General features: G+C 40.5%; 108 protein-coding genes, 4 tRNA genes and 1 riboswitch (1 of these 113 running past the window's edge). Of the genes, 67 read left to right on the top strand and 45 right to left on the bottom strand.

Annotated features, from left to right (window positions below; all coding sequences use genetic code 11):
- Window positions 1-1,182, top strand: the 3' portion of a protein-coding gene (locus tag ACL9RF_RS00560; protein ID WP_422798647.1) for an OmpP1/FadL family transporter. 387 nt of this gene lie to the left of the window's left edge; 1,182 of the gene's 1,569 nt are visible here — the last part of the coding sequence; its start codon lies beyond the left edge, outside the window; it ends in the stop codon at window positions 1,180-1,182.
- A 268-nt stretch (window positions 1,183-1,450) separates the two neighbouring features.
- Here the strand turns inward: ACL9RF_RS00560 and ACL9RF_RS00555 are convergent, their stop codons facing one another.
- Window positions 1,451-2,224, bottom strand: a complete 774-nt coding sequence (locus ACL9RF_RS00555; protein ID WP_422798646.1) for a DeoR/GlpR family DNA-binding transcription regulator — start codon at window positions 2,222-2,224, stop codon at window positions 1,451-1,453.
- A 115-nt stretch (window positions 2,225-2,339) separates the two neighbouring features.
- Here ACL9RF_RS00555 and ACL9RF_RS00550 point away from each other — a divergent pair, with 115 nt between their 5' ends.
- The 8 genes from ACL9RF_RS00550 to ACL9RF_RS00515 all read left to right on the top strand — a co-directional run bounded on the left by ACL9RF_RS00550 (window position 2,340) and on the right by ACL9RF_RS00515 (window position 15,562).
- A complete protein-coding gene (locus tag ACL9RF_RS00550) occupies window positions 2,340-3,905 on the top strand; it encodes an FAD-dependent oxidoreductase (protein WP_422798645.1) in 1,566 nt (521 codons plus the stop codon).
- Between the two features lie 26 nt (window positions 3,906-3,931).
- Entirely contained in the window at window positions 3,932-5,425 is a 1,494-nt protein-coding gene (glpK, locus tag ACL9RF_RS00545) for a glycerol kinase GlpK (protein ID WP_422798644.1), read from the top strand.
- 29 nt (window positions 5,426-5,454) lie between these two features.
- Complete coding sequence (locus ACL9RF_RS00540) at window positions 5,455-6,177, top strand: MIP/aquaporin family protein (RefSeq protein ID WP_422798643.1); 723 nt, start codon at window positions 5,455-5,457, stop codon at window positions 6,175-6,177.
- 225 nt (window positions 6,178-6,402) lie between these two features.
- Complete coding sequence (locus ACL9RF_RS00535) at window positions 6,403-9,645, top strand: SusC/RagA family TonB-linked outer membrane protein (protein WP_422798642.1); 3,243 nt, start codon at window positions 6,403-6,405, stop codon at window positions 9,643-9,645.
- Window positions 9,646-9,656: 11 nt separating this feature from the next.
- Window positions 9,657-11,135, top strand: a complete 1,479-nt coding sequence (locus ACL9RF_RS00530) for a SusD/RagB family nutrient-binding outer membrane lipoprotein (protein ID WP_422798641.1) — start codon at window positions 9,657-9,659, stop codon at window positions 11,133-11,135.
- A 26-nt stretch (window positions 11,136-11,161) separates the two neighbouring features.
- Window positions 11,162-12,415, top strand: coding sequence for a DUF5689 domain-containing protein (locus ACL9RF_RS00525; RefSeq protein ID WP_422798640.1), 1,254 nt, complete (start codon window positions 11,162-11,164; stop codon window positions 12,413-12,415).
- A 45-nt stretch (window positions 12,416-12,460) separates the two neighbouring features.
- Complete coding sequence (locus ACL9RF_RS00520) at window positions 12,461-14,434, top strand: calcineurin-like phosphoesterase C-terminal domain-containing protein (protein ID WP_422798639.1); 1,974 nt, start codon at window positions 12,461-12,463, stop codon at window positions 14,432-14,434.
- Between the two features lie 222 nt (window positions 14,435-14,656).
- Window positions 14,657-15,562 (top strand): glycerophosphodiester phosphodiesterase family protein, encoded by a 906-nt coding sequence (locus tag ACL9RF_RS00515; protein WP_422798638.1) that lies wholly within the window; start codon window positions 14,657-14,659, stop codon window positions 15,560-15,562.
- 124 nt (window positions 15,563-15,686) lie between these two features.
- Here ACL9RF_RS00515 and ACL9RF_RS00510 read toward each other — a convergent pair whose 3' ends face one another.
- Complete coding sequence (locus ACL9RF_RS00510; protein WP_422798637.1) at window positions 15,687-16,508, bottom strand: mechanosensitive ion channel family protein; 822 nt, start codon at window positions 16,506-16,508, stop codon at window positions 15,687-15,689.
- Between the two features lie 143 nt (window positions 16,509-16,651).
- Here ACL9RF_RS00510 and ACL9RF_RS00505 point away from each other — a divergent pair, with 143 nt between their 5' ends.
- The 3 genes from ACL9RF_RS00505 (at window position 16,652) to asnA (ending at window position 19,562) form a co-directional block, all read left to right on the top strand.
- Entirely contained in the window at window positions 16,652-17,821 is a 1,170-nt protein-coding gene (locus ACL9RF_RS00505; protein WP_422798636.1) for a cysteine desulfurase family protein, read from the top strand.
- An 80-nt stretch (window positions 17,822-17,901) separates the two neighbouring features.
- Window positions 17,902-18,228, top strand: coding sequence for a HesB/IscA family protein (locus ACL9RF_RS00500; RefSeq protein ID WP_422798635.1), 327 nt, complete (start codon window positions 17,902-17,904; stop codon window positions 18,226-18,228).
- Between the two features lie 329 nt (window positions 18,229-18,557).
- On the top strand, window positions 18,558-19,562 hold the full coding sequence (gene asnA, locus ACL9RF_RS00495) for an aspartate--ammonia ligase (RefSeq protein ID WP_422798634.1): 1,005 nt from the start codon (window positions 18,558-18,560) through the stop codon (window positions 19,560-19,562).
- Window positions 19,563-19,664: 102 nt separating this feature from the next.
- On the opposite strand, the gene ACL9RF_RS00490 is transcribed toward asnA, so the two are convergent.
- From ACL9RF_RS00490 to ACL9RF_RS00480, 3 genes are all read right to left on the bottom strand, one after another.
- Complete coding sequence (locus tag ACL9RF_RS00490) at window positions 19,665-21,170, bottom strand: GNAT family N-acetyltransferase (RefSeq protein ID WP_422798633.1); 1,506 nt, start codon at window positions 21,168-21,170, stop codon at window positions 19,665-19,667.
- Between the two features lie 229 nt (window positions 21,171-21,399).
- On the bottom strand, window positions 21,400-21,729 hold the full coding sequence (locus ACL9RF_RS00485; RefSeq protein ID WP_422798632.1) for a DUF3467 domain-containing protein: 330 nt from the start codon (window positions 21,727-21,729) through the stop codon (window positions 21,400-21,402).
- 29 nt (window positions 21,730-21,758) lie between these two features.
- Window positions 21,759-22,874: a M42 family metallopeptidase gene (locus tag ACL9RF_RS00480; protein ID WP_422798631.1), complete on the bottom strand. Its 1,116-nt coding sequence runs from the start codon at window positions 22,872-22,874 to the stop codon at window positions 21,759-21,761.
- 163 nt (window positions 22,875-23,037) lie between these two features.
- Here ACL9RF_RS00480 and lgt point away from each other — a divergent pair, with 163 nt between their 5' ends.
- Window positions 23,038-23,874 (top strand): prolipoprotein diacylglyceryl transferase, encoded by an 837-nt coding sequence (gene lgt / locus ACL9RF_RS00475; protein ID WP_422798630.1) that lies wholly within the window; start codon window positions 23,038-23,040, stop codon window positions 23,872-23,874.
- A gap of 99 nt (window positions 23,875-23,973) precedes the next feature.
- The gene (locus ACL9RF_RS00470; protein ID WP_422798629.1) at window positions 23,974-25,152 is read left to right on the top strand and encodes a multidrug effflux MFS transporter; all 1,179 of its coding nucleotides are present in this window, start codon (window positions 23,974-23,976) and stop codon (window positions 25,150-25,152) included.
- A 26-nt stretch (window positions 25,153-25,178) separates the two neighbouring features.
- Here the strand turns inward: ACL9RF_RS00470 and aroQ are convergent, their stop codons facing one another.
- Both aroQ and ACL9RF_RS00460 read right to left on the bottom strand, forming a co-directional pair.
- A complete protein-coding gene (gene aroQ / locus ACL9RF_RS00465) occupies window positions 25,179-25,598 on the bottom strand; it encodes a type II 3-dehydroquinate dehydratase (protein ID WP_422798628.1) in 420 nt (139 codons plus the stop codon).
- A 32-nt stretch (window positions 25,599-25,630) separates the two neighbouring features.
- On the bottom strand, window positions 25,631-27,259 hold the full coding sequence (locus ACL9RF_RS00460) for a gliding motility protein RemB (RefSeq protein ID WP_422798627.1): 1,629 nt from the start codon (window positions 27,257-27,259) through the stop codon (window positions 25,631-25,633).
- 192 nt (window positions 27,260-27,451) lie between these two features.
- Between ACL9RF_RS00460 and ACL9RF_RS00455 the strand changes: the two genes are divergently transcribed.
- Complete coding sequence (locus ACL9RF_RS00455) at window positions 27,452-28,870, top strand: glycoside hydrolase family 125 protein (protein ID WP_422798626.1); 1,419 nt, start codon at window positions 27,452-27,454, stop codon at window positions 28,868-28,870.
- 61 nt (window positions 28,871-28,931) lie between these two features.
- The gene (gene murI / locus ACL9RF_RS00450) at window positions 28,932-29,759 is read left to right on the top strand and encodes a glutamate racemase (RefSeq protein WP_422798625.1); all 828 of its coding nucleotides are present in this window, start codon (window positions 28,932-28,934) and stop codon (window positions 29,757-29,759) included.
- 75 nt (window positions 29,760-29,834) lie between these two features.
- On the opposite strand, the gene ACL9RF_RS00445 is transcribed toward murI, so the two are convergent.
- Together ACL9RF_RS00445 and ACL9RF_RS00440 are read right to left on the bottom strand one after the other, a co-directional pair.
- Window positions 29,835-30,251, bottom strand: a complete 417-nt coding sequence (locus ACL9RF_RS00445; RefSeq protein ID WP_422798624.1) for a SufE family protein — start codon at window positions 30,249-30,251, stop codon at window positions 29,835-29,837.
- Window position 30,252: 1 nt separating this feature from the next.
- Window positions 30,253-31,476: a SufS family cysteine desulfurase gene (locus ACL9RF_RS00440; protein ID WP_422798623.1), complete on the bottom strand. Its 1,224-nt coding sequence runs from the start codon at window positions 31,474-31,476 to the stop codon at window positions 30,253-30,255.
- A gap of 288 nt (window positions 31,477-31,764) precedes the next feature.
- Here ACL9RF_RS00440 and ACL9RF_RS00435 point away from each other — a divergent pair, with 288 nt between their 5' ends.
- From ACL9RF_RS00435 to ACL9RF_RS00405, 7 genes are all read left to right on the top strand, one after another.
- Window positions 31,765-32,760 (top strand): acyl-ACP desaturase, encoded by a 996-nt coding sequence (locus ACL9RF_RS00435; RefSeq protein WP_422798622.1) that lies wholly within the window; start codon window positions 31,765-31,767, stop codon window positions 32,758-32,760.
- Window positions 32,761-32,830: 70 nt separating this feature from the next.
- Window positions 32,831-33,265: a MarR family winged helix-turn-helix transcriptional regulator gene (locus tag ACL9RF_RS00430; protein ID WP_422798621.1), complete on the top strand. Its 435-nt coding sequence runs from the start codon at window positions 32,831-32,833 to the stop codon at window positions 33,263-33,265.
- 10 nt (window positions 33,266-33,275) lie between these two features.
- Window positions 33,276-34,280, top strand: coding sequence for an NAD(P)/FAD-dependent oxidoreductase (locus tag ACL9RF_RS00425; protein WP_422798620.1), 1,005 nt, complete (start codon window positions 33,276-33,278; stop codon window positions 34,278-34,280).
- Window positions 34,281-34,291: 11 nt separating this feature from the next.
- Entirely contained in the window at window positions 34,292-34,624 is a 333-nt protein-coding gene (locus tag ACL9RF_RS00420) for a 2Fe-2S iron-sulfur cluster-binding protein (RefSeq protein ID WP_422798619.1), read from the top strand.
- Window positions 34,625-34,805: 181 nt separating this feature from the next.
- A complete protein-coding gene (locus ACL9RF_RS00415) occupies window positions 34,806-36,125 on the top strand; it encodes an NAD(P)/FAD-dependent oxidoreductase (RefSeq protein ID WP_422798618.1) in 1,320 nt (439 codons plus the stop codon).
- 99 nt (window positions 36,126-36,224) lie between these two features.
- On the top strand, window positions 36,225-37,901 hold the full coding sequence (locus tag ACL9RF_RS00410; RefSeq protein WP_422798617.1) for a helix-hairpin-helix domain-containing protein: 1,677 nt from the start codon (window positions 36,225-36,227) through the stop codon (window positions 37,899-37,901).
- Between the two features lie 13 nt (window positions 37,902-37,914).
- Window positions 37,915-38,877, top strand: coding sequence for a 2-hydroxyacid dehydrogenase (locus tag ACL9RF_RS00405; RefSeq protein WP_422798616.1), 963 nt, complete (start codon window positions 37,915-37,917; stop codon window positions 38,875-38,877).
- A 160-nt stretch (window positions 38,878-39,037) separates the two neighbouring features.
- On the opposite strand, the gene fabV is transcribed toward ACL9RF_RS00405, so the two are convergent.
- The 3 genes from fabV to eno form a co-directional block, all read right to left on the bottom strand.
- Complete coding sequence (fabV, locus tag ACL9RF_RS00400; RefSeq protein ID WP_422798615.1) at window positions 39,038-40,240, bottom strand: enoyl-ACP reductase FabV; 1,203 nt, start codon at window positions 40,238-40,240, stop codon at window positions 39,038-39,040.
- Window positions 40,241-40,364: 124 nt separating this feature from the next.
- Window positions 40,365-40,664, bottom strand: coding sequence for an FtsB family cell division protein (locus ACL9RF_RS00395; protein ID WP_422798614.1), 300 nt, complete (start codon window positions 40,662-40,664; stop codon window positions 40,365-40,367).
- A 224-nt stretch (window positions 40,665-40,888) separates the two neighbouring features.
- The gene (gene eno, locus ACL9RF_RS00390) at window positions 40,889-42,184 is read right to left on the bottom strand and encodes a phosphopyruvate hydratase (protein ID WP_422798613.1); all 1,296 of its coding nucleotides are present in this window, start codon (window positions 42,182-42,184) and stop codon (window positions 40,889-40,891) included.
- 908 nt (window positions 42,185-43,092) lie between these two features.
- Between eno and ACL9RF_RS00385 the strand changes: the two genes are divergently transcribed.
- Window positions 43,093-44,400 (top strand): DEAD/DEAH box helicase, encoded by a 1,308-nt coding sequence (locus ACL9RF_RS00385; RefSeq protein WP_422798612.1) that lies wholly within the window; start codon window positions 43,093-43,095, stop codon window positions 44,398-44,400.
- Between the two features lie 141 nt (window positions 44,401-44,541).
- Here ACL9RF_RS00385 and coaD read toward each other — a convergent pair whose 3' ends face one another.
- The 3 genes from coaD to ACL9RF_RS00370 are packed head-to-tail and all read right to left on the bottom strand — an operon-like array spanning window position 44,542 to window position 46,347.
- Window positions 44,542-45,006, bottom strand: a complete 465-nt coding sequence (gene coaD / locus ACL9RF_RS00380) for a pantetheine-phosphate adenylyltransferase (protein WP_422798611.1) — start codon at window positions 45,004-45,006, stop codon at window positions 44,542-44,544.
- A 22-nt stretch (window positions 45,007-45,028) separates the two neighbouring features.
- Window positions 45,029-45,562, bottom strand: a complete 534-nt coding sequence (gene rsmD / locus ACL9RF_RS00375; protein ID WP_422798610.1) for a 16S rRNA (guanine(966)-N(2))-methyltransferase RsmD — start codon at window positions 45,560-45,562, stop codon at window positions 45,029-45,031.
- Complete coding sequence (locus ACL9RF_RS00370) at window positions 45,553-46,347, bottom strand: DUF3822 family protein (RefSeq protein ID WP_422798609.1); 795 nt, start codon at window positions 46,345-46,347, stop codon at window positions 45,553-45,555. Before ACL9RF_RS00370 ends, rsmD begins: the two co-directional genes overlap by 10 nt.
- Before the next feature lie 91 nt (window positions 46,348-46,438).
- On the opposite strand from ACL9RF_RS00370, the gene ACL9RF_RS00365 reads away from it, so the two are divergent.
- The 3 genes from ACL9RF_RS00365 (at window position 46,439) to ACL9RF_RS00355 (ending at window position 50,995) form a co-directional block, all read left to right on the top strand.
- A complete protein-coding gene (locus ACL9RF_RS00365; RefSeq protein ID WP_422798608.1) occupies window positions 46,439-47,857 on the top strand; it encodes an ATP-dependent DNA helicase in 1,419 nt (472 codons plus the stop codon).
- An 88-nt stretch (window positions 47,858-47,945) separates the two neighbouring features.
- Window positions 47,946-50,432, top strand: coding sequence for a DPP IV N-terminal domain-containing protein (locus ACL9RF_RS00360; protein WP_422798607.1), 2,487 nt, complete (start codon window positions 47,946-47,948; stop codon window positions 50,430-50,432).
- Window positions 50,433-50,434: 2 nt separating this feature from the next.
- Window positions 50,435-50,995 (top strand): hypothetical protein, encoded by a 561-nt coding sequence (locus ACL9RF_RS00355; RefSeq protein ID WP_422798606.1) that lies wholly within the window; start codon window positions 50,435-50,437, stop codon window positions 50,993-50,995.
- Here the strand turns inward: ACL9RF_RS00355 and ruvB are convergent.
- The 11 genes from ruvB to ACL9RF_RS00300 all read right to left on the bottom strand — a co-directional run bounded on the left by ruvB (window position 50,992) and on the right by ACL9RF_RS00300 (window position 64,692).
- Window positions 50,992-52,014, bottom strand: a complete 1,023-nt coding sequence (ruvB, locus tag ACL9RF_RS00350) for a Holliday junction branch migration DNA helicase RuvB (protein WP_422798605.1) — start codon at window positions 52,012-52,014, stop codon at window positions 50,992-50,994. The genes ACL9RF_RS00355 and ruvB overlap by 4 nt on opposite strands.
- A complete protein-coding gene (locus ACL9RF_RS00345; protein ID WP_422799975.1) occupies window positions 52,014-52,739 on the bottom strand; it encodes a polyprenol monophosphomannose synthase in 726 nt (241 codons plus the stop codon). Before ACL9RF_RS00345 ends, ruvB begins: the two co-directional genes overlap by 1 nt.
- Window positions 52,740-52,818: 79 nt before the next feature.
- The gene (locus tag ACL9RF_RS00340; protein WP_422798604.1) at window positions 52,819-54,303 is read right to left on the bottom strand and encodes a peptide MFS transporter; all 1,485 of its coding nucleotides are present in this window, start codon (window positions 54,301-54,303) and stop codon (window positions 52,819-52,821) included.
- Between the two features lie 54 nt (window positions 54,304-54,357).
- Window positions 54,358-56,136 (bottom strand): peptide MFS transporter, encoded by a 1,779-nt coding sequence (locus ACL9RF_RS00335; protein WP_422798603.1) that lies wholly within the window; start codon window positions 56,134-56,136, stop codon window positions 54,358-54,360.
- A gap of 114 nt (window positions 56,137-56,250) precedes the next feature.
- A complete protein-coding gene (locus tag ACL9RF_RS00330; RefSeq protein WP_422798602.1) occupies window positions 56,251-57,822 on the bottom strand; it encodes a peptide MFS transporter in 1,572 nt (523 codons plus the stop codon).
- A 296-nt stretch (window positions 57,823-58,118) separates the two neighbouring features.
- A complete protein-coding gene (locus ACL9RF_RS00325; protein ID WP_422798601.1) occupies window positions 58,119-58,997 on the bottom strand; it encodes a sugar phosphate isomerase/epimerase family protein in 879 nt (292 codons plus the stop codon).
- Between the two features lie 37 nt (window positions 58,998-59,034).
- Window positions 59,035-59,769: a (Fe-S)-binding protein gene (locus tag ACL9RF_RS00320; protein ID WP_422798600.1), complete on the bottom strand. Its 735-nt coding sequence runs from the start codon at window positions 59,767-59,769 to the stop codon at window positions 59,035-59,037.
- On the bottom strand, window positions 59,762-61,084 hold the full coding sequence (locus ACL9RF_RS00315) for an MFS transporter (RefSeq protein ID WP_422798599.1): 1,323 nt from the start codon (window positions 61,082-61,084) through the stop codon (window positions 59,762-59,764). The genes ACL9RF_RS00320 and ACL9RF_RS00315 overlap by 8 nt, the downstream gene beginning before the upstream one ends.
- Before the next feature lie 46 nt (window positions 61,085-61,130).
- On the bottom strand, window positions 61,131-62,450 hold the full coding sequence (locus ACL9RF_RS00310) for a D-alanyl-D-alanine carboxypeptidase (RefSeq protein ID WP_422798598.1): 1,320 nt from the start codon (window positions 62,448-62,450) through the stop codon (window positions 61,131-61,133).
- Window positions 62,451-62,601: 151 nt separating this feature from the next.
- Complete coding sequence (locus ACL9RF_RS00305; protein WP_422798597.1) at window positions 62,602-64,059, bottom strand: dicarboxylate/amino acid:cation symporter; 1,458 nt, start codon at window positions 64,057-64,059, stop codon at window positions 62,602-62,604.
- 282 nt (window positions 64,060-64,341) lie between these two features.
- Entirely contained in the window at window positions 64,342-64,692 is a 351-nt protein-coding gene (locus ACL9RF_RS00300) for a 4Fe-4S dicluster domain-containing protein (RefSeq protein ID WP_422798596.1), read from the bottom strand.
- 164 nt (window positions 64,693-64,856) lie between these two features.
- Between ACL9RF_RS00300 and ACL9RF_RS00295 the strand changes: the two genes are divergently transcribed.
- The 5 genes from ACL9RF_RS00295 to dnaJ all read left to right on the top strand — a co-directional run bounded on the left by ACL9RF_RS00295 (window position 64,857) and on the right by dnaJ (window position 68,657).
- Window positions 64,857-65,870 carry an acyl-CoA reductase gene (locus tag ACL9RF_RS00295; RefSeq protein WP_422798595.1) on the top strand — a complete coding sequence of 338 codons (1,014 nt, stop codon included), beginning with the start codon at window positions 64,857-64,859 and terminating at the stop codon, window positions 65,868-65,870.
- A gap of 62 nt (window positions 65,871-65,932) precedes the next feature.
- On the top strand, window positions 65,933-66,136 hold the full coding sequence (locus ACL9RF_RS00290) for a fructose-6-phosphate aldolase (RefSeq protein WP_422798594.1): 204 nt from the start codon (window positions 65,933-65,935) through the stop codon (window positions 66,134-66,136).
- A 2-nt stretch (window positions 66,137-66,138) separates the two neighbouring features.
- Window positions 66,139-66,819: a cell division ATP-binding protein FtsE gene (locus ACL9RF_RS00285; RefSeq protein WP_422798593.1), complete on the top strand. Its 681-nt coding sequence runs from the start codon at window positions 66,139-66,141 to the stop codon at window positions 66,817-66,819.
- Window positions 66,820-66,959: 140 nt separating this feature from the next.
- Window positions 66,960-67,493 (top strand): nucleotide exchange factor GrpE, encoded by a 534-nt coding sequence (locus ACL9RF_RS00280; protein WP_422798592.1) that lies wholly within the window; start codon window positions 66,960-66,962, stop codon window positions 67,491-67,493.
- 12 nt (window positions 67,494-67,505) lie between these two features.
- Complete coding sequence (gene dnaJ, locus ACL9RF_RS00275) at window positions 67,506-68,657, top strand: molecular chaperone DnaJ (protein WP_422798591.1); 1,152 nt, start codon at window positions 67,506-67,508, stop codon at window positions 68,655-68,657.
- Window positions 68,658-69,304: 647 nt separating this feature from the next.
- Here dnaJ and ACL9RF_RS00270 read toward each other — a convergent pair.
- From ACL9RF_RS00270 to pdxH, 3 genes are all read right to left on the bottom strand, one after another.
- Window positions 69,305-70,429, bottom strand: coding sequence for an NADH-quinone oxidoreductase subunit D (locus ACL9RF_RS00270; RefSeq protein ID WP_422799974.1), 1,125 nt, complete (start codon window positions 70,427-70,429; stop codon window positions 69,305-69,307).
- Window positions 70,430-70,504: 75 nt separating this feature from the next.
- Window positions 70,505-70,996: an NADH-quinone oxidoreductase subunit C gene (locus tag ACL9RF_RS00265; RefSeq protein ID WP_422798590.1), complete on the bottom strand. Its 492-nt coding sequence runs from the start codon at window positions 70,994-70,996 to the stop codon at window positions 70,505-70,507.
- Complete coding sequence (gene pdxH, locus ACL9RF_RS00260; RefSeq protein WP_422798589.1) at window positions 70,996-71,649, bottom strand: pyridoxamine 5'-phosphate oxidase; 654 nt, start codon at window positions 71,647-71,649, stop codon at window positions 70,996-70,998. Before pdxH ends, ACL9RF_RS00265 begins: the two co-directional genes overlap by 1 nt.
- A gap of 137 nt (window positions 71,650-71,786) precedes the next feature.
- Here pdxH and ACL9RF_RS00255 point away from each other — a divergent pair, with 137 nt between their 5' ends.
- Entirely contained in the window at window positions 71,787-72,350 is a 564-nt protein-coding gene (locus ACL9RF_RS00255) for a YqgE/AlgH family protein (RefSeq protein WP_422798588.1), read from the top strand.
- 250 nt (window positions 72,351-72,600) lie between these two features.
- On the opposite strand, the gene ACL9RF_RS00250 is transcribed toward ACL9RF_RS00255, so the two are convergent.
- Window positions 72,601-72,674 (bottom strand) — tRNA-His (locus tag ACL9RF_RS00250).
- A gap of 204 nt (window positions 72,675-72,878) precedes the next feature.
- On the opposite strand from ACL9RF_RS00250, the gene ACL9RF_RS00245 reads away from it, so the two are divergent.
- A complete protein-coding gene (locus ACL9RF_RS00245) occupies window positions 72,879-73,076 on the top strand; it encodes a hypothetical protein (RefSeq protein WP_422798587.1) in 198 nt (65 codons plus the stop codon).
- A gap of 156 nt (window positions 73,077-73,232) precedes the next feature.
- On the opposite strand, the gene ACL9RF_RS00240 is transcribed toward ACL9RF_RS00245, so the two are convergent.
- From ACL9RF_RS00240 to ACL9RF_RS00230, 3 genes are all read right to left on the bottom strand, one after another.
- Window positions 73,233-73,306, bottom strand: a tRNA-His gene (locus ACL9RF_RS00240).
- Window positions 73,307-73,424: 118 nt separating this feature from the next.
- Window positions 73,425-75,311: a molecular chaperone HtpG gene (gene htpG, locus ACL9RF_RS00235; protein ID WP_422798586.1), complete on the bottom strand. Its 1,887-nt coding sequence runs from the start codon at window positions 75,309-75,311 to the stop codon at window positions 73,425-73,427.
- 175 nt (window positions 75,312-75,486) lie between these two features.
- Window positions 75,487-76,068 (bottom strand): TetR/AcrR family transcriptional regulator, encoded by a 582-nt coding sequence (locus ACL9RF_RS00230; RefSeq protein WP_422798585.1) that lies wholly within the window; start codon window positions 76,066-76,068, stop codon window positions 75,487-75,489.
- 67 nt (window positions 76,069-76,135) lie between these two features.
- Here ACL9RF_RS00230 and ACL9RF_RS00225 point away from each other — a divergent pair, with 67 nt between their 5' ends.
- From ACL9RF_RS00225 to ACL9RF_RS00215, 3 genes are all read left to right on the top strand, one after another.
- Window positions 76,136-76,318 (top strand): hypothetical protein, encoded by a 183-nt coding sequence (locus tag ACL9RF_RS00225; RefSeq protein WP_422798584.1) that lies wholly within the window; start codon window positions 76,136-76,138, stop codon window positions 76,316-76,318.
- On the top strand, window positions 76,318-76,719 hold the full coding sequence (locus tag ACL9RF_RS00220) for a hypothetical protein (RefSeq protein WP_422798583.1): 402 nt from the start codon (window positions 76,318-76,320) through the stop codon (window positions 76,717-76,719). Before ACL9RF_RS00225 ends, ACL9RF_RS00220 begins: the two co-directional genes overlap by 1 nt.
- 51 nt (window positions 76,720-76,770) lie before the next feature.
- Window positions 76,771-76,865, top strand: a riboswitch (SAM-I-IV-variant riboswitch).
- 64 nt (window positions 76,866-76,929) lie between these two features.
- A complete protein-coding gene (locus ACL9RF_RS00215; protein WP_422798582.1) occupies window positions 76,930-77,190 on the top strand; it encodes a 5-oxoprolinase in 261 nt (86 codons plus the stop codon).
- Between the two features lie 48 nt (window positions 77,191-77,238).
- Here ACL9RF_RS00215 and ACL9RF_RS00210 read toward each other — a convergent pair whose 3' ends face one another.
- Complete coding sequence (locus tag ACL9RF_RS00210) at window positions 77,239-78,348, bottom strand: DUF2891 domain-containing protein (protein ID WP_422798581.1); 1,110 nt, start codon at window positions 78,346-78,348, stop codon at window positions 77,239-77,241.
- Window positions 78,349-78,574: 226 nt separating this feature from the next.
- Between ACL9RF_RS00210 and ACL9RF_RS00205 the strand changes: the two genes are divergently transcribed.
- From ACL9RF_RS00205 to ACL9RF_RS00190, 4 genes are all read left to right on the top strand, one after another.
- Window positions 78,575-79,168, top strand: a complete 594-nt coding sequence (locus tag ACL9RF_RS00205; protein ID WP_422798580.1) for a YceI family protein — start codon at window positions 78,575-78,577, stop codon at window positions 79,166-79,168.
- A 94-nt stretch (window positions 79,169-79,262) separates the two neighbouring features.
- The gene (locus ACL9RF_RS00200; RefSeq protein WP_422798579.1) at window positions 79,263-79,823 is read left to right on the top strand and encodes a helix-turn-helix domain-containing protein; all 561 of its coding nucleotides are present in this window, start codon (window positions 79,263-79,265) and stop codon (window positions 79,821-79,823) included.
- A gap of 79 nt (window positions 79,824-79,902) precedes the next feature.
- On the top strand, window positions 79,903-82,065 hold the full coding sequence (locus ACL9RF_RS00195) for an FUSC family membrane protein (RefSeq protein WP_422798578.1): 2,163 nt from the start codon (window positions 79,903-79,905) through the stop codon (window positions 82,063-82,065).
- An 8-nt stretch (window positions 82,066-82,073) separates the two neighbouring features.
- A complete protein-coding gene (locus ACL9RF_RS00190; RefSeq protein WP_422798577.1) occupies window positions 82,074-83,036 on the top strand; it encodes a YpdA family putative bacillithiol disulfide reductase in 963 nt (320 codons plus the stop codon).
- A gap of 36 nt (window positions 83,037-83,072) precedes the next feature.
- Here the strand turns inward: ACL9RF_RS00190 and ACL9RF_RS00185 are convergent, their stop codons facing one another.
- Complete coding sequence (locus ACL9RF_RS00185) at window positions 83,073-83,681, bottom strand: TetR/AcrR family transcriptional regulator (RefSeq protein WP_422798576.1); 609 nt, start codon at window positions 83,679-83,681, stop codon at window positions 83,073-83,075.
- A 121-nt stretch (window positions 83,682-83,802) separates the two neighbouring features.
- On the opposite strand from ACL9RF_RS00185, the gene murB reads away from it, so the two are divergent.
- The 3 genes from murB to ACL9RF_RS00170 all read left to right on the top strand — a co-directional run bounded on the left by murB (window position 83,803) and on the right by ACL9RF_RS00170 (window position 85,879).
- Window positions 83,803-84,813: a UDP-N-acetylmuramate dehydrogenase gene (gene murB, locus ACL9RF_RS00180; protein ID WP_422798575.1), complete on the top strand. Its 1,011-nt coding sequence runs from the start codon at window positions 83,803-83,805 to the stop codon at window positions 84,811-84,813.
- A gap of 280 nt (window positions 84,814-85,093) precedes the next feature.
- Window positions 85,094-85,606, top strand: coding sequence for an RNA polymerase sigma factor (locus ACL9RF_RS00175; protein WP_422798574.1), 513 nt, complete (start codon window positions 85,094-85,096; stop codon window positions 85,604-85,606).
- A gap of 18 nt (window positions 85,607-85,624) precedes the next feature.
- Window positions 85,625-85,879, top strand: coding sequence for a cytochrome b5 domain-containing protein (locus ACL9RF_RS00170; RefSeq protein WP_422798573.1), 255 nt, complete (start codon window positions 85,625-85,627; stop codon window positions 85,877-85,879).
- Window positions 85,880-85,908: 29 nt separating this feature from the next.
- Here the strand turns inward: ACL9RF_RS00170 and ACL9RF_RS00165 are convergent, their stop codons facing one another.
- The 4 genes from ACL9RF_RS00165 to ACL9RF_RS00150 all read right to left on the bottom strand — a co-directional run bounded on the left by ACL9RF_RS00165 (window position 85,909) and on the right by ACL9RF_RS00150 (window position 89,384).
- Window positions 85,909-86,823: a PfkB family carbohydrate kinase gene (locus ACL9RF_RS00165; RefSeq protein WP_422798572.1), complete on the bottom strand. Its 915-nt coding sequence runs from the start codon at window positions 86,821-86,823 to the stop codon at window positions 85,909-85,911.
- 59 nt (window positions 86,824-86,882) lie between these two features.
- Window positions 86,883-86,956, bottom strand: a tRNA-Asn gene (locus tag ACL9RF_RS00160).
- A gap of 137 nt (window positions 86,957-87,093) precedes the next feature.
- Entirely contained in the window at window positions 87,094-88,788 is a 1,695-nt protein-coding gene (gene asnB / locus ACL9RF_RS00155; RefSeq protein WP_422798571.1) for an asparagine synthase B, read from the bottom strand.
- 338 nt (window positions 88,789-89,126) lie between these two features.
- A complete protein-coding gene (locus ACL9RF_RS00150) occupies window positions 89,127-89,384 on the bottom strand; it encodes a hypothetical protein (protein ID WP_422798570.1) in 258 nt (85 codons plus the stop codon).
- Between the two features lie 131 nt (window positions 89,385-89,515).
- Between ACL9RF_RS00150 and ACL9RF_RS00145 the strand changes: the two genes are divergently transcribed.
- Window positions 89,516-90,052, top strand: coding sequence for a hypothetical protein (locus ACL9RF_RS00145; RefSeq protein ID WP_422798569.1), 537 nt, complete (start codon window positions 89,516-89,518; stop codon window positions 90,050-90,052).
- Here the strand turns inward: ACL9RF_RS00145 and ACL9RF_RS00140 are convergent.
- Window positions 90,049-92,391: a BamA/TamA family outer membrane protein gene (locus ACL9RF_RS00140; protein ID WP_422798568.1), complete on the bottom strand. Its 2,343-nt coding sequence runs from the start codon at window positions 92,389-92,391 to the stop codon at window positions 90,049-90,051. The two genes, ACL9RF_RS00145 and ACL9RF_RS00140, sit on opposite strands and share 4 nt — an antisense overlap.
- Window positions 92,392-92,398: 7 nt before the next feature.
- On the opposite strand from ACL9RF_RS00140, the gene ACL9RF_RS00135 reads away from it, so the two are divergent.
- The 7 genes from ACL9RF_RS00135 to ACL9RF_RS00105 all read left to right on the top strand — a co-directional run bounded on the left by ACL9RF_RS00135 (window position 92,399) and on the right by ACL9RF_RS00105 (window position 97,774).
- Window positions 92,399-93,157 carry a TrmH family RNA methyltransferase gene (locus tag ACL9RF_RS00135; protein ID WP_422798567.1) on the top strand — a complete coding sequence of 253 codons (759 nt, stop codon included), beginning with the start codon at window positions 92,399-92,401 and terminating at the stop codon, window positions 93,155-93,157.
- 3 nt (window positions 93,158-93,160) lie between these two features.
- Window positions 93,161-94,336, top strand: coding sequence for an MFS transporter (locus tag ACL9RF_RS00130; RefSeq protein WP_422798566.1), 1,176 nt, complete (start codon window positions 93,161-93,163; stop codon window positions 94,334-94,336).
- 4 nt (window positions 94,337-94,340) lie between these two features.
- Window positions 94,341-94,994: a TatD family hydrolase gene (locus ACL9RF_RS00125; RefSeq protein WP_422798565.1), complete on the top strand. Its 654-nt coding sequence runs from the start codon at window positions 94,341-94,343 to the stop codon at window positions 94,992-94,994.
- 530 nt (window positions 94,995-95,524) lie between these two features.
- The gene (locus ACL9RF_RS00120) at window positions 95,525-96,247 is read left to right on the top strand and encodes a tRNA threonylcarbamoyladenosine dehydratase (RefSeq protein WP_422798564.1); all 723 of its coding nucleotides are present in this window, start codon (window positions 95,525-95,527) and stop codon (window positions 96,245-96,247) included.
- A 192-nt stretch (window positions 96,248-96,439) separates the two neighbouring features.
- On the top strand, window positions 96,440-97,081 hold the full coding sequence (locus tag ACL9RF_RS00115; protein ID WP_422798563.1) for an HdeD family acid-resistance protein: 642 nt from the start codon (window positions 96,440-96,442) through the stop codon (window positions 97,079-97,081).
- Window positions 97,082-97,270: 189 nt separating this feature from the next.
- Window positions 97,271-97,558: a DUF4342 domain-containing protein gene (locus tag ACL9RF_RS00110; protein ID WP_422798562.1), complete on the top strand. Its 288-nt coding sequence runs from the start codon at window positions 97,271-97,273 to the stop codon at window positions 97,556-97,558.
- A 36-nt stretch (window positions 97,559-97,594) separates the two neighbouring features.
- Entirely contained in the window at window positions 97,595-97,774 is a 180-nt protein-coding gene (locus ACL9RF_RS00105) for a YqaE/Pmp3 family membrane protein (RefSeq protein WP_422798561.1), read from the top strand.
- Window positions 97,775-97,874: 100 nt separating this feature from the next.
- Here the strand turns inward: ACL9RF_RS00105 and glmM are convergent, their stop codons facing one another.
- Entirely contained in the window at window positions 97,875-99,257 is a 1,383-nt protein-coding gene (gene glmM, locus ACL9RF_RS00100) for a phosphoglucosamine mutase (RefSeq protein WP_422798560.1), read from the bottom strand.
- Between the two features lie 182 nt (window positions 99,258-99,439).
- Between glmM and ACL9RF_RS00095 the strand changes: the two genes are divergently transcribed.
- Window positions 99,440-100,045 (top strand): phosphatase PAP2 family protein, encoded by a 606-nt coding sequence (locus ACL9RF_RS00095; RefSeq protein ID WP_422798559.1) that lies wholly within the window; start codon window positions 99,440-99,442, stop codon window positions 100,043-100,045.
- Window positions 100,042-100,857, top strand: a complete 816-nt coding sequence (locus ACL9RF_RS00090) for a ZIP family metal transporter (protein ID WP_422798558.1) — start codon at window positions 100,042-100,044, stop codon at window positions 100,855-100,857. The genes ACL9RF_RS00095 and ACL9RF_RS00090 overlap by 4 nt, the downstream gene beginning before the upstream one ends.
- On the opposite strand, the gene ACL9RF_RS00085 is transcribed toward ACL9RF_RS00090, so the two are convergent.
- Window positions 100,854-101,321, bottom strand: coding sequence for a MarR family winged helix-turn-helix transcriptional regulator (locus ACL9RF_RS00085; RefSeq protein ID WP_422798557.1), 468 nt, complete (start codon window positions 101,319-101,321; stop codon window positions 100,854-100,856). The genes ACL9RF_RS00090 and ACL9RF_RS00085 overlap by 4 nt on opposite strands.
- Window positions 101,322-101,442: 121 nt before the next feature.
- Here ACL9RF_RS00085 and ACL9RF_RS00080 point away from each other — a divergent pair, with 121 nt between their 5' ends.
- Genes ACL9RF_RS00080 through ACL9RF_RS00070 form a run of 3 tightly spaced genes read left to right on the top strand, consistent with a single transcriptional unit; the run spans window position 101,443 to window position 103,943 of the window.
- On the top strand, window positions 101,443-101,682 hold the full coding sequence (locus tag ACL9RF_RS00080) for a FeoA family protein (RefSeq protein WP_422798556.1): 240 nt from the start codon (window positions 101,443-101,445) through the stop codon (window positions 101,680-101,682).
- Window positions 101,682-103,784, top strand: coding sequence for a ferrous iron transport protein B (gene feoB / locus ACL9RF_RS00075; RefSeq protein WP_422798555.1), 2,103 nt, complete (start codon window positions 101,682-101,684; stop codon window positions 103,782-103,784). Before ACL9RF_RS00080 ends, feoB begins: the two co-directional genes overlap by 1 nt.
- 18 nt (window positions 103,785-103,802) lie before the next feature.
- On the top strand, window positions 103,803-103,943 hold the full coding sequence (locus ACL9RF_RS00070) for a hypothetical protein (RefSeq protein ID WP_422798554.1): 141 nt from the start codon (window positions 103,803-103,805) through the stop codon (window positions 103,941-103,943).
- A 90-nt stretch (window positions 103,944-104,033) separates the two neighbouring features.
- Here ACL9RF_RS00070 and dinB read toward each other — a convergent pair whose 3' ends face one another.
- Window positions 104,034-105,107, bottom strand: coding sequence for a DNA polymerase IV (gene dinB, locus ACL9RF_RS00065; protein WP_422798553.1), 1,074 nt, complete (start codon window positions 105,105-105,107; stop codon window positions 104,034-104,036).
- Between the two features lie 209 nt (window positions 105,108-105,316).
- On the opposite strand from dinB, the gene ACL9RF_RS00060 reads away from it, so the two are divergent.
- From ACL9RF_RS00060 to ACL9RF_RS00050, 3 genes are all read left to right on the top strand, one after another.
- Window positions 105,317-106,531, top strand: a complete 1,215-nt coding sequence (locus ACL9RF_RS00060; RefSeq protein ID WP_422798552.1) for a porin — start codon at window positions 105,317-105,319, stop codon at window positions 106,529-106,531.
- A 72-nt stretch (window positions 106,532-106,603) separates the two neighbouring features.
- Window positions 106,604-107,716: a lipid-A-disaccharide synthase gene (gene lpxB / locus ACL9RF_RS00055; RefSeq protein WP_422798551.1), complete on the top strand. Its 1,113-nt coding sequence runs from the start codon at window positions 106,604-106,606 to the stop codon at window positions 107,714-107,716.
- 49 nt (window positions 107,717-107,765) lie between these two features.
- A complete protein-coding gene (locus ACL9RF_RS00050) occupies window positions 107,766-108,410 on the top strand; it encodes a hypothetical protein (RefSeq protein WP_422798550.1) in 645 nt (214 codons plus the stop codon).
- Window positions 108,411-108,459: 49 nt separating this feature from the next.
- On the opposite strand, the gene ACL9RF_RS00045 is transcribed toward ACL9RF_RS00050, so the two are convergent.
- On the bottom strand, window positions 108,460-109,590 hold the full coding sequence (locus ACL9RF_RS00045) for a DUF695 domain-containing protein (RefSeq protein WP_422798549.1): 1,131 nt from the start codon (window positions 109,588-109,590) through the stop codon (window positions 108,460-108,462).
- Window positions 109,591-109,700: 110 nt separating this feature from the next.
- Between ACL9RF_RS00045 and ACL9RF_RS00040 the strand changes: the two genes are divergently transcribed.
- From ACL9RF_RS00040 to rimK, 6 genes are all read left to right on the top strand, one after another.
- Window positions 109,701-110,210, top strand: coding sequence for an FUSC family protein (locus tag ACL9RF_RS00040; RefSeq protein ID WP_422798548.1), 510 nt, complete (start codon window positions 109,701-109,703; stop codon window positions 110,208-110,210).
- Window positions 110,211-110,243: 33 nt separating this feature from the next.
- A complete protein-coding gene (locus ACL9RF_RS00035) occupies window positions 110,244-110,747 on the top strand; it encodes a ribonuclease H family protein (protein ID WP_422798547.1) in 504 nt (167 codons plus the stop codon).
- A 6-nt stretch (window positions 110,748-110,753) separates the two neighbouring features.
- Entirely contained in the window at window positions 110,754-111,239 is a 486-nt protein-coding gene (locus ACL9RF_RS00030) for a DNA-deoxyinosine glycosylase (RefSeq protein ID WP_422798546.1), read from the top strand.
- Window positions 111,240-111,309: 70 nt separating this feature from the next.
- Window positions 111,310-112,488 carry an AIR synthase related protein gene (locus ACL9RF_RS00025; RefSeq protein ID WP_422798545.1) on the top strand — a complete coding sequence of 393 codons (1,179 nt, stop codon included), beginning with the start codon at window positions 111,310-111,312 and terminating at the stop codon, window positions 112,486-112,488.
- Window positions 112,489-112,493: 5 nt separating this feature from the next.
- On the top strand, window positions 112,494-112,925 hold the full coding sequence (locus ACL9RF_RS00020) for an ATP-dependent zinc protease (RefSeq protein WP_422798544.1): 432 nt from the start codon (window positions 112,494-112,496) through the stop codon (window positions 112,923-112,925).
- Between the two features lie 48 nt (window positions 112,926-112,973).
- Window positions 112,974-113,906: a 30S ribosomal protein S6--L-glutamate ligase gene (gene rimK, locus ACL9RF_RS00015; RefSeq protein ID WP_422798543.1), complete on the top strand. Its 933-nt coding sequence runs from the start codon at window positions 112,974-112,976 to the stop codon at window positions 113,904-113,906.
- 79 nt (window positions 113,907-113,985) lie between these two features.
- Here rimK and mnmA read toward each other — a convergent pair whose 3' ends face one another.
- Window positions 113,986-115,077 carry a tRNA 2-thiouridine(34) synthase MnmA gene (gene mnmA / locus ACL9RF_RS00010; RefSeq protein WP_422798542.1) on the bottom strand — a complete coding sequence of 364 codons (1,092 nt, stop codon included), beginning with the start codon at window positions 115,075-115,077 and terminating at the stop codon, window positions 113,986-113,988.
- A gap of 192 nt (window positions 115,078-115,269) precedes the next feature.
- Here mnmA and ACL9RF_RS00005 point away from each other — a divergent pair.
- Window positions 115,270-115,342, top strand: a tRNA-Phe gene (locus ACL9RF_RS00005).
- Window position 115,343: the final 1 nt, after the last annotated feature.

Genomic DNA, 115,343 nt, shown 5'->3' with positions numbered 1-115,343 from the left:
GGAATTAGTTACAATAAAACGCAAAATTTTAACAACAGGCTAATTTACGAAGGCATTAATAATGCTACGTCTTACAGCTACTCCTTAATTGATATTATGGAGAATAACAGAAATGGTACCTTTGAAAAGGACTTTGCTGGCTCTAATTTGGTGGATGTAAATAAAGATGGTTTATATTATCCTTTAGCTATTGGCAACAAAGATAAGGGTCAATACAATGAAATTCTAAGCAGTGGCAATCGTTCGAAAACAACACTAGCATTTGGAGCCAACTATAATAATACACTTTATGTAGGGGGTAGTATTGGTTTTACATCGTTGCAATACGATAACAGCAGTAAATTTATAGAAAATGGTTGGATTAAAGGTAGGGATGCTATATTAGCTGAAAATCCGGACTCTCCGTTTGGCGACCCTAAAGACCCTAGAGCCAAATATGTAGGTAGCAGTTATGAGATGTTTGATGTAAAAAGACAGCAGGTGGATGGTTCTGGTATCGATGCAAAAATCGGTGTTATTTATAAACCTACTACAGATTGGAATATTGGGGTTACCATAAATACGCCTACCTGGTTAAATATCAAGGAAGACGAATTGAAGTATACGGATATTGATTATTACGAGGATGCTACATCGAATAAACATATCGGAAAATATGAATCTAAAAGTTACTACAAAGATGGCAACTATAGGGATTATAATTTAATTACGCCTTGGAAATTTAGCGCGGGTGTAACGAAGTTCTTTAGCCGTGGATTAGTTACAGTAGATGCGGATCTTGTTACCTACAATACCCTTAAATATACCAATTCGTTAAGTGGCGGTAGCTCTTCTGTGTATAGTGGAATTAATAAAACATTAAAAGATACCTATAAAACTGCTGCAAATTTCCGTATCGGTGGTGAGTATCTTTTTAGTAACCTGATTAGCGGCCGTGCCGGTTTTAATTATATCGGTAATCCATATAAAAATTCATCCGACAAAAACTATAGCGGAAGCCTAGGCCTTGGATTTAAATTAACGCAAAATATTTATGCAGACGTTGCTGTGCTGCATCAGATCAACTCGTATAAACAAGCGGCTTATTCTTTCGACGAAAATTATTGGAACGCAGGAAGCCCTGTTGCTGATATCAAACTTCAGCGTACAAGTGCTTTGCTGACTTTAGGTGCTAAATTTTAAGGCTTTTTTGCTGTAATTGCATGGTCTTAGGGCAAATACCATTGCTCCCTATAGTACATGCTTAATTTTAGCGGGTTTTTAGGTACCTACCTCCTATCCTAAAAAGGGCTTATGTTGTTAAAACTTCATAAGCCCTTTTTTGTGCGATATCGTATGTTTATAAAATTTAATGGAATCGATTCGCCGGAGGATAATTTTAATTTTCCTTTATATCAGATACCCTTATTTTCAGGCTCTCTATGTAGGTGGAGTTTTTAACTTAAGGATCTTATGAGGCCTTATCCGGACAGACTATGGTTTCAATACCTAAACTATCGAAGAGCTCTTGGAAGTGCACTGGTATAGCATCCGAAATTATAATATCAATTTTCGAAAAATCGCTGATCTTACCAAAGCTTTTCCGTCCGAATTTACTGAAATCTGCCAAAACAATGACCTGCTGTGCTACCTCGATCATCTTCTGATTTAAAACCGCTTCTTGTGCATTTGTCGTAGAAATCCCAAATTCCAGATCTATACCATCGACACCTAAAAAGAGTTTGGAACAGAATACCTGATCTAAAATATGCGTGGCATATGGTCCAATAACCGATGAGGAGGTCTTCCGTACAGAACCACCCAGTTGAATGACATCGATATTGGTATGTTTCAGAAGCTCCAGCGTAACATTTAAAGCCGAGGTAACTACCGTTAAATTTCCCTTAGGCACAATATTACGGGCCAAAAACTGGGTTGTGGTGCCAGAACCAATAATAATAGAATCGTTGTTCAACACTAAGTCAGCTGCTACTTTTGCAATTTTTTCTTTCTCCACTCCATGGATTTTCTCTTTTTCTACAACAGGCCTATCCGCCTGATAAGGGTTGCTCCGCGTTGCGCCACCATGGGTTCTAAAAACTAATCCGCTATCTTCCAAAAACTGTAAGTCCTTTCGTATGGTTACGGATGAGACGTTTAATTCATCGCAGAGCGCTAACACCGACACATGGCCCTTTTCATTTACTTCTTTTAATATATACTGATGACGTTCTACATTATTCATAATTCTAATATAATCAACTTATTTAGCTCCATTTTAAAATTTCGCATTATTTTTGAAAATATTTCGTTTTATTTCGTTTTTTGATTAATTTAGTTTCAATAAAAAATAAAACAAAATGAAATTCACTAGAAACGAAGCTTTTTTAAGCATCCAAAAATCTTCCGAATGGGACATTACCATTATCGGTGGCGGCGCTACAGGTTTAGGTATAGCGGTTGATGCTGCATCTAGAGGATATAAAACGTTAGTATTGGAGCGTTATGATTTTGCCAAAGGCACTTCCAGCAAAAGTACGAAGTTGGTACATGGTGGTGTACGGTATTTGGCTAATGGTGATGTTAAACTTGTTTTTGCGGCTTTAAAGGAAAGGGGATTAATCTTTCAGAATGCTCCGCATGTATCCTTTGTACAGAGTTTTGTTATCCCTTCATATTCCCTATTCAATAAGCTCAAATTTCTTATCGGTTTAAAATTATACGATTGGATGGCCGGAAAATTACGCATCGGTAAATCTAAAACGCTTTCAGCGAAGGAGGTGGTAGAAAAACTTCCTAAAGTTAAAACGAAAGGTTTAAAAGGTGGCATCATCTATTACGATGGCCAATTTGACGACGCCCGCTTAGCCATAAACCTAGCCCAAACAGCTAGTGAACATGGGGCTACGGTTCTTAACTATAGCGAAGTAAATAGCATTCTTAAAGACGAAAACGGCAAGGTAAATGGTTTAACATTCTTGGATAAGGAGCGTGGAGAAACTTTTACTATAAAAACAAAATCTATCATTAATGCGACCGGAATTTTTGTGGATGATATCCTGAAACTGGACACCGCAACTCATAAAAACCTGGTAAGACCTAGCCAGGGTGCTCATATCGTTGTAGACAAGAAATTTTTGGGACTTAACGATGCACTGATGATTCCAGAAACTAGCGATGGTAGGGTGCTATTTGGTGTGCCTTGGCACGATAAGGTATTATTGGGCACCACTGATACGCCATTGGATGCGCACCAGATTGAGCCTCGCCCTTTGGAAGAGGAGATAGATTTTATTCTAAAAACAGCACAGCAGTATCTTTCGGATGCGCCCACCAAAGCGGATGTAAGAAGTGTCTTCGCAGGTTTAAGACCTTTAGCTGCGCCAACAAAAGGCGATGGCAATAGCACGAAGGAGATATCTCGGGATCATAAACTTTTAAAAAACGAATCGAACCTGATTACGATTACTGGAGGGAAATGGACTACCTACCGAAAAATGGCAGAGGAAACGGTAGATCTTGCCATACGGACAGCGAACTTAAATCCAGTGCCTTGCAAAACGCAGCATTTACGCATTCACGGTTTTTCGACGGATAAAAGAAAAGGGCATTGGCAGGTATATGGTTCCGATGCGGAGAAGATTATGCAGTTAACGCAAGAAAATCCTATCCTAGGCACCAAAATACATGAGAACTACGATTTTATTCTGGCCGAAGTGGTCTGGGCCTGCACCCATGAAATGGTTGTAAACCTGGAGGATTTTATGGCCCGAAGAATTCGCTTTTTGTTGTTGGATGCTAAAGCTTCATTAGATGCGGCACCAACCGTTGCCAAACTGATGGCTGAGGTCCTTCAGCAGGACGATAGCTGGGTACAAAAGCAATTAAAAGACTATACCGATTTGGTAAAGAATTATACCTTATAAACTTACAATAATAAACCAATATAAATATGAAAAGAGAGATCATACTAGCTTTGGATCAAGGTACGACAAGCTCTAGGGCAATTTTGTTTGATAAAAGCGGGGAAATTATTCAGATAGCTCAGAAGGAATTTACACAGATATTTCCCCAATCGGGGTGGGTCGAACATGACCCGCAAGAAATATGGTCTTCGCAATTGGCCGTAATGGCTGAGGTGATTGCGAAAACAAAAATTAATCAAGAGGATATCAAAGCTATTGGTATTACAAACCAACGGGAAACAACTGTTGTCTGGAACAAACGAACGGGCAAACCTATACATAATGCTATCGTCTGGCAGGATCGCCGTACGGCAGCGTACTGCAAAAAAATTGCCGATAAGGGATTGGATAAGGTGATACAGGAGAAAACGGGTTTATTAATCGATGCTTACTTTTCGGCTTCAAAGATTAATTGGATACTGAACCATGTTAAAGAGGCTAGAGACTTAGCCGAACGCAATGAGCTTGCGTTTGGAACCGTAGACTCTTGGCTAGTATATAACTTGACTAACGGGGAAAAACATGTCACCGATGTATCTAATGCATCGCGGACCTTATTGCTAAATATACATACCTTGGAATGGGATCCTGAGCTATTGGAGATTTTCGATATTCCCGAATCTATGCTGCCGAAAGTTTGTAGTAGCGCTGAGGTGTATGGCCATACTTCCACAGATATTGGAAAGGTACGGATTCCTATTGCTGGTATTGCTGGTGATCAGCAAGCGGCATTATTCGGACAGCTGTGCAGCAAAAAAGGAATGGTTAAAAACACCTACGGTACGGGATGTTTTCTGCTGATGAACATCGGTAAAAAACCCGTTATATCCAATAACAAATTGCTAACGACGGTTGCGTGGAAAATTGGTAAGGAGGTAAACTATGCCCTTGAAGGCAGTATCTTTATCGCAGGTGCGGTGGTACAATGGCTACGTGATGAATTGGAAATCATAAAAAATTCTGCCGAAGTAGAACAGCTTGCCTTATCTGTGCCAGACAGCAATGGGGTTTATATTGTGCCGGCCTTTTCGGGCTTGGGGGCACCGCATTGGGATGCCGACGCCAGAGGTACTATTTATGGGCTGTCGCGTGGTGCCAACCGTGCTCATATTGCGCGTGCCGCGCTGGAGAGTATTGCCTACCAGGCGTATGACATACTTAAGGCTATGGAAAATGATGCCGGTGCCAAAATCAAGGAGCTCCGGGTCGACGGCGGGGTTACGAAAAACAATTTTTTAATGCAATTTCAGGCTGATATCCTTCGAACCAATGTTATCCGACCGGAAATTACCGAAACTACGGCTATGGGGGCTGCATTTCTTGCAGGACTTGCGGTGGGTTTATGGAAAGATATCGCCGAACTTCAGAGCCTCTGGAAAGAGAACAGGAACTTTACGCCTTCCAACAAAAAATTCGACGTTGAATTAAAAGAATGGCACCGTGCTATAGAAAGCACCAAGTATTGGTCCAAACATTCGTAAAATATTATTAAACCAACAATAACTAAATTATGACAGCATTTGTAGCAGAATTTATAGGCACAGGTACAATGATACTCTTAGGGGGAGGGGTTGTTGCAAACGTCGTACTTGTAGGTACTAAGGGCCATAACTCTGGATGGATAGTGATAACTGCAGCATGGGCCTTTGCCGTATTTGTGGCCGTTACTATCGCTGGTCCTTACAGTGGTGCGCACTTGAATTGCGCCGTAACCTTAGCGAATTTTATTTTAGGAAGAATGGACTTAGCTACTTCCCTATCGTATATGACGGCCCAGTTATTGGGTGCTATGTCGGGGGCATTTCTGGTTTGGCTCGTGTACAAAGACCATTTTGCGAAAACCAATGACCCTGCAACAAAAGAAGCCGTGTTTTGTACGGCTCCAGCAATATGGAATATCCCGGTAAACCTCTTCAGTGAGGTGTTGGGTACTTTTGTTCTGGTATTTACCATATTACATTTTAGGGATGCGGCGCTAAATGATTTGACTCCCATCGGCTTAGGATCCATAGGCGCGCTGCCTGTAACCTTACTGGTTTGGGCAATCGGACTCTCACTGGGTGGAACAACAGGTTATGCTATTAATCCGGCACGCGATTTAGGACCTCGGATTATGCATGCGCTACTACCCATACGCAATAAGGCACCTTTTAATAGCGCTTATGCATGGGTGCCGGTATTTGGCCCTTTTTTAGGCGCCAGCCTTGCCGCTTTGGCTTATATGTTGATCTAACAACAGAAAAATATATTAATTTACACATACACCAGTACCCCAATCAAGGCTTTATTTTAATAATAAAGCCTTTTTTATGCTTTAACCGCAAACTTTCTGCTTGCTGAGCTTGCATAAAAATGCAAAAGATGCCTACTGATGTATTTTAATTTCTTTCTAAATCAAAATTTAACAGTTAGTTAATACTAAAACAACAACTTTGCTGGTAATCAAATTACGAATCAAATGTTAACTAAAGTTCAAGCTAAAGCTAAACCATGTAGAATGGGGAATAAAATCTTATGGATTGCTTTAACGGCTTCTTTTTATACCGGTACTTATGCGGTAGCCAGCGATTCCTACGCTATGGAAAAGAAACTTAACCAGGAGAAGGTCAAGATTACGGGGAAGATTGTCGATCAAAAAACAAATACCATCTTAACCGGGGTAACTATTCGTGCGAACGGCCAAACGATAGTTACCAACAAATTAGACGGCACTTTTGCTATCGAAGTTACGGCCGGAACAGCGCTTTCTTTTTATTTACTCGGTTACGAGTTACAAACAAGGTCTTTCACCAGCAGTGCAACTAATATTACGATAGCACTTAGCGTTACCGAAGCTAATATTGATGAGGTCGTCGTGACGGCATTGGGTATTAAACGAGATCAGAAGGCATTGGGTTATGCAGCAACGTCTGTTTCCGGCGATGAACTCACTAAAGCAATTTCTAATAATTGGTCGGATGCGCTAACTGGAAAAGTTGCCGGTCTTCATATTAACAAAACTGGCGCAGGACCGCTAGGCTCTAACCAGATAATTTTACGGGGGGAAACTTCGTTGGATGGTAATAATGAGGCACTGATTGTTATCGATGGTATCGTGATGGGGGCGGGAACGAAAATGACAGGCAACAACAACGGAAATTACCTGGATGCGGATTCTCCAGTGGATTTTGGCTCTTCCTTATCGGATTTGAACCCCGATGATATCGAATCTATAACGGTGCTGAAAGGCCCTTCTGCTGCCGCACTTTACGGCTATAGGGGCTCCCGGGGCGCGGTAATTATAACAACTAAAAATGGTAAAGGTAATAACGGTAGGGTTAAGGTTTCTTTAAATTCGAATACGGCAATAGGTACCATTAACCGCTGGCCTGATTACCAATATGAGTATGGGCAGGGTGATGCGGGGCAAGATTTATACTATTCTTACGGCCAAACTGAAGATGGCCCGAGTACGTTTAGTACTTCTTCGGCCTGGGGCCCTAAGTTTAATGGCCAGTTGTTTTACCAGTATGATCCGGAATTTTATAGGCTGCCATCCACCGAACGTAGCCTATGGCGCCCTTATAAAAACAATAGAAAAGATCTTTTTAAAACGGAGGTCACCGCAACAAACAGTATTAGCCTTTCTGCAGCGAATGACAAAACATCGGCACGCTTTTCGTATACCAACGTATATAATTCCTGGATCATCCCGAATATGGGGTACAAACGCCATTCCTTATCTGCGCAGTTGGTAAACCAGATGAACGATAAATTTTCGGTTTCTACAAAAATTAACTTCAATAACCGGGGTTCAGATAATTTGCCCAGTACAGGATACAACAACCAAACGTATATGTATTTTATCCGCGGCCTTACGCCTAATATGGATGCCGCCTGGTTTGCCGAAAACTGGAGACCAAACAAATATGGTATTGAGCAAACTACGCCTTTCTCCAATTTATTAGATAACCCGAAAACCATGTCTTATGATATGTTGAACTCCCAACGCAAAAACCACCTTATAGGAAACTTACAGGCGGATTATAAGTTCAATACGGAATTAAGCTTAATGGTTCGTGCCGGCATTGATTTTAGCTTCGATAAACGTAAACAATCTAAACCTTTTGATACCTATAAATATAATAATGGGTATTACCGCGAACAGGGAATTTATAGTGAGGAGTTTTCTACGGACTTTTTGTTAACCTATGCCAATACCCGACATGCGAACCATAAGTTTGGTGGAAATTTGGGTGGGGCTGTTATCCAAAACAAATACAATAAGGATGATGCGTTTACCAACCGCTTAATCTTTCCGAATCAGTATACATTTGCAAATGCTGCCGAAGCCATCCAATACCTACCCTACCACTCCGAATATGCGGTACATAGTCTGTATGGTTTAGCCAACTACAGTTACCACGATTATATTTTCGTAGATGGTACCGTACGTGTCGACTGGAGTAGCACATTGGCATCGCCCATAAAAAATCAGGTAACGCCATTTTACTACCCGTCTCTAAATACGAGTTTTATTGTTTCTGAATTACTGCACCTTCCTGAGGTCATCAGCTTCTGGAAATTGAGGGGTACTATTGCGGCTGTAGGTGGTGGCGGTAAAACCCCTTATCGCAATAGTTATACCTACCCGCGGGTTAATGGGCACCCTGGCGGTTCCACAAACCCTACGGCCATACCAGATTTAAACCTCAAACCAGAGAGTACGGTGTCTTATGAGCTGGGAACGGATATACGCTTGTTTAAAAACCGGGCAAAAATTGATGTTACCGTCTATAAAAATGCGGCTTACAACCAGATTCTGGAAACTCCAATAGATCCTTCAAGTGGTTACAGCACACAGATTATAAACGCCGGAAAGGTGTCTAACAGGGGCTTGGAGATTGAAATTAATGGCGATATCCTTAAAAATAAAGATCGCTTTAGCTGGAATTTGTTCGGAAACTTTACGGCGTTTGATACCCGAATTGAGGAACTACCGAACTTAGTGGATAAATTAGTGTTATCGAATGTTTTTGGAAGCCGCGGAACTGTAGAGGCGCGTGTTGGTGGCCGCTTTGGCGACCTGTATGGCATTGGCTATAAAAGAAGTCCTCAGGGGGATATTGTCTACAAAAATGGGGTTCCCGAACTTTCCGAAGATCTTATTTATATCGGAAATGCTAACCCGACCAAAAAATTTGGTATTGGCTCCCAGTTTAATTATAAAAATTTCGGCTTTAGCTTTTTGTTTGATGGCCAGTTTGGTGGCGTAGGTTATTCCTTAACTCATGCGGTTTTAATGGAGGAAGGAAAACTTAAAAAAACCCTTCCTGGGCGTTACAACGGTATTATTGGAAATGGGGTGGTTTTAAATGACGATGGTTCGTACAGCAAAAATACGACAGTAGCCACCGCTGCTAATTACTACCGCGCACATTTCACGCGTGATAACCTCGAATCGAACACCTTCTCGACCGACTTTATAAAATTTAGAGAAGCAAGGATAGATTATACCCTCCCTCCATCGGTATTAAGACGTTTAAAACTGGAGAAAGTAACCCTCGGGGTTTATGGGCGTGACTTATTGGTGTTTAGCAAATGGCCATCTTTTGATCCAGAATTTGCTTCTCTAAATGGTAGTGGAATTGAAAAGGGCGCCGAGGTAGCGCAGTTTCCATCTACACGAAATTTCGGTATTAACTTATCTATAGGCTTTTAATCGCAGATACCATGACATCTAAAATAAAACTATCCTTTGCCACTGTTGCTGTAGTATTACTGGCAGTTTCTTTTACGCGTTGTACTAAGGACTTCGTAAAGATGAATACGAATCCAAACGAAAGTGCCGCGGCAGCGCCACAGAGTTTAATAGGCCCGACGTTGAATACTATCATAAACACTAATATTAATCGAAACTTACGTATAAACAATGAATTTATGCAGGTATCGGTAACGTATTTGGATTCGCGCGAGTTTCACCGCTATGAGGTTAGACCTTCGGAGTCTGAAGCGACCTGGAAATCTTGGTACCTCGCCCTAAGCAATATTAAAGATATGTATGATAAAGCCGGGGAAGCACAGCAAAAGGGCTATAGAACCTATCAAGGCATTTCTTTAATTTTGGAGACCTGGGTTTACGCATTATTAACCGATATGTATGGCGATATTCCCTACTACGAAAGTAACAAAGGCCATAGCCAGTTAAATACAACTCCAGCTTTCGAAAAACAGCAGGATATTTACCGAGACTTGTTTTTAAAACTTGAAACCGCCAATCTCTTATTAAAAGAGGGCGCAACGGTAGAGGCAAATATTGCGCAATATGATCCTATTTTCGCTACCGCACCGGAGAAATGGCGTAAATTTGGCAATACCTTATACTTACGTTTACTGCTACGTGTAGCGCATAAACCTGAGACGAATGCGCTTGCAAAAATTAAAGAGATCATAGAATCTAATCCTGCCGAATATCCTGTGATGAATAGCAACGAAGATTCGGCAATTTTATATTTCAGCGATCAGCTGCCCTATATAAATCCGTATCAAAATGCTCGCGATATTGATTTTAATGGCGACAAAGGTTATGCGGAATTTTTTATTAACAATTTACTGGAACTTCAAGACCCGCGGTTGCCAATTTGGTCTACCGAAGCAAGTTTAGGCGTTTACGGCGGCATACAGTCGGCATACCCGAAAGGATCGACACCCGATAAGCAGTCGACATTGAAACTTACTTTAAAGGGTAAGGCTCTTATGGGCAATATCATGAATTATGGCGAGCTCCAGTTTATAATGGCTGAAATGGCACTGCGGGGATACATCAATCAAGATCCAGAGCTGTACTATAAAAAAGGTGTTGAAGCGTCCATGTCGCTGTGGAATGCTGCGCTGCCTGCAGCGTATTTTAACAACCCTAAGGTTGGTTTCCTGGATAGTGATAGTACCTTAGAACGCTTGAAAAAGGTGCATCTACAGAAATATTTTGCATTAATGTTTACCGATTTTCAGCAATGGTTTGAGTACCGCAGAACGCAGCTGCTGGATTTATACCGTGGCCCTGGTCTTATGAACAATGGCCAGATGCCAGTACGTTTAAATTATCCCTTAATTGTTCAATCCTTAAACAATAAACACTATAAGGAAGCGGTAGCGCGACTGGGAGGCGATGGTATAAACAACAAAATGTGGTGGCAGCAGGGAACAAACTAATCTTTTTGAATATATATCATATCCATATGAAAATGAATACCTTTTTTAAATATATCCTCCTTTCGGGTATGGCTTTAATGGCCGCTGCTTGTATCAAAGAAGACCGCAACTATGCGATTGGTGAAAATAACCCGGAAACATCCATTTATGTATTGCGTAACCTCCAGGTAGAAAAGGAACGCCAACTTGATAAAGATGTGCTCTCGGATGCGAAGTATATCCATGCCGTGGTGGTTTCAAACCCTTCAGCCCATAACTTCCCAGCAAAAACTATAGCCATACAAAATACATGGCGCAATAAGACAAGGGGCTTATTAATGCAGCTCGAAAATGTGGAGGCCTATACTTTTGGCGACTCTATTCATGTACCGCTGGAGGGGGCAAAACTTGTGAAAACAGAAAATGGCCTTTGCCTGACTGCTGTAAATGAGGGTAATATTAAGGTGCTGAGTAGAGCAAATACCGTTGGCTCGCAGGCGGTCTCTATCTACAATCTATTGACTAAATTTTCGGAGTACGAATCTACGTATGTCGATGTTACAGCAGACTTGGAACATGAACCGGCGCCGGGAACAGCCTTAAAGGGTGCAAAAATTTTAATCGATGCCGAGCAGAATAAGGTTAACCTTTTTACGCATAGCGAAGCGACTTTTGCGGAGCAATCGGTAGCGCCAAGTGCTACATTTAAAGCAGTTGCCTACAAAAAAGATGCGGAGGTGCAATTACGCCTGCAGTCGTATGCGGATATGGCCTACCCAAGTGGAAGAATTTATGCTGGATGGCCCGAAACTTTTGAGAGCCCATATCAGGAGAAAACAAGCTACGCCTTAAAGGTGGTTAACTTCCCTACTGGCCCTTGGAGTTTAGATCAAAGCTTACAAGGAAATACGGCCGGCAGGGACCGTATTGTTTCTGGAAAACAGGCGATACGCTTCCAACAGAATCTTTCCGTATCGGCGTATTTACAGATGAATTTTGACCTCCCGGAGGGGGCTTCTAAGGTTACGTTATGGTATGGTGCCTATTATACGGACCGCTCCTCTTCCTTTGATTTAGAATACTCCCAAGATATGGGGCTTAGCTGGACAAAAATTGGTGGTACCGTTACGGATGCTCCGCCAACGTCGACAAACCCGCAGGCTAAACAGGCTATCTTTCTCATGAACATCCACGGACCTGTACGTTTCCGTATTAATAAGTTGGGACTAGGAACAAGTAACAACAGTATCAATAACGGCAGGTTGGGTATGGATGATATTGCCATTTACAAAAGCTTTTAAGGGCTTGCTAGTTGTTTTACCTCCTACACATTATGTTTTAAAATTATGAAGTATATAAAAATCAGAATGGGGATAACGGCGGCTTTAATTGCAGCCCATATCGCGCTGCTTCACAGCTGCAAGGATCAGATTATTGCCGCCACAAATGCGGTAAATATATCGACTATCGGCCTTACTTATGTGACTGTTCCACAGGTATATGATATCAGCGTAAACCAAGAATTAAGAATTGCAGGTAAGGGTTTCTTGCCTACAGATATTATTTCAATGGTGCCGACAAATAATGCGGCCAAGGCTAAGGAGTGCCGGATAAAGGCGGTAGACCAAGACGGTATACTGCTCTTTCAGCCGGAGGAGCTTGCAGACGGAAGATACGAGCTTTATGTTAAGCGTAATACGCTAACTGAATTGCTGGGTAGAACCTATATCAATAGGGTATTTAATAGTGCTATTCCGGATTTGGAAAATATGACCGTGAAGGGTACGGTATACAGCCAAAATAAAGGCCTGGCCAACGTGCAGGTCTCCGACGGTGAGCTGGTTACCACGACCGACATTAATGGGGTATACTACCTCCCCTCCAAAAAGAAAAATGGATATGTGTTTATCACTGTTCCAGCAAATTATGAAGTTGCTACCGTAAATACGTTTCCTCAATTTTACAAGAATTTATTAAGCATCAGCGCTCAGGCGGAGGTTCGCGACTTCGAACTTTTCCCTGTAAACAATGAGCATCATGCCATAGCATTTTTAGCCGATATACATTTGGCCAATAGAAACGATGATTTAACGCAGTTTCAAAATGGCTTTGTGAACGACCTGAAAGAAACTGTTGCTGACATCCGCAGCCAAAATAAAAAATTCTATGCTTTTACTTTAGGCGACCAATCCTGGGATGCATATTGGTATGAAAATAAATTTGGCTTAAAGGAGTACCTTAACCAGGTTAAGGATTTTGATTTTCCGATTTTCAATACCATAGGTAATCACGATAATGACCCCTACTTTGCTAACGACTGGCTGGCAGAATCTTCGTATAGAACGATTTTAGGCCCTACTTATTATTCGGTTAATATCGGTAAAGTACATTACATCGTGCTCGATAATATGATTTACCAGAACTTTGGCGGCAGTATGGGTATTTTGGGGGATAGATCGTTTAAAAATGAAATTACACTTCAGCAAATGGAATGGCTGAAGAAGGATTTAGCATTGGTAAAGGATAAAACAACACCTATTGTGGTTGCCATGCATGTGCCTTTACATACGAACCCCAACTTAAATAGTTATGGCTACAACCTGGAAAATGAAACTGCTTTCTTAGCTGCTTTACAGGAGTTTGCTAACGTGAAGATTCTAAGCGGACATACGCATATTAATTACCGTGTTGAAGCTAACAGGGGTAAGCTCTCGGAGCATACTATAGCCGCCGTTAGTGCTACATGGTGGTGGACCGGAAGAACGGGCTATGCGGGGAATCATATCTGTAAGGATGGTAGTCCTGGTGGTTATAGTATTTGGCATATGGATGGAGCAGCGCAGCAATGGTATTACAAGAGTATAGGTTACCCTAAAAATTACCAGTTCAGAGCTTACGACTTGAATACGGTGCAGATTACCGCGACGACTCATACCCCTAATGCTAACGCTGATTTTAAAGCTAAAGTAGCCTCCTATGCCGGAGAGTATGCTGCCAAAAGAACGAGCAATGAAGTGTTGCTAAATATTTGGGGGTACCAACAAAACTGGAAGATATCGGTTCAGGAAGAGGGCGCTGAATTGGTTGTACAGCAGGTACACAAAAAAGATCCCCTGCATATTATTTCGTATGCCACACAGCGCTTAAATGTTAATGCAGACCCCACCTCTACCTTTGTCGGGGGCAACACCTCGCACCTTTTCTTAACAAAAGCATCTAAGGAGAATTCTACATTACTTATTACTGTGGAGGATTCATTCGGTAATGTGTTCACGGAAAAAATGATCCGTCCAAAACCTTTTACATACACCATGCGGTAGTTTTTTCGCGGGCCTTATGAAATTAGGGGGGTATCTTTTCTAGGTACCCCTTTTTTTAAGGATATCCTCCAAAAATAGTCTTCAGCCTTGCATAGATCCATTATCCCAGGGTTATCCTGTTTACTTTTCTCGCTGTAATAGGGTAAACATGGATTAAAAAAATTAAAATACTCTACTAATAATGAGTAAATTTGGAGCAGATTTATTATCTACAGTTTAAGTATGAAAAAATTAATTTACGGATCATTTGCGGTGCTTTTAGCGCTAAACGCATGCAAAACTCAACGCACAGGCATGACGCAAAATTCAAATTTTCCAAAATTTTCACAGGAAGGACACCGCGGTGCGCGGGGGCTTTATCCGGAAAACTCTATTGCGGCAATGAAAGCAGCGATAGATCTCCCTAACGTTACTACACTGGAAATGGATTGCCATATTACCAAGGATAAAAAGGTTGTTGTATACCACGATGACTTTTTGAACCCCAAGTTTGTAACCTATGCCAATGGTAAGGAATTAAAAGGTAAAGATAATAAGGGTATTATTTACGGTTATACTTCAAAGGATTTAACAGCCTTCGATATTGGTTTAAAAGGGAATGTAGATTTTCCAAAACAAAAAACCCTATCGGCGAAAATTCCCTTATTAGCAGATCTTATTGACGAGGCTGAGGCTTATGCAAAATTAAAACGCAAAACTCCTGTGTTTTATAATATCGAAACCAAGAGCCAGGTGGATAAGGATCATAAATGGCACCCGGGGCCACAGGAATTTTCAGATCTTGTATTACAGGTTGTAATCGAAAAGGGCATCGCTGCGCGTACCGTAATCCAATCGTTTGATAAAAGAACCATACAATACATCAATAAAACTTATCCGCAGATAAAGACCGCTTACCTGATTGAGGGGTCGACAAAAAAAACGGTGAATGAGCTTATCGACGATTTAGGCTTTACACCCTTTATTATTAGTCCGCATTACAAACTGGTAAACAAAGATTTTGTCGATAGTGCGCATAAATTAGGGGTTAAGGTTATTCCGTGGACGGTAAACACTTCCGAAGAAATTGCTGCCTTAAAAGCACTTAAAATTGATGGTATTATCTCCGATTATCCGAATCTATTTTAACAGCTTCAAGGCTTCAGGGCTTAATAGCGTAGTCCTGTCGCCGTAATACTTACGTATACATCTATTCATATATAAAAAAATAAGGTGTCCCTATTATAGGAGGTACACCTTATTTTTTTATAGGTTACGCTTGATTATCTTGTATAACCCGCATACTGGATACCGGAAATACCACATTCTGCCCCTCAAATACCTGTTGTAACTTCTCGGCAACCTCCCATTTTGCAGCCCAGAATACATCCTTCGGGGCCCAGGCACGAATGACAACCTCGATGCCGTTGTCCTTCAGGTCCCCAACAACTACGGTGGGCTTCGGTGTTTCTAAAATCCGGGAATCGGCTTTTATAACGTCCATTATCGCTTCTCTAGCCGTTTTTATATTTACCTCGTAGGCCATTAATACCGTGAACTCCATCCGACGCGATATTACCTTACTAAAATTGCGAATGACCGAGTTGGCCAGCGTACCATTGGGACTAAATACCCGTATACCATTGTCGTCGGTCAATGTGGTATACAACAAATCGATCTTTTCAACGGTACCGCTCGAGCCGTTTGCACTCGAAATACTATCGCCTACTTCAAAGGGCCTAAACATCAAAATTAAGACACCACCGGCAAAATTTGAAAGACTCCCTTGCAGGGCCATACCTACGGCCAAACCAAAAGCAGACAATGCCGCAATAAATGAGGTCGTCTGTATACCCATTGTGCTGGCTACCGTTAAAAATAACAACACATACAGGGCAATTTTTGTTAAACTGTAGACAAATGTGCGAATAGATTTGTCTACATTACGCTTCTCAAAACGTTTCGTCATCAGGTTCAGCAAGAAACGAATTGCATAAGAGCCCACAATTAAAATAACAAAACCACTGATAATAGCGGGAATTGATACGATAATCGTCTCTATTAATTTTTCAATACTCCCTTCCAGTTTTCTCATCGTATAACTTTTACAATCTTAATACTTTAAATGAAGAACAAATTTATTGAATTACAGTTTATCTTTTTCCTAAAATTTTACGTGAAACACGAAATTTTAAAACTATGATTCTTCACGTACCTTTTTTTAAATATCTTTAAAACATGATATACTTCGACAATAATGCCAGCACCATGTTAGATCCGCAGGTTTTGCAGCGCATGCTGCCATTTTTCATGGACGACTATGCTAATGCGTCGAGTATTCATCATAAAATGGGACGAAAAGCCAACGAGGCTCTTCAGCAAGCGCGCCAAACTATTGCCGATTATTTACATGCGCAGAGCAAAGAGATTTTCTTTACCTCGGGAGCAACAGAAACCATCAATATGGTTCTGCGTGGGCTGTTTGACCGTTATCGTATCAAAGGTAGTCATATCGTTACCTGTAAAACCGAGCATAAAGCGGTATTATCAACCTGCGCTGCCTTGGAAAAAAAGGGGGCCCAGGTAACGTATCTACCGCTGGATGGTAACGGAAACATAGATCTGCAGCTACTCGAAGATAGCATCCGCCCAGACACTATTGTGGTGTCGCTGATGGCGGTAAACAATGAAACAGGGCTTATACATCCGATAGAAGAAGTGGCAAGGATATGCAAGAAAAAAGAGGTTTTATTTTTCTGCGATGCCACACAGGCTATTGGCAAAATGGAAATCGACTTTGTTGCTGCGGGAGTGGATATTTTATGCTTTAGCGCCCATAAATTTCATGGCCCCAAAGGTGCTGGTGTTTTGTATGTAAAACGGAAAAGTAAACCTATCCAGCTGGAGGCTTTATTAACCGGTGGTAATCAAGAAGACAGCTTGCGTGCTGGCACGTATAATGTGCCTGCCATTGTGGGGATGGCTGAAGCCATAAAACAACTGGATGTAAAACATATACAGCACCTAAAAAACTTACAGCTGCAGTTCGAGAAGCGTCTGCTAAACGAAATTGAGGACATTTATATCCATGCAGCGACAGCGCATCGGGTGCTGAACACGAGTAATGTGTGCTTTAAACATGTGAAAGGAACGGAGCTCATGACGAAAATACCGCAGCTAGCGGTTGCCGCTGGTTCGGCCTGTGTTTCTGGGGATAGAGACCCTTCGCATGTTTTAAAAGCTATGGGGGTATCCGATGCGGATGCTTTTTCATCCCTACGTTTTAGCTTTTCACGTTTTAATACCTTGACCGAAATAGATACCGCTGTAGGCCTTCTGAAAGCTGCTGTCGACGATATACGGCGTAAATCGCCGGTCTGGTTGCTGTATAAGGCGGGTATGTTGTAATATTTTGACAGTAATCAAACGTTTATACATTGCTATTGGGAAATATTTTACGAAATTTGTAAGAATTAAATTCTACAAGTATGGTAACGGTTACTGATAAAGCAAAAGAACGCATTCTTCAAATTATTGAAGGTGAAAATTACGACGAGAATTATTTTGTACGTGTTGCCGTAACTAGCGGTGGATGTTCAGGCCTCTCTTATAACCTTAATTTTGATAATGAAGAGAAAAAAGGAGATCAATTTTTTGAAGATAATGGCGTAAAAATATGCCTGGATATTAAGTCTTATCTTTACCTTGCTGGCACAGAATTAGATTATTCGGATGGCTTAAATGGTAAGGGTTTTGAATTCCATAACCCTAATGCTACGCGTACTTGTGCCTGTGGTGAAAGTTTCTCGGTATAACGTAGGTTGAGACCTTTGTTTACCTAGGCAAACAATTTGTTTTTATATACGATAGAAGCTGTTCAGGAAAAGAACAGCTTTTTCATTCTCCCCCCACCCGTTCAAAAAAGCAGAACCAGCATATTTTTATCGGTTTGGGCATTTGCACTTCTAGAAACAAGTTAAGAAACCAATCACAAAACCAATACTTTAGCAATACACTTAAAACTTTACTAAAAAAAAACACATACTATTACCAAATTATCTATTTTTACAGATATTTATTGATATATTACCATAATTTATGTTATGCAATATTGATTATTACAAAATAGTATTAAGATTATTCGATGGGACGCAACCTACTAAAAAGAGAACAAGCGATAACTTTTGTTAAAGAAACATTTTCAACGCTTTTAAAACAAGGCTTGAACCTAATACCTGTATCCTCACCATTAATTGTTTTAGATGGTACGGGCATAAATGATGACCTAAATGGCATTGAAAGACCGGTAGCCTTCCCTATAAAATCATTAAATGAGGAGCGGGCAGTTGTGGTTCATTCCTTGGCAAAATGGAAAAGGGTGCGTTTGAAGGAGCTAGAGCTCCAACCGGAGGAGGGTATTATAACGGATATGCGTGCGTTAAGACCGGATGAGGACTACTCTCCTATCCACTCCATTTATGTAGACCAATGGGACTGGGAAAAGGTTATCCTGCCGGAGAGCCGTAATTTAAGTTACCTGCAAGAAACGGTAAAAAAAATATATGCCGCCCTGGTTTCTACGGAGCGTGCTGTAGAACAACAATATGCGGATAAAAAAGCCATCTTACCGCAGGATATCTTTTTTATTTCTTCCGAAGAGTTGTTACAAAAATATCCCGACTACTCGCCTAAAGAACGTGAAAATGCTATTGCCAAAGCGTATGGTGCTGTATTTTTATACGGCATTGGGGGCAACCTTTCTCATGGTTTTGCACACGATGGCAGAGCGGCAGATTATGACGACTGGAGCTCACAGAATTCTGCCGGCTTTAAGGGCCTTAATGGTGATATACTGGTATGGAACCCATTGTTAAATAGCGCCTTCGAACTTTCTTCTATGGGTGTACGCGTAGATAAAACGGCCTTGTTAAATCAACTTGAAATCCGGAATTGTACCGACAGAGCACAATTGTCCTTCCACCAGATGTTACTATCTGACCAGCTTCCAGAGTCTATTGGCGGTGGTATCGGCCAGTCGCGGGTTTGTATGTTTATGCTTAAACTTGCGCATATCGGTGAGGTTCAGGTGAGTATCTGGGACGAGCAGCGTAAGAAAAAATTAGCAGAAGAAGCGATATTCTTACTTTAATCTTTATGAAAATATGGCTACTACCATAGCTTATAAAAATAAAAAGGCATCGTAAATGCAATGCCCCCAAAAAGATAGATGCTTTCTGGGGGCATTTATCTTTTAATCTTTATATATAATCTCATACAGGTCTGTACGGCGGTCTTTCAAATTTTTAACCGTACCATATTCGTGCAGATCCCGTAAGGCATACAGATCCACATCGGCTATTAACACCATCTCGGTGTTGGCTGTGGCCTCAGCCTTGATGGCATTATTGGGGAAGGCAAAATCGGATGGCGTAAATACTGCCGATTGCGAATATTGTATATCCATATTATTGACACGTGGTAAATTACCCACCGAACCGGCAATGGCAACATAGCACTCATTTTCTATAGCTCTTGCCTGCGCACAATGACGTACGCGCATATACCCATTTTGCGTATCTGTCATAAAGGGAACGAATAGAAGCTGCATCCCCTGTTCGGCTAAAATACGTCCTAACTCAGGGAACTCTACATCATAACATATCAAAAGGCCTACTTTGCCGCAATCTGTATCAAAAACCTTAACCTCATTGCCGCCTACCATTCCGTAGTATTTAAATTCATTTGGCGTGATGTGCACCTTTTTGAAGGTGTCTAATTTGCCATTGCGGTGGCATAGATACGACGCATTATACAATTTTCCTTTTTCATACAACGGCATAGATCCTGCAATAATATTCACATTATAAGAAACCGCAAACTCCTGTATTTTGGCTACAATATTATGCGTATATTCCGCAAGTTTTTCCATCGCTAACCTCTCGGGTAGCTCATTATACGAACGCATGAGGGGGGTGTTAAAAAACTCTGGAAAAAGTATAAAGTCGGAACCATAATCGCTCACCGCATCTACAAAAAATTCTACCTGATCGTAGAACCCCTCAATATCATTGAAAAGACGCATCTGCCATTGTACCAAGCCCAACCGAATGGTCTGCTTGGTTGCCGAGTTGGAGCGTGCATCAGGCTCGTAATAGATATTATTCCACTCCAATAGGGTAGCAAACTCGCGGGATTCGACATCTCCTGGAAGGTAGTCTTTCAGAATTTTTTTTACGTGGAAGTCATTAGACAGCTGAAATGTTAAGGTAGGATCATATATTTCCTTACGTTTTACTTTTTCAATATACAGCCGCGGGCTCATGCTGTCGGCATAACTGTGGTAGTTGGGTATACGCCCTCCTGCCACAATACTCTTCAGATTCATTTGCTCACAGAGCTCCTTCCGCGAATCATACAAACGCCGCCCTAAACGTAAGGCCCGAAATTCGGGATGCACAAAAACTTCTATTCCATACAATATATCGCCATCATAATCGTGCTTCGTAAACTTACCATGGTCAATGATCTCGTTATAGCTTTTATAAATATTCGTTTTTTTTGCATTTAATATAATGGATAAGGCACAGGCTACCACATGCCCATCAACTTCGACACACAGTTGCCCCTCGGGAAAAATATCGATTAAGTCTGTTATATTGGCGCGCGACCATAGACTAAAGCCATGATATGCCTCTGACATCGATCGGCGTAAGCCAGCATAATCTTTTTTCGATAACAAACGTACTTTAATATCCATATGAAATTTTGGTTTTAAAAATTAAAAAATGGGATATGTGCATTACTAAAATGCTTTAACGTTTTTATAGGTAACGTTAGTATTGCGTTTACTTAAGGTTTTCTAGGTTTACAAAGTTTACAAGGTTTTAACAACCTTGTGAAATTGTTTTTTTTATTGCAGTACCGCAGGCGTTAAAAATTTAAGGATGTACCGATACTGGCACATCCTTAAAGGCAAAAGCTAACGTTTAATTAACCTCATGACCACCTGTTGGTTGGCCAAAATTTACAGGATAAGGCACATCTTTGGATGTAGCAGCATCATGCTGTCCCTCAAAACGATTTATATTATCTTGTAACACGGATAATAGGCGCTTTGCATGTTCTGGTGTAAGTATAATCCTGGATTTGACTTTTGCTTTAGGTACCCCTGGCATAATACGAACAAAGTCTAAAACAAACTCCGTATCGGAGTGGGTGATTATGGCAAGGTTTGAATAGATCCCTTCTGCTACTTCCTCGGTAAGCTCTATACTTAGCTCGGTATGTTCTGGGTTGTTTTTATTTAAATCGCTCATAGGATAAAATATTTAATTCGTATACGGCATTAATTCGTAAAAGATCTAAAGTCTTGACCCTCTTCAATGGTCAAAATTGTTTCGTAGATTAAGCGAATAACATTGTCTACATCTTCCTTATGAATCATCTCTACCGTAGTATGCATATAACGTAAAGGTAAGGAGATTAATGCGGATGGAACACCGCCATTGGAATAGGCAAAGGCATCCGTATCGGTACCTGTCATTCTAGAAGATGCTTGGCGTTGAAAGGGAATATTATTCTTCTCAGCAACAGCAATCAAATGTTTATTTAAGTTAATTTGTACTGCAGGTGCATACGATAATACAGGTCCTTTACCACAGGCAAGATCCCCCTGTGTAATTTTGTTAATCATTGGCGTCTGCGTATCATGCGTGACATCCGTAATAAGGGCAACATTTGGTTTAATATAATCGGCAATCATTTCGGCGCCACGTAAACCAATTTCCTCTTGCACAGAGTTTACGATATACAACCCAAAAGGGAGTTTCTTTTTATTTTCTTTCAACAAACGTGCTACCTCAGCAATCATAAAACCACCGGCTCTGTTATCGAGTGCACGCCCTACATAATAACGGTCGTTAAGCACCATAAACGCATCTTCATACGTAACAACCGACCCTACATGTATGCCTAATGCTTCAACCTCTTCTTTTGACGTACAACCGCAGTCTAAAAAGATATTTTTAAGCGTCGGACTTTCCTCCTTTTCCCCCGAACGGGTATGTATCGCCGGCCAGCCAAAAACGGCTTTAACAATACCTTTATCGGTATGGATATTTACACGTTTTGATGGCGCTATCTGATGGTCTGACCCTCCATTACGGATTACATAAATTAACCCGTCTTTTGTTATGTAGTTTACAAACCAGGAAATTTCGTCTGCATGTGCTTCAATCACAACCTTAAACTTTGCCTTTGGATTAATAATACCAACAGCAGTACCGTAGTTGTCGATATAGGTATCGTCTACATAGGGTTTTAAATAATCTAACCACAGCCTTTGTCCAGCCCACTCAAAACCTGTAGGCGACGGGTTATTGATATATTGTTCTAAAAATGCCAAAGACTCTGGCGTCACGACAGCTTGATTTTTTTCTTCTTTACTACTTTTCTTAGCCATTTTTTAATGTTTGTCCACAAATTAAAAATAATTATTAAAATCCAAAAATTAAGCCGTATAGTGAATATTTATTTCATAAAAGACTACAAATTTCACACCTGTTAACATTAAAACCGCACTTTTTTGTAGATTTAACTTTATATTTACCAGCAAAATAAATATTATGAATGTAATCTATAATTTAATAAACTGGGATATAAATGAAGAAATTTTTAAGATAGGCTCTTTTGGTATACGCTACTATTCCTTATGTTGGTTGCTTGCCTTTGTGGTATCTTATATCATTATGCTTCAAATCTTTAAACGTGAAGGAAAAACTCAAGAAGAATTAGATAGATTTAGCTTATATATCTTCGTTGGCACAATTCTCGGTGCACGCTTAGGGCATGTTATCTTTTATGAGCCTAGTTACTACTTAAATAATCCTTTAGAAATACTGTTACCCTTCAAAAAAGAAGCTACAGGATGGGTATTTACAGGTTTTCAAGGCTTAGCCTCACACGGCGGTGCCATCGGTATTCTTAGTGCTTTATACCTTTATGCACGAAAAACAAAAACCAATTTTGTTTGGATTGCCGACCGTTTGGTATTGGTCGTTCCTATTGCTGGAGCATTTATACGTATTGGTAATTTCTTCAACTCTGAGATTTTAGGAAAAGCTGCTGACCCTAATCTTCCATGGGCCGTGGTTTTCCACCAAGACCATAGCTTTACACCGCTTATCCCTAGACATCCGGCACAATTATACGAGGCTATTGGATATATTATTTTATTCTTTATTCTATGGGCTTTGTACTGTAAAAGTCAAAGCAAACCTAAGCCAGGTCTATTATTTGGTGTATTCTTGGTGCTATTATTTAGCATTCGTTTCTTTGTGGAGTTTTATAAGGAAAACCAGGAAGCCTTTGAGAACAGTATGATCATTAATATGGGGCAGCTGTTAAGTATCCCTTTTATTCTTGCAGGTCTATTTTTAATATTCAGAAAAGCCTCGAAATAACAGGCTTAATTCCTTGGCTTTAGGTAGGCAACATAGCGGCATGCTGCCTACCTAAAGCATACTTTTTTTACGTTCCTTCTCCCCAAATCATCCTTTTCCATGAAACAGAACAAAAATGTTGTGTTGCTTATTTTGGGCTTAATCTCTGCTATCGGTCCATTTTCCATTGATATGTATCTTCCGGCCTTCGACAGCATTGCCGACGATTTTTCTACCAGCGTAGAGCATGTTCAGCTTTCACTGACCAGCTATTTTATCGGGATAGCCTTAGGGCAAATGGTATACGGGCCTTTATTGGACAAGTATGGCCGTAAAACACCCTTGATGGTGGGGTTGCTGATTTATATGGCTTCGAGTATCTTTTGTGTTTTTGTAAAAAATGTAGACCAATTGATTGCCTTACGTTTCTTACAGGCCTTAGGTAGTTGTGCTGGTATGGTTGCTGCCCGCGCTATGGTACAGGATTACTACGACAGCAAGGAGGCGGCACGTGTTTTTAGCCTGTTGATGTTGGTTATTGCCATATCCCCAATTTTAGCACCTTCGATAGGTGCCTTTCTACTCAGCCATTTAAATTGGCATTACATCTTTGTATCTTTATTTTTTATTGCTGCAATTATTTTATTACTGACGAAATTCTTGCTGCCCGAATCGTATCCCGGAGATAGAAGTATGTCGCTTTCACCCTCCTCCATTACCCATAAATTCTGGGATGTATTTACAAACCGTATTTTTATCACTTACTGTTTGGTAGGGTCCATTGCTGCGGCAGGGCTTTATGCTTACCTTGCCGGTTCTTCATTTATTATGCAGAAGATTTTTGGATTAAGTAAAAGCGAATACGGACTGGCCTTTGCATTTGTAGCTTCGGCCATGATTTTGGCAACCCAACTCAATCGATGGTTATTAAAATATTGGTCAAGTGCCCAGATAAGCCGTATGGCTAATATATGGCAATCCCTAATCGGCATTTTAATGGTGCTGGTATTAGCCGCTGATGCGTTAACCTTCCCTATATTTATTGTATTGCTATTTTGTTACCTTATGGGGCATGGTTTTATTTTTCCAAATACTTCGGCATTGGCACTAGCGCCATTTAAGTCGTTAGCAGGTTCTGCATCCGCATTATTGGGATCTATACAGATGGGCCTTGGTGCTTTGGCTTCGGCATTGGTGAGTGTATTACATAATAATACCGCCATACCCATGCTATCGGTAATGTGCGGCTGTGCGGTATTATCTTTGCTACTTCACCTGTATATTGCAAACAGAATATAAAAAAATAAAGCCCATAACGGGCTTTATTAAGAGTTAAAACTTTCTAAGGCTAAACGATAGCTATCTAAGCCAAAGCCTAAAATAACCCCTTTACAATTTTTGGATAGGAAAGAATGATGTCTAAATGTTTCCCGCTGATGGACATTGGAAATATGCACTTCAATAACAGGAGTCGTTATTCCGGCAATAGCATCTGCTATAGCTACCGAGGTATGTGTATAAGCGCCTGCATTTAGGATAACACCATCGTAAGCGAACCCCACCTCGTGCAGCTTATCAATAATCAACCCCTCCGTATTGCTTTGAAAATAGTGCAATTCGAAATTAGCATACTGTTGTTTTAGCTCTTCGAAGAAACCCTCAAATGAACGGTCGCCATAAATACTCTTTTCACGTACGCCAAGTAGGTTTAAGTTAGGGCCATTTAATATCAATATTTTTTTCATAAAACGAAATCGCTGATTGTAACGTGTTAAAGTTACAAATCTGTATAAATATTACGGAAACTAGAACGTAAACCTACACTAATTATTCCAGATTTTTGTGTCGCCTGCCCCTCAATCTGTCGAACGCGCTGTGTATAGCCTACTTCAAAACGTAAGTTATACTTGGGGTTCAAGACGTAGGCAGCCTTCAGGTCGGCATAATACAGATTATTTTTGATACCCTGACCAATTTTGTTCCCATACATATTAGGAATGGAAGTATAGGATTGGAATATATCACCACCAAAGTTTTCACCTGTTACAGGGTCCGATCCAGAAAGGCTATACATTCCCTGCACAGAAAAATCATAGCGTTTATACGAATAGTTTGCAATACCCAATACTTCCCTAAAATTTGCACCAAAAGGGTGTGCTAAGGGCTCGCCATGGTTGCTATAGTTGGATATGGAAATAAAATGCTGGTAGGTATATGGGCGCACAAAGTTATATTCGCCCAAGAAATTTAAGTTCTTAACCCCAAAAGCATCATAACCGCGGATACCCAACTGCGCACCCCATTTATTATGGGCGTAACCATTGTTACTAAAAAACTCTTTAGCCGTAAATTCTCCAAGCAAAAACTGCCCATAAGCGGTTAAATTTCGTAACACCTTATATTTTGCATTCAAGCCTAAGAACATCTTATCGGGAGAGCTTCGATTATTGCTCTCCACAGGGCGCAAAAAGCTTACAGGTATAAGGTAATTAAAGTCAAAACCTCGGTGCCCCGCTTGGTTACGGTTGGCCCAGGTAACGGCTTGGAATAAACCTACCGATAAACGGTTGGTAGCATTGTAATCTAAATATTGAAAGGCGCCCCATTTTATACCATCACCCACGCGTGCATTGCCCTGTAGGGTGTCTATACGCGGATTTTTGGGATCCAGCATATACGCCCAAACCGAGGTATATTGTACATTGCCAATTTTACCTACTAAACGAAGTTGTGCATAGTTGGACGAAAAATCTGACAACAATACCGAACGATAACCGTCTCCAATATGGTTTTTATCGTACGCAACAGACACCTGTAGGTAGGGAGCAACATTATAGGTTGCGTTTGCTGTTGCATACATCCAATCGAGTTTGTTCCCTTTAGGTCTTTTTGTTGACCCCTGTCCGGGATAAACTAAATTACGCGTGGAATAATCTATAATATAATCGGGGAAGGTTCCTTGGTTTTCAAAGAAATTTACATACAACGAGAACTTATCTTTAACATTCAAGCCGGTTTGAAAACCCCGTGTATTTAACCAGGTATTCACCTTATTGTCTCCCATCAACTCTTTACCCATCTGAAAATCAGGTAAAAAATCTAAGTAGAAGGAATGGTCTTCCTTTTCAACTTGTACCAGGTGTTCATTAAAAATTTTACGCATTAACCAGCTTTTACCGGAGCTGGGATCTTTACGCAATAAGGAATCGTTACGCTCGAACAGTTTCCCTTCGAAAAGAGTTGATTTTACCGAGGTATGTAAACGTGTTTCCGGACTGTAAAGTATATCGTTATACTTTTGATAATGCTGATAAGAATAAGGTTGATAGGCCGTTTGTGCCATCGTTTCTTTATTGGCAAAAAGAATTCCCATCCCTAAGGTTAGATACAATCTAATATTATTCATCCTTAATTTTTGGTACTATTTGAATTGTTTCCGTTTTACCCACAAAATCTATTCCTAAGATGTTGCAAAAAGGTTTTTTTATAGAAATATTTAATATAGCACTGTAACATAGACCACTAAAACCTTTAATTAGTTAATTAACCAACTATTTTTCCGATATTGTTGCAATTTTAATCCAACATACACCGTTTTATGAAACGAAGAAACTTCCTTCAACAAACTGCCTTATTAGGTGCTGGAATGTTTGCCAGCAGATTTAGTTTTGCACAGCAAAACCACTTTCCTGTAGTCCGTATTCCGGTAGAAAAAAGACACTTTAAGAGCGCTACTATTGAATCGGTCATCCAAGAGTTTCAAACTAAGGTTAAGAATCCCGAATTGGGCTGGCTATTTAATAACTGTTTCCCCAATACTTTAGACAGCACCGTATACGATGAATCAACCAAGGAACGTAAGCTTACCTATGTTATTACTGGCGATATTGATGCGATGTGGCTGCGGGATAGTAGTGCACAGGTATGGCCATATATCGCCTTTATACATAAAGATGCTAAATTAAAGGATCTTATATTAGGACTTATCAATAAGCAAAGCCAATGCATCAATATTGATCCCTATGCCAATGCATTTTACAATGACCCGACCAAAAAAGGAGAATGGTTTACCGATCACACTAAGATGACCCCTGGCATTCATGAACGTAAATGGGAAATCGACTCCTTATGTTACCCTATTCGCTTAGCATATCGCTACTGGAAGGAAACCAACGATACGACGGCATTCGACCAAGAGTGGGTCAAAGCCCAGGAAAATACCTACCGCACTTTTGTTGAACAGCAGCGTAAGGATAGCTTAGGCCCCTATAACTTTGGACGAACCACAGCACGTGGCTCCGACACCTTGCAAGTGGACGGCTGGGGTTATCCCGTCAATCCGGTAGGCCTTATCTGCTCGGCTTTTCGCCCTTCGGACGATGCTACCGTATTCCAGTTTCTTATCCCTTCTAATTTATTTGCCGTAACGAGCTTACGACAGTCGGCGGAGATTTTACGGAAGGTAAAAAATAATACAGAGCTGGCAGGAAAAATGGAGGCTCTGGCAAACGAAGTAGAGCAGGCCGTTCAAAAGTATGGTATCGTAAATCACCCCGACCTGGGGCGTGTATACGCATTTGAGGTCGATGGCTTCGGTAGCTATATGATGATGGACGATGCTAATGTACCCTCGCTCCTTGCCTTACCTTACCTGGGCGCCGTGGATGTTAACGATGAAGTCTACCAACGTACGCGCAACTTTATCTTGTCGAACAAAAACCCGTTCTTCTTTAAGGGTACCGCTGCCGAAGGTATTGGAGGCCCACATATAGGTCGTGATATGATCTGGCCGATGTCTATTATTATGCGTGCCTTTACCGCTACCGATGACATGGAAATAAAAAAATGTATAAAAACGTTGGCCGCCACCCATGGCGGTACAGGCTTTATGCATGAATCGTTTCATAAAGATGACCCTAAGAATTTTACACGCCATTGGTTTGCATGGACAAATACATTATTTGGCGAATTATTGTGGAAAGTTTACAAAGAAAAGCCATCTTTGTTAAATATTTAGACCCCATTATTTTCAGGTTAAGACTTGTGTTTAATGGGCTCAGGTCTTAACACGGAATGTAATGCAACATAAAGGTCCTATAGGCGTTTTCGACTCTGGCTACGGTGGTTTAACCGTATTTAAAGAAATTTACAAGCGGCTACCTCAATATGAATACGTATACCTCGGAGACAACGCGCGCGTGCCCTATGGCAACCGTTCCTTCGAAACGGTCTATGAATATACAAAAGAATGTGTATTCAAGCTCTTCGAGCAGGGCTGCAATCTGGTCATTCTCGCGTGTAACACCGCATCAGCCAAGGCTTTACGCAGCATACAGCAGCAGGATTTGCCCGCGGGCAAAAAAGTGTTAGGCGTGATACGCCCTACCACGGAAAACATACACTTATTTACGAAAAGTAATAAGGTTGGTATTCTTGCTACCCAGGGTACAGTATTGTCCAACTCGTATAAAATGGAAATAAGTAAAATGCACCCTGAGATCGAAGTTTTTCAACAGGCATGTCCTTTTTGGGTACCGCTGGTAGAAAATAATGAGATCCATGGTGAAGGCGCACATTTTTTTGTGAAAAAGGATATAGAAGAGCTGCTGGCAAAGTCGCCAGACATGGATACCCTGGTTTTAGCCTGCACCCATTACCCCTTATTATTACCCTTAATCGAGCAATATACACCGCCACATATCCACATTTTAGCGCAGGGAGACTTGGTAGCGAAAAGCTTAGTCGACTACTTTAAGCGCCATCCGGAGGTTGAACAAGCGTGCAGCAAAGGCAATAGCTTAAAGTTTTTTACGACCGACGACCCGCTAGACTTTGAACAGAAAGCCAATATCTTTTTCGGTAAGCCTATTAAAGCGGAAAAACTGGAGGTTGTAAGAGGAATATAAAAAAGGTGGCTTACTATACTAAGCCACCTTTTTATATTTAATATTTAATATTTAATATTTAATAATTATTGTTTATCAACGTTTGCTAAGCGCCAACGCATACAGTTTCATTTGCTTCACCATCGAAAGTAACCCATTTGCACGTGTAGGCGACAAATGATCTTTAAGGCCAATTTTATCGATAAAATATAAGTCCGCTGTCGCAATCTCCTGCGGAGTATGCCCGGATAATACTTTTACCATCAGGCTTACCAGCCCTTTAGTGATAATAGCATCGGAGTCGGCACTAAAAACTAATTTCTCATCCTTCAACTCGGGGTATAACCACACTTTCGATTGGCACCCTTTGATAATATACTGATCCGTTTTAAAGGAATCTTCTATTAAAGGAAGCTCCTTACCCAACTGTATAATGTAATCATACTTCTCCATCCAATCTTCATAAAAAGAGAAGTCTTCAATTAATTCGTCCTGTATTTCGTTTATACTCATTTTATAACAACATTGTCAACGCACGGTTTAAACCGGCAATAAAGGTATCAATATCTGCTTTCGTGTTATACATCGCTAAACTAGCGCGTACTGTTCCCGGAATTTCAAACTGATCCATAATCGGCTGCGCACAGTGATGGCCTGTACGAACAGCAATCCCTAATTTATCCAACAATACGCCAATATCATAAGGGTGCACACCGTCGACGACAAAAGATAATACCGACGATTTTTGTGCGGCAGTACCAATAACACGCACACCCTGAATAGCATTTAATTTTTCTGTAGCATACGCCAGTAAAGCATCTTCGTGTGCCTTAATTTCGTCCAGACCAATATCGTTGATATAGTCTATTGCCGCTGCCAAACAAATACCCGCTTCAATATTCGGCGTACCGGCCTCAAATTTAAATGGCAATTCATTATAGGTCGTTTTCGCGAAGGTAACATCCTTAATCATATCACCGCCACCTTGATAAGGAGGCATAGCATTTAACCATTTTTCCTTACCATACAAAACACCAACACCAGTAGGACCATACATTTTATGACCGGAGAAGACCAAAAAGTCGACATCAAGATCCTGAACATCAAGCTGCATATGCTGAATAGCCTGCGCAGCATCTACCAGCACTGGAACCCCATGCTGATGCGCCAGCTGTATCATCTCCTTAATCGGATTAATTGTTCCTAAAGCATTCGACACGTATGTGATAGCAACAATTTTCGTCTTTGCAGACAACAATTCTGCATACACAGCCTGGTCTAATACCCCTGCCTTATCCATCGGAATAACCCTTAACACGGCTCCCTTTTCGTCGCAGAGCATTTGCCAAGGCACAATATTAGAGTGATGCTCCATTGCCGAAATAACAATTTCATCGCCCTCTTGTATAAATGCTTTTCCGTAACATTGTGCCACCAGGTTTATACTATCGGTCGTTCCCTTCGTAATAATGATCTCATAGTCTTCCTTTGCATGAATAAAATCACGTAATTTACGACGTGTAACTTCAAATGCATCGGTAGAAATCTGACTTAAATAATGTACGCCACGGTGCACATTGGAATTTATGTCGGTATAATATCCTGTAATCGCATCGATTACAACTTTTGGTTTTTGTGTCGTTGCTCCATTATCCAAGTAAACAAGCGGTTTACCGTTTACTTCTCTTTTTAGTAAAGGAAAGTCGGCACGAACTTTATCTATATCGAAATTTTTCAATTTTCTCCTTTTCAAGTTGAATTACAAAGTTAATATATCCGCGTAAAAACTGCCATGTTATTCTGCTCTTTTATAACAAATGAGGGTCAAATTTTAAAAATTATAACTTTTAGCCATAATACGGTACGTTTACTGCTGCTAAAACTACAGGTTGCAGGTTTTAGGTTAAACCTTTTATTTGCGAAATAAAACCATTCTTTATCCTATAAGATCAACAACCAAATGGGTCGTATTTTGAAAATATAAAAAATAAAAAAATTCGGTAAATTGCATACATTTGCACTAATTATGCAAGAACAACCATTGAATATACCAGAGGGATCTAGAAAAGAGGTAATGACTTATTTAGAGCCATTTATGCTCAATGAAATGAGTGAGTACTTAAAGCCCGTTGAACAAATGTGGCAGCCTGCGGACTTTCTTCCTGACTCTTCGCGAAGTACTTTTTTTGAAGAAGTCCGTGATTTACAAGAAAGTGCCAAGGAATTGCCTTATGATTTAGTTGCTGTATTAATAGGCGACACCATTACGGAAGAGGCATTGCCAACCTACGAATCGTGGCTTACCATGGTCGATGATGTGGAAAAAAATGAACAAGGTGGATGGATGAAATGGGTACGCGCTTGGACTGCAGAAGAAAATCGACATGGTGATTTATTAAATAAATACTTATACCTTTCCGGACGTATAAATATGCGTGAATTTGAGATGAGCACGCAGTACCTTATACAAGATGGTTTTGATATCGGTACCGGGGCTGACCCTTACCGTAATTTTATTTACACGTCTTTTCAAGAAATAGCAACCAATATCTCACACCGCCGTGTTGCGGGCATATCTAAAAAAAGTGGCGACAAGCTATTAGCAAAGATGTGTGGTGTTATTGCTGCCGACGAAGCTCGCCATGCTAAGGCTTATATGTCTTTTATCTCCAAGGCCATTACAGTTGATGCGAGTGAGGTAATGCTGGCCTTTGAGGATATGATGAGAAAGAAAATTGTAATGCCTGCGCATTTCTTGAGACAATCGGGAGAACCACAAGGCGGAGCGTTCTCACATTTTTCGGATGCTGCGCAACGTATGGGGGTATATACCGCGTTAGATTATGTCGATATCTTAAAGGAGCTGCTTGCCGATTGGAAAATTGATCAGGTTACTGGTCTAAATGAACAGGGTGAAAAGGCGCGTGACTACCTGATGAAATTACCGGATCGCTTAATTCGATTAGCCGATCGTATTAAAATTCCTGAACTACAATATAAGTTTAAGTGGATATACGGATAAAAAAAAACGCTCTTCTACAGGGCGTTTTTTTTTATTTTTATTCCATATATTTGTTATACTAATTATTGTTATGCTAAACGAAAAATACGATCAATACTCTTTTATACTGGACCGAACGGCCAGAAAGGTGAAACAATATGCACAAACAGCATTTGCTGCACATCACTTTGACCTTACGGTAGATCAATGGATTATCTTACGTACTATACAGGAGTGCAGTTCCTTGACCAATAAAGAGCTGGCCGAACGCTGCGGTAAGGATCAACCTACGCTAACGCGGATTATTGATCTACTTATTAAAAAGAAACTTGTGGAACGTATCCATCATCCTACCGACCGAAGGGCTTTACAGCTGCATATAACCGCCCTAGGTGTCGAAAAGATACAACATATTGCTCCGCAAGCTGCCGCATTCCGAATGGAAGCGTGGAACAACTTGAATGAGGAGGATTTTGCGCATTTTACGCGTATATTAAATACCATTTACAAAAATTTAACGCCTTAAATTAAATCGTATGATAACAACAGATTTATGTATTATTGGTGCTGGTCCGGTAGGATTATTTGCTGTTTTTGAAGCGGGATTATTAAAAATGCGTTGTCATTTAATCGATGTATTGCCACAAGTTGGTGGTCAATTGTCAGAAATATACCCCCACAAACCTATCTACGATATCCCTGGGTACCCGATGGTGAAAGCACAGGAATTAATCGACAATCAAATGGAGCAGATTAAACCTTTCGCACCGACATTTTCCTTAGGTGAACGGGTAGAAAAATTGGAAAAACAAATCGATGGTTCCTATTTTGTTATCACTTCCGAAGGCACCACTGTACACTGCCAAGCCGTGGCTATTGCTGGTGGTTTAGGTTGTTTTGAACCGCGTAAACCTGAGCTGGAGGGTATTTTGGAATTTGAAAACAAAGGTGTCGATTATATGGTTAAAAACCCGGAAACCTACCGCGATAAAAATATTGTAATCGCGGGTGCTGGTGACTCGGCTTTAGACTGGACCATTTATTTAAGCGATATTGCCAAACGGGTTACCTTAATACACCGTAGCGATGGGTTTAGGGGAGCGCCAGATTCGGCCGATAAGGTGTACAGCTTAGCGCAAAAAGGAAAAATTGATCTATTGTTGTCGCATCAGCTTTTAGCTGTTCAGGGTACAACGCATCTTTCTTCTGTCACTCTGGCCAACAAAGACAAAGAAAAGCGCACTATCCCTGCTGACTATTTAATCCCGCTGTATGGCTTAACACCAAAACTAGGGCCTATTTCCGATTGGGGCTTACAGATTGATAAAAATGCCATCGAGGTCAATACCTTCGATTATTCTACCTCCATAGAACGGATTTATGCGATCGGAGATATTAATACCTATCCGGGAAAACTTAAACTTATTCTTTGTGGTTATCATGAAGCCACGCTGATGGTACAGTCGGCCTTTAAATATGTATACCCGGAACAAAAATTGAGTTTCAAGTACACGACCGTAAATGGCATACATGCATTTTAATACTTTTAGGTATGGAAGATAATTTGATTGAAATTGAAATTGAGGATAGAGATGGTAGCCTGCAGCGGATTGAAGTGCCAACGGACATCAACCTTAATCTAATGGAGATTCTTAAAGCTTCAGACTATGACATTTTGGCTACCTGTGGGGGCATGGCGCTCTGTGCCACCTGCCATGTCGAAATTAAACAAGGGGCTGAAAACTTGCCCCTTCCTAATGATCAGGAACTGGATATGTTGGATACGCTGCCCAATGCCGACGACCGGAGTAGGCTGGCGTGTCAGTTGCATTTAACAGAAATTAATAAGGGCTTGTCCTTAAAAATAAAAGGTGCTTTGCAATAATAGTGTAAATTTAACACTAAGACACTGCTAACAAAATAGATACGTCCTGTTTCACGCATCTATAAATGCGGTTTTTACCGCCATCAGGGCTATGCAATATTTAATATTTTTATATTGAATTGTTACATTTTTTTAAGATATTTGCAGTAAAATCTTTCAAAAAATTAAATAGACACAATATATGTTGTTAAATCGTTCTGAACGCTCTTTCCCTCGTGTGATTATTATCGGTGGTGGATTTGGTGGAGTTGAAGTTGCACGCAAACTCAAAGATAAAGAAGTGGAAGTGTTAATGATAGACAGAAATAACTTTCACACTTTCCAGCCTTTGATGTATCAGGTGGCTACAGGTACGCTTGCCGCTGACGCTATTTCATTCCCTATTCGTAAGATGTTCAAATCGCAATCGAACTTCCGTTTTAGAATGGCCGAAGTAATCCATATCGATAAGGATAAAAAAGAGGTACAAACCTCTGTAGGTACTTATGATTACGATTATTTAGTAATTGCTTCTGGCGCAACATCTAACTTCTTTGGAAATAAGGAAGTTGCAAAATACTCGCTACCGATGAAAAGCATTCAAGAGGCTTTAAACATCCGTAGTTATGTTTTACAGAACCTGGAAGAGGCTGTATTACGTAAAAATGAAGCCGATAGACAGAGTTTCTTAAACTTTGTTATCGTTGGTGGTGGCCCTACAGGTGTGGAGCTTTCGGGTGCTATTGCCGAAATCCAACTTCACATGTTGAAAAAAGATTACCCCGAGCTTTCTGAACACGAAATGAACGTGTATTTGGTGGAAGGAACAGGAAAAGTGTTGGCCGCTTTATCGGAGAAATCTTCCCGCGATTCCGAAAAATACCTGAAAGAATTAGGGGTAAAAGTAATGTTGAATACGCAGGTTACAGGTTACGATGGTAATATCATTACGTTTAATAATGGTGAAAGTATCGCTACGAAAACGGTAATCTGGGGGGCTGGTGTTATGGGGCAATTCCCTGCGGGTATTCATGCTGATTATATTGAAAGAGGTAACCGCATCCGTACCAATGGGCAATGTCAGGTAGAAGGATATGACGGTGTTTATGCTATTGGTGATGTGTCGGCCATGATTACGGCGGATACCCCTAGAGGTTTGCCGGGTGTTGCACCTGCGGCACAACAACAGGGTGGTTTTGTGGCAAAACATATTGCGAATATATTGGCTAACAAACCTAATACGGAAAACTTTAAATATTTCGATAAAGGTTCTATGGCTACAGTAGGTCGTAACAGAGCTGTAGTAGATATGGGCAAAATCCATTTAAATGGTTTCTTTGCATGGCTGACCTGGATGTTTGTACATTTACTATCGATTTTTGGTTTCCGTAATAAACTGGTAACCTTCGTAAACTGGACAATTAAGTTCTTAACGAAAAACTCGGGCATACGCCTTATCATCGATAAGTTTGAAAGACCAGAGCCGGAATCTACTAAAAAAGATATTGTTAGCGAAAGCTAATATTTAATAGACCATTTTTTTTAAAACAATCAATAATTTTGAAAAAGCTACCCCATAAAGGTAGCTTTTTTTGGTGGCTCGTTTTTACTACTTTTGGGTATGGATAATAAAACGATAGCGCGTATCTTTAAGCTTTGTGGACAGCTAATGGAGTTGTATAATGAAAACCCATTTCGTACCAAAGCGATGGCTTCTGCAGCTTTTAAGATTGATAAACTTCCATTCGCTGCTGCTGATGCTGATATGGAGCAATTAAGTGCACAGCAGGGCATTGGTAAGAATACTGCCGAACGTATAAAGCAGGTCGTAGAGACGGGATCCTTCCCCGAATTAGACGAGTTGAAGGCCAAAACTCCTGTAGGGATTATGGAGATTATGCAGATTAAAGGTCTTGGCCCCAAAAAAGTTCAGGTAATTTGGAAAGATCTTGAAATTGAGTCTGTGGGTGAGCTCTATTATGCGTGTAATGAAAATAGACTTATTGAAGCGAAAGGTTTCGGACTAAAAACACAGGAGGATATAAAAAAGGCTATAGAGTTTATGCTCTCTAATAAAGGATGGTTTCTCTATGCGAAGGCTGCTCCTGCCGCAAAAAATATATTAGAATTACTTACGGCGTCGTTACCACAAAACCGGGTGTCTTTTACGGGGGATTACCGTAGAAATGTCGAGGTGCTTTCGCAGGTTGAACTGCTTGTCGATGCTGATATAGATCGACTTCAACAGGCTGTGACGGCTGTAAGCGATACCGTTACCCGAGCGGATGACAATTCTTACATTTCTTTTGTAGATAGCAATAATTTCAAATTTGTGCTGCATAGTTGTACACCCGATGTATATGCCAGCAAATTATTTTTAACAACGGGGTCTGCAGCACATCTTGCCTTAATAAAAGCGCTGGATGCAGACTTTGTAGCCTCTGGAAATACAGAACAGGAAATATACCATAGCCTTGGTTTAGCCTTTATTGAACCTGAGCTGCGCGAAGGGTTGGATGAGATTGAATTAGCAAAAACAAACAGCCTCCCTAGTCTTATTACATTTGAAGATCTTAAGGGAACCCTGCATAACCACTCTACTTATTCAGATGGTGTGCATAGCCTAGCAGAGATGGCACGGTATTGCAAAGAAGAACTAAAATTAGAGTACCTTGGAATATGCGACCACTCTAAAACGGCGGTGTATGCCAACGGACTTTCTGTAGAACGACTTAGCGAACAATGGGCCGAGATCGATGCTCTCAACGCTAAAATGGCGCCATTTAAAATATTTAAAGGCATAGAAAGTGATATTCTTTCCGATGGCTCGTTGGATTACCCTGATGAAATACTGGCGCAGTTTGATTTTGTCGTGGCTTCGGTACATAACAACCTTAAAATGGATGAAACAAAGGCTACCGCACGTTTATTAAAGGCCATTGAAAACCCGTATACGACAATATTGGGGCACCCTACCGGACGCCTCCTGTTAGCGCGAGCTGGCTACCCGCTGGACTTCAAGAAAATTATTGATGCTTGCGCTGCAAACCAGGTTGTTATCGAGATTAATGCCAACCCTTTACGCTTAGATCTCGACTGGAGATGGCACCGCTATGCTTTGGATAAGGGTGTTATTTTGGCCATAAACCCGGATGCCCACCGCACGGAAGGCCTTTCGGATATGCATTATGGGGTATTGGTAGCGCGCAAGGGTGGCCTCGCTAAAGAAAAGTGCTTAAATGCGCTGGCATTACCAGAAATTGAAAAATATTTTGCCAACAGAAGGACAAAAATCTAACCTATTTAATGATATGAAAGTTTATATTTCCAGAAATATTCCACAGGCTGGCATTGATCTACTGATCGACAACGGAATTGAAGTGCGCATAAATTCGGCGAATAAAAAGCTAACACAAGAGGAGCTGATTGAGGCTTGTCAGCAAGTCGACTTTTTGTTAAATGTTGGGCATGCAGATTTAAACGATTATTTTTTTCAGCACTGTAAACACCTTAAAGGAGTTGCTTTAGCCAGCGTGGGATATGACCATGTTGATATTTCTGCTGCATATAAATGGGAAATCCCTGTATCGAATACCCCGGATGTGTTAAGCGCTGCTACGGCAGATGTGGCATTCTTATTAATGCTGGCCGTATCCAGGAAGGCTTTTTACCGCGCTAAAGAGGTTTTCGACGGTAAATGGAAAGACTTTGAATTTACACAGGATTTGGGTATTGAACTGGAAGGCAAAACTTTAGGCATCTACGGACTCGGACGAATAGGTCTGGAGTTGGCAAAAAAAGCAAAGGCCGCTTATAATATGCAGATTATTTACCACAACCGTAGCCGGAATGTGGAGGCGGAAAAGTTGCTGGATGCGAGGTATGTGAATTTCGACGCCTTACTGCAGCAGAGTGATGTGCTGTCGGTACATGCCAATCTATCGCCAGAAACTCAGTATCGATTTGATAAGGATGCTTTTAAACGCATGAAAAAAAATGCCATTTTTATCAATACAGCACGTGGAAAAGTGCATCACGAAGAAGACCTTACCGCAGCCTTACAGCGTGGCGATATCTGGGGCGCAGGCTTAGATGTTACCGATCCGGAACCGATGGAAGCGAATAATGTTTTGTTGCAAATGCCAAATGTTTGTGTACTACCGCATATTGGTTCTGCAACGTTGGAAACACGAACCCGTATGGCGGTCATGGCTGCCAGCAATTTAGTTGCTGTAGCCAAGGGAAAGACAATGGCCAATGCTGTAAACTTGTAAGTTTGTAAAGTTCTAAGCTTGTAGGTTTGTAAGCCAGCTAATTTATAGGTTTACAGGTTTACATATTTATAAAGCTACAAGGGCTATGGCATCTGCTGGTAATAAAAATGGCTGTCCGCATAAGGACAGCCATTTTATAGTATGTATATAAAGAAACGAATTAACCAATACTTGGCACTGTAACGACTTCGTTTGTTTCAGCATTGTAATCTACCTCCGGGAAGTTAAATCCAAAAAGGTTGAAAAACTCATCGCGGTAACCTTGGATATCGGATAGTTGTTCTAAGTTTTCGGTTGTTGCCTGCTCCCAAAGTTTAGCAACTTCTTCTTGTACGTCTGCACGCATTTCCCAATCATCTACACGTATACGTCCCTTTTCATCCAACTGCAAATCGTTGGCGTTTGCGGTATATAAACGCTCCGAAAATAAACGTTGCATTTGCTCGATGGTACCTTCATGAATACCTTTCTCCTTCATTACCTTATACAATAAAGAAATATATAAAGGTACAACCGGAATTGCCGAACTGGATTGCGTTACCAGGGCTTTATTTACCGATACATAAGAAACACCATTTAAATCCTTAAGTAAATCGTTTAGTACAGGCACTGTTCCTTCTAAATCATCTTTCGCACGACCTATGGTACCGTTACGGTAGATTGGATAGGTTAACTCTGGGCCAATATACGAATATGCTACAGTTTTTACCCCTTCGGCTAAAACACCAGCAGCTTTAAGTTCTTCTATCCAAAATTTCCAGTCTTCACCCCCCATTACGGCCACAGTATTAGCAATGTCGTCTTCAGCTTCTACCGGCTGGATGGAAATATCAGAAACTACACCCGAATGGAAATCTACAGTTTTATTGGTAAACGATTGACCGATAGGCTTTAATACCGAAGCATGCGCAACCCCAGTTTTAGGATGTGTACGTCGTGGCGATGCCAACGAGTAAACTACTAAATCTACCTGACCTAAATCCTGTTTAATAAGTGCTATAGTTTGCTTTTTAACCTCATCCGAGAAAGCATCGCCATTGATACTTTTTGCATATAATCCTGCCTTTGTAGCTTCCTCTTCAAAAGCAGCACTATTATACCATCCTGCAGTACCAGGCTTACCCTCTGCAGCAGGTTTTTCGAAAAATACACCAATAGTTGCCGCCTCAGAACCAAAAGCAGCCGTAATACGCGAAGCTAAACCAAATCCTGTGGAAGCACCTATAACTAAAACTTTTTTAGGGCCATTAGCGATTGCACCTTTTGATTTCACATAATCAATCTGGTTTTTAACATTTTGAGCTGTACCCTCTGGATGCGACGTCAAACAGATAAAACCTCTTACACGTGGTTGAATAATCATATTATCGAATTAAAAAAAATCAGTTTCAAATTTATTAAGCTACAAATTAACGATTTTTATACGAGATTATAGCGAGATAAATACGGAATAAACATGCTTAATTATGGTTAGCATACCATAATCCTTAGTCTTTGGGGTCGACTTCAGATATTACGAATACATCTTCGTTTTGTTTTTTCATTTTATATTTTTCACGCGCTATACGTTGGATTTCGCTAGGGCTATATTGTGCATCTCGAATAGATTTTTCAATCTTCGCAATTTCCTTGGTATAGAAGTCCTTTTCATATTCTAAATTTTTACGCTCACCTTGGTAACCAAACTGCGTGGCTAAATCATAACGGTCAAAAAAACACATCCAAACGATAAAGGCCAGGCCAGAAATCAGAAATTTATTCTTTACTAAAGCTAATAATCTATCCATAACACAAAAATAGCACTTACTTTTTATTTATTGTTAAATATATAGAATTGAAAGAAAGTAATGGGCAAAATTTATGCCATAAAACAAATTATTACATCGCAATAGACCGTAAGGCAAAGGCATTCAAAGGAGGTTAACGCAGAAACATTAAACAGCTAAAGTTCAAAAAAAATAGGCATCAAGCTGAAAACTTGATGCCTATAACGTATTATTTATGCTTCAGCTTATTTAATAGCAAATTTGAAATCTTTACCAATAAATTTAGCGTTAGATCCTAATTCTTCTTCGATACGCAACAATTGATTGTATTTTGCAATCCTGTCGGAACGCGAGATAGAACCGGTTTTAATTTGACCACAGTTTAAAGCTACAGCTAAATCAGCAATTGTAGCATCTTCAGTCTCGCCAGAACGGTGCGACATTACCGAAGTATAACCGCTATTTTGTGCCAAAGAAACCGCATTGATCGTTTCTGTTAAAGAACCGATTTGGTTTACTTTAACTAAAATAGAGTTTGCTGTTGCCGTGTCGATACCTTCTTGAAGACGTTTAGTATTTGTAACAAACAAATCGTCACCTACTAACTGAACGCGGTTACCGATTTTATCTGTCAATACTTTCCATCCATTCCAATCGTCTTCTGCCATACCATCCTCAATAGAGATAATAGGGTATTTTTCTGTTAATTCAGCTAGGTAAGCCGCTTGCTCTTCGCTAGTACGAATAGCACCGCCCTCACCTTCGAATTTTTTGTAATCGTAGTTACCATTTACATAGAACTCCGTAGAAGCACAGTCTAATGCTAAAGCAATTTCAGTACCCGCTTTGTAACCTGCTTTTTCAATGGCAGATAAAATGGTCTCAATCGCATCTTCTGTACCGTTGAATGTAGGTGCGAAACCACCTTCATCACCTACAGCAGTAGATAAATTACGGTCGTGTAAGATTTTTTTCAAAGTATGGAAAACTTCTGCTCCCCAACGTAAAGCCTCCGAGAACGATGCTGCACCAACTGGCATAATCATAAACTCTTGGAATGCAATAGGCGCATCAGAGTGTGCTCCACCATTTACGATGTTCATCATCGGAATTGGCAATGTGTTTGCATTTACACCGCCAATATAACGGTACAAAGGCTGACGGCTCTCTTGTGCGGCTGCTTTTGCAACGGCTAAAGACACACCCAAAATTGCGTTAGCACCTAAACGAGCCTTGTTTTCTGTTCCATCAAGGTCGATCATAATTTTGTCGATAGCGTTTTGTTCAAAAACATCAACACCTTCTAAAGCTTTTGCAATTTCAGTGTTTACATTTTCAACAGCTTTCAAAACACCTTTTCCCAGGTATTTGCTTTTGTCTCCATCACGCAATTCTACCGCCTCGTGAGCACCTGTAGAAGCACCAGAAGGAACAGCAGCACGGCCTACAAAACCATTCTGTGTAGTAACGTCAACTTCAATTGTGGGGTTTCCGCGCGAATCTAAAATTTGGCGCGCGTGTACGTCGATAATTAAACTCATTTCTCTTTTATGGGGTTTATGATTTTTAAATACAATAATACATAGTGTATCTAAGACACTAATGTAGGTATTTTTTATCTTATTCTCAAAAGTAAGAAGATATTTTTAGATATCGGAAAATTCATAGCAATTAGCTAAATCCTGTTTTTGGCTAGCGGTACCTGGCCTACCCGTTTAATCCTACAGCCCTATTTTTATCATTTAATTGTAACTAAATCGTACTTACCTATACTTTGGCACAGGCTTTGAAACAATAATATCATTCATAATTTAGGTTAATAATTGGTTAGTTAAAAGCCTTCAATCTCCCCGGTTGAAGGCTTTTTTTTTTGCTTTAAGCAGCCTATGACTAGGAAACATACTGCCCGACATTAAAACCTCAAACCTTACTGCCAGCATTTCTACAGCAGCTGTCAGGTACTGCCATTTCTTCTTTATTTTACGTTTTTCATAGTATTTGATAAAATATGCTACCATATTAAAAATTGACTTATAGGAAGAGCAACATTATTGGAGCACATAAAAAACACACAAAATCGGATATTAAAACATATGAAGGCCTAAGCCATCGTTAACATGCACCAAAATGGCAGAAAACTTAAAATTGTAAATTTTATAATTTATTAACCTCATGTAAAGGAAATATTGGCAGTTGTCACCATAAATATTTCAGTATCTCAGCAAACACAGACTAGCCGCCAGCCCAGGCTAGTAAAAAATAGCAGCAAAAAACTGACAAAAGTATAGGAAATGCCATTTAAATGTAACTAAAACGTTGTTTTTCTGTTTTGGCACAGCGATTGATTAGTACTTAGTATTCATAATTTAGGTTAATAATTGGTTAGTTTAAAAACCTTCAATCTCCCCGGTTGAAGGTTTTTTAGTTTATAAATAGCTACTTTTGTAGCATGGAAATAGCATCAATATTACAAAGGTTAAAAATTACAGCATTGAACGACATGCAGCAAGAAGTGCTGGCAAAGTTTCGTCCACAGCAAGATTTTGTACTACTTTCCCCTACCGGATCCGGAAAGACCCTCGCATTTAGCCTTTTAATAGATGGCTTAATTCAGCAAAAAACAGCCCACAATCCACAAGTTTTAATTGTGGTACCAACACGTGAGCTGGCCCTACAGATTGAAACGGTAATAAAGGATGTTATAAAAGGTTTTAAGGTATTATGTACCTATGGCGGGCACGACACGAAAATTGAACGTAACGCCTTAAAACAAGCTCCTGCCATTCTTATTGGTACGCCAGGAAGGATTATTTACCACCTGGAACGCGGCAACTTTACGCCAGAACATATCCATACTTTAGTCTTAGATGAGTTTGATAAATCCCTTGAACTGGGTTTTCAGGAGCAGCTGGCACATATTACCGGCGCTGCAGCACAGGTAAAGCAGCGCATCCTGACGTCGGCAACGGCATTGGCCGAATTTCCGGATTTTCTATCCCTAAATCTGCCTATAGAAGTTAACTTCCTGGATTCCAAAGATAATATCCCGGATATCAGGTTCAAAAAAGTAATCAGTCCGGCACAACATAAGTTAAAAGCCCTATTCAAACTTATCTGTAGCCAGGGCAGCAAAAAGATACTTATCTTCTGCAACCACCGGGAAGCAGTAGACCACATCAGCGAATTGCTGGATAGCCGCGATTTAATACACGATGTTTTTCATGGCGGATTAGAACAGCGTGACCGTGAGTTATCGATTTTAAAATTCAGAAATAACAGTAACCGCATTTTATTAACTACAGATCTTGCCGCACGGGGTTTGGATATTCCAGAAATCGATCTTATCGTGCACTATCAATTGCCGAGCAAGGAGGATGCTTTTATCCACCGGAATGGTAGAACAGCACGTATGAAAACAACAGGCGAGGTAATTTTAATGCTTAAACCGGATGATGTATTCACCTACCTCCCAGAAAATACGGAAGAACTTCTTCTGGAGGAAGACTATGAGCTGCCACCAAACAGCCCTTATACCACCCTGTACATTCCTTTTGGTAAAAAAGATAAGGTTAATAAAATAGATATCGTGGGCTATATATTGCAGCTTAAGGGGCTGGAGAAAGATGATTTAGGCGTAATTGAGGTAAAAGATAACGAAGCTTATATTGCGGTAAAACGTAAGGTAGCCTCAATTATTATTAAGGAAGGGTCTACGGGAAAAATAAAAGGCAAAAAGGTTAAATTCTTTAGAACCTAAATTTTGTACTGGGTTTAGGTAAGGTAGAAGGATTACGCCTTATAATCTGGCCTAAGCCAGCCGCATTTATCTCTTATTTCTGGTGTATTGCATGACACCAGAAATAATTTGATTAAAAAAATCAATTCTACTTTCTACTTTCTACTTTAAGAAGGCTAATACCTCCTTGGGTACAAAGGAGGCTACTGAACCGTTATTTGTCCATATATCCCGCACAATTGTCGACGATATATGTGCCGTACCACTGCGGCTCATTAAAAAATAAGTCTCAATTTCAGGTGCTAAAATCAGGTTACTTTGGGCAATAGCGTTTTCAAACTCCATATCTTTCGTATTACGCAATCCTCGTAAAATAAACTGCGCCCCAACTTGCTGGCAGTAGCTTATGGTTAAGCCCGTGAAGGTATCGACAACCACCTTGTCATTTCCCTTATATACGGCTTCGATAGCGGCTTTACGCTGAGCATAATCCATCAACCCTTTTTTACTGCTGTTTACCCCTACAGCAATATGGACCCGATCAAACAGGGACAGGGAGCGATCTACCAGATCTTTATGTGCTAAGGTAAAAGGATCAAAGGACCCTGGAAAAACAGCTGTAATCATCGGTATTAATTTAGTTTAACCCTTATAATTCGTATATACTAAAGGAAGAGTAACCATACTTCCGTGTCTCAACTAAAGTAGCGTGTTCCTGCATCTTTCGGGTTGACGGATGCTCCACCACCAATATACCACCTTCTTTTAACAAGTTATTATCCATAACCAGATGCGCTAATTGCGGCAATTGAGCCACATCGTAGGGAGGGTCGGCAAAAATAAAGTCATATTGTTTTTTACAAGACGCCACAAACTTAAAGACATCCGCCTTACGGGTGTTAATAGCCGAAAAATCATATTTTTTAGCCATATCCTTCACATAAAAAAGACACTTGCTGTGTATATCTACGGCATCTACCTCTGCAGCGCCGCGCGATGCCAGCTCAAAAGATATATTTCCGGTACCACAGAATAAATCCAAACACTGGGCATCTGCCCAATCTATCTTGTGCTGTAAGATATTAAACAAAGCCTCTTTCGCCAGATCTGTCGTTGGCCGTACTGGTAAATTTGTTGGTGGATTTAATCGTATTCCGCCCAGTCTCCCTCCTATTATACGCATCGTGTACTATCGGTTAATACGTTTAGTTCTTCTATTTTTTTTGCTACAGCCTCATCCTCGGCAAACCATTGCTGCATGGGTTTCAACAGATATACTGTCTCCGCATATCGCTGCAAACGCTGTATCCATTCGCTATCGGAGGCAACGGCACTTAAGGCTATGCCTGCAATCTTTTCGCGGATATGGAAATTGCGGAACAACGACAATACAAAATAACACAGATCGTCAATAGTATTTACCTCAAATGTATTATAAAGCTTAAATTCACCATCCACAAATAATATAATATCAGCCTGATCATCGTACCGATGGATACCCATAAAGGCGCCATTTTTAGGGATATCTGTCCCTAACTGCTGGATAAAAACGCTGAATATCGGTGTGAAGTGAGCCGTTGGGAATAGGCTTTTCCAACGGTTATATAAATACAAGTCATATTGATATAAAGCTACCGCAGACAACGCATCTATTTCCTGAACACCAATACTATCGATATGCTCATCGACGAAATAATCGGTATACAGCGCTTTCTCGGTAACATCATAAACCTCCTGTGGCACCCAGATGAGTCCCTGCTGTGGCAATGAAATCTGCACCTGCTGAAAAGGAAGGCTTAATATTTTCAATGCCTCTGCCGTGGGCTCCGCACTGGCATAGCTCCTATACACCAACACCCTACCTGCAGCATCTACCACCACAAGTTGATCGTTGTGCACATCACTTTTGATATACAAGGTATAATCCGGCAAGTAAGGGATAAAAAAATCTGATGAGGTATAAATCATATATACTATGCGTTTTAATTCGGCTCCTCTCCGAACTAACAAAATTAGCTTTTACAATTGAAATGACAAACCTTTTTAGATAACTTTGGATGTGTATATTGAAAAACTTCTCACCGAACAGTTCTCCTTGGTTCCGACCACCCAGCAACAGGAGGTTTTTGGCCTGTTAGCCGAGTTTTTGGAAACCTTCTCCGACAGCAGTTGTTTTATCTTGCGTGGATATGCCGGTACGGGTAAAACAACACTGATATCTGCAGTCGTAAACAGCCTACCCCGTTTACGTAAAAGAGCGGTATTATTGGCACCTACAGGACGTGCAGCAAAAGTTATGCAGCATTATTCGGGTCGAAATGCCCTCACCATCCATAAAAAAATATACCGTAAAAAGTCTGCTTTAGCTACACAAATGGATTTTGATATCGCCGAAAATACGCATGAAAATACCGTATTTATCGTAGATGAGGCTTCGATGATTAGCACAGAAGGATTTCATGTTTTTTCTGACGGCCTTTTGAGCGACCTTATACAGTATGTGCAGGCGGGAAAAAACTGCACCTTAATGCTGGTGGGCGATACGGCACAACTCCCCCCTGTAGGCTTGGTAAAGAGTCCGGCCTTAGATGCAGATTATATAAGTATGGAATTTGGTTTACATGTGTTTACCTACGAACTCACCGATGTGGTGCGCCAGGATAAAAATTCCGGAATCCTCTACAATGCCACGAAAATCAGAAATGAAATCCGTTTCGATGATGAGAACCCAACTTACAGCTTTCCGAAATTTGTAACGCAAGGTTTTCGCGATATCTACCGCATGAACGGCGACCGCCTAATAGAAGGCTTACATTATGCATACGACAAATATGAATTGGAAAATTGCATGGTAATTTGCCGGTCGAATAAATCGGCGAACCTATACAACAAGCATATACGCAACCAAATCCTATTTCGTGAGGATGAAATTACGGGCGGTGATATCCTGATGGTGGTGCGCAATAATTATTACTGGCTACAGCAGCACGATGATACGCATGTAGGGTTTATTGCCAATGGTGATATGGCTATTGTTAAAAAGGTAGGCAATATACATGATATGCATGGCTTTCGCTTTGCCGATCTGTATCTGGAATTTATGGATAATAATGAAGGAGATGCCATCCGTTGCCGGGTACTATTAGATAGTTTACATGTAGATGCAGCGCAAATGCCTCTTACCGATATGCAGCGGCTTTATGAAAGTATAGCGCTGGATTACCAGGATATAATATCCAAAAAAGACCGACTTGAAGCGATAAAAAAGGACCCGTATTACAATGCCCTTCAGATTAAATTTGCCTACGCCATTACCTGCCATAAGGCACAGGGCGGACAATGGCCTTTAGTTTTTGTAGATCAGGGGTATATGACCGATGAAATGCTGAACACCGAATTTCTACGCTGGTTATATACGGCATTAACACGGGCTACAAAAGAATTATTTCTAGTAAATTTCAATGAAAAATTCTATTAGTTATCAAAAATATTACAAAGCTACATTCTTATAACATCAGTAGAAAAGAATAATTTAGCTCTTCTAATTTATTAACGCATAATTCCATATGAAGTACTATTTAATGGGGTTACTTGCTCTTGTTGCAGGTTTAGGCCATGCACAGGAAAAAAGCAAAACTCCGAAGCCCAACTATCAGTTAGCCGCGAAATACTCTCCGACAAAACTACGTACCTTAATCTTCTCTACAGAGGTCAAACCCAATTGGATAAATAATGGGGATAAATTCTGGTACGACTACAGTACCTCTGCGGGCAAAAGCTGGTATTTAGTAGAGCCTGCAGCAAAGCGTAAACAGCCTCTATTTGATAATGCAGAGATGGCAGCCAAAGTTACCGCCATTGTAAAAAACCCATTCGATGCGCAGCACCTTCCGCTGCAGAACCTTCGTTTTATGGAGAATGAAAACCTGATACGCTTTGAAGTTCAAAGCACCAAGGATACGGTAAAGAGCAAGGAAGAAATAAAAAAGCTAACCAACAAAAGCGATACATTAAAGAAAAAATTATTCTATTTTGAATATAATTTAAACAGCAAAAAACTTACCGAACTAAGCGACAAAAGCAAGGAAAAAAGCAAACCCAATTGGGCAAATTTTAACCCGGATACGACCAAGGTTTTCTATGCTAAAAACTATAATCTATACTGGATGGATTATAGCAACTACCTGAAAGCGCTGGAAAATGAAAAAGATAGCACCATTGTGGAGCATCAGTTTACAACAGGTGGTGTACAGTACTACGCTTGGGGTGGCGACCAATACAGCACCACTACTGGCGATGCCAAAACGGATGCCGATGAGCTTCAAAAGCGTAAACCCGTTTGGTTAAACTGGTCGCCAAACGGTAAACACTTTGCGCTAACGCGTAAAGATAGCCGTAATATTTCCGCTTTATGGGTTATTAATAACGTAGGCAGCAAGCGCCCTACGTTGGAAACCTACAAATACCAAATGCCTGGTGAAACAGATTCTACAGAAACGGAATTGTATATCTTCGACAGCCAAACTTTACAGGCCAAACAGGTAAATATTGCAGCCTTTAAAAATCAAACCTTAGGCCTATGGAATCAAGATGCGAGCAAAGCCAGCTACAAAGGCAAGTATTACATTAACTACTGGTTAGGTAATGACCAGGAGTTTTATATCGCACGCTCCAGCCGCGACCTTAAAAAGATAGATGTCGTAGCAGTTAGCGTAGAAGGCAAAACACGTGTTCTTGTTGAAGAGCGCGCGAATGTTTACCTCGATATTAAGAAGCCGAAGTTTATTGCTGGTGGGAAGCAGTTTATCCATTGGTCGCAGCGTGATGGCTGGGGCCACTTTTACCTGTACGATAACCAGGGAAAATTAATCCATCAAATTACAAAAGGTGAGTTTCACTGCGACGAACTTAGTGCCTACCAGGAGGCTACCGGAACTTTGTTTTTCAAAGCCAACGGTAAGGAGAAAAATATAGACCCTTATTACAGCTACTACTATGCGGTGAATAAAAATGGTGGAGCTCTAAAAACAATTACGAACGGCAACTTTGACCATCAGGTGGAGGTAAGTGAAAGCGGCAATGTTATTATTGATAATTTCTCTCGCGTCAATACTACGCCACAGAGCAATCTTTATAGCGCCTCGGGGCAGTTGATTATGAAGCTCGAGGAAGCCGATCTATCGCAATTATTTGCTACGGGCTATAAATTCCCCGAACCGTTTAAAGTAAAAGCCGGCGATGGTATTACAGACATTTATGGTGTAATGTATAAACCATTTGATTTCGACTCGACCAAAATGTACCCTATAGTAGAATATGTATACCCGGGTCCGCAAACAGAAGCCGTAAATAAAAGCTTTGGCCGGAGCATGGATCGTATAGATCGTTTAGCGCAGATGGGCTTTATTGTTATTTCTGTTGGTAACCGCGGGGGGCACCCATCGCGCTCCAAGTGGTACCATACCTATGGCTATGGAAACCTTAGAAATTATGGTCTGGAGGATAAAAAAGTTGCCGCAGAACAGCTGGCCAACAAGTACAAGTACATCGATATAAATAAAGTAGGTATCACCGGGCATTCAGGAGGTGGTTTTATGTCTACCGCAGCTATGTTGGTATATCCAGACTTCTTTAAAGTTGCTGTTTCAGGAGCTGGTAACCATGAAAACAATATCTACAACCGTTGGTGGAGCGAGCGCCACCATGGCGTAAAGGAAGAGGTGTCGGCAAAAAATGATACCATTTTCAAATATCAAATTGACAAAAATACCGAGCTAGCAGCCAACTTAAAGGGTAAACTACTCATTGCTACAGGCGATATCGACAACAACGTACATCCAGCAAATTCGATCCGTATGGTCGATGCATTGATTAAAGCCAATAAACGTTTTGATTTTCTTCTTCTGCCTGGTCAGCGTCATGCCTTTGGCGATATGACCGAATATTTCTTTTGGAAAATGGCCGATTATTTCAGTGAGCACCTACTGGGCGAATCGAATAGAGATCAAGTTGATATCACAGAAATCAACAAAGAAAAACCGTTAACCCGTTAGGCATGCAAGCCAGCAGGATAGCGACAATTTCCGAAGCACTATGTTCCTATAGTGCTTCGGATTTAACAGCCCAGATATTAAGCGATATCAGTGTAAAGGAGCTCTTTGAAGTTTTGGCCTTACAAGGCAAGGCCTTCGAAAAAACCGCCTTTCGGGCGGCCTGGGCCTTAGAGCATCTGCTGCTACAAGATAAAACCTTGCTCCTAGCACAGCAGCATCAGGTATTACAAACCTTTCTATCCTCCGGAAATTGGAGTGCCCAGCGCAGCCTTACGAAATTAGTATATTCCCTGTTAAAGCACTATACTTTAGCCGCACCGGTTCTAAGCGAAGAGCAGGAAGAGCAAATAATATCGAAAATTATGGGCATGTTAGAAACGACAGAATGTCCGATTTCCGTTCGTGCAAACCTATACGACCTGCTCTATATTTTTGTTGAAAAACATCCCTGGTTAGGCCGGGAACTAGCGCTACAAATTACGCTAGATTTGGAGAAAAAAAATGCTGTCGCCTTGTACGCACGCGGCAATAAGATTTTAAAGCAATTAAAGGTAATACGTTAAAATAACGTATTACCTTTATTATAATAAGCACGTCCTAAATGCTTAAAAGCACTCTCCGTACATTCGCGACCCCGAGAGGTACGCATTAAATAGCCCTCCTGAATTAAAAAAGGTTCGTACACCTCTTCGATGGTACCTTCATCCTCCCCTACTGCCGTAGCAATAGTTTTAAGGCCTACAGGGCCACCTTTAAATTTATCAATAATGGTCGATAGAATTCGATTATCCATCTCGTCCAAGCCATGCTCATCTACGTTTAACGCATTCAAGGCATACTGCGCAATGGCCTTATCGATACTGCCATTTCCTTTAATTTGTGCAAAATCGCGCGTTCTACGCAGCAAAGCATTGGCGATACGCGGGGTTCCACGACTTCTGCGGGCTATTTCATAGGCCCCTTCTTCGCTAATTGCAGCCCCTAATATACTGGAAGAACGCTCTACAATACTCGTTAACAATTTAGCATCGTAATATTGCAAGCGCGCATTAATACCAAATCGAGCACGTAAAGGCGCTGTCAGTAAGCCCGACCGTGTTGTAGCCCCTACCAACGTAAACGGATTCAACGATAGCTGCACCGACCGCGCATTAGGACCTGTTTCCAGCATAATATCGATCTTAAAATCCTCCATCGCCGAGTACAAGTACTCCTCTACTACAGGGGATAAGCGGTGTATCTCATCAATAAATAGGATATCCCCCTCATCCAGATTCGTCAAAAGACCGGCCAGATCACCGGGTTTATCCAATACCGGACCGGAGGTAATTTTAATTCCCACGCCCATTTCATTGGCAATAATATGAGAGAGCGTCGTTTTGCCCAAACCTGGGGGGCCATGGAGCAGCACATGGTCTAAGGCCTCGCCACGCAATTTTGCGGCCTCCACAAAAATCGATAGATTTTCTAATATCTTTGCCTGTCCGGTAAAATCCTCAAAATTTTGAGGACGTAATACCCGCTCCATTTCCTTATCGGTAGGATTCAGACGTTCTGGATTTGGATCGAGATTTTCGTTCATTACTTATAGGATTTAAAAAGACTTTCCACCTTCAGCTGTATCACACCAATAAAAGCCTCGCGAAAAATTTTAGTACTCATTTTAGATACCCCCAATGTTCTATCGGTGAATATAATGGGCACTTCAATAACCTTAAAGCCATACTTAATGGCTTTAAATTTCATTTCAATCTGAAAAGCGTAGCCTACAAATTTAATATTATCGAGGGCTATTTTCTCGAGAACCTTTCGATTAAAACACACAAACCCTGCTGTAGCGTCCTGCACCTTTATACGCATAATTAAACGCACATAAACAGAGGCAAAATAAGACATCAGCACCCGGCTCATAGGCCAGTTTACAACATTAACGCCATTGACATATCGGGAACCGATAACCATATCGCCGCCATTCAGGGCAGCATCACGTAAACGAATAAGATCATCAGGGTTATGGCTAAAATCGGCATCCATCTCAAAAATATAGGTATATGTTCTTGCCAGTGCCCATTTAAAGCCATGAATATAAGCCGTACCTAAGCCCAACTTGCCCCTACGTTCTTCGATAAACAAGCGTTCTGGAAACTCCAGCATCAGGTTTTTAACGCAATTCGCAGTACCATCTGGCGAACCATCGTCTACGACCAATATGTTAAAATCTACCGGAAGGGAAAATACCTTCCGGATAATAGATTCAATATTTTCAATTTCGTTATATGTAGGAATTATTACAACGCTATCCGTCACCATTTATGATTCTAAAAAACAAAAATACTATTTTAAGCTTGCCTAAAAAATAGGCATATCGAATTAGCCTGCTTACGCATTAGCTAACACCGTTCATCAGCTTTTTAATAAATGGTGATATCACTACGAGAAGCACCCCCGCTACAACGGCATAAATCGCCAATTGCTGATACCCGTTGGTATACCCAATCAGTTTATCCATAGCCGAAGCATTTTCATCAGGTGACGACATTCCTGCGCCCAATAAACCCGCCCCGTACTGCCCATAGGCACTTGCCAAAAACCATAAACCCATCATCATGCCCCCAAGGCGCTTAGGTGAAAGTTTGGTAACCATAGAAAGGCCAATTGGTGATAGGCATAACTCGCCCAAGGTAACCGCTAGATACGCTAAAGTAAACACTTCCAAGGAGGTTTTACCATTTTCGTCGGCAAAGAAACGCGTTACATAAAAGAGATAATACGCCAAGCCCAACAACAAGAAACCTAAAGCAAATTTTATAACCGTATTGGGTTCAATTTTCTTTTTTGCCATAGCCAGCCATACTAAACCCAACAGCGGACTAAATATAATTACAAACAAAGAGTTTGCACCGTTATTGACCACATTCGGATCAATCTGCAAACCCAAAATATTGTGGTGTAAATTTTTATTTGCAAACAAGGCTAATGAACCTCCGGCTTGCTCAAAGATGGCAAAGAAAATAATGGAAAAGATAATCAAAATCAATGCTGCAACTAACTTTTGCTTAGCGGCGCCATCTTTTTCTTTTCCCAGCTGCATAAAGAAATAAATCAAAGCCAAAGGCCCGATGGTATACATAAATGCATCCGTATACCCCGTATTATTGATCATCAGGTAAATCAAAGGCAAACACAATAAGGCACCGATATACACCATCAGCTCCCTGCTTAATCTTTTTGCTGTTGGCAAAGCCTGCAAAGGGCTGTTACCAATAGGACCTAATAAATGTTTCGTTGCCATAAATATAACGACGCCAATAACCATAACAATCGCTGCTGCTAAGAAAGCATAGTTCCAAGAATATTCCTTGCCTAACCAAACACATAAAGCACCGCCCAATAAGGCACCAATATTTATACCCGAGTAAAACATACCAAAACCGGCGTCACGGCGGGCATCCCCCTCTTTGTACAAATCGCCTACCATAGACGACACATTCGGTTTAAAGAAACCTGTACCGATAATCGTTAACGTTATACCCACATAAAAGAAATCATGCGGAGAAATAGCTATTAACCCATTCCCGGCTATCATCAATACCCCTCCAAAGATTAAGGAGCGTTTAAAACCTAAAACCTTATCGGCAAAAATACCGCCTACAAAAGTAAAGGCATAGACAAAAGCCTGTATGGCTCCATATTTAAGGTTGGCTTCTTTATCAGCAAGAAACAACTGATCCACCATAAAAATCGTCAAGACCCCACGCATACCATAGAAACAGAACCGTTCCCACATTTCCACGAGAAACAAATACCACAGCTGCTTCGGGTATTTACCTTCAAAATTTTGGATCTCCTCTATTGTAATATCTTTAGACATAACCTATATAATTAAAAAATGCTCCCCAAAGGAAAGCATTTCTATTCAATTTTTCTATTTTACGCCGTGCATTAATTTTTTTATGAGCGGATTCAGTGCCATCACTAACAGGCCGGCGACAATGGGAACGACTGTAAATATCAGAAAGAAAGTACTTAAAGAATACTCTTTCGTAATGTTTTCAATCTCTCCACCGACAATAGCGGCCAATTTATTTCCGATTGCAATAGCGAGGTACCACATACCAAACATAAAACCTATCATACGTGCAGGCACCAACTTGGATACATAAGATAAACCCACTGGCGATAAACACAACTCGCCCAAGGTATGAAACAGGTAGGCCAATACCAACCAAATAAAGCTAATGCGCACACCTTCAGCAACACCGCTTGTTCCCAAAAACAAACACCCGAAACCCAGTGCCATAATAACTAACCCCAATCCGTATTTCACTGCTGCAGGCGGGTTGTATTTAGAATCCCAAACACGCGACACAATCGATGCCAGTGAAATAATAAAAAATGAGTTTAATGTACTAAAGAAGGACACTGTAATTTCCGAAGTCTCCGACAACAATTCACGTTGCAACATCCAGATCGCCACGCCCCAGACACCCACAAAACACAAAGCCAAAACTACATTCGACATTAAGGCTTTTTTATACGTCTGTTTGGCCAATAGTATTAAAACATAGGAAATAAATAATAAAGGAACTACGGTCAACAAGGTATTCACTACGTTAAAAATGACCTTGGTATTCCCTTCTAACGCTCTATCTACATTATCACGGGCAAAGATTACCAATGAAGAGGCGCCCTGTTCAAACGACATCCAAAAGAATACCACGAAAAAAGCAAAGATAATTACCGCAATCATACGGTCGCGTACCACCTTCGTATAGTTTAACAACCTTTTTATAACCACCACAAAGAATAAAACCAAGGCAAGAATAATTACAAAATTTTGCCCGGAAATATTGTAAAAAGAGAAATCAAATAAATTGATCTGCGCTATTTTCGTTAACGGATCATTAAATGCATAACCTAAACCCAAAATGGTCATTGCCGCGATCAACAACGTATCCACCAAGGTAAAAGGATTTGGTTTCTCACCAGGTTCATACATTGCCGCCTGCTTCGCCTTTGCATCCACCGATTTATCCGGTACAGAGCCAATACTACCAAACAGCGGTTTTGCCATCCAGAACTGTAAAGTACCCAATAACATAAATATACCAGCAAGTCCGAACCCCCAGTGCCAGCCAATCTTTTCGGCCAGGTAACCACACAACATCATTCCAAAGAAAGCGCCAGCATTTACCCCCATATAAAATATCGTATAGGCAGCATCCTTTTTCTGCGGAAACTTCTTGTACATTTCAGAAAGGATTGACGTCATATTAGGTTTAAAGAACCCCGTTCCGATTACCAAACATCCTAGACCAAGGTACAGGAACAGCGGTGTATCCAGGGCCATAAAAGCATGCCCTAAAGTCATAATAATCGAACCGATTACGACAGCCCAACGGTAACCCACATATTTATCTGCAATAATACCCCCGAAAATCGGCGTGATATACAACAACATGGCGTAGGTACCATACAAGGCGGCGGCATTTTCTGCCGACCAACCCCATCCCGGATTAGAGCCCAATACGGCAGCGGTAAGAAATTGGATTAATAATACACGCATTCCATAAAAGGAAAAACGCTCCCACATTTCCGTAAAAAACAACACAAAAAGCCCTGATGGATGGCCTAAAACCATTTTCCCATCCACCCCTTGCCTTTCTAATTCTTCTGAAAAAGAAGCTTCTGATACTTTATTCATATAGTAATAATTTCGCTTTTTAGCAGCCCAAAAATACAATTTAACTTTAAAAACACCCTTCTAATTCGCCTGGTAAATCGAATAAACGTAACCTTCACCAAAATCGATTAAGTCTTACCTTATGCCATGCATCATTTTTCGTAAAAACGGACTAAGAATCAACAAAAGAACTGCGGCAGCAATTGGCAGTCCGGCGATAATCAAAAAGAAGGTAGACATGGAATACATTTCCGTGATTTTATCAATTAGGCCACCACTGAAACCAGCTAATTTATTAGCGATAGCAGAGGCTAGAAACCAAAAACCAAAGATTAACCCCAAGAATTTTTTTGGAGAGAGTTTACTCATATACGACAAGCCGACGGGCGAAACACAAAGCTCGCCTGTAGTATGAAAGAAATACGCCAATATTAACCAGATCATACTAACCGAAGCGGTAGCCGCCCCCGAAGGAATACTCATACTGCCATAAGAAAGCGCTAAGAAGCCAACGCCAACTGAAATCAACCCTAAAGCAAATTTCACAGGTCCTGAAGGATTCCATACCTTCTCCCAAAACCTGCTAAAAGACGAAGCCAGGGTAACAATAAAAAATGCATTTAATATCTGGAACCAGGCCACAGTTACCTCCGTAACTTCCGAAGTAAACTCACGATGCACCTTCCACAACCCCAAGATTACGATCGAGAAAAACGAAATCAGCGTAAAAATAATCGTTAACGGATACTGCTTAAATATCTTATTGGCCAATTTAAGCAACACATAAGTTACTATAAATATGGGAAGGATAGTAAGCCCAGCGTCTACCCATTTAAAGGTTGTTCCAGCCGTACCTTCCAAGACCCGTTGCGTATAATTTTTAGCAAAAATAGTCATGGAGCCCCCCGCCTGTTCAAACGCTAAAAAGAAAAATACGCTGGCAATAATTAAAACAGCAACCACTATTAAACGATCCCGAACCACATGAGGTTCATTTTTCACCTCCTCAATAGCGGCATTAGGGTCTATATTTTTCTTGGGTTTATCACCAATAACGCCAAAAATATGCTGACCAAAATAAAACTGTAGCATACCAAAAAACATAAACACACCAGCCAGGCCAAAGCCATAATGCCATCCAATTTTCTCGCCAATATATCCACATAACATGGAACCTAAGAAAGAACCCGCATTAATACCCATATAAAAGACGGTATAGCCCGCATCTTTCTTTGCCGAATTATCCGGATACAATTGCCCCACCATAGACGAAATATTCGGTTTAAAAAGGCCATTCCCTAAAATCATTAACCCCAAACCGATAAAGAAAAACAGTTTACTCTCGCCTTCGAGCGCCATAGAAGCATGGCCTAATGTCATGATTAAAGCCCCTAAAAGTATGGCTTTCTTGTACCCCGTAACCCTATCCGCTATCAAACCCCCAATCAGCGGTGTGGCATATACCAGCCCCGTATACCAGCCATACAAGTTCAAGGCCTCAGCATTTGTCCAACCCCAACCATTTTTGGCCACTTCAGAAATTAAAAACGTAACCAATAAGGCCCGCATACCATAAAAACTGAAACGCTCCCACATTTCGGTAAAAAACAGAACAAATAAACTAGCAGGATGTCCTAAAACCATTTTGTTGTCCACGCCACGTTTGGCCAAATGATCTATTAATACATCATCCTTTTCTTCAATCATAAATTTAGACTATTGTATATGTTATCCTAGAATTTAATTAACAAAGAAACTAATTTTTATCGATTTTTTCTCCTTATTATAGAATAGTTACAAAGTATAGGCAGCTTTTTTAGTAAATTATTTGGCAAAACCAAATAATAGCTAGGCAGAAAACCTGTAAAGCTTTGATCATAAAGCATATTAATAATACTTCTAAAGAATAGATATTATCACATTAGGCATAAAAAAACGAACTATTATTTAATAAGAAATAACAGCTCGCCAAGAAATATCAAAAAATAGTAAACCCTTAAAAGCTACCGAAAGCGTTCCAACAAAGCTTTAGTTGCCAAAATACCCTCCGGCTCACTCAAGCGGTTCCCTTCATATTCAATACCGATATACCCCCTAAAACCTGCGTTTTTAATAATTTCCATCATACGCACATAATCGATATTTTTTTCGTTACCCATGTCGTCAAAGTCATTGGTTTTTGCACTCACCCCTTTCGCAAAAGGCATTAAATCCTTAACCCCCTGATAGCGGTCATATTCGTAGAAGTTTCCCAAATCAGGCAGTGCGCCACAATTATTTTTTCCAACACCTTTAAGTACCGCCGCTAACCAATCGCCATGCGAGGATATACCGCCATGGTTTTCTACAATAACATTAATTTTGCTTTTCTCTGCATAATCCGCTAAAGTCGACAAACTCTCCTGCACCCGTTTAGCAAGCTCCTCCTTGCTACCCTGACCTGCGGCATTCACGCGAATAGCACCACAGCCTAAATACGTAGCCGCGTCAATCCATTTATAATGATTTTCTACCGCCACTTTACGCTTTTTCTCGTCGGCATTACCTAAGTCGCCCTCCCCATCTACCATAATCAAAACATTCCGCACCCCATTTGATTTCGCCCTATCATTAAGATCCTTCAAGTACGTAAAATCTTTGGCTTTATCTTTAAAAAATGAATTAACATACTCTACGCCAAAGATACCATACTTCTTTGCTGCCAACTCCGGGAAGTCAATATTTTTCAGATCACCCTTAAACAAAGTTCGATGCAAAGACCATTCGGCTAAGGAAATATCAAACCAAGCTTTTTTGCCGGCAAAAAGATCCAGATTAGGGGCAATCACTAAACCTGCAGTAGCTAAGCCCAGGGTTTTTAGAAAATCTCTTCTAGCGTTCATAATTGTATGTATAAAGGTTTATAATAATGATGTCACCTTATATATTAGCCCATCCCGAGGTAAGCACATCCACTAAGTGCATTGTTTTTATCGGAATATCATGTTTATCAATATAAGCTTTTAATTGCAATAAACAGGAAGCATCCGTAGAGATAATATAATCAGCCTGTACCGCCTGTGCACTTTTCACCTTCTGCTCGGCCATTGCAGCAGATATCCCTTCAAACTTCACGGCAAATGTACCCCCAAAACCACAACATACCTCCTGCCCCTCCATGTCCACAATTTCAAGTCCTCCTACCTTAGATAATAGCTGTCGCGGTTCACTTTTAATCTTACAATCGCGTAATGCTGCGCAAGAATCATGGTACACCGCAGTTCCCACCAACTCGGCACCAAAATAATCGCGCTTAAGCACATTCACCAAAAAATCCGAGATTTCATAAATATGCTGCTGTACGGATCGGCAATTTGTATGCCCCTGCGCCTGCGTAAAAAGGTCATTGTAACCTTTTTTTACCATGCCTGTGCAAGAGGCAGAAGGCGACACAATATACTGTTCGCCCGTAAAGCTCTCCAAAAAACTCGCTCCGACCTCCTGAGCTTCGTCCCAGAACCCCGCATTGTAGGCCGGCTGCCCACAGCAGGTCTGCTCACTATTATACGTTACATCACAGCCCGCATACGACAACAACTTAATGGTATTAAAGGCCGTTTCGGGATATAATTGATCCATAAAACAGGGTATAAACAACTCTACTTTCTTATCCATCAGACATCTGTTTTAAAAGGGTATTAAATTTCAACGCTCTGCCAAGCAGCACAAAACCAAGGATAAAAAATACCGACAAGGATACGGCCGAATAGCGTATATTATGGGTTAACTGTTCAATAAAAGCAAAACTTACTAAACCGACTACAATACCAAGTTTTTCAGTAATATCATAAAAGCTAAAAAAGGAAGTGGTATCTTCCAGGTTTTTAGGTAATAATTTAGAATAGGTAGAACGCGATAAAGACTGTATTCCACCCATCAATAAACCCACCATAAATGCCAGTGCATAAAATTGGGTGGCACTATTTAAGTAATAAGCCATAATACAAATACCAGCCCATAATACCGTTACCAGCATTAAGACCTTAATATTCCCCCATATAGCGGCCAGCTTAGACATCACAAAAGCCCCCAATATAGCCACCAGCTGAATTAAAATAATCGTAGCGATTAAAGTTTCCTGAGCCAAGTCCAGCTCCTTTTGTCCGAACATGGTTGCCACCACCATAATTGTCTGTACCCCTACAGAATTAAAGAAATAGGCCGGCAGAAAGCGTCGGATTCCTTTATTCTTTTTAATCTGCGCCCACACCGTTAAAAACTCCATTCTTACCCGATGCTGCAGTCCAACCCCCAACGCATGCGTAGAAGGCTTATTGTTGGGTAAAACCGAAAAAGGAATTAACGAAAAACCTAACCACCATAGGCCAACCAACAGAAAGGATAAACGTGCCGGAAAAGAAGGATCTACAATACCAAACCAAGCAGGTTTTAATACAAAAACAAAACATATAACCTGTATAACCACACAACCCACATAGCCATAAGCAAAGCCCTTAGCACTAACGGCATCCTGTTGGTCTGGCGTAGCAATTTCCGGAAGGTACGAATTGTTTACCGCGACACCACCGATATATCCCATAGCCGCCAGTGTAAAACAGATAATTCCCCATTCCAGCGTATTCAGCTTAAAGAAAAATAAGCCCATACAAGCAATAGCCCCCAAATAAGTGAAAAATTTCATCACCTGCATTTTTTTACCATTGGCATCCGCAAAAGCGGATAAAAATGGCAATGCCAATACCATAATCAAGTAGGCAAATGCCAAGGCATAATTAGACAAGACCGTATTAATAATAGGTATACCAAAGAAGGACACCAGATCATCACCGGCATCTTTAGACTGGGTGATGACAATATAATAGATCGGAAAAATTGTAGATGTAATAACCAGATTATACGCCGAATTTGCCCAATCAAACATGGCCCAGGAGCGTATCAGCTTTTTGTCATTCTTCTTAAATTCGCGCATAACGGTTCTATGAAATGCGAATATAATAATTAATTAAGCTAAGTTTTTAATAATTCTGCCGGAGGAAGGTCATGATATTGACAAGCTCCCGCCTTACTGTACTGGCATTATTACGGAAATTATTGTTCAGGAAAGAAAATGCAAAACGCCGTCCAGACCGCGTTATCAGGTAACCCGACTGGCAATATACCGTTCTTAACGTTCCCGTTTTCGCCCATACAAAAGGCTCCCCCTGGTCGAGCATATACGCCCTCCGCAATGTACCATCTACGCCACCAGTAGGAAAAAAATGGTACCGCTCGGTATCATCGGGAACAATTTCATTAATCGCTAAAAGCAATTCGATCATGCTTCGTGGCGACACTTTATTGAAAATAGATAAGCCAGAACCATCAAATAAGTTAACCTGGTCTTGAAATTGGGTGTAATAATCGCGCTGCATGTCTACACGTAAAGAATCGGTATAAAAGCCATTGTACTTTCGCTCCGACGCGATCATCGTAAGCTGCTCTGCCAGAAAATTATCACTCGGCAACATCATATCGCGTAGTAAGGCATTTCGCGGTGCCGAATATAAGGTTTTCACATCGTCGGGTTTAGCAACATCCAGCAGCATCGACACTTCCTTTTTTAGGGTATCCTGCAGAAGGGATACTAAGAGCGTATCCGACCATATAAAAGGTTTCGTAGCATAGTATGATTTAGGCACGTTTACGCTATTCATTTCAAAGGTATTGCTGTATCGTTTACGCTGTAAACTAAAGTACTTGCTTTTGCTGTGTCGAACTTCTACATAACGCTCAAAATACGATGGAAAAGATATCACAGAACGCCCCTGCGCCTTGAACCGTACGACATTACCATAAATTGGAAACGTGGCCACCTCCGGTTGATAATAGGCATTATAGTCGGCTGCAGACCACCCCTCGCGGTAGGCCGGTTCTGAGGCCTGCTGCCTAACATAAAACAACTTTTTATCGCTATTTTTCAAAAAATCATAAACCCTGCGGGTATCCAGTTTGGGATGTAGAAAGGTAGGATCGCCCGTTCCCCAAAATAAGAGGGAATCACCCTTTTCGATATACTCTATTCCTGGTATAGAATCGCCAATAACTTTTAACGAAGTAAATAAGGTAAACACCTTGGTATTGGATGCCGGTGTAAAGGGTAGATCTTCTTTAATCCCGTACACAAATTTATTACTATCTAAATCGTACAAGCTAAAACCATAATAATGCCTGTTAAGCACATTAGAATGCGAAAACATAACATCTAAGGGTTTAAACTCTTGCACTTGAGCAAACGTTGTTTGCAGATTGAAAAAAGCTAGAAGAAGGCTAACGTAGTACGGGTATTTTAATTTCATTACGGCAATATAAAAAAAACAACAGCATAAACATTAACGTAATCCTTTTAATATTTAGTATACACTTAAAAAATTGGACCTGTAGCGGTAACAACAAAAGCAGCCCCAAAATTAAGGACTGTTTTTGTTGTTAACATGAAAATAGTATTTTTTAATCCAGATCGGCAGGGGCATCTTTTAAGAAATCAGGATTCTTAGAGGCATGCTCATCGAATTCGCCCTCCCATTTAGAAACCACCACCGTTGCCAAACAATTACCGATAACATTCACAGAAGTTCGCGCCATATCCATCAACTCGTCTATACCTAAAATTGCGGCAATAACAAATGTTGGCAGACCAAATTGGTCGGCAGTAGCAATCAAAACAATAAGGGAGGCACGAGGCACAGCCGCCACACCCTTAGAGGTAATCATTAAGGTGAAAGCCATTAACAACTGTTGGCTTATAGACAGGTGTATTCCTGCCGCTTGCGCAACAAATATAGAGGCTAAAGAAAGATACAACGAGGTTCCATCCAGGTTAAAGCTGTATCCAGTAGGAATTACGAAAGACACAATTTTTCGAGGCACACCAAACTTTTCCATGTTTTCCATAGCCTTCGGTAATGCTGCATCGGAACTTGTTGTAGCAAATGCTATGGATACAGGTTCTTTAATAGCCTGAATAAACTGCTTTATCGGCACCTTTAAATAAAGTGCAACGGGAAGAAGGATGAGTAATAAAAAACAGATTAAAGCTATATATAAACTCATTAAAAGCATAAACAGGTTTTTCAGGATATCGACCCCTAAGTGACCAACCGTATACGCCATCGCAGCCCCCACGCCTATAGGTGCAAAAAGCATCACCAAATTTGTAAATTTGAACATAGCCTCGGCCAAACTTTCGGTAAAATCTACCAAAGGTTTTCGCTTCTTCATCGGAACCATAGCCAGACCTATACCAAACAGAACCCCAAAAATTACAATCTGCAAGACTTTATTTTCATACACCGATTTGACAATATTCTCTGGGAAGGTATCTCGGATAAAGGTATTAAATTTAAAAACCCAATGTACACTTTCGTCGATATGATCCAACACTTTTTGATCTGCCACGGCAATAGCAGAGGTCGTAGGTAATTCCTCATGCGGCATATGCGCCACATCTACGCCCACTCCAGCTTTGGTAATGTTGATTACCAAAAGACCAATAAAAATTGCACAGGTGGTCGCACAAAAGAAGTATAACATGGACTTCCAGGCCATACGGCCTACAGATTTCAGATCCGAATGACCCGCAATACCAAAGACGAGGGTCGCAAAGAGTATAGGACCTACAATAGTTTTCACTAACTTAATAAACCCTTGGCTCAAGGGATGTAAAGCAATAGCTAAATCGGGGAAATCTAATCCCACAAATACCCCTAAAATTAAACAGGTTATAATCCAGGTGGTAAGATTCTTACGTACAAATGCATTAAGAACGAGCGCTGCAGCAGTAACCCATCTTACAATCATCATAACGGAAGCAGGAATACCGAATAAATCGAATTCATAAAACAGGGTTATAATAATTGCAATAGTGATTATAACGAGCGTTAGGTAACCAATATTTTTTTTAGTCATTCAATTATTTATTTATTTTGACATCTACAAATGTAAAAAAATCTACCTGCAAAGCAAACAAAAAGAAAGGATGCGGGCGTAGAGGATAGAGAAAACTGGTATATTATAAACACATAAAAACCTTGTAAACAAAATATTAAAACCTAAATAGCCGCAAAAAATAATAAATTTGTTGCAACAACTAATTGCATAAACAAGATCTTTTACCGGCACAGCCAAAAACAAATAAAGGCCATCTAAAATATAGATGGCCTTTATAGTAAGCGGGTAGTATGCGCAGCATTATTCCGCGTGTAACCACGCTTTCTTCGCTAATAATTCTTCTTCTGTTTCTACAATATCTTCATCTTCCACACAGCAATCTACCGGACATACTGCCGCACACTGTGGTTCATCATGAAAACCTACACATTCTGTACATTTATCAGATACTATATAATACACCTCATCAGAGATTGCATCTTGCGATGCCGCAGCATCTAAAGTAACGCCATCTCCAAAGTCTATAACACCTTCCAAAGCTGTTCCGTCTGCAAATTTCCAGGGAACACCGGCATCATATATAGCATTGTTAGGGCATTCCGGTTCACAAGCCCCGCAATTAATACACTCGTCAGTAATTTTTATCGCCATTTATAACCTCACAATTATAATAAATAAACTAATTTTGTATGTCAAATTTAAAGATTGTAACGTTACTTTCTTAAAAAAAGTATATCAATCTAGTGGGCAATACCCTTTTTTGACAGTGCAAAGATAATCGAAAATTACAAGAGAACGATTCTAAATAAAATATTTTGACAAAGAACGAACGAATATGGGCATTTGCCAAACTTGGCGAATGGATGCGTAACCTAGACGAAGATACCCGGGCATTTTTACAAAATGTGCAGTATAAGAACCCCTGGTATACACCAACAAACGTACATAAGCAGCTTGAAGTATTGGGCAATACCCTGACAGAAGAAAGGTTACAAGCCTGGCTAGCCCCCTATGCGGCCCCTGCAACCGATAAAATTGTAGGCTTAGTGTTGGCAGGAAATATCCCTTTAGTTGGTTTCCATGATATACTCAGCACACTTATCATGGGTTTTACGGCACAATTAAAAGTTTCCTCTGATGATGCTGGTTTGAGCACAATGGTACTTCGAAAGCTGGTTGAGCTTGCTCCGGCGTTTGGAGAAAAGGTGCAATGGGTAGATCGGTTAAGTAACTTTGATCTGGTAATCGCGACGGGATCCAATAATTCGGCTCGCTATTTCGAATATTATTTCGGCAAAAAGCCACATATTATTCGCAAAAACAGAAATTCAATAGCCGTACTTTCGGGTGAAGAAACGGTACAGCAGATTGAAAATTTAGGCCATGATATTTTCGATTACTTTGGCTTGGGATGCCGCTCGGTTTCTAAGATTTTTATTCCTGATGGCTATGATATAGCGAAATTTTACGAACCCCTTGAGCGCTATAAAACCCTCAACGAGCATTTTAAGTATAACAATAACTACGATTACAACAAGTCTATTTACCTGATAAATGGTGAAAAGCATTTCGATAATGGTTTTTTACTGCTTAAAGAGGATGAACATACGGCTTCTCCATTGGCCGTGGTGTTTTTCGAGTATTACGATACCCTAGCCGCTGTAGAAGCGAAATTAAATGCGCAACAGGAGGCAATACAGTGTGTGCTTTCGGAAACAAAATTACAGATCCAGAGCCCTCAGTTTTCTTTTGGTGGAAGTCAAGCGCCGGCTTTAGACGATTATGCTGACGGTGTTAATACGCTGGATTTTTTGGCGAACAACCAATAAATAACAAATATAATCGTTTATAAAAGGATGTCAATTCATAAAAAATTCTAACTTTGTTTGCTATGTATGTAATAAAAGTAAAAGGTGTAGCTAAAATCCCTGATTATGTGCAATTAAGAGATGACTCATTTACTTTATTGGCATATTTCAGAGTCGATAGACCCGATAAATCGCTAGATAAAATTGGTCTTGGAGACAAAGCAGCACAAATTATGCAATTGGTTAACGAACTGCCTTTTGGTCAAATCAAAAAAATTGAATTTTAATAATGGCAAATAATACGGTAATACGACTTAAGAATGTAGATATTTACCAACAGAAACACTTGGTATTGTCGAACACAAACTTAGAAATTGCGCAAGGCGAGTTCCTTTACCTCATTGGTCAATCGGGAACCGGTAAGAGTAGTCTTTTGAAAATAATCTATGGCGACTTATATATTGCCAATGGCGAAGGCTTAGTTGCAGGCTTTGATCTTAAAAAATTAAAAGAAAATGAAGTTCCGTACCTAAGACGTAAGCTGGGTATTGTTTTCCAGGACTTTCACTTGCTAAACGACCGTACAGTAGAAAAAAACTTGGAATTTGCGCTTCGGGCTACGGGATGGACCGACAAGGGCTTGATTAATGCTCGCATGACAGATGTTCTCGAAAAAGTAGGTCTACGCTCTAAATTAACTAAAATGCCACACGAACTTTCGGGTGGTGAGCAGCAGCGTGTGGTTATTGCGCGGGCCTTGTTAAACGACCCGGAGATTATCCTTGCCGATGAGCCTACCGGAAACTTAGACCCAGCAACTTCAGAAGAAATTGTGTTGCTACTACGGGACATTGCGTCTGCAGGAACGGCCGTATTGATGGCCACACACGATTACCAGATAATCCGTAATATGCCGGCACGAATTCTACAAACTGCCGACGGTGCATTGCATGACAATGTAAGCATCTAATAACTGACAAATATTACTGTAATCCGACATTTTGTAGCTGTTTTTTGTTAAAACACTGACAGGATGTCGGATATTTTATAATGGCAAAATTTTTGACTCGCGTATCTAGATTTTTTAGATACATTAAATTTAGGGGGATAATGAACGAACAAGAAAATATTCAAGACGAAAACTTAGCACAGGAAACTGCGCCTGAGCAAGAAACGCAAGAAACCGTTGAAGCTACAGCGGAAGAGGTGCTTACGGCACAGTTAGCCGAAGCAAATGATAAATATGCGCGCTTGGCAGCTGAATTTGATAACTACAGAAAACGTACATCTAAAGAACGTGTAGAACTTATTCAAACGGCCGGACAAGCGGTTATTGCTAAACTATTGCCGGTATTAGACGACTTTGATCGTGCTCTACATGTAATGGCGTCTTCTCAGGATGTAGAATCGGTGAAGCAGGGTGTAGAGTTGATCTCGAACAAATTCCGAAAAGTATTAGAAAATGAAGGCCTTAAGGAAATGCAGGTTGTTGGTGAACCCTTTGATGCGGATTTCCAAGAGGCTATTACGGCTATTCCAGCACCTACTGAAGACCTTAAAAATAAGGTTATCGATGTATTAGAAAAAGGATATTCATTAAACGATAAAGTAATCCGTTTTGCCAAAGTGGTGATTGGGCAATAAGAAGAAAAAGGCATGTCAAAAAGAGATTATTATGATGTATTAGGCGTATCGCGCCAGGCGGATGCTGCAGAGATTAAATCGGCATACCGTAAGCTTGCGATTAAGTTTCACCCGGATAAAAATCCAGGTGATAAAGAAGCCGAGGAGAATTTTAAGGAGGCTGCTGAAGCTTATGAGATTTTAAGCAATGCCGACAAAAAGGCACGTTACGACCAGTTTGGCCATGCCGGTAATGGCGCAGGTTTTGGCGGCGGTGGCGGTGGCATGAATATGGACGACATATTCAGCCAGTTTGGCGATATCTTCGGCGGCGGCAGTCCATTCGAAAGTTTCTTCGGTGGTGGTGGTCGTTCTAGCGCTGGCCGTCGTGTACAAAAAGGTAGCAACCTTCGTATTAAGGTGAAACTTACGTTAGAAGAAATTGCTAAAGGCGTAGAAAAAAAGGTAAAAGTAAATAAAAAGGTGGTATGCCATAGCTGTGATGGTTCTGGCGCTAAAGATAAATCTTCCGTTCATACCTGTAGCACCTGTGGTGGTGCGGGTTCGGTACGCCGGGTAACCAATACCATCTTAGGCCAAATGCAAACGACAAGCACCTGCCCTACCTGTAACGGAGAGGGTGTTGAAATTACCGCTAAATGTACAACCTGTAAAGGTGAGGGCTTAGAAAAAGGCGAAGAGACTATTTCTATTAATATTCCTGCGGGTGTTAGTGAGGGCATGCAACTTTCGATGAGTGGCAAAGGTAATGCAGCACCGCGTGGAGGTATCCCTGGTGATTTAATTATCTTGGTGGAGGAAACAACACACGAAACCTTGAAAAGAGATGGCATCAATGTTATATACGATTTATATATCAACTTTGCGGATGCCGCTTTAGGTACTAGTGTTGAAGTTCCTACTATCGACGGTAAAGCGAAAATAAAAATTGAACCAGGAACACAGGGAGGAAAAATCCTGCGTCTTAAAGGCAAGGGAATCCCAGAAGTAAATTCTTACCATAAGGGAGATCAATTAATCTACGTGAATACATGGACGCCAAAAGCGGTGTCGCCTGAAGAACGCGAGATTTTGGAAAAACTTAAAGGTTCGGCCAACTTTAAACCGCAACCTGGTAAAAATGAAAAATCATTCTTCGAAAGAATTAAAGAATATTTTGAGTAATTAAAAAGCTGTTCTCTAAACCGGAGAACAGCTTTTTAGTTTTATTATCCATCTTTTAAAAGTCTGGCTAATGCAGCCATAAAGGGTTCAGCAAAAACTTTGCTGAGTAGCTGATGGACTGTGGCTAAGAACAGGAAAATGCTTCCCCTACTTGCACCTGCTAGCTTATAACCGAGCTGAACCAGATTATTCAATTTCTTACAGAACCCATACCGACATAACCTGGATTACGGAACCGTACATTTACGGATTTACTTATTTTCCTATTTAAATAGTTCGTATTATATATGAACCGGTTTGTGGTTGAAGCATTCAAGACCTTAACAGCGTAGTATCCTTTCCAGAGAAACAATAGTTAAAGGGAAGCCATATAGGTAAGCTATAGCCTGCATAGGTTAAAGTTTTCAGGCAACAGTATATACCTATTGGAAGGACTTTTGAACAATAATTAGGCATCGTGCTCAAGGGCAAGATGCTATTTGTTATGACATGGTTTTGGACTGGCTCCTATAAAAAGAGAAAAGCCTACAGCAGGGCTGCTGTAGACTTCCTATTAACCAATTATAAACTTAAATTATGAGAACACAAATATACATACTCTATGTCTAAACATCAAATTTTTAATGCGTTTTTTTGCATTTTTTAACCTATCTATCGACTTCTCCCAAAACGATATCCAAGGAGCCTAAAATGGCAATTAAATCGGCAATCAAAACACCCTTACCCAATTCCGGTAAGACCGAAAGATTATTAAAACTTGGCCCTCGCGCTTTTAAACGTCGTGGTATATCTGTTTTTTCCTGAGTTTCAAAATAAAAACCCAACTCACCTTTAGGGTTTTCTGCACGTACATAATAATTTTGAGCCTTCAGATTTACCTTTTTAGGTACCAGTGCGCGCGGGTCAAAATCTGGCAAACGCGCAAAGTCCGACATTAGGCGGTCCAGACATTGTTCTATAATCTTAAGGGATTCATAAATCTCATCTACACGAACTTTATAGCGGTCCCAGGAGTCCCCAACCGCACCCATCTCCCCCTTGCCGATTGGTATTTCAAAATCCAGCTCGGGGTAAACAGAATATGCATCCACACGTCTTAAATCCCATCGTATACCCGAGGCCCGTAACATCGGACCTGAACAGCCGTAATTTATAGCTACATCAGCAGGGAGTACGCCAATATTTGCTGTACGGGAAATAAATATCTGATTGCTCGACAGCAAGTCGTCCAACTCCTTCAATTTGGGTTTAAAATAGGCCACAAATTCCTTGCAGCGCTCTTCAAAACCAACCGGTAGATCATAAAACAAACCTCCAACCCAGATATAGTTGTATAACATCCGAGAACCCGATGCCCATTCCAACATATTCATAATATGCTCGCGGTCTCTAAAACACCACATAAAAGGTGTAAATGCTCCAATATCTATACCATAGGTACCTATGGCGATTAAATGCGAGGCAATTCGATTTAGTTCACATACCAGCACACGGATATACTCAATCCGCTTCGGTATTTTATCGGCAATGCCCAGCATACGCTCAACGCCCATTACAAAAGCATGGCTATTATTCATAGAGGCCAGGTAATCCAGGCGGTCGGTAAAAGGAATACTCTTGCCATAATTCATCGCCTCGGCATGTTTATCAAAACAACGATGTAAATACCCCAGATGCGGGATAATATCCTTAACAATTTCACCATCGGTAATTAACTCCAGCCGCAAAACACCGTGCGTAGAGGGGTGCTGTGGTCCCATATTAATGACCATCTCTGTAGCACCTACCTGCGAAATTCTTTCTAAATAGTCTTGGTAAGCTTGCTTGTACTTATTTTCCATCCTATATTAACTTTTTAGACTAATACCATGATAACTATCAGGATCCTGGTAATCCTTTCGTAAGGGGTACCCCTCCCAATCATCGGGCAGTAAAATGCGACGCAAATCGGGATGCCCTGTAAAGAATATCCCCATTAAATCGAAGGCCTCACGCTCATGCCAATCGGCGGTACGCCACACAGAACTTACAGAAGGTACTTCTGGTAGATTATCTTGGGCCCTATCCTGCATAGGCAACTCAACACGCAAGGTTAATTGGCGCTGATATGGAATAGAAGCCAGATTATAGACTACTGCAAATCGATCTTCAGGTGCATAATCTACCGCGGTAATATTGGAAAGAAAGTCAAAATAAAATGCTTCGTGATCACGAAGCCATAAACATAAAGGCAAAAGGATGGATTTATCGACCACCAATGTATCCTGCAGACCATGTGGCACAGCAGACAGCAGTTCTCCACCGAACTGCTGTATTATTGCATCTAAATCTAAATTCATTAAGGTGCTAATCTATTAAGTTGCCAATCGCCTTGCTCCCATACATAAACCAATCTATCGTGCATACGCGAGCTTCTACCCTGCCAAAACTCAAAATAAATTGGTTTGACAATATACCCCCCCCAGTGCAACGGACGAGGAATATCCTCCTGTTCGGCATACTGTTTTGCATAATAATCAAAGCGCTCTTCAATAAAATTACGATTTGGAATAAACTGACTTTGCGGCGAGGCCCAAGCTCCGATACGACTACCCTTCGGTCGAGAGGCATAATAAGCGTCCGAATCTTCGGCAGGTAATTTTTCAATAGTCCCTAAAACACGCACTTGACGCTGCAATTCGGGCCAAAAAAACAATAAACTAACCTGAGCGGAGTACGCCATATCCATCGCTTTTTTGCTTTCATAATTAGTAAAAAAGCTAAAACCAGTGGCTTTAATATCTTTTAACAATACAATACGTGAAGAAGGGAAACCATCGGCATCGACTGTAGCCAACACCATAGCATTAGGCTCTACAACCGCAGCATCTATAGCCTGGTCGAACCAGCTTTTAAACTGATGAAAGGGATTTTTATCGACATCACTTTCCAAAAGTGTACCCTTAGCATAATCTTCCCGAATAGCGGCTATGTCTTTATGTTCAATTGCCATATGTATATCTAAGTTAACTAGACAAACTTACTAAAACCCCCGTAAAACATTGTCATGTTTAGGGCCTTTTTACGGCTTTGTTTCCTAAAGTTCTTACTTTTGTGTAGCTTTAATTATAATATCTAATACGAATAAGTATGTTTAACGAAAACACACCTGAACAAGGACGTCTCCTACTCTCGGAGCCCTTTATCTTAGACCCAACCTTTGAACGTTCTGTGGTGATGCTGTGCGAACATACTACAGCGGGTTCTTTAGGCCTTATTCTGAACCATAAGTCTCAGTTATTGTTATCGGATATTATCGCCGACCTTAGCGGTATTGACCTTCCCGTATACCTTGGCGGACCGGTAGAAAACCATGCCTTATTCTTTCTGCACCGTGCCTACGATAAACTCAAATCGGGAACATTAATTCACAACGATATCTATTGGGGTGGGGATTTTGATCTGTTAAAAATATTACTGCAGGAAGGGCTTATTGGAGCACAGGAGATCAAGTTCTTTATCGGCTATTCAGGATGGGATCCGCATCAATTGCATCAAGAGATTGAACAGAATTCCTGGGCTGTACATCAAAAATACGATAGCGATCTTATTTTTCTTTTAGACGGAGAAGATTTATGGAAACAGGCATTAATAAGTTTAGGTCCTAAATATGCACATGTGGCTAATTTTCCTAAAAGCCCTTTTCTAAATTAAAACCACGACCATCGTATATCGAAGAGCTTTTGCCAGCAGCTATCCCGCTCCGTAATACTGCATCCCATGTTTTACTAGATGCACCCAAAGGCGGAGCAACGAAACAAAATCCTGCAGCGACCGACCCCCTTTAACCTTTTAAAGCCAAGCATCTACTACGGTTAGAACCCAAACCGTCTATTGCCGAGCCAACGGAGCGCCAGGAATATTCCGTATACAAAAAAAGGAGTCGCTAGGACTCCTTTTTTAGGGTGGATAATCGGGCTCGAACCGACGACCCCTAGAACCACAATCTAGTGCTCTAACCAACTGAGCTATACCCACCATGTGTCATAAAATCCCGCTTAGATGTACTAATATCGAGGATTTCGACAAATGTAAGACGTTTTTTTGATATATAAAAGTGCATTTTTTAGATTATTGACAAATTATGATTTTTTACAATTACATCGGATCACCAGCTCTGCAGTCCGCACCACGTAAACCCCTCCTTATCAACAACTATGGAAAAGGAATATTAAGTTGTGTGTGGAAAAAGAGCCATCAAAAAAAAGTAAAATAAAAATAAAAACCGCAAAAACAGGAAGCACGCTAGCAGCAGAAGGGTCATACGGAGGGAAAACAACTACAAGCAGGTTACCTGTTAAACCCTATATTGTCGGTTATTTTGAAAGAACAGCGTACATCCAAAAGCTAAACTCCGAGCCGTCCTACAATACATTATAAACAACAGGGCTAAGGCTTAAAATTTTGCAAAATCAAGACCTGGCTGCTAAGCCGATCACCCTACCGGAGCCCTGCTATAGAAATGCCACAGCATTCGGGTTTCCAAACAATGGGAAGGATAAAAAAAAAGCCTCTCTAAAAAGAGAGGCTTCACAGGGTGGATAATCGGGCTCGAACCGACGACCCCTAGAACCACAATCTAGTGCTCTAACCAACTGAGCTATACCCACCGTGATTTTGTGATACAAAAGTAGTATAAAACTGCATATCGTGCAAATGTTTTCAAACAAAAAATCCTCATGAGGTTTTAAACACATGAGGATTAAGACATTATTTTTTTAAATCGGCTTAAATAAGCGCTACACTACGTTTTACAAAGGATGTAAGATCCGCGCCGGTCAATAAACCACGGGATAAAAGAGCCAAATCAAAAGCCTGTTTTGCCAAAACCTGGCCCTCATCTTCCGAACTTTCCAAAATACGTTTTACCAAGGGATGGTTACCGTTAATACTCACCTTATAATTATCAGGCAAGTTACCGTAGAAGCCCATGCCCCCACCCGTCTTAGCCATATCCTTCATACGACGCATAAATTCATCTAAGGTAACAGAAACAGGCAAATCATCCGCATGTAAGGCTTCCACCTGCACGTTCATATCCGTACGATTTATGGCCTGCGTAAAGAGCTCAGATGCCTTTTTGCTTTCCTCTTCGGTCAACACCAATTCAATTTTTTCATCTTTCTGAATCAATTTATCAATGATATCCGAATCCACACGCTTCAACTGCACCTTCTCGCCTCCTTTTTGTTCCAGATATGAAGCAAAGTGTGTATCTAAAGGACCATCTAATACCAACACCTCATAACCTTTCGCTTTTGCGGACGCGATAAAACCATCCTGCTGCGCCACATCACTGCTATACAAGTACACAATGTTACCATCTTTGTCTGCTTGAATATCTTTTACCTTTTCAAAGTACTCCTTGATGGTATACTTCTCGTTATCGGTATTTTTAACTAAGCAGAAGTCATTTGCCTTCTCCGCAAACTTTTCATCGCTCAGCATGCCATATTTAATAAACAAGCCAATATCCTCCCACTTCTCTTCAAAACCTTTACGATCGGTTTTAAAGATCTCTTGCAACTTATCCGCAACTTTTTTAGTGATATAGCTATTTATTTTTTTAACGTTACCATCAGCTTGTAAAAACGAACGCGAAACATTCAATGGGATATCCGGTGAATCGATAACACCATGTAACAACATCAAGAACTCAGGAACGATATCCTTAACTTCGTCGGTAATAAATACCTGGCGCGAGTATAACTTAATTTTATTACGCTGTACCTCTAACTCATTTTTAATTTTCGGGAAATATAAAATACCCGTAAGGTTAAACGGATAGTCTACATTCAAGTGAATCCAGAACAAAGGTTCATCGGTAGAATAAGGATACAACTCTCTATAAAAAGCCAGATAATCCTCATCTTTTAATTCCGACGGAGCTTTTGTCCATGCCGGGTTTGTATTATTAATAATATTATCAACCGTGATGGATTTATATTTAGGTTTACCCTCTTCGTCCTCGCCATCCTCAACCGACGACGTTTTAGTGCCAAAGCGAATTGGTACCGGCAAAAACTTAGCATATTTATCTAAAATCTCCTGAAGTCGAGCCTGTTGTAAAAATTCGGTCGACTCGTCATTGATATGTAAGATAATATCTGTTCCACGTGTGGTACGCTGTCCCGCCGAAATTTCATAGGATGTACTACCATCACAAGTCCAGTGCGCCGCCGTAGCCCCATCCTGATACGATAAGGAGTCAATTTCAACCTGATCGGCAACCATAAATGCAGAATAAAAGCCCAAACCAAAGCGACCGATAATCTCATTCGCGTCGTTAGCCTCTTTAAATTTCTCCATAAATTCAGTTGCCCCCGAAAAAGCAATCTGATTAATGTATTTTTTTATCTCCTCAGCAGTCATACCAATACCATTATCCGAAATAGTAATGGTTTTTGCGGCCTCATCAAACTTAACATCAACGATTAAATCGCCAACCTCCGCATTATACTGACCTAAAGATGATAAACGTTTAATTTTCTGAGATGCATCCACAGCATTGGAAACTAGCTCTCTTAAAAAAATCTCATTGTCTGAGTATAAAAATTTCTTAATTACCGGGAAAATATTTTCCGTATGGATCGATATACTACCTTTTTCCTGCATATGTTTTAAAATTTTATATGTGCATTAATTTATGTAAAAAGCCTAGCAAGGCTTGTTCCAATACCCTAAATTAAGACATGATGTCAGTTTGCAACGACTTTATGACAAAGCGTAACACAAAAAAAACAATTCGCTCATTTTTTTTGTCAGCATGTGCAGCAGCACGAGGCAGCAATTAGGCCATATAAGGTTTAAAAAGCGATTCCACCGCCCTTTTATACTGTTGGAAAGCCTCCTCGCCATCATGTCTTTCGGTTAAGGCATTATGTGCAAGCCAAAAATCACTGACAATAAATAAGAGTCGAACCAAATCTTTTTGGGCTCCTGTCGACGGTAACACCCGAAATACACCTATGGCCGACAAATGCTGAAACAACATTAAAAACTGTACCTCGCGCTCTTGGGTAAGCTGGAAATAACGGTCGCGAATAGCCGGAATCCAATTTCCAATTTCCACGAAATGCAGAAACAGAAAACTGTATTTTCTATGGATGTGAAAAGATTGCCTCAGGTATTTTTCAAAACCATCCAAATCCAATATGGTGCCCATACGGAGCAAAGACAACAGCCTGTCGAATTCTTCAATCAAACCTTCAAATAAGGCTTGAATAATATCTTCCGTATGCTTAAAATGGTAATGCAGGTTTCCGGCACTAATCCCCAATTGTGCAGCAATATGTCGGGTCGTAACCGTACGAATTCCTTCGGCATTATACAGGGTCAATGCAACCTCAAGAATGCGATCTTTTGTTTTCATACCCAAAATTAGAACATTTGTTCTAATTTTGAAAACTATTTGTATTTTTGTAAAAAATAGTTGCGAAATGAAAAGGAAACAAAATTTTATTGAACGTAATATGGCGGAAATAAAGAATACACTATTTCCAGAAAACGAACAGGACAGCACCCTGCGAAAAAATGCGAAGAAATTTGGCTGGGTTATGTTTTTACTCTTAATGTTATGCAGCACCATTACTATGCTTATTGCCGTATCCTTTGCACATTAATGCGGCAATTTATCGATCCTTTTGTGGTCTTCTATGCGAGCAGCTGGTTGCTTATACGTTATACACGGAAGATGGGATGCCCAATTCCATGGCTCAACAATTGGCTTACCGACTTTGTATTTGTCCCCCTTATTTTGCATTTTATGCTGATTGTGGCCTTAACAATCGCCGGCAACCGCTTTCGTTTCCGCTTTCCGCTGGTACAAATTATGGTTGTTTGTCTGTATGTAGCTATTGGTTTTGAATATATTGCCCCGAAATACACCAGCTACAATACTGCCGACTGGGGCGATGTACTGGCATATTTTCTGGGTGGTATAGCGTTTTATTATATTCACCAGCCTTATACCCTAAGGTTACATCGCAAAAAAAACTTAAAAATCGATAAAACAATAAGTTAACTAATAAAAAAGTAAAAAAAATTTGTAATTACAAAAAAGACTACTAGATTTGTAGAGTATTCAGAATTGCACGACGCAATACCAACCGAGTGCAGTCACCGCGGTGGTAAAACAATACGGGTTTTCGACCAAAATAAACGTTTAAAAACGCTTATTTTCCAAAACAGTTCTGATACGATTTATGGTTTAACGGCTTAAATTTTAAATGGTATGTCAACTACACAACTTTATCAGCATCTCTTTGATAAGTTCAGCAGCTACAGTGTTGAGGAACTTATCCAATTTAATAACGACACCGTAAACAGCGAAGGCTGGGGCTCGAGCAAAGCAGCATTCCGGACGGCCATATTGGCTGCCTTCTCACGCAAGGGCTTAGATTTATCGCAGATCGTAAGTAAGGAAGATGGTTTCACGGTAGTGAAGTATGTTTCTGTACGACTGGAAAACAATGTACTCATTCCAAAAGAATAACCTAAATAAAAAAAGGGGCCTACCTATTACGTTTGCCCCTTTACACGTTTATTCGCCCTTACTAATGCCGTATAAGGCAAACGTACCCAACCAATGCGAGCCCATATAGTCGTCTTGTGTTGAAAGATTAGGTAAGGAAAAATCAATATGCGCTTTCGCCAACTTACGCAGGTGATACAATTTCGGACTTGTACTTGCGATACCATATAAACAGGCTGCCCTACTGTAATTTAATCCATCCAGGTGCACGAGGTGCCCATCGCTACGATCTTTAACAATGGCAGGAGCTAAACTAAAATTGCTGGCATAGATATTCGGTAAAAATTTATGAAGCCAATCCTGGTAGTCATTTGCATCCAGTATTTTAGCCATTAAATACGCCTCCTCCAAACAGGGTGACAGGAAGTCAATACCACTCGGTTCGTACGCCAAATCACAATTCACATCTTTTTCAAATAACCGCTTGCCATGCGTTATAATAGCCTCCTCAAAATCTTTATCGCCCACAGTACGCGCATAATCCAGCGACAAGGATAAGCCAAATGCCGAGTTTATATGCTGCCCGTTACGTATGGGGTAAACTAAATTAGGCAGGTAGGCTTTATACCGTTCCACCAGCAAGCTTACCAACGGCTGTAACGCCGTTTTCCACCGCTGTGCATCAGTATCCTTCCAGGTATACAGACTCTCTTGTAGCTTAAACAACCAAGCCCATCCATAGGTACGCTCGAAACTTGTATTATTTACATCATTAAAAAAGGCCATTTCTACGGCTACATGCTCGGGTGTAATATGCGAATTTAAAATCGCACGCACCGCACCCGATTTATCAAGGTCTGGAAAACGCTGCATAAGCGTTACAATAGACCAATAACCATGTACCGAAGAATGCCAATCGAAACAGCCATAAAATATAGGACGTAATGCTTTAGGCGTTTTTAAGTCGCTGACAGCGCCAATTGTTTGCCCCAGTTTATTGGGGTACTCCACAGTTAAACAATGTGTAGGCAGTGCAAATATATGCGCTGCCATTTGCTGGTCTAATGTCGCTGTATAGGCGTCATTAGCAGATTTTCCCTCCTGATTTGTTAATTGTTGGCAGCTGAGTAATGTGGCACAGATACTGGTAAAGGCTAAAGATGGTAGATATCTTTTCATAGCATGGTACAAGATTAGTTTAAAATATAAAACCAAGTTAAGCAATAATCCCGTAGGCTAAAGCGCTATTTTAATTTAGGCGAAGTAAAGGGTACACACCGGAAAGACTATAAACGACACTACCATGACAAACAAAAAACTGTTTTTTTTATTTCTTAATCTAGATTAAGTTTGGTGCTAAAAAAGACTACCACCTTTGTCGAACAAATAAAAACAACAAGAAGATATGAAATTAATTTTTAACGTAATTGCAGGTTTACTTTTGTTAACAAATGTATCCTTTGCGCAAACAAAATGGTCTGTAGATCCCGCACACAGCAACGTACATTTCGAAGTGAAACACTTAGGGATTTCCTTTGTCGACGGACAGTTCAAAAAATTAGAAGGAGCCGTAGAGTCTACAAATGACAAAGATTTTAACCTGGCGAAAATAAACTTCGGTATTGATGTGAATAGCATAGATACGCGTATTGAGATGCGCGACAAACACCTTAAGAGTGATGATTTTTTTAATGCCGAAAAATTTCCTCACATCACCTTAAAAAATGCAGTTTTAAAACGTGAAGGTAAAGGCGGGAAATATGTTTTAACCGGAGACCTAACTTTACGTGACGTTACTAAATCGGTGAAATTTGATGTGGTACAGCATAATGGCACAATCACTGACCCATGGGGCAAAACCAGAGCAGGATTTACAGCCTCTACCACGATCAATCGTTTAGATTATAATATCAAGTATAACGATAAGTTGCCTGATGGGGTACCAGCCGTAGCTGCGGATGTTAAAATTGTAGTAAACGTTGAAATTGTTAAAAATTAAGTCATAATTTTACCATTACGTAAATATATAAGGTCGTCAGGGTTATCTTGACGACTTTTTTTTATTAAGTTTATATCGCTACATAATTAGAAAGATGGAATTAGCGGTGAAAAACATGGTCTGCCCAAGGTGTATTTCGGCAGTGGAAGATATTTTAAATACCCTACAAGTCGACTATAATACAGTCGACCTTGGAAGAATACAACTTGTAAAAAACATAACTCCCGCAAAGGTAGCGGCTATAAATTCGGCGATACAAAAAATTGGCTTTGAGCTGATCTCCAATCCAAAAGAGAGCTTAGTGCAGGATATCAAAACCCATTTGATTGCGTTGATCCATGCTCCCGATAAAATTGAAAACCCTAAACTATCGGTATACCTGAGCGAGCGTTTGTCTGTATCTTACCAGACTTTAAGTTCGGTATTTTCGGCCATGGAGCATAGCACCATTGAGAAGTATTTTATCCAACTAAAGATTGAAAAAGCAAAGGAGTGGTTATCTTACAAACAGTTGTCTTTAAAAGAGATTGCCTACAAGCTTAATTATAGCAGTTTAGCACATTTAAGCAAGCAATTTAAGGAGGTTGTCGGTGTATCGGCATCCCAATACCGGGAGGAACAAATGATAAATCGCAAACACTTGGACGATATTTAGTGAAATTTTGCCGGCTGTTTTATTAAGCACATTAAAATTATTTACTTCCTTTGTATCCATAAATTTGAAGGCACAATAGATGAAGAAAACAGAAGAAATAAGCAGTTTTTTTTATGGTCAATATTTTGCTGAGGGGCTACGTATTACCTTAGGAACCATTATCCCGGTAATTGTATGTGCGCTGTTTGGTCAATTTCTTACAGGAACGCTGATTTCTTTAGGCGCTTTAATCGTAGGCCTTTCGGATACCCCCGGTGCGCCAAGCCATCGCCGCTTTGGCATGATTTACTGTACCTTAATAGGGATGGTAACGCTCACCGTCACCGCATTAGTTAACGACAATATTATACTGATGGCCATGGTTATTGCTGTATTTTCGTTTCTATTGTCTATGCTTGCCGTATTTAATGCCCGCGGTGCCACCATTGGTACCATGTGTATTCTGGTAATGCTTATCAACGTTAAGAGCAACCATCCTTTGTCTGAGGAGTTTTTATATATCGGCTACTTCGTTGTTGGCGCCTTTTGGTACATGCTTATCAGTTTCTCGATTATGCAGGTTCGCCCCTACCGCTTAGCGCAGCAGGAAATATCGGAAACTATTATTCAGGTTGCAGATTACACCCGCCTGAAGGCCAACTTTTATGATCTTAAAAAGGATATTGATGAGAACTATATAAAACTTATAGAGAAGCAGATTTCTGTCAATGTACACCAGGAAAATGTGCGTAATATTCTTTTCCAAAGCAAACGTTCGATTAAAGATACAACCAAAGAGGGGCGTTTTTTAAGTTTAATCTTTAACGATGTGGTCGATATTTTCGAGCAGAGTATGACTACACATTATGATTATGAAAGTATACGAACGACCTATGGGCCATCGGGTGTACTGGATAAGGTGCGTAGCATTATTATGAAGGTATCTCACGAACTGGATAATATAGGGTACAAAATCAACGCGAATAAAACCCCTAAACCCCTTTATGATTTTGATGCCGAGATCGAAAAATTACGCTTTGCTGTAGATGAATTCGATAGAAACAACCCGGTAACATCCTATCCTTTAAAAAAGATTATTATCAATATCCGTACGATGACAAAACATGTGCAGGATATTTTTCAATACGGACAATTTAAGCTTGTTGACTCCGAAAGTAAGGAAAACGAGGACTCCGAAAAATTCACCAAAACTGAAGCCCTAAATTGGCAAAGTTTTAAAGATAACCTAAGTTTAAACTCGTCGGTATTTCGACATGCCTTACGGATGTCTATTATGCTGTCGGGAGGGTATCTATTTTTAAATTATATCGACTACCCCAAGTTTGGTATGTATTGGATATTGCTTACGATTTTGGTTATCCTTAAACCCGGTTTCGGACTTACGAAAGAGCGTAATGTTCAGCGTTTAATAGGCACCGTAATCGGCGGTATCATCGGTGGTATAATATTAATGACTATCCCCGATCCAACGGCCAGGTTTGTAATTTTAATATTCTTCTTCCTTATTGCGTATAGCCTTTTCCGCATAAATTATATTATGGCGGTTATTTTCATGACTCCCTATGTTCTTATTATGCTGAGTTTCACAGGCGTAAACACCATAGAAATGGCCAAGGAACGTATTCTCGATACCTTTATTGGTGGTACGGTAGCGTTTTTATCGAGTTATATTATTTTCCCCAATTGGGAGAGTTTTCTGATTAAATCGAATATGCGTAATTTACTTATCGCCAACTACCATTACCTGGCGCAAGCGATACAGGCATTAGCGGGGAATGATTTAAAAAGGGCGGATTACAAACAAGCCCGTAAGGAGGTTTACATCGCTTCAGCGAATATGGGATCCACCTTTCAACGGTTATTGACCGAACCCAAATGGCGGCAACATATCACCAAGGAGGTCAATAGGTTCGTTATTTTAAACCACGTATTTTCATCGTACGCAGCAACATTTATGACGCAGTTGGTCAATGCGCAAACCGAAGACTACAACAACAGCCACCTGAAGTTGCTCTATAAGGCATTGGCCAGCATGGAAAATTCTATTGATAGCATCAGCGATCCAAGCGACGCTGCCTATAATAAGGCGAGTACTTTTGAGAAAAATGAAAGCCCGGAAACCGACTCGGCAGACGCACGCCTCATCAGAGAGCAGCTGCAGTTTTTGGTGAAAATTGCCGCGGATATACAGAAAATAACGGCAGATTTTGTTGAAAAAAATAAAGTAATAGAGAAAACATAGCTATACCTATGGAACATGTATTTGATGTATTGATTATTGGGGCGGGGCCTATCGGTATTTGCTGTGCCATAGAGGCGCAAAAGGCGAACCTTTCCTACCTTATCATAGAAAAAGGCTGTTTGGTAAACTCCCTGTATCACTATCCGATAAATATGACCTTCTTCTCTTCGTCGGAGAGATTAGAGATCGATGGTATTCCTTTTGTTACGACCAACCCGAAGCCAAAACGTGCTGAAGCACTGGAATATTACCGCCGTGTTCACCAGAAATTTAACCTCAATACGCATTTGTTTGAAGAGGTTATTGGGGCCGATAAAACCGGAGATATCTTTACCGTAACCACCAATAAAGATCGGTACACTACAAAACATATTATTGTGGCTACAGGTTTTTACGATATTCCGATGACCTTGGGTATTCCAGGGGAGAACCTACCTAAAGTGAGCCATTATTATAGCGACCCCCATTACTACGCCAACCAACATGTGGTCGTGGTAGGTGCGAGCAACTCCTCTATTGATGCAGCCTTAGAGACGTATCGTAAAGGCGCTAAGGTGTCGCTGATAATACGGGGCCATGAAATTAGTTCCCGCGTAAAATATTGGGTAAAACCAGATATTGAAAACCGTATTGCTGAAGGTGAAATCGACGTGTATTACAACAGTAAACTAACCCATATTGAACCCTTGTCGGTGCATATAGAAACGCCAACGGGCCTAAAAACCATTAGAAATGACTTTGTTTTAGCACTTACGGGGTACCAACCTAATTTTGCACTCCTACAACGGTTAGGGATTTACGTGCCGGAGGAAGGGACACGAATACCGGAACACAACCCCAACAGTATGGAAACAAATGTTAAAGGGATATACCTTGCGGGCGTCGTTTGTGGTGGGTTAAACACCCATTTATGGTTTATTGAAAACTCGCGTATACACGCAAAACAAATTTTTGAAGCTATTTTAAACTAAAAGAGGTTGCCAGGCAACCTCTTTTTAATGTATATTTTAATCTTCTTTTTTCAAGCCGCGAATAAAAATCTTAGCCAACTTTTTTTGATAACATAAGATACGATCAAACTCCTCTTTATCGGGTATAAAATCCTGCTTCAAATCTTTGACGGCAAGCATACGCATGCCAAAGGTCGCGAATAAAAAAATACGAGCAATTTCCGCACAATCCATCGGGAGTAATTCTCCTCGTTCTACCCCTTCGGCAAATACCTTCTCTATAATTTCACGCTGCTTCTCTACGCCTTTAGCTAAGGTAGGGTCAATATTCGAGGACATACTTTTACGCATAAGCATAGTATATTCTAAAATATAATAATACTTGGTAACGAATTCCATACGCTTATTTAATATCGTATCGATGGCTTTTTCTGTGCTTTGTAAACGCTTTACAGCACGTAAGGTCTCCTCCTCCAGCTCTTCACCTACGAGTTCTAATACCGCAATATAAAGGCTATTTTTGTCCGGAAAATAGTAGTATAATAATGCTTTTGAATAAGACAAATCTTTCGCAATTTCTGCCATGGTGGTTTTGGCCATACCATAATGTGAGAATCGTCGTTTTGCCGTTTCTAAAATTTTAATTTTCTTATCGTCAGAATTCATAATAGTAAGGAAATAAAATAAGTTTTTTCGATGCCTCGGTTTATCTTATCTTTACAACAAATTTTTTTAAAGGTAGCAATTAAGATTGAATTTTTACGGATTAAAGTCAAAGGTAGCACGCGTGGACATACAAAACAACATTTCGCTTCAGGAGTTAAATACATTTGGAATTTATGCTGCAGCAAAGCAGTTTGTGGAAGTAAAAAGTGAAAATGACCTTTTCGCTCTTTATCAGAACCATATATTCCAGGAGAAATTTTTTATTTTAGGCGGAGGCAGTAATGTGCTGTTTACGAAAGACTTTGAGGGTACAATTGTTAAAATTGCAAACAAGGGAATACAACATTTTATTGAAGGCTCCAATATTTTTGTTACCGCTGCTGCCGGCGAGGTATGGAACGATTTAGTATGGTATTGCATAGACCATAACTTCCCGGGCTTGGAGAATATGGCCCTAATACCGGGTACTGTAGGTGCTTCGCCTATACAAAATATTGGTGCTTACGGCGCCGAGTTAATGATGTTTTTTTACAGCTGCAGAGCCTTTGATACATACACGGGAGAGTTTCAAACCTTTAGCAATAAAGATTGTGCCTTCACCTACCGGGATAGTATTTTTAAATCGAAATATAAAGGTCGGTTTATTATTGTGTCGGTAACCTATAAACTCCATGTCCATCAGCAAAAAAATACCAGCTATGGTGCCATTGAAAAAGAACTGGAAAAACGCAAAATCACCAATCCGACGATCAAAGATATTGCAGAGGTAGTATCGCATATACGCGTAGAAAAGCTACCCGACCCTAGCACCGTAGGCAATGCGGGGAGTTTTTTTAAAAACCCTGTAATACCTACAGCACAATTTGAAGCCTTGCAGGCGGTATATCCTACAATAGTAAACTACCCGATGGAAAATAATCAAATAAAACTTGCTGCCGGATGGCTTATTGAGCAATGCGGCTGGAAGGGTAAGGAAATCGGGGAAGTTGCGGTATGGAAAAACCAAGCGCTTGTGCTTACCAATAAGGGAAAAGCAAGCGGCCAGGAAATATTTCAGGTTTCCGACTTTATAATCCAAGATGTGCAGGCTAAGTTTCAGGTAACTTTAGAGCGAGAGGTCAATATATTATAATTTTTTATTAACAATTGTTAATAACTATCGAACCGTCTTATCCAAAAAAGTCGATTCAGCGTTCTTAAAACGTAACATCGTTTCAAATTTATTCATTCATAACAAAAATTTAATCTTAAACGATAATTTTTAGCACAATGTTTGCGCAATAGTATTACAGAACCAAAGTTCATTGTAAACTTTTTAAATAGCATACATTTTGCAACTATCCCTGTAAATGTGCACCCTACAGGGACAGGTTATTAAAATTATATTGTTTAACGTATTAAACCGAATAACCATGAACAAATTTGAATTTAACAATCTTATTGTTAGGCACTCTGATTCCCTAAAATCTTATGCACGCAACTTCACCAAAGATACGGAAGATGCAAACGACCTTGTTCAAGACACCTTACTCAAAGCCGTAACCTATTTCGGTAGCTTTCGAGAAGGAACAAACCTCAAAGGTTGGTTATATACCATTATGAAAAATACCTTTATCAACAACTATCGGCGAATAACGAAATCCAATAGTTTTATAACCAAGGAAGAGGATATTTCAAATGCTAATCTGGTAGGTTCTGCCACACGGAACCTGGGCGAAAACAAATTTATCCGCGAAGATATCAATAGCGCCTTGGATAACCTAAGCTTAGAATATTACACGCCCTTTACCATGTATTTCGAAGGTTATAAATACCATGAAATATCCACGTATTTAAACATCCCCATAGGAACCGTTAAAACAAGAATTCATATTGCCAGAAAAGCGATGAAAAAATCCCTCGCCATTTATAATTACTATGCCTAAGAATGGTATTTTTGCCGTATGCAGGAGACAAAGAATACAGCTGCGCTACCCGAATACAGCAAATCGCAGTTGGCCTTAAGAAACGGACAGGACAGGCCTCAGATATGCGTATCCTATCAGGGACTTATATACGATGTAACAGGAAGTAGGCTTTGGAAGAAAGGTATGCATTACGAACATTGGGCAGGGCAAGATCTTACTGCTGAGCTTAATGATGCCCCACACAATGCGGATGTATTTGCGAAATTTGAGCTTATAGGTAAACTAATTTAGACGCTCTGTAACGCTATTTAAGGGTATTGTTAATCCAACTGAAACTGCGATAAGTGTACAAATTGTTTTATACGGTCAGCAATTTCGTCCTTATGCAGCTCTTGTAAGCGTTCGGTACCAAATTTTTCGACACAGAAAGAAGCTAAAGCCGAACCATATATAATAGCATTCTTCATATTATTGAAGTTTATGGTTTTAATCTTCGCCAAGTATCCGATAAATCCACCAGCAAAAGCATCGCCAGCACCTGTTGGGTCAAAAACATCAGCCAATGGTAATGCTGGTGCAGCGAAGATCTGGCCTTCACCAAACAACAGTGCACCATGCTCACCTTTTTTAATAATAAGGTATTTAGGGCCCATTGCCAGAATAACTTCAGCAGCTTTTACCAAAGAATACTCGCCAGATAATTGACGCGCTTCCGCATCATTAATAGTCAGCACATCGATGCGCTTCAGCACAGTTTTTAAGTCCTCCAACGCCACATCCATCCAGAAATTCATGGTATCTAAAACCACCAATTTCGGTTTGTTATCTAAGCGATTTAACGTATCTATTTGAATCTGCGGCGTAAGATTTCCCAATAACAAGTATTCGCAATCTTGGTACGATGCCGGAATTTTAGGATCAAAATCACCCAATACATTCAACTCTGTTGCCAAAGTATCACGGCTATTCATATCGTTGTGATACTTCCCTGCCCAAAAGAAAGATTTTCCACCTGGAATAATTTCTATTCCTTCGGTTTGAATACCCCTGCTTTTAAAGATATCTATATTAGCGCCAAAATCTTCGCCTACCACACCTATCACTTTCACCTGGTCGAATAAATAAGAGGCTGCTAAACCCGCATAGGTCCCTGCACCACCAACAATTTTATCTGTTTTTCCAAAAGGTGTTTCGATGGCATCAAAAGCTACCGAACCTACAATAACTAAACTCATGATTAGTATATAAAGTATGTAAACAAAAAAAAACCGGCATTAAGCCGGTTTGTGTGTTGCTCCTGAAGCTGGGCTCGAACCAGCGACCCTCTGATTAACAGTCAGATGCTCTAACCAACTGAGCTATTCAGGATCTTTGTAGAAGTACTTCCTTCTTCTAAAGTGATACAAAGATAGAATTAATATGATTATGCTCCAAACTTTTTTTGCATTTTTTATGCATTTCAAGCAAAAAAAAGTGCCTTGAAAGGCACTTAAAGCTGTAAATTATTAATTTACAATAACATCCGTTTTTTCTTTTTCATAACTTTTTTCATGCACCGAAGCTACAGCCCGCCCCGAAGGGTCATTTAAGTGCTGAAAAGATGCATCCCAAAGCAATGCTTCCGGCGTACTACAGGCTACAGATTTCACAGAAGGCACCGTTAAAGCGGCCGCTTCGGAAGGAAAATGGCTTTCAAAGATAGACCTATAGAGATATTCCTCTTTATTTTTTGGCGTATTAATCGGAAAGCGTGCCGCTGCAGCACCAAATTCGATGTCTGTAACCATTTTTTCGGCCTGATCTTTTAAGGTATCAATCCAACTATAACCTACACCATCCGAAAATTGCTCCTTTTGGCGCCAAGCAATATCCGCGGGAAGGTAATCTTCAAAGGCTTTACGTACCACCCATTTTTCCATCTTGCCATCGCGGATCATTTTATCGGCCGGATTTAAACGCATCGCTACATCCATAAATTCCTTATCTAAGAACGGTACCCGCCCTTCTACCCCCCATGCTGCCAAAGATTTGTTGGCACGTAAGCAATCGTATAGATACAGTTTCTTTAGCTTCCGCACCGTTTCCTCATGAAATGCCTGCGCATTTGGGGCCTTATGGAAATAAAGGTATCCACCGAACAACTCGTCGGACCCTTCCCCCGAAAGCACCATTTTTATACCCATAGATTTAATAACCCGTGCCAGTAGATACATGGGTGTAGACGCCCGTATGGTTGTCACATCGTAGGTCTCTAGGTGATAGATTACATCGCGTATAGCATCTAAACCCTCCTGAATGGTAAAATGTACCTCATGATGTATTGTTCCAATAAAGTCGGCAGCCTTTTTCGCTGCCTTTAAGTCTGGCGCTCCTTTTAAACCCACAGCAAAAGAATGAAGCTGCGGATACCAGGCATCCTCCTGATCGCCCGATTCCACGCGCTTAGAAGCAAACTTTTTAGTTATAGCTGCAATAACCGAGGAATCCAATCCTCCAGACAATAATACGCCATAAGGCACATCCGACATTAGCTGACGGTGAACTGCAGCCTCTAAGGCCGTACGCAGTGCATCCAGATCGCTATGCCGCTCCTCTACCGCAGCGTAAGACTCCCAATCGCGGCTATACCATTTTGTGGGTTCCAAGCCCGCTTTACTATATACATAATGCCCCGGAGGAAATTGAGCGATATCGACACAAAATCCTTCCAAAGATTTTAATTCTGATGCTACAAAAAACTGCCCCAAGCTATCCGTACCATAATACAGTGGAATAATGCCCATATGATCGCGGGCAATAAAAAAACTATTGTCGCGAGCATCATACAAGGCAAAACCAAATATCCCATTTAACTCTTCCACAAAACGAGGACCTTTTTCTAAGTATAAAGCTAACACAACTTCAGAATCAGAATTGGTGGTAAAATTATAATGAGGCATTGCATTACGAAGTTCCTGATGGTTGTAGATTTCACCATTTACAGCCAATACCACCTGCCCATCGGGACTATATAAAGGCTGACTTCCAGATTTGGGATCGACAATAGCTAAGCGCTCATGTGCCAACATCGCTGAAGGGGAGCTATAAATGCCCGACCAATCTGGTCCACGATGACGAATACGTTTTGCCATCTCTAACACCTGAGGTCTTACTTTATCCTCTCCCTTTACAATTTCAAATGCTCCTATAATACCACACATAATTTACCTTGTTTTTGTGTTTAAATAATTTATACAACAAAGTAAGATATTAAAAAACTAAAATCATAACAAAATTTAATTTTTATTATGATTTTAATATTCATTATGTATTTTTATTACAATTTTAATATTAAATACAAATTTTACCTATGTTTTTATAAATTTAATAATTTATAATAGGTTACCGGAGAAAACAAATTTTTAGCAGAAAGGAAAGATCTGGATAGCTTGAAGCATATCGTTGCTAGACCTGGAAAAGAAATCAAAAAAAAAGAGCAATACCTGCAGGTATTGCTCTTTCATTATTAAAAAAAGGATTAAATATTAAATCTCTGGGGTTACTTTTTATTTCCGAAACCTAAGATGGCAAATACCACTTTAAAAGCGATAAATGAAGCTACCAAAAGGGCAACATTGGCTAAGGTAGAGAATACAAAAGTTAGCTGATTTAAAGAAGAAATCACATCGGGTACAAAACGTACGAATACACCAAACAAACCAATAATAATGGCAATAGTCAAAGTAACATAATACTGCGTCTGATTTGCGTTGTTATCTGTCTTTTTAGGCTGTCTTTCTACTGCTGTATTTTCCATGTTGTTGAAATCTTATTTTTTTACTGCCACAAATGTACAAAGTATATCCAAATTAAAAAAACAAATCCTAAATTAATAACAGCGCCAACGACCAATACTTGAATAATTTAGTATACTTGCAGCATAATAATATGAAAGCATATATCCTTACTTTAATAGGTTTGTTGTGTGTATCACTAGGCTGGGCCCAGGGAAAGTTGCAACGTATAGATAATTTTATGGTTAAAGAGAACCTCACTGCCAATGGTAAAGTAGCCATTATAGCGACCGATTCTTTAGATCAAGCCTTAGAAACGATAAACGGCACATTCAAATTCAGCATCAACGGATTTGAGCAGAATCTTGCTTTTCATAGTGGTATTGCCGTTGCTGCCGACCCTATTGATGGTTCTACTTTTGCTTATTTTAAACATAAAAACCAGGAAAACTCTACTGGAAAATTATACTTCCTCTATAAATCAGACAGCAAAATAACACCGATAAAAATCAATGGCCTGCTGTTGCTAATTATTCCGGCTATCATTCTATTAATTGCCTATGCTTTTAAGCGCCTGATGAGCACTTTTATTGTGTTGGCCATCATTTACGGATACTTCTCGTTTAGCAAAGGTCTATCTTTAGGCCATTTGTTTGAGAGTGCCACGCAAATTCTAAAAAGCTTTTTTTAAAACGGCAAGCCTACGCTAAAATTATATTGGATAAAGCTATAGCGGTCAGGACTATTCGTCTGGTAGTAATTGGCTTTAAAATCCTTGGCATTAAAGAAATGTTTAATGACCCACTGCTCCTTAGGCGCAAATTGTGGGTCTTTAATTTTTATGCCGGCATCCAAACGGATAACAAAATAGTCCATATCAAAACGAAGTCCAAAGCCAGAACCTATGGCAATCTGGTTGAATAGCTTGTTCCATACAAATTCGCCATTTTTATTGGGCGAATCGGCCCTCAGCCGCCATATATTCCCCATATCGACAAAGGTAGCACCATTCATTTTAGCGCCGAGAACATTATTCAAAATACGGAACCGGTATTCTAAATTAGACTCCAACTTAATCTCGCCCAACTGATCCAGGTTTCTTAAGTTTAGGCGGATATCTTCTTTAATCGTTTCGCGATTATAATTTCCTGGCCCCAGGGTACGTGCCTGCCATGCGCGGATACCGTTGATACCGCCGGCGAAGAAGCTTTTTTCGAAAATCAATAATTTTGAATTGTTGCCATAAGGCAATGCCACGCCACCGTTAAAGCGGAAAACAAATTGCTTGTTTCCCCCTAAATGGCGATACAACCGATAATCGACTTCCCCTTTTATATATTGCAGGTAGGTAACACCAAAAATCGTTTTCATGCCATCCGGATTTTCACGAAACTTAAACACCGAACTTAGTAACCCTAATGCGTTTCCGCTGGCATCCACACTACCGCGGATAAACGAAAAGTTGCCCAACTTAAAAAGTTTAGCCGCATTCCAGGTAACGGAATACTGCGCCCCTAACCCAAAATACTGCCTATCGTTGGACTCTAAATACAGCTGATACCCTTCGTCTTGCAAACGCGCCTTAAAATCAGGGTCAAACCTACCGTCTCTATACTCCACCACCAAGGGAGTATAGCTATGCTGCAAATTTTTGCGTTGCCACCAGCTATAGTTTAAGGTATTGATAAAATAGCGATTCGAATAGGTTTTATCCTGGTTAAACAACTGTAAACTGGAACTAAAAGTTGTTTTTGCCAATCCATAACGTGCAGTGCTGCTTACCGAAAAGGGCAACATCAAGCGGGGAACAACGAGGTTTACACCGACTTGGAAATCATTGTTAAAGATCTTTTTCTGCAAGGAGCCATCCAAACGCGGATCAAACAGCACGCCGTAGCGTAGTTTTACCTCCAATAGTTCGGCGCCACCGAAAATATTACGATGCGAAAAGGTATTACCAATGTTAAACCCACTCATGCCCGAGCTAAACGTAAATTCGCCCTCCACCTGATTGGCCATCAGCGATCGAGGCACCAATTCGTAGGTAACATTCAGCTGTGTAGAATCTACCTTCTCATAGTTTATTTTTACACTCCGGAAGCCATTCATCTCGTACAGCCTATCGTAGGATAAATTTTCGTTACTAAGATTATACCGCTGTCCGGGGCGTAAAAAAGCATATCGCGCTATAGGCTTAAGGCGGTATAACCCGGTTTCATCGGAAAAATCTATCCCCGACAGGGAATCTTTATACTGCACGAATTTTGGCTTCATGCCCGCTAAGCTTTTTATTTTTACGGACACATTATTCAAGCGGTACTGCCGGTGTGCCCCCTTCTCAGGCTTTAAAATACCTAGGGTTAAATCCGCCTTATCGCCGACCATATTGGTGTCTATGCCGATGCGCATGTACTGCCGTAAAAAATCATAATAACCTTTATTTTTTACGGCCAAAAATAAGCGTTCACGCTCTTCTAATAATTTTGCGGCATCGTACTGCTCGCCTTTAACAATCGTGGTTGTAGGCAGCACCTCCTGGTTGTAAATATCGCCCAGCGCCTTGTCTTCAAAATCGTAATGTAAATTATGAATATAAAAAGGAGCCTGAGTATCGGTTACAAAATCGATAACAGCCTTTTTCTTTTTTATGGTCACCTGAGGTTTTACCTGCGCGTTAAAATAGCCCTTGGTTTGTAAAAAACGTTGGATTTGTAAAGCCGAAAGCTCTACCAACGAAGAATCCAGCAATCGTGGTGCCTCGCCAACCTGCCGTATTTTATCGCTCTTATAGGCACCATTCTTGGTATTGAAAACATTGTAAATAGTAAGATTTAACGGAGAATTTGGTCGTATTTCATTGGAAACATAGAGCCCTGCCTGCTCCTTCAGCCCTAAAGGAATACCGGATGTATGCACCTGCTTTACCAAGGTTTGGTCGGCATCTAAAAATTTTGCAGATCGACAACCACCTAATATTAACAACAAAAGTGTTATACTTGCAAAAAATAAAATTCTTCTTTTTTTACCCATTTATTCTATGTTGTCAAAAGCACAGATCAGTATAGTTAACGCACTTCAGCACAAAAAATTCCGCACCCAACATGGTCTTTTTATTGTTGAAGGTATAAAATCTGTTTTAGAGTTTGTAAACTCCTCTTATCAGGTACAAAAAATTTATGCTACCGCAGAGGCGGTTACAAAATTGGGTAAAATACCCCATAAAATAAAACTTGAAGAGGTAAGCACGCATGATTTCGAGAAAATAACGGCATTAAAGAGCCCTCAGGGGGCATTAGCATTGGTTGAACTACCAAAAGCTGATGCTGCATTATCGGAGGATGTATTGAAAGGAAAACATTCTTTGGTTCTTGATGATGTGCAGGATCCCGGCAATCTAGGCACCATAATCCGAACGGCCGAGTGGTTTGGCATACGCCACATCATCTGCTCTATAGGTACAGTAGATGCTTACAACCCCAAGGTAGTACAGGCTACGATGGGATCTTTAAGCCGCATAAACATCCATTATTTACCTTTAGAGGATTTTTTAGATAAATATCGTTTACCAACATTCGGGGCTTTACTCGACGGTCAGGATATATACGCTACTGATTTTGGTAACGAAGGGTTTATAATTATGGGAAATGAAGGTAAAGGCATCCGCAAAAGCATTATAGACAAAATAGACAAGGCAGTTACCATTCCCCGAATTGGCGATGCCGAGTCGTTGAATGTTGCTGTGGCCAGCACCATTTTCTGTTCGGAGCTTACTAGACAGAAAAAATATCCAAAATAAAATATGGAGCACGTCGAAAATAAATCCATATACACCTTACAGTTTGGTCTTTTATGTTTAAGCTCGCTGTTATTTTCAGCCAGCTTTAATATGATTATTCCGGAGTTGCCAAACTACCTGTCTGCCTTGGGCGGTGCCGAACATAAGGGGCTTATTATATCGCTGTTTACCCTTACCGCAGGTATCTCTCGCCCATTCAGTGGCAAACTAACCGACAAATGGGGGCGTGTGCCTGTTATGGCAATTGGCTCTATCGTTTGTGTAATATGTGGCTTCTTATATCCCCTATTAACCACGCTATCCGGTTTCTTTATGTTGCGTTTAGTGCATGGTTTCTCTACGGGATTTAAACCTACAGCGACATCCGCCTATGTAGCCGATATCATTCCGCAGAACCGTTGGGGCGAGGCGCTGGGTATGCATGGCTTATGCTTTAGCATTGGTGGTGCTATTGGCCCCGCAATAGGGAGTTATATCGCGTTAAACTCGGGTATAAACAATATGTTTTATGCCTCCTCGGGTTTTGCACTGCTATCCATCATCATTGTTGCCAATATGAAGGAAACATTAGCAAAGAAACAACGGTTCTCCCCTAGTATGTTACGCATTTCACGAAGTGATATTATCGAAGTGCGTGCGCTACCCGCTGCTATAGTAACTTTTTTTTCTTATTCAGCCTACGGCGTTATATTAACCCTGATTCCCGATTGGAGCCAACATCTAGGGATTGCCAATAAGGGTTTATTTTTCACTGCGTATACGGTCGCTTCTATTGCTATACGTTTTGTATCGGGCAAAGTCGCCGATAAATTCGGCCGCATCAAGGTAATGTTTGTCGGTTTGTTGATCATTACCTTATCGTTACTGGTGTTGGGTTGGGGCGACAATATTGAAGGACTGATTATCGGTGCTTGCATATATGGAATCGGAACGGGGATATTATCTCCAGCATTAAATGCATGGACCATAGACCTATCGTTGCCGCAGTATAGGGGTAAGGCCATGGCGACCATGTATATTGCTTTGGAAGCGGGTATCGGTGGTGGAGCATTGCTGGCGGGCTATGTATACCACGATGTGCTGACCCGAATACCGTATATTATGTATGCGAATGCTTGCGTTACAGGTATTGCCATAGTTTATATTGTATTCTGGAATGCTAAAAAGAATAGGACATAAAATTATGGAAATTCCTTACCTAGATATCCACACCCATACAGTGCCAAAGCAGCCTGCTATATTTGCTTTGCGCAACAAAATTATTGGTCGCGAAAGTATAGACGAGGCTGTTTGTTCTGCGGGTATACACCCCTGGTACTTGGATACGGATCTGGAAGCACAGCTGTTAACCTTGGAGGAGGCTCTTACACTACCACAGGTTATTGCAGTAGGCGAATGTGGCCTGGATAAGCTTTGTGCTACGCCCTGGGATAAACAGCTGTATATTTTTGAGCAACAAATACAGCTCGCCAATCGGGTACAGAAACCTTTGATTATTCATTGTGTTAAGGCTTACCAAGAGGTAATGATGTTATTGGAGCAGCACAGGGTTTCCGTTCCTGTAATTTTTCATGGCTTCCATAAAAAATTGCCCCTCGCGCAAACCTTACTCAAGAAGGGATATGTGTTAAGTTTAGGTCCTTCTATATTAAAGGCGGGACAAGACAGCCTTATTAAAACCCTCCCCTTAACGAATTTCTTCCTGGAAACGGATGATAAACCTGTTTCTATAGCAGCAATTTACGCCTACTTTTGTTCTGTTCGAAATATTTCTATGGAAACACTAAAAACTCAACTTGCGCAGAATTTATCGCGCCTATTCGATTACAGCATTTAAGCATGCATGACTAACCTATCTTTCTTCAAATAAAACAAACACCTTAATAATCAATGCTATACATTCTGAATAGCGAACAAGTTTAAATTTTTTCCTTCCGTTGTTTTTTTCCAGTAAATAAACCCAACACTAATTTGATTCCAACACAAACAAACTCCTGCAGCAAGTGCATTAAACTGATTGCTGAGGTTAGTAAGTTCTATACTTAGATATTTATCGATAAATATTTTTTTAATCGTAACTTTGCGCCCAAATCTTCTTTCTTAGCAACTGTAGCAGTATCTACCTATATCTAGATACGCGCTTATGCGATATTCGAATTTTAACGTGCCATGTGCCGTTTTTTTTCTGATGGTGCTTAAGTATAGTTAAGGAAATAGAAGCCGTGTGTGTGTGTTTATAACTTTTAATGCTAAAAATACGCGAGTAAACCTGTATTTTTTTTAGCAGAAACATTTAAACATACGACAGTAAATAAGGGATAAACAAAAAAAATTAAGCTTTTAAACAAGCTTAAAACACTACTTTAAATGAAAGACTTAACCTGGCTCTCGAGAACTGAAGCATTAGTCGGACGAGATGCATTGGAAAAATTAGCGAATTCGCATGTTATGATTCTTGGTTTAGGCGGCGTAGGCTCCTTTGCCGCAGAATTTATTTGTCGCGCTGGTGTTGGCAAAATGACCATAATCGATGGCGATACGGTAGACCCCTCTAACCGGAACCGACAGTTGCCGGCACTTTCCAGCAACCATGGCGTTTCTAAGGCACAGATCATGAAGGAGCGTTTACTTGATATTAATCCTGAACTGGATCTTACCGTATTCGAGGAGTTTATAATTCCAGAACGCATACCAAGTTTGCTGGAGTTAAAACCCGATTATGCGGTTGAGGCTATCGATAGTATTACGCCGAAGTTATTTTTTATACGCCTGGCTTTTGCGGCGAACATCCCTTTTGTAAGCTCCATGGGTGCCGGCGGTAAGGTAGACCCTACAAAGATTAAAATTGCAGATATCAGCGAATCGTACAACTGCAAGCTTGCACAACATATACGAAAAAAATTGCGTAAGCACGATATACGTCAGGGGATAAAAGTGGCCTTCTCTACAGAACTACCTGATAAAGCATCCTTGCTATATACCGATGGCAGCAACTATAAAAAATCCGCCTACGGTACCATGTCCTATCTTCCGGCAGCATTTGGCGGTGCCATTGCTTCGGTTGCTATACGCGATCTAATAGGGCGTTAAAATCAGCACGCCAACTTCCCCAACTTATTTGTAGCTATAAAAAACATTTTACTCCCTAATCTGTTCGTAGATTTAGGGAGTTTGTTTTTGGGTATATATTCTATACTTAACCGAGAACTCCTGCTGAACAATAAGTACCTGCTTTCTAGTCGTGTACCTCAATTAAATTACAAACATATTAACGCAACAATTATGGCTACAAATTTTTTCAAAACTGTACGTTCAACTGTCAAAAACTGGTATATTCCTTTAATCATTGGTATTCTGTTGATTGTATTGGGTATCTATACCCTATCGAATCCCGTAGAATCGTATTTGGCGTTATCCTTACTTTTTACCTGGTATTTCCTTCTTTCCGGAATCTTGGAAATAGGCTTTGCAATTAGCAATAAAGACGAGCTAGATGGCTGGGGATGGTCGTTGGCGAGTGGTATTCTATACACCTTGTTTGGCGTATATATGTTTGTTAACCCCGCTATTTCGATTACCACCCTCCCTTTTGTAATTGGTTTTTATGCCTTATTTAAATCTATTCAGCTCTTTTCTGTCGCCTTTGAACTTAAAGCTTATGGCACACAAAAATGGGGCTGGGTATTGGCTTGGGCCATCTTAGGGATAGTATTTAGCTTTATACTCCTCTGGAACCCGATTTTTGCGGGTTTATCCCTTGTTATCTATACGGGTCTTTCGATAATATCTATAGGTTTAGCATCGGTTATTGTCTCTTTCCAACTGAAACGTGTCAAAGATTTCCCGAAGCGGCTACCGAAAGAATGGCAAGATAAATATGAGGCCCTGAAATCTGAATATCATCAACATATAAACCCTTCTTAGCATTTTCTGCGCGTAGCGCAGCAGGGAGGGTACAGGATTTATTTTTACCGATAAAAAGTTGAGCTTTACCGATTTTACACCTAAGCTTACCTAATGCTGCTACCTCAGTAAATATAGATGCCTTACTTTTGATCTATCAATACCATACAGCGTTAGAAACAATTAAGTAATATATTAAAATCAAAGATCATGGCTTACAAAGAAACATTCAGCATCTCGGGAGAGAGCATCATCAAAAAAATTAAAGAAGTTATTGCCGAAGGCAATGTTTCAAAAATTACCATATCCGATAAAGCTGGCAAGGAAATTATAAGCTTCCCTGTTACTGTAGGCATCGTAGGTGCTGTTTTTGCACCGATATTTGCCGCTGTAGGGGCATTGGCAGCTTTACTCACGGAATGTACCATTACCGTTGAGCGTAAAGAAAAAGACGATAACGAAGAAGGTACAGTTGTCGTTGCTGAGGATAAGGAATAATGCCTAAGTGCTTGTAAATACTATAAGGTTCCTATTATGATACTATTAGCTGTATTATTCCCTTGGTTATCCTTTCTGCTTCGTGGCAGAATATTGACGGGTATTTTCTGCCTTATACTGCAGTTGACCCTTATAGGATGGATGCCTGCCGCGATATGGGCTGTTGCTTCCCGGTTGGATGCCAAAAATAAGGCACGTATAGCGCAATTAAAGTAACTAGATTGGTTCGCATTGCATTTACGTATACACAAAAAAAAAGCCATAGCAGGCTGCTATGGCTTTTTTACTGTAGCATATCGATGGCTACGGTAAAAAATTACTTTATAATTTCTTCAATCTCTTGAATAATTTTTTGTGCTATTGCATCAGCTGCTTCGGCTGTAGGGCCTTCCGAGTAAATACGAATAATAGGTTCGGTATTTGATTTACGTAAGTGCACCCATTCGTTTTCAAAGTCGATTTTTAAACCGTCGATTGTAGAATGGTTTTCATGTGCATACTTCACCTGCATTTTTTGAAGCAAACCGTCGATATCCAACTCCGGTGTTAATGTAATTTTATTTTTCGACATATAATACTGCGGCAATGCAGCACGGTATTCAGAAACCGAAGTTCCTAATTTCGCCAGATGCGACAAAAATAAGGCAACCCCTACTAAGGCATCACGGCCATAATGCGAATCGGGGTAGATAACACCACCATTACCCTCACCACCAATCACAGCCTTTACCTCCTTCATTTTCGTTACCACGTTTACCTCACCAACCGCAGCAGCATAATAGTTGCCGCCATGTTTTTGGGTAACATCACGAAGGGCACGTGTAGAGGAGAGATTCGATACTGTATTTCCTTTATCATATTGCAACAGGTAATCGGCTACCGCAACAAGGGTATACTCTTCGCCAAACAGCTCCCCATTTTCCATCATAAACACCAAACGGTCTACATCGGGATCTACAGCAATCCCTAAATCGGCACCGTTGGCCAGCACGGCCTCAGAAAGATCCGTTAAATGCTCTTTTAGGGGCTCAGGGTTGTGTGGAAATTTACCGTTAGGTTCACAGTGGATTTTATACACTGTCTCAACGCCTAAGGCTGTTAACAAGGCAGGAATAAAAATCCCCCCTGTACTGTTTACAGCATCTACCGCTATTTTAAAGTTTGCTTTACGTATAGCGTCGACATCTACATGTTTCAACGCCAATACCGCATCAATATGTTTTTGTAAGTAGGAGCTGTCGGATGATATTGTTCCTAAGTCCTGCACCTCGGCAAAGTCAAAATCTAAACTGTCGCCCAGGGCCAATACCTCCTGCCCTTCAGCATCGGATATAAACTCACCTTTACTGTTTAACAATTTCAACGCATTCCACTGTCCGGGATTGTGAGATGCGGTTAAGATAATACCACCGGCAGCTTTTTCCAGAGGCACTGCAATTTCTACCGTTGGTGTTGTCGACAAGCCTAAATCTACCACATCGGCACCAATACTCTGTAATGTACCCACCACCAAGTTGTTGACCATTTCTCCAGACTCACGTGCATCTCGACCTACAACAAATTTAGTATTTCCTGTTTTCTCTATTAGAATTTTACCATAGGCTGCCGTAAACTTTACAATATCAATAGGTGTTAAGGCTTCAGAAGCCCTCCCGCCTATTGTTCCACGTATGCCCGATATAGATTTTATTAGTGTCATAAATTTTATCTTGATTAATATTGGCCGTAAAAATAAGCTATTCCAAAATAAATACAAGATATTCTTGTGAATTAACAAGCAGAAGAGTACATTTGTTGCAACTTAGTGTATTTTGGGTAAAAATGATTTTTTCATATCTGGCATTTAATGTACTTTTATCTTTTCTACCAAAGTTTATACGTATGCTACAAGAAATAATTAATATAGATAAAGAGCTATTTTTAGCCATTAATCAAGGGCTATCGAATCCAATCTTCGATTGGCTTTTGCCCATACTTCGTAACCCCTTTACCTGGGCTCCACTTTATCTATTTTTAATAATTTTCTTTATTAAACATTATGGTAAGGTGGGTATGCTGATTGTAGCATTTACCTTACTAAACTTTGGTATCTCAGATGCGGTCTCGTCGCATTTAATAAAAAAAACAGTGAAGCGTATACGTCCTTGCAATGACATCGAATTTAAACATGACGTGAATGTTCGGGTACGTTGTGGCTCAGGTTTTAGTTTTACGAGTTCGCATGCCACCAACCACTTTGCTATGGCTTTCTTTTGGATTGTATTATTCCGCCGCCGCTGGCGCCATACCTTATGGTTAGGTATACTATGGGCTGCATTGGTATCCTTTTCGCAAATATATGTAGGCGTACATTTCCCATTTGATGTGTTATGTGGCTCTATTTTGGGGATCCTGATCGGACTTACAACAGGTCAACTTTTTAAACATTTTGTCCCGTCGTTTTTCAATAAAAGCGACCTAAATACTACAACAAATCCCAATTCATGAGCTCAATTTTAATAATCGCTGTATTATTTTTATCTGCCTTAACAAGTGGCCTCGCTGTGTTTTTTGTGAAACGCAAGAACGCCAATTTTTTAAAGCTAATTTTATCGTTTAGTGGCGCATATTTATTTGCTATAACGGTATTGCATTTAATTCCGCACGCTTATCACAGTCCAAGTGCCTCCCCTGAAATTATTGGTTTATATATTTTAGGTGGTTTTTTATTTCAGCTATTTTTAGAACAGTTTTCGCAGGGTATCGAGCATGGACATATGCATGCACATGAACATGGACAGTTTCCGTTGGGAATAATGATTAGTTTGTGTCTTCATGCTTTTTTAGAGGGTATGCCCCTAATATCCGGACAGCAATCGCAGTTGGTTTTTGGCATCGCCATACACCATATTCCTGCAGCATTTGCATTAGGGAGCTTATTGTTGAATACCCACCTCCATAAAAATACGATTATCGTGTTGCTGGTTGTTTTCGCAGCGATGACACCACTGGGATTTTTAAGCAGCTCGGTGCTGAGCCAAGCTGAAATTGGGGACCTATCGAAGCATTTCGATAAAATTATGGCCATTGTAATTGGTATATTCTTACATATTTCTACCACCATATTGTTTGAATCTGGTTCGGCCGACCACCATAAATTTAATAGGAAGAAAATGATTGCCGTGCTATTGGGAATCGCTATCTCTTTAACGACTTTCTTATTGCCCGAGCATAACCATGATCACGATCACGGCCATGGTCATGACCACGATCATGAACACCAACATGTACACGATCATGATCACGACCATACGCATTAAAGGTCTATTTCAATATCCCCCCGAAGTTTATCCATAAGATCACTTAACTGTTGGGTTTCTTGGGCTGAAATATGCGGAGCAAGCAGATTCGTCAACGACATTTCGTCCTCCAGCTGACCTAAAAGCTGGAGGCCTTTTTCCGAAATAAGTAAGTCTACCGAGCGTTTATCGGTCGATTTTTTTGCCCTTTCGATCAAATCTTTCTTTACCATACGATCGACCAGCCTCGAAATATCTGAGGTATTATGTACCATACGACTACGGATAATATTATTCGATAGGGGCTCGGGGTATTGACCGCGTAAGATTCTTAACACATTGAACTGCTGTAACGTTAATCCTGCCTTTGCCGCTCTCTTCTCTAGTATCCTTTCAAAGAAATTACTGGTATAAAATATATTAACAATTACCTTATGCCACTCGTCTTTAAACCCCTTCGTTTTAATCTGATCTTCTATCTTCATGTTTATATTTAATCTAAATAAGACAAATTTGTGACAAAGGTTAATTCCTTAAAATCATCCATTTTGCCTATCTTTGATCGGTTTTGGTTTAATAATTAAAGACTAAAATACAAAAACTAGCATGCAAAATAAAATCTCAATAGATAAATTAAACCGTGGTGAAAGAGCAACTATAGATTCTTTTATGGACGAGCGCTTACCAGCAAAGTTCTATGAGCTGGGTTTTACCCCTGGGGCAACTATTGAAATAAAACATAAAGCGCCGTTGCATGGCCCAATCTGCATACAAATCATTCAGAACAATACATTAATAGCAATCCGCAAGACAGAAGCACTACTTATTCTGGCTAATAAATTATAATGAAGAGAAAAACTGTTGCACTACTTGGAAATCCTAATGTTGGGAAGACTTCCCTATTTAATAGAATTACAAAGTTAAACCAAAAAGTAGGTAATTACCCTGGAATTACGGTTGAAAAACGTGAAGGTATAGCCAAAGCTAATCAAAAGGAATATCGGGTTATCGATCTTCCGGGTACGTATACACTGTACCCAAGTTCCTTAGACGAAGAGGTAGTATTTCGCATGCTGGGTGATAAAAACAGCGATGGCCATCCGGATTTGATTGTGGTTGTTACCGAACCTAACAGTTTAAACCGTGGCGTGGTGTTATACCAGCAAATCCGTGAGATGGGACTGCCGGCTATTTTTGTTATCAATATGATGGACGAAATGGAGGCTAAAGGCTTACATGTTGATATTGCAAAACTTGAGGGTTACCTTAAAACTAAAATATATAGCACCAATGCCCGTAATGGCAAGGGTGTAGACGAACTGATTAAGGAGTTTGATACCGAGGTGCCTCCTTATTTTGGATCTATATCGCTACCTAGTGCTTACCATGCCGCTTTAGCGGATGCCAGAAAACTGTTTCCCTTGGAGACGGAATATAAAACTTGGCTATGCCTGGCACAGGAGCAGGTTAGCATATTGTCGGAGGAGCAAAATCAAAAGCTTCAGGATATTCGTGCTGCACATGGCATTACTGCACAGCAGTTGCAGAAAGCGGAAGCTATTATCCGCCATGATAAAATACAGCAGGATCTTGCCCATTTTGTGCATAAAACGGAAAATAAAAAGCTTTCGTTAACGGATAAAATAGACCATGTTTTAATGCATCCTATTTTTGGATATGTTATTTTCTTTGGTTTATTGTTTCTGATATTTCAGGCTATCTATAGCTGGGCAACGCCGATTATGGATTTCGTAGAAGAAAATTTCGCCAATCTTGGGGAATGGGTGGCGGCAACCTTACCTGAAGGTCCTTTGTCGGATCTTTTAGTCAATGGGGTGCTGGCGGGTATTGGAGGTATTGTAGTCTTTATACCGCAGATTGTAATCTTGTTTTTCTTTATTTCTCTAATGGAGGAATCGGGTTATATGAGTCGGGTGGTATTTTTAATGGACAGATGGCTTAAACCATTTGGCCTTAATGGTAAGTCGGTAATTCCACTTATCTCGGGTGCTGCATGTGCCATCCCTGCGGTGATGTCGGCTCGGAATATTGAAAATCCTAAGGAGCGCCTGTTGACCATGTTGGTGACGCCATTTATGACATGCTCAGCGCGTTTACCGATTTATATTGTAATTATCGGACTGGTTATTCCTGATCAGGAGGTCTGGGGTTTCAACCTCCAGGGGATCACCTTATTCGGAATGTACCTACTCGGAATTATAGGCGCATTATTGTCGGCATTGGTGCTCAACAAAGTGATAAAATCGGTTCGTAAATCGTTCTTAATCTTTGAGCTGCCTACGTATAAGATGCCGGATTGGAAAAATGTGCTAAACACCGTATGGGAGAAGGCTTCAGGTTTTATCTTCGATGCGGGTAAGATTATCCTTGCCATATCAATTATTCTGTGGGTGTTGGGAAGCTTTGGTCCGAACGACCGCTTTTCGGATCCTGAGAAATATATTGTGCAGGAAAAACCGCATCTTTCTGAGGAAGAAATTGCGGATGAGGTTAGTGCCTATAAAACGGAATATTCTTACCTTGGCTATTTAGGCCGCGGAATAGAACCGGTAATAAGACCTTTGGGTTATGACTGGAAAATCGGAATCGGATTAATTGCATCGTTTGCAGCACGGGAGGTGTTTGTGGGTACCGTAGCGGTGGTTTATTCTTTGGGCGACGACTTGGATGTGGAGGATGAAGGACAACGTCAAACCTTGTTTACACGGATGAAGTCTGAAATTAACCGCAATACGGGGCTACCTACCTATAATTTTGCATCGGGTATATCATTATTACTTTTTTATGCCTTTGCGATGCAATGTATGGCGACAATTGGCGTTGTAAAGAAGGAAACAGGTTCGTGGAAGTGGACCTTAATACAGGCAGGTTTTATGACGGGTTTGGCTTATTTCGCCGCCTTAATAGCCTACCAACTGTTAAAATAACATTTAAAATATATAGCTATGGTTATACAGTATGGCATTATTGCATTGGTTTTTATTGGCGCTATAATTTTTATGGTACGTAAGTTTATGCCTTCTAAAAACAATCCTGGGGGTTGCAGCAAAGGCTGTGGTTGTTCAGCGAATACGATTAAACCTTAATTTATAATTACCTTTGCGTGTTAAGGTGTAGCGGGCTTTTAGATCAAAACTGCTGTTACACCTTAATACTTGAAGCCTTCTCGGTTAAGGCTAATCCCATAAGCGTAGCTGCCCTTTGTCTATGCGTTCCAGTTCCTGTTTATACAGGTTGGATACCGTAACCCCCAGTAGACGGACTTTCCGATCTTCAAAATTAACTTTGTCAAACAAAGCGCCTATAGCATTTCCTATTTCCGTTGCACGACTTAGGTAATGTAATGCGGTTAAGGAACGTGTAATCTGTGTGAAGTCGGCAAACTTAATTTTCAGTGTAACCGTACGCCCTGATTCCTTTTTTTGGCTTAAACGTTGCGCTACTTTGTCCACCAATTTTATAAGTTCATTTTTCATCTCCTCGGGGTCTGCAATATCGCGTTCAAATGTATCTTCGGCTCCGATGGATTTTATAAGTCTATCGGGTCGTACCGGACGATCGTCATGACCCCGAACCATATGATAGAAAAACTTACCCGACTTGCCAAAGTTACGAACAAGTGCATCCTCACTAAATTGCTTTAAATCTCTTCCATAATGTATCCCCTTCCCTTTCATCCTTTGCGCCGTTACTTTGCCAACACCGAAAAACTTTTCGATTGGCAACGATTCTAAAAAGGGCACTACTTTCGAAGGACCAATGAAAGTTAACCCGTCGGGTTTCTGATAGTCTGATGCTATCTTCGCCGTAAATTTATTCGTAGAAACACCTGCAGAAGCGGTTAAATTCAACTCTTCCTGCACGGCTTGCTTAATCTGTTTTGCGATTTCTATGGCAGAGCCAACGCCTAACTTATCTTCGGTGACATCCAGATATGCTTCATCCAACGACAACGGCTCTATAAGATCGGTATAGCGCTGAAATATGGTGCGCAGGTGCTGCGAAACTTGTTTATAAACTTCAAATCTTGGTGGCACAAATATTAACTCTGGGCAACGCTGTAATGCTTCTCGTGCATTCATCGCCGAACGTACGCCATACTTTCGCGCCTCGTAGCTTGCTGTAGCGACAACACCGCGCCCTTCTGGCGACCCGCCAACGGCAATGGCTTTACCTTTCAACTCCGGAAAATCGCGCTGTTCTACGGCAGCATAAAAGGAATCCATATCGATATGAATAATCTTTCGCATAGTGTCGTTAAACTTTTAAGGCAAAGATACAAATCCTAAAGACTAAAAAATGTAGCATTTTAAACCAAAAACCAGGCCTATGTTAATTTAATATTAACTCAATATTATATAATAATCAACAAATTAAGAACAATAATTATGTCTTAATATTTACTTTATATTTGCCTAACAATGCAAAAAAATTGCGAACCGAATTCCTTACTAATGCTATGAATTTTTTAAGAAAAAGCATCCTTACCGCACTTTCAACCGCACTTTTGTCGGGTGCTATGGCACAAACTACACAAGTTCAGGAAAGAGATGATAGGGCCACTATTGTTAATTTTAAAGGTATACAGTACACCTCTAAAGACTCTCTATTTTATACCAATTTCAGATTCCGTATGCAAAACCGTGCCGGATACAGCAATGTTTTGGATGGCGAGGACAATGGTAAATTTGAGGCGCGTATTCGTAGGCTTCGGATGCGTATGGATGGTTATATTTATACCAAAAAAATATCCTATTCGGTGCAGCTGGCTTTTAGCCGTAGTGATCAGGATTTCGACGATACGGGTATTCCGAATATTATCCGCGACGCGGTATTATTTTATAACTTCTCGGATAATTTTTACATCTCTTTTGGGCAGAATAAATTACCGGGAAACAGACAACGTGTTACTTCGTCGGGTTCTTTACAGTTTTCGGACCGCTCGTTGGTAAACAATTATTTTACAATAGACCGGGACTTTGGTGTTACGTTTAACCTTAGCAAGAAGTTAGGCCATATGCCGATAAATGCGAAAGCTGCTATCTCTACGGGGGAAGGAAGACCTGCCAATGGCTCTGACGATGGTTTATCGTATACTGGAAGGGTGGAATTCCTCCCTTTAGGCAAGTTTACAAACGATGGGGATTACTCGGAAGGGGATTTGGAACGCGAGAAAAAACCTAAACTTTCCCTGGGCATGGGATATAATTATAACGACCGTACTATACGACGTGGCGGACAAACGGGTAAGTATGTCTTAAACCCTTTTACCTTAAAGACTTCCTTTGCTGATGCTTTGTTTAAGTACCGGGGGTTTGCTTACCAAGCTGAATATATGAAAAGGGATGTCGACAACCCCTTAAATACAACCGACGAGGAGCATCCAAAAGATACTTATGCGTATAAGGGCTGGGGAATTAACCAGCAGACTTCGTATTTGTTAAACCATGGTTATGAGCTCGCTGCGCGCTATACGTATGTAAAACCGCATCATGATATTGCAAAATTCGAGCGCCAAACGGAGGTTATTGAAGTTGGACTGACGAGGTATATGAAGGGACACCGCTTGAAATTTCAACTGAATGCCAATTATACCTTTCAGGATGGCCAGTTTACAAACCGTAATAACAAAAGCTCCTGGGGAGGAATGTTCCAGGTGGAATTGGGTATATAAGGGCTTTTCGCGCTTTGCGTCTACCCAAATTATGACATTTTCCCTATCTTTAGACTTTAAACGTTAGGGAAAATGAGATATTATATTATAGCCGGAGAAACGTCGGGAGATTTACATGGTGCTAATTTAATAAAGGCACTTAAAAGGGAAGATGCCCAAGCGGAATTCCGTATCGTGGGTGGCGACCAAATGCAGGAGGCTGCCGCGGAGCGTGCTTTAATACATACCTCGGAAATGGCTTTTATGGGCTTTGTTGAGGTTATAAAAAATCTGAGTACGATAACCAAAAATCTGAAAACTGTAAAAGCGGACCTCCAAGCGTATAGACCCGACACTGTAATTTTAATCGACTTCCCGGGTTTCAACCTTAAAATTGCTGACTTCGCCAAAAAACAGGGTATAAAAACTTGTTATTATATCTCCCCTAAAATATGGGCCTGGAACCAGGGCCGTGTGCACAAGATTAAAAAAATTGTGGACCATATGTTTTGTATTCTTCCCTTTGAGGTGGACTTCTACAAAAAATTTAATATGAAGGTGGATTATGTGGGAAACCCGTTGTTGGATGCCATATCTTCGTATACCTTTAATCCGGACTTTAAACGGTTAAACAACCTTAATGAGGAGGGGATAATTGCGCTGCTTCCGGGAAGCCGCAAGATGGAAATTGAGAAAATATTGCCCGATATGATACAGCTGTATTATGCCTTCCCAAAGCATCAGCTGGTAATTGCTGGGGCACCAAACTTCGATATTTCTTTTTATAAACAGTATATCGGGGATTTGGATATTAAGGTGGTTTTTAACCAGACTTATGATTTGCTAAAAAATGCGGAAGCAGCCGTTGTAACGAGTGGAACGGCAACGTTGGAAACGGCGATTCTTCGGGTTCCGCAGGTTGTGGTTTATAAAGCGAATGCTTTATCGATATGGCTGGCAAAAAAACTTATTAAAGTAAAATTTATTTCTTTAGTAAACCTTATTAATAATTATCTGTCTGTAATAGAGTTGATACAGGATGATGCTAATCCAGACAATATCAAGGAGGAAATCAAAATGATTATTTCGGATACTGTGCATCGAGGCAGTATTTTGGAAAATTATGATGTCCTGGCTGAAAAGCTGGGCGAACCTGGAGCGTCAGAGCGTACAGCAAAACTGATTGTGGGGTATGTAGCAAAATAATTCCTCCAATCGTTTTTATATTATTTAATAGTAAAAAAAAGGAGGTTCTATGAAAACCACATCTTTAATGGGCTTAATGCTGTTTTTTGTTTTATCGGCAGCAAATGTCTTCGCCCAAGACAACCCTAAAGAGGTACATTTAACAAAACTTACCCTGAAGAAGAAGGAAAAGAAACAGTTTTCAGACCGCGATTCGGCTATTGTTTTATACGTCGATACACTGATTATGAAAGATCATTCTTCCTTGTTATTCTTTGGAAAAAAGGAGGTGAAAATTATTGCTAAATATGCAGAGATTGGTAGTAATGTTGTATTCTCCGGACAAGGGGCTCAGAACAATGCTTCAAATTTTGATTTGGATATGAACTTCGGCAAGTTGGGCTCTTTATTTGTTATTGCACGTGGACAGAATGCTATTAATGGCACACGAACCTATCCAAATGGTGACGGTGGAAATGTTACTTTGGCGTATAGCAGTCAGGGTTTAACTCCGCAGCAAACTGATAAAAAGGCGGCAAACTATCTTTTTGTGGATGTTACGCCTGGCGGGCTCTCGGTAAACCCTACAACGGATATGAATATGATATACAGCAGAATAGCTACCTCATCACCGGGATTACGTGGCCTTCCGCAGGGACAGATCTATTCTGGTTCGGTAGGCAAAGAGGGTAAGGTTATTGTTACGGCAAAATAATGTATTAGGCGTAGGGATTTTATACGGCCTCCTTACGCCTTATTTTTACTTATTGGGCAAGGTTAAAGAAATCTAAGGATTTCCAATATTTGTCTTTATATACTGTAAAATCTATTTTCAGACTGCTGTTTGCATATTGCTGTTGTATCTGGTTAATGATGGCTACAGGTTTTCGAAAGTCTTTCCCCGCAAAAAATACCTCCCGTACGCCGTCTGCAGTCTGGCGACCAATATTTAAATAGCCATCGACATCCCGAAGTTCCTGCATTAGGCCCTCTTCAAGCAAATCCATCGCTTCATAATCGATGTTATTAGGCATACCGCTATCGTTGTCTGAGGTATAGAATATATCCATGCGCACTAACCATGGGTGGGAAGGTTTATCTGGCCAGGCTAGCAGATCTTGATTGACGACCCCCACCAAGGGCGCACCATTTTGTAGCGTTGCCTCTAAACCGGAAAAGCTGTCGTTTTGGGTATCCTTGCGTGTGGCTTCATACTTTTCAACAAATTCTTTCTCGCGCCATATCAAATAGTCTTTAAGCTTTAATATCGGAATAAGCTCCTGCCCTTCTGCGGCTGCGGAAGCAACCAGCTGGGCTTCGTCGACATGTAAAGCGAATTCCAGTTCGCCCAGGTAATTATCCAAAAATATAAAGCAACCGTTTAAGATAAGGGTTTTATCTTCTTCCTTATAGTCGGAATAGACCAGTGAAATATCGATAAGATCAGGGTATTCCGGATAGTGGTTAACAAAAAAATGAATATTCGCTTCTGTAAATTTATAGTCGCCCATAGTTACTGCAAACTTTTCCATATTACTGGCTGGTTTGTGGGCAATAATTTTCCAGTTGTCAAGCTGCGGCGCTTGCCTTACCAGGTTTTCTACCAAAGGGAAATAGCGGATAACACCCTCGGAAGTAAATATAAGCTCCACCTCCTCTTTATCGTTCATGCCGACCAGGTAATAAATATGCTCACTTATGGGTTTCAATGCTTGCTTCAACGGGCCAAAAAGATTCATTTCCACCCGATCGTTTTCCTTTACTATACGGTAGAAATCCTTTTGTTTGACCGTAAACCATTCCCAAAAAGCTAAGATAGGGTCTCTCCCCTGCTGTTCTTTATTTTTTGTTACAGTGGATTTTTTACGGCCAAAAAAACTATTCAAAAACTTCATATGTATACGCTAATCATATATTGAAGTTTAATATACAGCAAAAATTAATATAAACCTACGCCCTTCTTAACTTTTTGAGTAGTTTTGCAAAACAGCTATCTCCACGATAAATGGTACATAAAATTATTAAATTCTTTATATCCTCCCCCTTATTAATCTATGCGATACGTTGTTTAATAGGTTTCTTTATAGGTTATGGCTTATTTATGAAATACCCGGAATACGAACTTTTCTGGACGTTACTATCGATTATATTGGTTATCTCTCCGGAGGAAAGAGACTCGCGTAGGCTATCCATAGAACGCTTTAAATCCAACTTTATTGGATCTATCGTTGCACTTGTGTGTTTAGTATTCCACGACTCGAACTTATACCTCATTCTTACGGGAATGTTACTCACGATTATTGTATGCCGCATTTTTAAGGTGATGAATATGGCCCGAGTAGCGCTGGTGGCCTTATTAATTATTATGGTTCAGCCCCACCATACGGCAATGAATGTAGCACCAATTTTCCGCTGTGCCTCTGTGGGCTTGGGTTGTATTATCGGCCTAACGATTGTTGTATTAACGTCTATGGCGTTAAGACCTTTAAAAAGAAGATATGAGGTTCCTTATTAATTTGTCCGGATTAAAATCTTTATTTTTGCCCTGATGATTGAATTATATACTGATGGCGCTTCTAGTGGTAACCCCGGACCGGGTGGTTATGGTACTATTTTGCGCACCATATACCGGGGGAGCAATCCGGAGTTTCAAGGAAAATTAATTGAGAAAGAATTCTTAGGTGGTTACCGTAAAACGACCAATAACCGTATGGAATTGATGGCTGTTATTGTAGGGCTGGAGGCTTTAAAAAATAGTAAACAGCAGGTGACAATTTTTTCGGACTCTAAATATGTTATAGATGCCATCGATAAAAGATGGGTTTATGGGTGGATGCAAAAGTGCTTTGCTGGAAAAAAAAATAAAGACCTTTGGATACGCTTGATGCAGTCTTATAAACTTCATGATGTCAGACTGGTTTGGGTGAAAGGACATGCCGGACATCCGCTAAATGAACGTTGTGACAGGCTCGCGGTAGCGGCTTCTAAGGATAAGAGTAAATGGCAGATTGATTCGGTCTTTGAAATCGAGGAGCAGCAGCAGCTGTCTTAATAGAGTATGCTGAAACGATCATTCCCCCCTATTGTCGCTCCTAACGCCCGCATACTTATGCTGGGTTCCTTACCGGGCGACTTGTCGCTACGGCAGCAGGAATATTACGCGCATCCTCAGAATCGCTTTTGGAAAATCTTATCTCAGTTGGCGCATCGCCCTGAACCGAACAGCTATCAGCAGAAAATAGCACTCCTCGCGGCTATGGATATAGCGCTGTGGGATGTATGCCACAGTGCCCTGCGCCCCGGAAGTATGGATACGGCTATTACGGAGGTTGAGGTGAATGCCATTCCAGCGCTTTTGGAACGCTATCCAGGTATTAAACATGTTTTTTTTAACGGACAAAAGGCGGAAAAGTTGTACCGCCAATATTTACCACCGCTACCCCATATAAGTTACCATACGCTGCCTAGCAGCAGCCCTGCGAATGCACAATTTTCGCTGCCTAAACTTATTTCTATTTGGGCACAGCTTAAAAGCATCTCTTAGGGCTTAAACTGCAGTAAACATTTAAAAAACTTTCGCTAAAATCGTTGGCAATGACTATTTTTGTGGCAAGATGTCAGACTTAAAATACAACCAAAGAGGTGTATCCGCTGGGAAAGAGGATGTACACAATGCTATTAAGAATATTGATAAGGGCTTATATCCAAAAGCCTTCTGTAAAATTATTCCTGATATATTGGGAGCAGATGAGGCATGGTGTAATATTATGCATGCCGATGGCGCGGGTACAAAATCATCCTTAGCTTATGTGTACTGGAAAGAAACCGGTGACATCTCGGTATGGAAAGGTATTGCACAGGATGCCATTATTATGAACTTGGATGATTTATTGTGTGTAGGGGCGATAGATAATATTCTATTGTCTTCTACAATTGGTAGAAATAAAAATAATATCCCAGGTGAGGTTTTAGCCGAAATTATAAACGGAACGGAGGAGATATTGGCGGAATTGCGCGAGATGGGTGTGGGTATTTATTCGACTGGTGGCGAAACGGCGGATGTGGGTGACCTTGTGCGCACCATTATTGTAGATAGCACCGTTACTTGCAGAATGAAAAGGGAGGATGTAATCTCTAACCACCGCATTAAAGCAGGTAATGTTATCGTCGGCTTGGCATCAAATGGTCAGGCGACCTACGAAAAGGCTTACAATGGTGGTATGGGCTCTAACGGTTTAACCTCGGCACGCCACGATGTATTTAGCAAATATATTGCGGAAAAGTATCCCGAAAGCTTCGACCCTGCCGTACCTTATGATTTGGTGTTTGCTGGCGGGAAAGCGCTTACTGATAAAATAAAGGTGGAAACAGGAGCAGAAATTACAGCGGGTAAATTGGTGTTATCGCCTACGCGTACATATGCCCCGGTTATCAAGCAGATTTTGGATACCTATAGAGCACAAATCGACGGTATGGTGCACTGCTCCGGCGGAGCGCAAACGAAAGTGCTGCACTTTGTAGATAAGGTGCATGTAATAAAAGACAACCTTTTCCCGACTCCTCCTTTGTTTGAATTAATTCAGCAGGAATCGAACACCGACTGGAAAGAAATGTATAAGGTATTTAATATGGGCCACCGTATGGAGTTGTATGTAGACGAAAGTATTGCTGCTGATATTATTGCTATTTCTGAATCTTTTGGTATTCCGGCACAGATTATTGGCCGTGTAGAAGATTCTGCGCATAAACAAGTTACCGTTAAATCGCCATACGGCACTTTTATTTACGAATAAGATACGTGAAAAATAAGCTTACTATCGGTCGTAGTGAAACCGTAGATCTCCCTGAATTGGGGCTTTATAATATAGAAGCTAAAACGGATACCGGTGCGGAAACAACGGTATTGCACTGTGAAGATTTTAAGGTGTTTGAAAAAAATGGCCACCGCTATATTACCTTTCATATACGGCCAAACGTGGATAACGACGAGGTACTTACGCTAACCTTTCCCGTACATCGGGAAAGGGTGGTGAAAAGCTCTTTTGGACAAACAGAAAATAGACATATATTTTTAACGAAAATTCGGATGTTCGATCAGTTGTTTGATATTAAACTATCCCTACGTGATCGTTCGTCCATGTCCTTCCCTATGTTGTTGGGAAGGAATTTTATTAGCGGAAAGTTCCTAGTAGATGTTTCCAGAAAAAACATCAGCAAAAACAGCTATTAGCCAAACCTTTACCTCTCCCATTTGTTTTATATTTAAATACAAAATATTGTGAAAATCGCAATTTTATCCACAAACAAACACTTGTATTCCACACAGCGTTTAGTAGAAACGGCTATGCAAAGAGGCCATGAATGTATCGTGATGGACCATAGCAAATGTTATGTAGGTATACAACAGGGTAAGCCTAGTATACACTATAAAGGGCAAAATATTACCGACATCGATGCTATAATTCCGCGAATAGGCGCTTCTGTGACTTTTTATGGCTCGGCCATTGTAAGGCAATTTGAGGTTATGGGGGTTATATCGGCAAACCATAGCCAGGCTATTACGCGCTCCCGCGATAAATTGCGCTGCATGCAGATTCTATCTGGTGCTGGCTTAGGCCTGCCAACAACGGGTTTTGCACGTACTGCATCGGATGTAGACGACTTAATAAATATGGTCGGCGGCGCGCCATTGGTTATAAAGCTACTGGAAGGTACCCAAGGTATTGGTGTAGTATTGGCTGAAACAAAAAAAGCAGCTTCTTCTGTTATTGAGGCTTTTTATGGGCTTGGCAATAACATCCTTATCCAGGAATATATTAAAGAGGCTAAAGGTACCGATATTCGCGCTTTTGTCGTAGACGGCAAAGTTGTAGGCGCCATGAAAAGAACGGCTAAAGAAGGGGAATTCCGATCGAATCTTCACCGTGGTGGTACTGCAGAAATCGTTAAGCTTACCCGTAAGGAAAAGGAAACCGCGGTGGCTGCAGCGAAAGCTATGGGTTTAACCGTTGCGGGTGTAGATATGCTGCCTTCGGATAGAGGGCCGCTGATTCTGGAGGTAAACTCTTCCCCAGGTTTGGAGGGCATAGAAAAAGCTACGCACAAGGATATTGCCAGCGAAATTATAAAATACCTGGAGGTTCAGTACGAGATTAAGCAACAATTAAAACCTACTATTCGTAGGAAGGTAAAAAAAGAAAGTACCTTGTAAGAAAATATATAGTTTCTTTATCAAAAAAAAGCTGCTTCCAATTGTTGGAAGCAGCTTTTTTTTGGCTTTTACGGTATTTTTATTTCATTAAAAATCCGCCACCTATTAAATCATTTCCTTCGTAAAATACTGCGGATTGCCCTGGGGCAATACCTTTTACAGCATGAGGAAAATCTACCTGCATAATATTACCCTGCTGCGTTAGCGTAGAAATAGCTCCCGCGTCTTTATAGCGAATTTTAGTAATGGCTTCCATCGGTTCGTCCAAAGAAGCGTATTTTACCAGGTTAATATCGCGTACAAAGGCACGCTTTTGGTCTAGCTCGTGCTCTTCTCCTAATACTACCGAATTGCTCTCGGGAAGAATCTCGATTACAAACATGGGTTTTCCTAAAGCGATGCCTAATCCTTTACGTTGGCCGATGGTGAAATATGGATAGCCAATATGTTTACCCACTACGGTGCCATCTGAAAGGATAAAATTGCCCGGACCTATTTCGGAGTCCAACGTCGGTTTTTTATGGCGTAGAAACTCTCTATAGTCGTTATTAGGCACAAAACAGATTTCATAGCTCTCCGACTTATTGGCCAATTCATGTTGACCCATATCTAATGCCATTTGCTTAATTTCGGACTTATGAAAACTTCCTAACGGAAACTGCGTACGTGCCAAGTTTTCCTGCGATACCCCCCATAGTACATACGATTGGTCTTTATGCTCGTCTAGCCCTTTAGAAATAACGTATCTGCCGTTATCATGTTGCCGGATATTGGCGTAATGCCCGGTTGCGATAAATTCACAATCTAACTTATCTGCACGCTTAATTAATGCTTCCCACTTGATGTGGGTGTTGCACAATACACATGGATTAGGTGTGCGTCCAGCAATATATTCATCCACAAAATTATCAATCACATAATCGCCGAACTCATTTCGAATATCTAGGATATAATGTGGGAAACCATAATTCACGGCTAGGGAACGTGCATCGTTGATACTATCCAAGCTACAGCAACCGGTTTCCTTTGAAGAACCGCCAGAACTTGCATAATCCCAAGTTTTCATCGTTATACCAATGACCTCGTAACCTTGTTCGTGTAACATCACAGCCGCGACCGAACTATCTACTCCACCACTCATTGCGACTAATACTCTACCTTTTTTGCTCATCTTATTTTTGTAAAATGCAAAGATACCCCAAAATCATAAATTTATGTGTTTATTTCATGTAATTTTATCTTCATCATTCTCAGTGTATTGAAAAATTAATACATTTTTTTGTCGCCAAAGTTTTGGATATTCAAAAAATGAGGCTACATTTGCATCGCAACACCGGTAAAACGGGGTTCAAAAAAAGTTAAAGGTGCCATAGCTCAGTTGGTAGAGCAAAGGACTGAAAATCCTTGTGTCGCTGGTTCGAATCCAGCTGGCACCAC

Source organism: Sphingobacterium sp. Mn56C (assembly GCF_049319645.1).
Classification (GTDB): domain Bacteria; phylum Bacteroidota; class Bacteroidia; order Sphingobacteriales; family Sphingobacteriaceae; genus Sphingobacterium.
This window is presented reverse-complemented; position numbering and strand designations above follow the sequence as displayed.

Coding starts and splice junctions, on each gene's coding strand:
- ACL9RF_RS00205 (WP_422798580.1), top strand. CDS start 78,575: ATGAAATTAATTTTTAACGTAATTGCAGGTTTACTTTTGTTAACAAAT.
- ACL9RF_RS00460 (WP_422798627.1), bottom strand. CDS start 27,259: ATGAATAATATTAGATTGTATCTAACCTTAGGGATGGGAATTCTTTTT.
- ruvB (WP_422798605.1), bottom strand. CDS start 52,014: ATGAACGAAAATCTCGATCCAAATCCAGAACGTCTGAATCCTACCGAT.
- ACL9RF_RS00540 (WP_422798643.1), top strand. CDS start 5,455: ATGACAGCATTTGTAGCAGAATTTATAGGCACAGGTACAATGATACTC.
- ACL9RF_RS00110 (WP_422798562.1), top strand. CDS start 97,271: ATGGCTTACAAAGAAACATTCAGCATCTCGGGAGAGAGCATCATCAAA.
- ACL9RF_RS00230 (WP_422798585.1), bottom strand. CDS start 76,068: ATGAAAACAAAAGATCGCATTCTTGAGGTTGCATTGACCCTGTATAAT.
- ACL9RF_RS00280 (WP_422798592.1), top strand. CDS start 66,960: ATGAACGAACAAGAAAATATTCAAGACGAAAACTTAGCACAGGAAACT.
- ACL9RF_RS00355 (WP_422798606.1), top strand. CDS start 50,435: ATGCAAGCCAGCAGGATAGCGACAATTTCCGAAGCACTATGTTCCTAT.
- ACL9RF_RS00215 (WP_422798582.1), top strand. CDS start 76,930: ATGTCAACTACACAACTTTATCAGCATCTCTTTGATAAGTTCAGCAGC.
- asnA (WP_422798634.1), top strand. CDS start 18,558: ATGGGACGCAACCTACTAAAAAGAGAACAAGCGATAACTTTTGTTAAA.
- ACL9RF_RS00455 (WP_422798626.1), top strand. CDS start 27,452: ATGAAACGAAGAAACTTCCTTCAACAAACTGCCTTATTAGGTGCTGGA.
- ACL9RF_RS00315 (WP_422798599.1), bottom strand. CDS start 61,084: ATGCGCGAATTTAAGAAGAATGACAAAAAGCTGATACGCTCCTGGGCC.
- ACL9RF_RS00265 (WP_422798590.1), bottom strand. CDS start 70,996: ATGAATTTAGATTTAGATGCAATAATACAGCAGTTCGGTGGAGAACTG.
- ACL9RF_RS00535 (WP_422798642.1), top strand. CDS start 6,403: ATGTTAACTAAAGTTCAAGCTAAAGCTAAACCATGTAGAATGGGGAAT.
- ACL9RF_RS00190 (WP_422798577.1), top strand. CDS start 82,074: ATGGAACATGTATTTGATGTATTGATTATTGGGGCGGGGCCTATCGGT.
- ACL9RF_RS00550 (WP_422798645.1), top strand. CDS start 2,340: ATGAAATTCACTAGAAACGAAGCTTTTTTAAGCATCCAAAAATCTTCC.
- ACL9RF_RS00520 (WP_422798639.1), top strand. CDS start 12,461: ATGAAGTATATAAAAATCAGAATGGGGATAACGGCGGCTTTAATTGCA.
- ACL9RF_RS00200 (WP_422798579.1), top strand. CDS start 79,263: ATGGAATTAGCGGTGAAAAACATGGTCTGCCCAAGGTGTATTTCGGCA.
- ACL9RF_RS00435 (WP_422798622.1), top strand. CDS start 31,765: ATGCAAGAACAACCATTGAATATACCAGAGGGATCTAGAAAAGAGGTA.
- ACL9RF_RS00040 (WP_422798548.1), top strand. CDS start 109,701: ATGGTACATAAAATTATTAAATTCTTTATATCCTCCCCCTTATTAATC.
- ACL9RF_RS00195 (WP_422798578.1), top strand. CDS start 79,903: ATGAAGAAAACAGAAGAAATAAGCAGTTTTTTTTATGGTCAATATTTT.
- ACL9RF_RS00490 (WP_422798633.1), bottom strand. CDS start 21,170: ATGGATATTAAAGTACGTTTGTTATCGAAAAAAGATTATGCTGGCTTA.
- ACL9RF_RS00290 (WP_422798594.1), top strand. CDS start 65,933: ATGTATGTAATAAAAGTAAAAGGTGTAGCTAAAATCCCTGATTATGTG.
- lgt (WP_422798630.1), top strand. CDS start 23,038: ATGAATGTAATCTATAATTTAATAAACTGGGATATAAATGAAGAAATT.
- htpG (WP_422798586.1), bottom strand. CDS start 75,311: ATGCAGGAAAAAGGTAGTATATCGATCCATACGGAAAATATTTTCCCG.
- ACL9RF_RS00045 (WP_422798549.1), bottom strand. CDS start 109,590: ATGAAGTTTTTGAATAGTTTTTTTGGCCGTAAAAAATCCACTGTAACA.
- ACL9RF_RS00030 (WP_422798546.1), top strand. CDS start 110,754: ATGCTGAAACGATCATTCCCCCCTATTGTCGCTCCTAACGCCCGCATA.
- mnmA (WP_422798542.1), bottom strand. CDS start 115,077: ATGAGCAAAAAAGGTAGAGTATTAGTCGCAATGAGTGGTGGAGTAGAT.
- ACL9RF_RS00505 (WP_422798636.1), top strand. CDS start 16,652: ATGATATACTTCGACAATAATGCCAGCACCATGTTAGATCCGCAGGTT.
- coaD (WP_422798611.1), bottom strand. CDS start 45,006: ATGATTACAGCTGTTTTTCCAGGGTCCTTTGATCCTTTTACCTTAGCA.
- ACL9RF_RS00395 (WP_422798614.1), bottom strand. CDS start 40,664: ATGGATAGATTATTAGCTTTAGTAAAGAATAAATTTCTGATTTCTGGC.
- dnaJ (WP_422798591.1), top strand. CDS start 67,506: ATGTCAAAAAGAGATTATTATGATGTATTAGGCGTATCGCGCCAGGCG.
- ACL9RF_RS00105 (WP_422798561.1), top strand. CDS start 97,595: ATGATACTATTAGCTGTATTATTCCCTTGGTTATCCTTTCTGCTTCGT.
- ACL9RF_RS00425 (WP_422798620.1), top strand. CDS start 33,276: ATGATAACAACAGATTTATGTATTATTGGTGCTGGTCCGGTAGGATTA.
- ACL9RF_RS00515 (WP_422798638.1), top strand. CDS start 14,657: ATGAAAAAATTAATTTACGGATCATTTGCGGTGCTTTTAGCGCTAAAC.
- ACL9RF_RS00130 (WP_422798566.1), top strand. CDS start 93,161: ATGGAGCACGTCGAAAATAAATCCATATACACCTTACAGTTTGGTCTT.
- ACL9RF_RS00430 (WP_422798621.1), top strand. CDS start 32,831: ATGCTAAACGAAAAATACGATCAATACTCTTTTATACTGGACCGAACG.
- ACL9RF_RS00210 (WP_422798581.1), bottom strand. CDS start 78,348: ATGAAAAGATATCTACCATCTTTAGCCTTTACCAGTATCTGTGCCACA.
- ACL9RF_RS00420 (WP_422798619.1), top strand. CDS start 34,292: ATGGAAGATAATTTGATTGAAATTGAAATTGAGGATAGAGATGGTAGC.
- dinB (WP_422798553.1), bottom strand. CDS start 105,107: ATGCGAAAGATTATTCATATCGATATGGATTCCTTTTATGCTGCCGTA.
- ACL9RF_RS00025 (WP_422798545.1), top strand. CDS start 111,310: ATGTCAGACTTAAAATACAACCAAAGAGGTGTATCCGCTGGGAAAGAG.
- ACL9RF_RS00165 (WP_422798572.1), bottom strand. CDS start 86,823: ATGAGTTTAGTTATTGTAGGTTCGGTAGCTTTTGATGCCATCGAAACA.
- ACL9RF_RS00125 (WP_422798565.1), top strand. CDS start 94,341: ATGGAAATTCCTTACCTAGATATCCACACCCATACAGTGCCAAAGCAG.
- glmM (WP_422798560.1), bottom strand. CDS start 99,257: ATGACACTAATAAAATCTATATCGGGCATACGTGGAACAATAGGCGGG.
- ACL9RF_RS00035 (WP_422798547.1), top strand. CDS start 110,244: ATGATTGAATTATATACTGATGGCGCTTCTAGTGGTAACCCCGGACCG.
- fabV (WP_422798615.1), bottom strand. CDS start 40,240: ATGATTATTCAACCACGTGTAAGAGGTTTTATCTGTTTGACGTCGCAT.
- ACL9RF_RS00305 (WP_422798597.1), bottom strand. CDS start 64,059: ATGACTAAAAAAAATATTGGTTACCTAACGCTCGTTATAATCACTATT.
- ACL9RF_RS00470 (WP_422798629.1), top strand. CDS start 23,974: ATGAAACAGAACAAAAATGTTGTGTTGCTTATTTTGGGCTTAATCTCT.
- murI (WP_422798625.1), top strand. CDS start 28,932: ATGCAACATAAAGGTCCTATAGGCGTTTTCGACTCTGGCTACGGTGGT.
- ACL9RF_RS00070 (WP_422798554.1), top strand. CDS start 103,803: ATGGTTATACAGTATGGCATTATTGCATTGGTTTTTATTGGCGCTATA.
- ACL9RF_RS00370 (WP_422798609.1), bottom strand. CDS start 46,347: ATGATTTATACCTCATCAGATTTTTTTATCCCTTACTTGCCGGATTAT.
- ACL9RF_RS00385 (WP_422798612.1), top strand. CDS start 43,093: ATGGAAATAGCATCAATATTACAAAGGTTAAAAATTACAGCATTGAAC.
- ACL9RF_RS00300 (WP_422798596.1), bottom strand. CDS start 64,692: ATGGCGATAAAAATTACTGACGAGTGTATTAATTGCGGGGCTTGTGAA.
- ACL9RF_RS00410 (WP_422798617.1), top strand. CDS start 36,225: ATGGATAATAAAACGATAGCGCGTATCTTTAAGCTTTGTGGACAGCTA.
- ACL9RF_RS00255 (WP_422798588.1), top strand. CDS start 71,787: ATGTTTAACGAAAACACACCTGAACAAGGACGTCTCCTACTCTCGGAG.
- ACL9RF_RS00050 (WP_422798550.1), top strand. CDS start 107,766: ATGAAAACCACATCTTTAATGGGCTTAATGCTGTTTTTTGTTTTATCG.
- ACL9RF_RS00530 (WP_422798641.1), top strand. CDS start 9,657: ATGACATCTAAAATAAAACTATCCTTTGCCACTGTTGCTGTAGTATTA.
- eno (WP_422798613.1), bottom strand. CDS start 42,184: ATGAGTTTAATTATCGACGTACACGCGCGCCAAATTTTAGATTCGCGC.
- pdxH (WP_422798589.1), bottom strand. CDS start 71,649: ATGGCAATTGAACATAAAGACATAGCCGCTATTCGGGAAGATTATGCT.
- rsmD (WP_422798610.1), bottom strand. CDS start 45,562: ATGCGTATAATAGGAGGGAGACTGGGCGGAATACGATTAAATCCACCA.
- ACL9RF_RS00175 (WP_422798574.1), top strand. CDS start 85,094: ATGAACAAATTTGAATTTAACAATCTTATTGTTAGGCACTCTGATTCC.
- ACL9RF_RS00225 (WP_422798584.1), top strand. CDS start 76,136: ATGAAAAGGAAACAAAATTTTATTGAACGTAATATGGCGGAAATAAAG.
- ACL9RF_RS00220 (WP_422798583.1), top strand. CDS start 76,318: ATGCGGCAATTTATCGATCCTTTTGTGGTCTTCTATGCGAGCAGCTGG.
- ACL9RF_RS00485 (WP_422798632.1), bottom strand. CDS start 21,729: ATGAGCGATTTAAATAAAAACAACCCAGAACATACCGAGCTAAGTATA.
- feoB (WP_422798555.1), top strand. CDS start 101,682: ATGAAGAGAAAAACTGTTGCACTACTTGGAAATCCTAATGTTGGGAAG.
- ACL9RF_RS00185 (WP_422798576.1), bottom strand. CDS start 83,681: ATGAATTCTGACGATAAGAAAATTAAAATTTTAGAAACGGCAAAACGA.
- ACL9RF_RS00120 (WP_422798564.1), top strand. CDS start 95,525: ATGAAAGACTTAACCTGGCTCTCGAGAACTGAAGCATTAGTCGGACGA.
- ACL9RF_RS00405 (WP_422798616.1), top strand. CDS start 37,915: ATGAAAGTTTATATTTCCAGAAATATTCCACAGGCTGGCATTGATCTA.
- ACL9RF_RS00115 (WP_422798563.1), top strand. CDS start 96,440: ATGGCTACAAATTTTTTCAAAACTGTACGTTCAACTGTCAAAAACTGG.
- ACL9RF_RS00340 (WP_422798604.1), bottom strand. CDS start 54,303: ATGTCTAAAGATATTACAATAGAGGAGATCCAAAATTTTGAAGGTAAA.
- ACL9RF_RS00145 (WP_422798569.1), top strand. CDS start 89,516: ATGAAAGCATATATCCTTACTTTAATAGGTTTGTTGTGTGTATCACTA.
- ACL9RF_RS00415 (WP_422798618.1), top strand. CDS start 34,806: ATGTTGTTAAATCGTTCTGAACGCTCTTTCCCTCGTGTGATTATTATC.
- ACL9RF_RS00480 (WP_422798631.1), bottom strand. CDS start 22,874: ATGGCTAAGAAAAGTAGTAAAGAAGAAAAAAATCAAGCTGTCGTGACG.
- ACL9RF_RS00090 (WP_422798558.1), top strand. CDS start 100,042: ATGAGCTCAATTTTAATAATCGCTGTATTATTTTTATCTGCCTTAACA.
- aroQ (WP_422798628.1), bottom strand. CDS start 25,598: ATGAAAAAAATATTGATATTAAATGGCCCTAACTTAAACCTACTTGGC.
- ACL9RF_RS00140 (WP_422798568.1), bottom strand. CDS start 92,391: ATGGGTAAAAAAAGAAGAATTTTATTTTTTGCAAGTATAACACTTTTG.
- ACL9RF_RS00445 (WP_422798624.1), bottom strand. CDS start 30,251: ATGAGTATAAACGAAATACAGGACGAATTAATTGAAGACTTCTCTTTT.
- ACL9RF_RS00325 (WP_422798601.1), bottom strand. CDS start 58,997: ATGAACGCTAGAAGAGATTTTCTAAAAACCCTGGGCTTAGCTACTGCA.
- ACL9RF_RS00135 (WP_422798567.1), top strand. CDS start 92,399: ATGTTGTCAAAAGCACAGATCAGTATAGTTAACGCACTTCAGCACAAA.
- ACL9RF_RS00085 (WP_422798557.1), bottom strand. CDS start 101,321: ATGAAGATAGAAGATCAGATTAAAACGAAGGGGTTTAAAGACGAGTGG.
- ACL9RF_RS00555 (WP_422798646.1), bottom strand. CDS start 2,224: ATGAATAATGTAGAACGTCATCAGTATATATTAAAAGAAGTAAATGAA.
- ACL9RF_RS00080 (WP_422798556.1), top strand. CDS start 101,443: ATGCAAAATAAAATCTCAATAGATAAATTAAACCGTGGTGAAAGAGCA.
- glpK (WP_422798644.1), top strand. CDS start 3,932: ATGAAAAGAGAGATCATACTAGCTTTGGATCAAGGTACGACAAGCTCT.
- ACL9RF_RS00510 (WP_422798637.1), bottom strand. CDS start 16,508: ATGAGAAAACTGGAAGGGAGTATTGAAAAATTAATAGAGACGATTATC.
- ACL9RF_RS00330 (WP_422798602.1), bottom strand. CDS start 57,822: ATGATTGAAGAAAAGGATGATGTATTAATAGATCATTTGGCCAAACGT.
- ACL9RF_RS00320 (WP_422798600.1), bottom strand. CDS start 59,769: ATGGATAAGAAAGTAGAGTTGTTTATACCCTGTTTTATGGATCAATTA.
- ACL9RF_RS00500 (WP_422798635.1), top strand. CDS start 17,902: ATGGTAACGGTTACTGATAAAGCAAAAGAACGCATTCTTCAAATTATT.
- ACL9RF_RS00335 (WP_422798603.1), bottom strand. CDS start 56,136: ATGAATAAAGTATCAGAAGCTTCTTTTTCAGAAGAATTAGAAAGGCAA.
- ACL9RF_RS00525 (WP_422798640.1), top strand. CDS start 11,162: ATGAAAATGAATACCTTTTTTAAATATATCCTCCTTTCGGGTATGGCT.
- ACL9RF_RS00270 (WP_422799974.1), bottom strand. CDS start 70,429: ATGGTCATTAATATGGGACCACAGCACCCCTCTACGCACGGTGTTTTG.
- ACL9RF_RS00310 (WP_422798598.1), bottom strand. CDS start 62,450: ATGAAATTAAAATACCCGTACTACGTTAGCCTTCTTCTAGCTTTTTTC.
- ACL9RF_RS00095 (WP_422798559.1), top strand. CDS start 99,440: ATGCTACAAGAAATAATTAATATAGATAAAGAGCTATTTTTAGCCATT.
- ACL9RF_RS00150 (WP_422798570.1), bottom strand. CDS start 89,384: ATGGAAAATACAGCAGTAGAAAGACAGCCTAAAAAGACAGATAACAAC.
- ACL9RF_RS00285 (WP_422798593.1), top strand. CDS start 66,139: ATGGCAAATAATACGGTAATACGACTTAAGAATGTAGATATTTACCAA.
- ACL9RF_RS00060 (WP_422798552.1), top strand. CDS start 105,317: ATGAATTTTTTAAGAAAAAGCATCCTTACCGCACTTTCAACCGCACTT.
- asnB (WP_422798571.1), bottom strand. CDS start 88,788: ATGTGTGGTATTATAGGAGCATTTGAAATTGTAAAGGGAGAGGATAAA.
- ACL9RF_RS00170 (WP_422798573.1), top strand. CDS start 85,625: ATGCAGGAGACAAAGAATACAGCTGCGCTACCCGAATACAGCAAATCG.
- ACL9RF_RS00360 (WP_422798607.1), top strand. CDS start 47,946: ATGAAGTACTATTTAATGGGGTTACTTGCTCTTGTTGCAGGTTTAGGC.
- lpxB (WP_422798551.1), top strand. CDS start 106,604: ATGAGATATTATATTATAGCCGGAGAAACGTCGGGAGATTTACATGGT.